81 protein-coding genes and 1 pseudogene are annotated in these 89332 nt (G+C 71.3%); 37 read left to right on the top strand and 45 right to left on the bottom strand.

The features are described from left to right. Positions 1–62: 62 nt before the first annotated feature. The 3 genes from GTW40_RS28185 (at position 63) to GTW40_RS28175 (ending at position 2987) form a co-directional block, all read left to right on the top strand. Positions 63–880, top strand: a protein-coding gene (locus GTW40_RS28185) for an IS5 family transposase (RefSeq protein WP_343245599.1) whose coding sequence is annotated in 2 segments (ribosomal slippage) — positions 63–399 and positions 399–880 — 819 coding nt in all. Because the reading frame shifts where the segments join, the coding sequence is not laid out codon by codon here. Between the two features lie 296 nt (positions 881–1176). Then, positions 1177–2253, top strand: a complete 1077-nt coding sequence (locus GTW40_RS28180) for a methyltransferase domain-containing protein (protein WP_343245809.1) — start codon at positions 1177–1179, stop codon at positions 2251–2253. A 419-nt stretch (positions 2254–2672) separates the two neighbouring features. Further along, positions 2673–2987, top strand: coding sequence for an SMI1/KNR4 family protein (locus tag GTW40_RS28175; protein WP_161182960.1), 315 nt, complete (start codon positions 2673–2675; stop codon positions 2985–2987). Between the two features lie 67 nt (positions 2988–3054). Here GTW40_RS28175 and GTW40_RS28170 read toward each other — a convergent pair whose 3' ends face one another. Both GTW40_RS28170 and GTW40_RS28165 read right to left on the bottom strand, forming a co-directional pair. Beyond that, positions 3055–3765, bottom strand: coding sequence for a TNT domain-containing protein (locus GTW40_RS28170; protein ID WP_161182959.1), 711 nt, complete (start codon positions 3763–3765; stop codon positions 3055–3057). 341 nt (positions 3766–4106) lie between these two features. After that, the gene (locus GTW40_RS28165) at positions 4107–4811 is read right to left on the bottom strand and encodes a hypothetical protein (RefSeq protein ID WP_161182958.1); all 705 of its coding nucleotides are present in this window, start codon (positions 4809–4811) and stop codon (positions 4107–4109) included. Between the two features lie 329 nt (positions 4812–5140). On the opposite strand from GTW40_RS28165, the gene GTW40_RS28160 reads away from it, so the two are divergent. Together GTW40_RS28160 and GTW40_RS28155 are read left to right on the top strand one after the other, a co-directional pair. After that, positions 5141–5488: a YciI family protein gene (locus GTW40_RS28160; RefSeq protein WP_161182957.1), complete on the top strand. Its 348-nt coding sequence runs from the start codon at positions 5141–5143 to the stop codon at positions 5486–5488. Further along, positions 5485–6801 (top strand): sigma-70 family RNA polymerase sigma factor, encoded by a 1317-nt coding sequence (locus GTW40_RS28155; RefSeq protein WP_161182956.1) that lies wholly within the window; start codon positions 5485–5487, stop codon positions 6799–6801. Before GTW40_RS28160 ends, GTW40_RS28155 begins: the two co-directional genes overlap by 4 nt. Before the next feature lie 21 nt (positions 6802–6822). Here the strand turns inward: GTW40_RS28155 and GTW40_RS28150 are convergent, their stop codons facing one another. Then, positions 6823–7584 (bottom strand): DeoR/GlpR family DNA-binding transcription regulator, encoded by a 762-nt coding sequence (locus tag GTW40_RS28150; protein WP_161182955.1) that lies wholly within the window; start codon positions 7582–7584, stop codon positions 6823–6825. A gap of 91 nt (positions 7585–7675) precedes the next feature. Between GTW40_RS28150 and GTW40_RS28145 the strand changes: the two genes are divergently transcribed. Continuing rightward, complete coding sequence (locus GTW40_RS28145; RefSeq protein WP_161182954.1) at positions 7676–8926, top strand: MFS transporter; 1251 nt, start codon at positions 7676–7678, stop codon at positions 8924–8926. Next, complete coding sequence (gene hemC, locus GTW40_RS28140; protein ID WP_161182953.1) at positions 8893–9573, top strand: hydroxymethylbilane synthase; 681 nt, start codon at positions 8893–8895, stop codon at positions 9571–9573. The genes GTW40_RS28145 and hemC overlap by 34 nt, the downstream gene beginning before the upstream one ends. A 44-nt stretch (positions 9574–9617) precedes the next feature. On the opposite strand, the gene GTW40_RS28135 is transcribed toward hemC, so the two are convergent. Then, entirely contained in the window at positions 9618–10046 is a 429-nt protein-coding gene (locus tag GTW40_RS28135; protein WP_161182952.1) for a VOC family protein, read from the bottom strand. A 78-nt stretch (positions 10047–10124) separates the two neighbouring features. Continuing rightward, complete coding sequence (locus tag GTW40_RS28130) at positions 10125–11102, bottom strand: zinc-binding dehydrogenase (protein WP_161182951.1); 978 nt, start codon at positions 11100–11102, stop codon at positions 10125–10127. 92 nt (positions 11103–11194) lie between these two features. Between GTW40_RS28130 and GTW40_RS28125 the strand changes: the two genes are divergently transcribed. The 3 genes from GTW40_RS28125 (at position 11195) to GTW40_RS28115 (ending at position 16110) form a co-directional block, all read left to right on the top strand. Then, entirely contained in the window at positions 11195–11539 is a 345-nt protein-coding gene (locus tag GTW40_RS28125) for a helix-turn-helix transcriptional regulator (RefSeq protein WP_161182950.1), read from the top strand. 404 nt (positions 11540–11943) lie between these two features. Further along, positions 11944–14676: a lectin gene (locus GTW40_RS28120; protein ID WP_161182949.1), complete on the top strand. Its 2733-nt coding sequence runs from the start codon at positions 11944–11946 to the stop codon at positions 14674–14676. 192 nt (positions 14677–14868) lie between these two features. Continuing rightward, positions 14869–16110, top strand: a complete 1242-nt coding sequence (locus tag GTW40_RS28115; RefSeq protein ID WP_161182948.1) for a cytochrome P450 — start codon at positions 14869–14871, stop codon at positions 16108–16110. Between the two features lie 58 nt (positions 16111–16168). Here the strand turns inward: GTW40_RS28115 and GTW40_RS28110 are convergent, their stop codons facing one another. From GTW40_RS28110 to GTW40_RS28030, 17 genes are all read right to left on the bottom strand, one after another. Continuing rightward, positions 16169–16648, bottom strand: coding sequence for a hypothetical protein (locus tag GTW40_RS28110; protein WP_161182947.1), 480 nt, complete (start codon positions 16646–16648; stop codon positions 16169–16171). A gap of 113 nt (positions 16649–16761) precedes the next feature. Then, positions 16762–18084 carry an aldehyde dehydrogenase family protein gene (locus tag GTW40_RS28105; protein ID WP_161182946.1) on the bottom strand — a complete coding sequence of 441 codons (1323 nt, stop codon included), beginning with the start codon at positions 18082–18084 and terminating at the stop codon, positions 16762–16764. 156 nt (positions 18085–18240) lie between these two features. After that, complete coding sequence (locus GTW40_RS28100; protein ID WP_161182945.1) at positions 18241–19695, bottom strand: endonuclease/exonuclease/phosphatase family protein; 1455 nt, start codon at positions 19693–19695, stop codon at positions 18241–18243. A gap of 124 nt (positions 19696–19819) precedes the next feature. Continuing rightward, positions 19820–20572, bottom strand: a complete 753-nt coding sequence (locus GTW40_RS28095; protein ID WP_161182944.1) for a FadR/GntR family transcriptional regulator — start codon at positions 20570–20572, stop codon at positions 19820–19822. Between the two features lie 10 nt (positions 20573–20582). Continuing rightward, positions 20583–21629, bottom strand: coding sequence for a D-erythronate dehydrogenase (denD, locus tag GTW40_RS28090; RefSeq protein ID WP_161182943.1), 1047 nt, complete (start codon positions 21627–21629; stop codon positions 20583–20585). Next, positions 21626–22408, bottom strand: a complete 783-nt coding sequence (gene otnI / locus GTW40_RS28085; protein ID WP_161182942.1) for a 2-oxo-tetronate isomerase — start codon at positions 22406–22408, stop codon at positions 21626–21628. Before otnI ends, denD begins: the two co-directional genes overlap by 4 nt. A 30-nt stretch (positions 22409–22438) precedes the next feature. After that, positions 22439–23743, bottom strand: a complete 1305-nt coding sequence (locus GTW40_RS28080) for an MFS transporter (protein WP_161182941.1) — start codon at positions 23741–23743, stop codon at positions 22439–22441. Positions 23744–23788: 45 nt separating this feature from the next. Beyond that, entirely contained in the window at positions 23789–24457 is a 669-nt protein-coding gene (locus tag GTW40_RS28075) for an aldolase (protein ID WP_161182940.1), read from the bottom strand. A gap of 8 nt (positions 24458–24465) precedes the next feature. Then, positions 24466–25743: a 3-oxo-tetronate kinase gene (gene otnK / locus GTW40_RS28070; RefSeq protein WP_161182939.1), complete on the bottom strand. Its 1278-nt coding sequence runs from the start codon at positions 25741–25743 to the stop codon at positions 24466–24468. Between the two features lies 1 nt (position 25744). Then, entirely contained in the window at positions 25745–26671 is a 927-nt protein-coding gene (ltnD, locus tag GTW40_RS28065) for an L-threonate dehydrogenase (protein ID WP_161182938.1), read from the bottom strand. A gap of 137 nt (positions 26672–26808) precedes the next feature. Continuing rightward, entirely contained in the window at positions 26809–27465 is a 657-nt protein-coding gene (locus GTW40_RS28060) for a hypothetical protein (protein WP_161182937.1), read from the bottom strand. Beyond that, positions 27462–27650, bottom strand: a complete 189-nt coding sequence (locus GTW40_RS28055) for a hypothetical protein (RefSeq protein ID WP_161182936.1) — start codon at positions 27648–27650, stop codon at positions 27462–27464. Before GTW40_RS28055 ends, GTW40_RS28060 begins: the two co-directional genes overlap by 4 nt. Positions 27651–27724: 74 nt before the next feature. Further along, positions 27725–30079 (bottom strand): CHAT domain-containing protein, encoded by a 2355-nt coding sequence (locus tag GTW40_RS28050; protein WP_161182935.1) that lies wholly within the window; start codon positions 30077–30079, stop codon positions 27725–27727. Continuing rightward, positions 30076–30654: a hypothetical protein gene (locus tag GTW40_RS28045; RefSeq protein WP_161182934.1), complete on the bottom strand. Its 579-nt coding sequence runs from the start codon at positions 30652–30654 to the stop codon at positions 30076–30078. Before GTW40_RS28045 ends, GTW40_RS28050 begins: the two co-directional genes overlap by 4 nt. Then, positions 30651–31925 carry a hypothetical protein gene (locus tag GTW40_RS28040; RefSeq protein WP_161182933.1) on the bottom strand — a complete coding sequence of 425 codons (1275 nt, stop codon included), beginning with the start codon at positions 31923–31925 and terminating at the stop codon, positions 30651–30653. The genes GTW40_RS28045 and GTW40_RS28040 overlap by 4 nt, the downstream gene beginning before the upstream one ends. A gap of 10 nt (positions 31926–31935) precedes the next feature. Further along, entirely contained in the window at positions 31936–33762 is a 1827-nt protein-coding gene (locus GTW40_RS28035) for a hypothetical protein (protein WP_161182932.1), read from the bottom strand. Next, entirely contained in the window at positions 33759–36005 is a 2247-nt protein-coding gene (locus GTW40_RS28030; RefSeq protein WP_161182931.1) for a hypothetical protein, read from the bottom strand. The genes GTW40_RS28035 and GTW40_RS28030 overlap by 4 nt, the downstream gene beginning before the upstream one ends. A gap of 224 nt (positions 36006–36229) precedes the next feature. Between GTW40_RS28030 and GTW40_RS28025 the strand changes: the two genes are divergently transcribed. From GTW40_RS28025 to GTW40_RS27965, 13 genes are all read left to right on the top strand, one after another. After that, the gene (locus tag GTW40_RS28025; RefSeq protein ID WP_161182930.1) at positions 36230–37159 is read left to right on the top strand and encodes an effector-associated domain EAD1-containing protein; all 930 of its coding nucleotides are present in this window, start codon (positions 36230–36232) and stop codon (positions 37157–37159) included. Continuing rightward, positions 37156–37872 (top strand): hypothetical protein, encoded by a 717-nt coding sequence (locus GTW40_RS28020; RefSeq protein ID WP_161182929.1) that lies wholly within the window; start codon positions 37156–37158, stop codon positions 37870–37872. Before GTW40_RS28025 ends, GTW40_RS28020 begins: the two co-directional genes overlap by 4 nt. After that, complete coding sequence (locus GTW40_RS28015) at positions 37872–38933, top strand: ThiF family adenylyltransferase (RefSeq protein WP_161182928.1); 1062 nt, start codon at positions 37872–37874, stop codon at positions 38931–38933. Before GTW40_RS28020 ends, GTW40_RS28015 begins: the two co-directional genes overlap by 1 nt. Then, positions 38930–40561 (top strand): ubiquitin-conjugating enzyme E2, encoded by a 1632-nt coding sequence (locus GTW40_RS28010; protein ID WP_161182927.1) that lies wholly within the window; start codon positions 38930–38932, stop codon positions 40559–40561. Before GTW40_RS28015 ends, GTW40_RS28010 begins: the two co-directional genes overlap by 4 nt. Beyond that, entirely contained in the window at positions 40551–41588 is a 1038-nt protein-coding gene (locus tag GTW40_RS28005; RefSeq protein WP_161182926.1) for a JAB N-terminal domain-containing protein, read from the top strand. Before GTW40_RS28010 ends, GTW40_RS28005 begins: the two co-directional genes overlap by 11 nt. Next, positions 41536–42435, top strand: a complete 900-nt coding sequence (locus GTW40_RS28000) for a hypothetical protein (protein ID WP_161182925.1) — start codon at positions 41536–41538, stop codon at positions 42433–42435. The genes GTW40_RS28005 and GTW40_RS28000 overlap by 53 nt, the downstream gene beginning before the upstream one ends. Then, positions 42432–44237, top strand: a complete 1806-nt coding sequence (locus GTW40_RS33785; protein ID WP_161182924.1) for an AAA family ATPase — start codon at positions 42432–42434, stop codon at positions 44235–44237. Before GTW40_RS28000 ends, GTW40_RS33785 begins: the two co-directional genes overlap by 4 nt. Further along, on the top strand, positions 44234–45397 hold the full coding sequence (locus tag GTW40_RS27990; protein ID WP_161182923.1) for an AAA family ATPase: 1164 nt from the start codon (positions 44234–44236) through the stop codon (positions 45395–45397). Before GTW40_RS33785 ends, GTW40_RS27990 begins: the two co-directional genes overlap by 4 nt. Before the next feature lie 62 nt (positions 45398–45459). Continuing rightward, positions 45460–46254: a hypothetical protein gene (locus tag GTW40_RS27985; protein WP_161182922.1), complete on the top strand. Its 795-nt coding sequence runs from the start codon at positions 45460–45462 to the stop codon at positions 46252–46254. A gap of 4 nt (positions 46255–46258) precedes the next feature. Continuing rightward, positions 46259–46537, top strand: coding sequence for a hypothetical protein (locus GTW40_RS27980; RefSeq protein WP_161182921.1), 279 nt, complete (start codon positions 46259–46261; stop codon positions 46535–46537). Beyond that, positions 46534–47226, top strand: a complete 693-nt coding sequence (locus GTW40_RS27975; protein WP_161182920.1) for a hypothetical protein — start codon at positions 46534–46536, stop codon at positions 47224–47226. The genes GTW40_RS27980 and GTW40_RS27975 overlap by 4 nt, the downstream gene beginning before the upstream one ends. Before the next feature lie 3 nt (positions 47227–47229). After that, complete coding sequence (locus GTW40_RS27970) at positions 47230–48972, top strand: hypothetical protein (RefSeq protein WP_161182919.1); 1743 nt, start codon at positions 47230–47232, stop codon at positions 48970–48972. After that, positions 48969–52244 (top strand): hypothetical protein, encoded by a 3276-nt coding sequence (locus tag GTW40_RS27965; RefSeq protein ID WP_161182918.1) that lies wholly within the window; start codon positions 48969–48971, stop codon positions 52242–52244. The genes GTW40_RS27970 and GTW40_RS27965 overlap by 4 nt, the downstream gene beginning before the upstream one ends. Before the next feature lie 46 nt (positions 52245–52290). Here the strand turns inward: GTW40_RS27965 and GTW40_RS27960 are convergent, their stop codons facing one another. The 3 genes from GTW40_RS27960 to GTW40_RS27950 form a co-directional block, all read right to left on the bottom strand. Continuing rightward, positions 52291–52524 carry a radical SAM-modified peptide, FtsH ternary system-associated gene (locus GTW40_RS27960; protein WP_161182917.1) on the bottom strand — a complete coding sequence of 78 codons (234 nt, stop codon included), beginning with the start codon at positions 52522–52524 and terminating at the stop codon, positions 52291–52293. Continuing rightward, a complete protein-coding gene (locus GTW40_RS27955; protein WP_202486512.1) occupies positions 52521–53402 on the bottom strand; it encodes a radical SAM protein in 882 nt (293 codons plus the stop codon). The genes GTW40_RS27960 and GTW40_RS27955 overlap by 4 nt, the downstream gene beginning before the upstream one ends. Positions 53403–53673: 271 nt before the next feature. Next, positions 53674–55047 (bottom strand): DEAD/DEAH box helicase, encoded by a 1374-nt coding sequence (locus GTW40_RS27950; protein WP_161182915.1) that lies wholly within the window; start codon positions 55045–55047, stop codon positions 53674–53676. 267 nt (positions 55048–55314) lie between these two features. On the opposite strand from GTW40_RS27950, the gene GTW40_RS27945 reads away from it, so the two are divergent. The 6 genes from GTW40_RS27945 (at position 55315) to GTW40_RS27920 (ending at position 61476) form a co-directional block, all read left to right on the top strand. Next, the gene (locus GTW40_RS27945; protein WP_161182914.1) at positions 55315–56319 is read left to right on the top strand and encodes a LacI family DNA-binding transcriptional regulator; all 1005 of its coding nucleotides are present in this window, start codon (positions 55315–55317) and stop codon (positions 56317–56319) included. Between the two features lie 133 nt (positions 56320–56452). After that, positions 56453–57442, top strand: a complete 990-nt coding sequence (gene rbsK, locus GTW40_RS27940; protein WP_161182913.1) for a ribokinase — start codon at positions 56453–56455, stop codon at positions 57440–57442. Further along, on the top strand, positions 57439–57843 hold the full coding sequence (rbsD, locus tag GTW40_RS27935; protein WP_161182912.1) for a D-ribose pyranase: 405 nt from the start codon (positions 57439–57441) through the stop codon (positions 57841–57843). Before rbsK ends, rbsD begins: the two co-directional genes overlap by 4 nt. Before the next feature lie 10 nt (positions 57844–57853). Beyond that, the gene (locus GTW40_RS27930; protein WP_161182911.1) at positions 57854–59353 is read left to right on the top strand and encodes a sugar ABC transporter ATP-binding protein; all 1500 of its coding nucleotides are present in this window, start codon (positions 57854–57856) and stop codon (positions 59351–59353) included. Continuing rightward, the gene (locus GTW40_RS27925) at positions 59350–60378 is read left to right on the top strand and encodes an ABC transporter permease (protein ID WP_161182910.1); all 1029 of its coding nucleotides are present in this window, start codon (positions 59350–59352) and stop codon (positions 60376–60378) included. The genes GTW40_RS27930 and GTW40_RS27925 overlap by 4 nt, the downstream gene beginning before the upstream one ends. A gap of 84 nt (positions 60379–60462) precedes the next feature. Further along, on the top strand, positions 60463–61476 hold the full coding sequence (locus tag GTW40_RS27920) for a substrate-binding domain-containing protein (RefSeq protein WP_161182909.1): 1014 nt from the start codon (positions 60463–60465) through the stop codon (positions 61474–61476). A gap of 90 nt (positions 61477–61566) precedes the next feature. On the opposite strand, the gene GTW40_RS27915 is transcribed toward GTW40_RS27920, so the two are convergent. Continuing rightward, a complete protein-coding gene (locus GTW40_RS27915) occupies positions 61567–62526 on the bottom strand; it encodes an NAD(P)H-quinone oxidoreductase (RefSeq protein ID WP_161182908.1) in 960 nt (319 codons plus the stop codon). 137 nt (positions 62527–62663) lie between these two features. Next, positions 62664–63257 (bottom strand): TetR/AcrR family transcriptional regulator, encoded by a 594-nt coding sequence (locus GTW40_RS27910; protein WP_161182907.1) that lies wholly within the window; start codon positions 63255–63257, stop codon positions 62664–62666. A 96-nt stretch (positions 63258–63353) separates the two neighbouring features. Here GTW40_RS27910 and GTW40_RS27905 point away from each other — a divergent pair, with 96 nt between their 5' ends. Further along, positions 63354–64598, top strand: a complete 1245-nt coding sequence (locus tag GTW40_RS27905; protein ID WP_161182906.1) for an NADH:flavin oxidoreductase/NADH oxidase family protein — start codon at positions 63354–63356, stop codon at positions 64596–64598. 63 nt (positions 64599–64661) lie between these two features. Here the strand turns inward: GTW40_RS27905 and GTW40_RS27900 are convergent, their stop codons facing one another. The 4 genes from GTW40_RS27900 to GTW40_RS27885 form a co-directional block, all read right to left on the bottom strand. Beyond that, a complete protein-coding gene (locus tag GTW40_RS27900) occupies positions 64662–66254 on the bottom strand; it encodes a succinic semialdehyde dehydrogenase (RefSeq protein ID WP_161182905.1) in 1593 nt (530 codons plus the stop codon). A gap of 14 nt (positions 66255–66268) precedes the next feature. Further along, positions 66269–67195, bottom strand: coding sequence for an acetoacetate decarboxylase family protein (locus GTW40_RS27895; RefSeq protein WP_161182904.1), 927 nt, complete (start codon positions 67193–67195; stop codon positions 66269–66271). A gap of 89 nt (positions 67196–67284) precedes the next feature. Continuing rightward, positions 67285–68262: an alpha/beta hydrolase gene (locus GTW40_RS27890; RefSeq protein ID WP_161182903.1), complete on the bottom strand. Its 978-nt coding sequence runs from the start codon at positions 68260–68262 to the stop codon at positions 67285–67287. A 205-nt stretch (positions 68263–68467) separates the two neighbouring features. Further along, positions 68468–69130: a TetR family transcriptional regulator gene (locus GTW40_RS27885; protein WP_202486511.1), complete on the bottom strand. Its 663-nt coding sequence runs from the start codon at positions 69128–69130 to the stop codon at positions 68468–68470. A gap of 148 nt (positions 69131–69278) precedes the next feature. Between GTW40_RS27885 and GTW40_RS27880 the strand changes: the two genes are divergently transcribed. After that, a complete protein-coding gene (locus GTW40_RS27880; protein WP_161182902.1) occupies positions 69279–69983 on the top strand; it encodes a type 1 glutamine amidotransferase domain-containing protein in 705 nt (234 codons plus the stop codon). Positions 69984–70018: 35 nt separating this feature from the next. Beyond that, entirely contained in the window at positions 70019–71128 is a 1110-nt protein-coding gene (locus GTW40_RS27875; RefSeq protein WP_161182901.1) for a saccharopine dehydrogenase NADP-binding domain-containing protein, read from the top strand. A gap of 259 nt (positions 71129–71387) precedes the next feature. Here the strand turns inward: GTW40_RS27875 and GTW40_RS27870 are convergent, their stop codons facing one another. The 3 genes from GTW40_RS27870 to GTW40_RS27865 form a co-directional block, all read right to left on the bottom strand. After that, entirely contained in the window at positions 71388–73244 is a 1857-nt protein-coding gene (locus GTW40_RS27870) for a hypothetical protein (RefSeq protein WP_161182900.1), read from the bottom strand. Positions 73245–73756: 512 nt separating this feature from the next. Beyond that, complete coding sequence (locus GTW40_RS32830) at positions 73757–74047, bottom strand: hypothetical protein (protein ID WP_202486510.1); 291 nt, start codon at positions 74045–74047, stop codon at positions 73757–73759. A 119-nt stretch (positions 74048–74166) separates the two neighbouring features. Beyond that, entirely contained in the window at positions 74167–74718 is a 552-nt protein-coding gene (locus tag GTW40_RS27865) for a hypothetical protein (protein WP_161182899.1), read from the bottom strand. A 96-nt stretch (positions 74719–74814) separates the two neighbouring features. On the opposite strand from GTW40_RS27865, the pseudogene GTW40_RS27860 reads away from it, so the two are divergent. Then, positions 74815–75000: pseudogene (locus tag GTW40_RS27860) on the top strand (transposase); the annotation flags it as partial. A gap of 628 nt (positions 75001–75628) precedes the next feature. Here the strand turns inward: GTW40_RS27860 and GTW40_RS27855 are convergent. From GTW40_RS27855 to GTW40_RS27835, 5 genes are all read right to left on the bottom strand, one after another. Then, positions 75629–76096 (bottom strand): hypothetical protein, encoded by a 468-nt coding sequence (locus GTW40_RS27855; RefSeq protein WP_161182898.1) that lies wholly within the window; start codon positions 76094–76096, stop codon positions 75629–75631. 82 nt (positions 76097–76178) lie between these two features. Continuing rightward, on the bottom strand, positions 76179–77060 hold the full coding sequence (locus GTW40_RS27850) for a GNAT family N-acetyltransferase (protein ID WP_161182897.1): 882 nt from the start codon (positions 77058–77060) through the stop codon (positions 76179–76181). 196 nt (positions 77061–77256) lie between these two features. Next, complete coding sequence (locus GTW40_RS27845; protein ID WP_237525758.1) at positions 77257–77565, bottom strand: hypothetical protein; 309 nt, start codon at positions 77563–77565, stop codon at positions 77257–77259. A gap of 91 nt (positions 77566–77656) precedes the next feature. Then, the gene (locus GTW40_RS27840; RefSeq protein ID WP_161182896.1) at positions 77657–78616 is read right to left on the bottom strand and encodes a carbohydrate kinase; all 960 of its coding nucleotides are present in this window, start codon (positions 78614–78616) and stop codon (positions 77657–77659) included. Between the two features lie 90 nt (positions 78617–78706). Continuing rightward, a complete protein-coding gene (locus GTW40_RS27835) occupies positions 78707–79771 on the bottom strand; it encodes a LacI family DNA-binding transcriptional regulator (RefSeq protein WP_161182895.1) in 1065 nt (354 codons plus the stop codon). A 247-nt stretch (positions 79772–80018) separates the two neighbouring features. Between GTW40_RS27835 and GTW40_RS27830 the strand changes: the two genes are divergently transcribed. Next, on the top strand, positions 80019–81071 hold the full coding sequence (locus GTW40_RS27830; RefSeq protein WP_161182894.1) for a zinc-dependent alcohol dehydrogenase family protein: 1053 nt from the start codon (positions 80019–80021) through the stop codon (positions 81069–81071). Then, the gene (locus tag GTW40_RS27825; RefSeq protein ID WP_343245808.1) at positions 81068–82543 is read left to right on the top strand and encodes a sugar porter family MFS transporter; all 1476 of its coding nucleotides are present in this window, start codon (positions 81068–81070) and stop codon (positions 82541–82543) included. Before GTW40_RS27830 ends, GTW40_RS27825 begins: the two co-directional genes overlap by 4 nt. 91 nt (positions 82544–82634) lie before the next feature. Here the strand turns inward: GTW40_RS27825 and GTW40_RS33780 are convergent, their stop codons facing one another. The 4 genes from GTW40_RS33780 to GTW40_RS27810 form a co-directional block, all read right to left on the bottom strand. Continuing rightward, positions 82635–82952: an alpha/beta hydrolase gene (locus tag GTW40_RS33780; protein WP_343245807.1), complete on the bottom strand. Its 318-nt coding sequence runs from the start codon at positions 82950–82952 to the stop codon at positions 82635–82637. Between the two features lie 31 nt (positions 82953–82983). Then, complete coding sequence (locus GTW40_RS33775; RefSeq protein WP_343245806.1) at positions 82984–83442, bottom strand: alpha/beta hydrolase; 459 nt, start codon at positions 83440–83442, stop codon at positions 82984–82986. 77 nt (positions 83443–83519) lie between these two features. Next, complete coding sequence (locus tag GTW40_RS27815) at positions 83520–84449, bottom strand: alpha/beta hydrolase (protein ID WP_161182893.1); 930 nt, start codon at positions 84447–84449, stop codon at positions 83520–83522. 57 nt (positions 84450–84506) lie between these two features. Continuing rightward, the gene (locus GTW40_RS27810; RefSeq protein ID WP_161182892.1) at positions 84507–85418 is read right to left on the bottom strand and encodes an alpha/beta hydrolase; all 912 of its coding nucleotides are present in this window, start codon (positions 85416–85418) and stop codon (positions 84507–84509) included. Between the two features lie 212 nt (positions 85419–85630). On the opposite strand from GTW40_RS27810, the gene GTW40_RS27805 reads away from it, so the two are divergent. After that, entirely contained in the window at positions 85631–86509 is an 879-nt protein-coding gene (locus tag GTW40_RS27805; protein ID WP_161182891.1) for a helix-turn-helix domain-containing protein, read from the top strand. A gap of 22 nt (positions 86510–86531) precedes the next feature. Here GTW40_RS27805 and GTW40_RS27800 read toward each other — a convergent pair whose 3' ends face one another. Continuing rightward, entirely contained in the window at positions 86532–87506 is a 975-nt protein-coding gene (locus tag GTW40_RS27800; protein WP_161182890.1) for an alpha/beta hydrolase, read from the bottom strand. A gap of 115 nt (positions 87507–87621) precedes the next feature. On the opposite strand from GTW40_RS27800, the gene GTW40_RS27795 reads away from it, so the two are divergent. Further along, a complete protein-coding gene (locus tag GTW40_RS27795; protein ID WP_161182889.1) occupies positions 87622–88521 on the top strand; it encodes a LysR substrate-binding domain-containing protein in 900 nt (299 codons plus the stop codon). Positions 88522–88531: 10 nt separating this feature from the next. Here GTW40_RS27795 and GTW40_RS27790 read toward each other — a convergent pair. Then, positions 88532–89332: hypothetical protein (locus GTW40_RS27790; RefSeq protein ID WP_161182888.1), on the bottom strand; the 801-nt coding region annotated here is incomplete at its 5' end.

Here is an 89332-nt window from a genome sequence, read left to right as displayed (position 1 = left end):
AGAGGTCCTAACAGAAGCCGTTGATCATGTGACTTTCGGATTGGCTGGTCGTTGGTCCGATCGTGGGGAAACGTCAGTCGCGGCCCTGGATCGTCTCGGACGAACTGTGGTCGCTCATCGAGCCGTTGCTGCCCGTGCCGGGTCCGAAGCTGGTCGAGGGCAGACCGCGAGTCCCGGACCGGCAGGCGCTGTGCGGGATCCTGTTCGTCCTGCACACGGGCATCCAGTGGGAGTACCTGCCGCAGGAACTGGGCTTCGGCTCGGGCATGACCTGCTGGCGGCGCCTCGCCGCGTGGAACGAGGCCGGCGTGTGGGACGAACTGCACCTGGTGCTCCTGAAGAAGCTGCGGGCGGCGAACAAGCTGGACTGGTCCCGGGCGGTGATCGACTCCTCCCACGTCCGGGCCGCTCGACGGGGCCCAAAAGCGGTCCCAGCCCGGTCGATCGCGCACGGCCGGGCAGCAAGCACCACGTTCTCACCGACGGCCAGGGCATCCCGCTCGCGGTGTCGCTGACCGGTGGAAACCGCAACGACGTCACCCAGCTGATGCCCCTGCTCGACAAGATCCCGGCGGTTGCCGGCGTCGTCGGCCGCCCCAGACATCGACCCGACACGCTGCTTGCCGACCGCGGCTACGACCACGACAAATACCGGCGCCTACTGTGGCAGCGCGGCATCCGCCCGGTCATCGCTGAGCGAGGCGTGCAACACGGCTCTGGCCTGGGCATTTTCCGCTGGGTCGTCGAGCGCACCATCGCCTGGCTGCACGGCTTTCGCCGCCTGCGGATCCGCTGGGAGCGACGCGACGACATCCACGAGGCCTTCCTCGGTCTCGCCACCTGCCTGATCACTCACCGACACATCCAACGCCTTTGTTAGGACCTCTTACGCGCCCGGGATCGTCTCGTCGCGGTTCTCCCGGCGGGGTCGACTCCGGGGGCCGACCAGAAGGAGGTGCCCGCGCGGCGCAGGTCGTACGGACGTGCCCCGGTTCGACGGTGCCGTGTACCGGGTGCGGTGCGGATGGGTAACGCGCTGCTCGCCCGCCCGCGATATGTGGTGTTTTGCACGACTGTCTCCCATAGGTCCGAGGTAGCGTCAGGCGCACGAAGGGCGAGAGGAGGTTCCCTCCGCCGCGAACTGTGGGTCCGGCCGGATCGATCGGAGGTGTGGTCGTGTCGGTGGACATGAGCACGGTGGACGAAGCGAAGTTGAACGAACTGCTCGGGAAGGTCGTGACCGATCTGGGTGCGGTCGCGGCGGCGCCCCTGGCACTGCTCGGGGAGAGGCTGGGGCTCTTCCGGGCCCTCGTGGACGGCGAAGCCGTCACCCCGGGGCAGCTCGCGGAGCGCACCGGCACCCACGAGCGCAACGTCCGCGAATGGCTGGGCGCGATGGCCGCCAGTGGATACCTGGCCTACGAGGGCGACGACCGATTCCGTATGACGCCGGAACAGAGCGCGGTGTTCGCCGACGAGAACAGCCCGGCCTTCGCGCTGGGCGGGTACCAGTCGTTCCTGTCCTGCGGCTCGGCCGAGGAGCGCGACCGGCTGGAGCGCGCCTTCCGGGACGGCAACGGCGTCGGCTGGCACGAGCACCACCCGGACTTGTTCGCGGGTACGGCCCGCTTCTTCCGTCCCGGCTACGCCGCCCATCTGGTGGACGAGTGGCTGCCTGCGCTGACCGGTGTGGTGGAGAAGCTGCGCGGCGGGGGCAGGGCGGCCGACGTCGGCTGTGGACTGGGCCACTCCACCGTGATGATCGGCGCGGCCTTCCCGGACGCGCTGGTGACCGGCTTCGACAATCACGGTCCGTCCGTCGAGGGGGCCCGGGAGTTGGCCGCGGAGAGTGGTGTCGAGGGCCGGGTCTCGTTCGAGGTGGCAGGCGCCCAGGACTTCGCCGGCGGGCCGTACGATCTGATCGCGTTCTTCGACTGCCTGCACGACATGGGTGACCCGGTCGGCGCCTTGGCGCACAGCAGGGAGCAACTGGCTGACGGCGGCAGCATCATGCTCGTGGAGCCGATGGCGGGCGACCGGCTGGAGGAGAACCTCACCCCGCTCGGCCGCGCGTTCTACAGCGCCTCGAGTCTGATCTGCACACCGGCCTCGCAGTCACAGGAGGTCGGCCGCGCCCTGGGCGCCCAGGCGGGCGAGGAGCGCACCCGCCAGGTCGCCTCGGAGGCGGGCCTGACCCAATTCCGCCGGGCGGCACAAACCCCGTTCAACATCGTTTACGAGGCCCGCGTCTGAGCGTGGAACCCCGGTGGTCCACTCACGCCGAGGGCGCCCTGATCGAGCCGTGCGACCTGCGGTTCCGTTCGGGGTGCCTGGTCTTGCGGTCGTCCGGGGCCGATAGTTCCCACGCAGCTGCCGACATCCAGGATGCGGGCTGTCCCGGGGCCCCGGACCGCCGCCCAGGGCATACCGACAGGACCGCCTGGGTTGGTGGCCGCGCCGCAGGCAGGCTGCGCGTGAGTTGGATGGTTCGGGCGTGGACAGGTCGGCGTTACAAGGCTTGCGCTCGCTCACGGTAATCAGCCCAGCATGACCGAGCGCCCCCTCAGACTCAGATAGCCGTAGGGGCCACGACAGTCGAGCGTGCGTAGACGGCGGCGGAGCCAACATCGCCACCATCCGGAACCACAAACGCTGAAGCGAGAAACCGCCCGATGACTCCCGACCTCGGTCGACTGGCCGAAGTCATGCCCAGGCCCTCCCCACCCGCACACGCCCCCGACTGGAACGCCGCCGAAGCCACCCTCAACACGACGCTGCCCGGGGACTACAAAGAGCTCATCAGCACCTACGGAGGCGGCTTCGTCGACGGTTTCCTGCTGCTCCTGGAGCCGAGGTGCGCCAACGACGTCTACGACCAGCTCAAGATCTCGGCCGAGCGTGAGGAGGCCAACGACGCGCTGTGGCGGTATGAGGACAAGCCCACCGAGATGGATCCACATGAGTTCCGCCCTGCCCGGGGCATGTAGGAAGGCCGGCAGCGCGACGCCCCGCGCCTAGATCGGCGCGGGGCGGTCGGGGCGGGGCAGAGCGGGGTCAGGTCGCCGGGGTGACCTCCTTCAGGTTTCCGGCGTTCACCAGGTTCGGGATCGTCGTGTTCGTCACGTACTGCGTGCCGAGTCCGGGCTGGCCGAACCAGGGCCGGATCGGTCCGGCCTCCACCTTGAACGCCTTGACCACCTTGTAGAGGTGGTAGTTGTACGCCGGGTCCGAGGCGTTGTACTCGTCGAGGTTGGTCGGGGGGATCGCGCGCCGGATGTACGGGGTGCCCTGCGGGGCGAGGAAGTTGCCCCGGCCGCTGCCGAACAGGTCGACCATCTGGCCCACCCTCAGGGTCTTGGTCTCGTGCACCGGGCGGCCGTCACGCAGGACGAACCCGTTGTTGTCCGGGTACCACCAGCCGGACTTGTTCTGCTGGTCGGTCTGCCAGTAGCAGCCGAGGAACCAGTACGGCGAGGTGCTGTCCTGCGGCTTCCAGCCGCGCAGCATCCGGGCGATCGGGCCGGTGCGGGGCAGATGGCTGGGGCCCAGCCGCCAGTCCTCGCGGTAGTACGTCTCCAGGCCGACCGGCGGTGCCGTGGTCGAGCCTGCCGACCGGTGGGTGGTCGGGCAGCTCTGACCGGCGACACCGGCGACGCCGGTTGCCCCGGCGCGGGCGCCGACGGCCTCGACGGGGGCCGGTGCGAGGCCGATCAGCAGGAGCGGCGATGTGAGCGCGCTCACCACGAGGCGACGCAGTAGCTTCATCCGAGTCTCTTCCCTGTCCCTTATCAGCCGGTGCCGCACGGCACCGGACACACGGGCGATGCCCGTGACGGAGCCATTAGTGGCGGGCGGGAGAACGGGGTACCGGGATGGTGCGGCCGGAAAGACCTCCGAACGGCGCAGAAAAGGAACCCGGGCGGCGCAACCGTGTGAGCGGACTCACGTAGGGAACCGTGTTGCCTCCGGGGAGCCGGGATAGCAAGGTGCCGGATGTACTGCGGGGACGGCCGATCACTGGGGAGTGTCATGGCCGTCCCCGCGGTGTTTCCGGGCAACGCCGTTCAGGCGGGCCCGAATTCAGGGCACGAGTTCAGGGCACGGGTTCAGCCGAGCGGAACGGCGTCGCCCGGGGCGGTGTGCCAGTTGGTGACGATCGGGGCATCGACGGTGATGGTGCCGACGGACAGGGAGACCGGGTTGGGGTCGTCGTCACCGATGGCGACGATGATGGAGTCGAGTTCCTTGCCGCCGTTCTCCTTGGTGGTCTTCGGGTTGACCCCCGCGTAGGCGGCAGTGCTCCCGCTCAGCTTGATCTGCTTGCCGACGCTCTGCTCCGCGGGACGCGCCTCGGTGCCGTCGGAACCGAACGCCACGGTCGGGAGCGCGGCGGGCAGGTAGCAGGTGATCCCGGGCTTCGCCTTGGCGGTGATCAGGATGTATCCGCCGCCCTGGGTCTCGGACTTGGTGCTCCAGGAGATGTCGTTGGCACCGCAGCCCTGCTCGACCGGCTCTCGCTTGCCGCCGCCGGTGTCGGCGCCGGAACCGGCGGCGGAGTTGGATCCGGAGCCACCGGCCGATCCCCCGGTTCCCTGGCCCGTGGTGCCGGAGCCCTTGCCGGTGCTCTGGCCGCCTCCCGCGGTCGCCGCCCCGGACGGGTTGGTCGTCCCGCCGGTGGGAGTGGCGGACGAGGAGCCCTGTGCGGCGCCCGTGTCCGTGGTCGCGTCGCCGTTCTGACATGCGGTCATCAGCATGGCTCCGCCGACGAGCGCGGCGGAGACGAGAAGGGCCTTGCGACGGTTGCCGAACATGAAATCCCCTTTGGTCATCAGCAGTTGCGACCGATGCCGTTTCGGCTCCCCGTGGTCGCATGATCACTATGAGGGGTCCGCGAGCCGAGGAGACACCAGACCTTCGTTCCATGACAACGCTGTCGCAGACTGGTGACATGGTCACGCCGGGCCGGGGGCGCGGGCGACGGTTGCCGGTCACGCGTCCGCGTCGCCGCCGCCCCGGCCCCGGCCCCGGCCCCGGCCTCCCCAAAAGCAGTCGAGGAAAGTTCGCGTACCGTCTGTCGAATTCGCGTCGCCCGTCCGACGTAGAGGCGTACCGACCGGAGACACAGCCGAGGAGACCCGCCATGGCCCAGTACGCGATCCTCATCTACGACACGCTCGACGCCGACGACTACACGCCCGAGCAGCGGGCGGCGAGCCAGCGGCACGCCGACGACCTGGTCGACTCCGGCGCCCTGATCACGGCGTACGCGCTGCGGTCCGCCGACACCGCGACGTCGCTGCGCGGCGACGTGGTCACCGACGGCCCCTTCATCGACGCCAAGGAAGTCGTCGCGGGCATCTGCGTCGTCGAGGCTCCCGACCTGGACGCCGCGCTGGAGTTGGCGCGGCGTAACCCCGCCGTCCAGTGGGGCCGTGGCGGTGTCGAGGTGCGGCCCGTCGCGGGCGGCATCCCTCCCCTCGCCCGATGAGGGCCGCGGCGGACGCGGCGGACGCGGGGCGGGCGGTCGCCGACGCGCATCGGCGCGAGTGGGCCTTCGTACTCGCCGCGACGGTGCGTGTCGCCCGCGATCTGGACCTGGCCGAGGAGTGTGTACAGGAGGCGTACGCCGCGGCCCTGTCGGCCTGGGAACGCGACGGGATCCCGCGCAGCCCCGCGGCGTGGCTCACCACCGCGGCCAGGCGCAGAGCGGTGGACGCGATTCGCCGGGAGCGGACGTTCCGCTCGAAGCTTCCGCTGCTGGTGGAGCCGGAATCGACCGTCGACGAACTCGCCCTGGACGGGCCGGACGAACAGGCCGTGGACGAACAGGCCGTGGACCCGGAGGACGTCGTCCCCGACGAACGCCTGAGGCTCATCTTCACCTGCTGCCATCCCGCGCTCGCGCAGGAGGCCCAACTCGCGCTCACGCTGCGGCTGGTGTGCGGGCTGCGCACGGCGGACGTCGCCAAGGCGCTGCTCGTGCCGGAACCGACGATGGCCGCCCGGATCACCCGGGCCAAGAGGAAGATCGCCGCCGCCCGCATCCCCTGGCGGCTCCCGCGCGCGGCCGAGCTGCCGAACCGGCTGACGGCCGTACTCGGCGTGATCCATCTGCTGTTCACCGCCGGGCACACGGCTCCCTCGGGCCCCGAGCTCATGCGCACCGACCTGACCGACCGTTCGCTGCACCTGGCCCGCACCCTGCGGGATCTCATGCCCGACGAGCCCGAGGTCCGGGGACTGCTGGCGCTGCTCCTGGTCACCGACGCCCGGCGCGCCACCCGGACCAGCTCTGAAGGACGGCTGCTGCGGCTCGCCGAGCAGGACCGCTCGCTGTGGGACCGTACCGCGCTGACCGAGGCGCGGGAGCTGATCGTCGCCGGGCTGCGCGGCGGCCGCGCGGGGCGCTACCTGGTGCAGGCGGCGATCGCCTCGCTGTACGCGGAGGCGCCGACGTACGCCGCAACGGACTGGCCTCAGATCGTGGCGCTCTACGACAGGCTGCTGTCGCTGTGGCCCTCGCCGGTCGTCGCGCTGAACCGGACCGTGCCGCTGTCGATGGCCCAAGGGGCCGCCGTCGCCCTGGTTCAGGTCGAGGCGCTGGAGCAGGACGGACGGCTCTCCGGGTATCAGTACCTGCCGGCGGTCAAGGCCGAGCTGCTGCGGCGCCTCGGGCGCATGGACGAGGCGGGGGTGGCGTACCGGCAGGCGCTGGAGCTGACCGGCAACGAGGCCGAGCGGGCGTACCTCATCGGGCGTCTCGCCGAGCGGGAGACCTGGTCCGAGCGCTGGTCTGAGTAAGGGTCGCGTGCCCGGACACGGTCAGACGGCCCGGACGACAGCGCCCGCGTCTTCGAGCGCGGCGACCTCGTCGGCGGGCGCGGCGGTGTCGGTGACGAGGGTCTGCAGGAGGGCGGCAGGGGCGACGTGGGCGTAGGCGGTGTGGCCGAGTTTGCTGCCGTCGGCGGCGACGATGACGCGGCGGGAGGAGGCGATGGCCGCCTTCTTCACCGCGGCGTCGTCGAGGTCGTAGGCGGTCAGACCGTCGGCCGCGGACAGCCCGCAGCAGCCGATGACGGCGGTGTCGAAGCGCACGGCCGCGAGGGAGGCGAGGGTGAGGGGGCCGGTGAGGGCCCCTTCGGCGGCGCGGGGCCGGCCGCCGGGCACCATCAGTGTGGCCGGGCCCGGTGTCTCGCCGAGCAGGTGGATGGCCTGCAGGGACAGGGGCATCACGGTCACGGGCCGCTCGCGCAGCAGGCGGGCCACCTCCAGGCAGGTGGTGCCGCTGTCCAGCAGGACGCTCTCGCCGTCGGCGATGAGTGCGGAGATCCCGGCCGCGATCCGCCGCTTGGTGTCGACCGCCTCGTGGGCGCGCAGGGCGAAGGGGGGTTCCTCGCCGCGCAGCAGAAGGGTGCGTGCCCCGCCGCGGACGCGTTCGAGGACGCCCTGGGCGGCGAGGGTGTCGAGGTCGCGCCGGATGGTCATCTCCGAGGCGCCGGTCAGCGCCGCGAGCTCCTGGACGGTGGCGCCGCCCGAGTCCCTGACGACCTTCGTGATCAGCCCGTGCCGGTCTGCGTTGCTCATACCCGGGATTGAACACCACCCCGAAATGAACAATCAACTTGTTCGTTCACGCGTATTTCGAACATGCCTCATGTTCGTTACGGTGGGCGGCATGGAACGTTCGCTTCGAGCCGCCCGTGTGGCGACCTACGTCTACTTCGTCCTGTGCGGCACCTTGATGGGCGCCTGGGTGGTCCACATCCCCGCGATCGAGGAACGCGTCGGCATCAGCCACGCCACGCTCGGCGGTCTGCTGGTGCTGCTCGGGCTCGGGGCCTTCGTCGGCATGCAGGTGGCCGGTCCGCTGGCCGACCGTCTCGGCGCCCGTGTCGTGGTGCCCGTCAGCGGCGCACTCTGCGGCGCGGCCCTGGTCCTGCCCGGTCTCGCTCAGGAGCCGTGGACCCTGGCCGGGGCGCTGCTGGTCTTCGGGTTCTGCAACGGCTGCCTGGACGTGGCCATGAACGCCCACGCCGTGCATGTGGAGAAGGCGTACGGGCGGCCCGTCATGTCCGGCTTCCACGCCACGTTCTCGGTCGGCGGCGTCCTCGCCTCGCTCGTCGGGGCGGGCGCGGCGAGCGCGGGCCTGAGCCCGGTCGCGGACATGGCAGCCATGGGGGTCGCGGGAGTCGTGATCTCCCTGGTCGCGGCGCGTGCTCTGCTGCCTGCCGAGCCCGTCGCGGAGCGCCCTTCCGAATCCAGCTCCGACGCCAACTCCGGCTCCGGCTCCGTGGCGTCCCCGGCCGTCGAGCGGCGCCGTACCAAGGGCCGGGTCTGGCTGCTGGCCGTCCTGGCGCTGATGGTCATGCTGTGCGAGGGCGCCGCCAACGACTGGAGCGCCCTGCATCTCAAGGACATCCTCGGTGCGTCCGTCGGGACGGCGGCCTTCGCGTACGGCACCTTCGCCGCGGCCATGACCCTCGGGCGCCTGCTCGCGGACCGCTTCGTCGCCCGGTTCGGCTCCAGGGCGATCCTGCGCCACGGCGCGGCCACGGCGGCCGTGGGCATCACGCTCGTGGCCCTCGGGCCGTGGATGTGGGCCGCGTTCACCGGCTGGGCGCTGTTCGGTCTGGGCCTGTCCGGGTGCGTGCCCCAGCTGTTCAGCGCGGCCGGGCACGCCGACCCCTCCGCCGCCGGTGCCAACGTCTCGCGCGTCGCGGGCCTCGGCTACGTCGGCATGCTCGCCGGACCCGCCGTCATCGGCTGGTCGACCCACGTCGTCGCCCTCAACCACGCCTTCGTCCTGCTGACCCTGCTGTGCGCGACCACCGCCGTGGGCGCCGGGGTCCTGCGCGCGGCCGGGCCGACCTCGCGCTGCACTGCTCGAAGGACATGCCCGGGGACAGTCCGGAGCCGGAGGGGATGATGTGCCTGCACCCACGGCGGGACGATGTCCGTGACGTCCTGGTCGACCCCGGCGGGCGCCGGTTGGACGACCCTCCGGCGGGCACCCGCGTGGGCACCTCCGCCCCGCACCGGATCGCTCAACTCACCGTTTCTCAGCCGCACTTGGCGCTGATCCCCGTGCGCGGCAACGCGGACACCCGCCTGGCCCTGGCCCGTACGGGCGAGACCGTCGATGCCGTGGTGCTCGCCGGGGCGGGCCTGCGGAGGATCGGCCGGGAAGCCGAGGCCACGGAGGTCCTCGACGCGCACCGGATGATGCCCGGTCTCGGCGCCGGTCAACTGGCCATGCAGACCTGGGAGTCCGACGAGGCCACCCGCGCGGTGCTGGCCCCGCTCGTCGACGCCGACGCGACCCGTGCGGCGGTCGCGGAGCGGACGCTGCTGCGGGCGCTCGCCGGACACTGTCATGCGCCGATCGCCGGGCACGCCGCCGTCGGCGCCTCGGGCGAAGTCCGCCTCGCGGCCCGGGTGTACGCCCCGGACGGCTCCGTCGTTCTCGGCGCCGAGCGCGTGGGAGGACTCCCGGAAGAGGTCGGGCGCGCCGCGGCCGAGGACCTCATCAGCCAGGGCGCGAACGAGGTTCTCGCTGCCTCCCGGCGCACCTGAGACGCCACCCGCGCCGCAGAACCACACCGCCCCGCGCGGCAACCTCAGTCGATGCAGAACTCGTTGCCCTCGACGTCCTGCATGACGATGCACGAATCGTTGCCGTCGTACAGCAGCCGCACGCGCACCGCCCCGAGCGGGATCAGCCGCGCGCACTCCGCTTCGAGGGCGGCCAGGCGCTCTTCACCCACGAGGCCGGTGCCGACGCGCACACAGAGATGCACGCGGTTCTTGACGATCTTGGCCTCGGGAACACGCTGAAAGTACAGTCGCGGGCCCACCCCCGAGGGATCACCGCAGGCGAACCACGAGCCCCGGTCCTCGGGAGACCGGGAGCGCTCGAAGTCGTCCCACGTGGCGAACCCGGCCGGTGGCGGCGGGACGACGTACCCCAGCACCTCGCACCAGAAGCGAGCGACGCGCTCGGGTTCCGCGCAGTCGAAGGTGACTTGGAACTGTTTGATCGACGACATCCACGCTCCAAAGCAGGGGGACTCTGTGATCGGCCCGTAGTGGCGAATCGGGCCGTCGCGCACGGCGGGGGCGCGCTCTCAGTCGGAGACGCGCAGCAGCAGCTTGCCCATGGACGCCCGTCCGCCGATGAGCCGGTGTGCCTCGGCCGCGTCCGCCAGGGGGAACTCGGCCGTGACGGGAAGGACGACCGTCCCGTCGTGGACGGTGCGCAGGGCGCGTTCGGTCAGCGCGCGCAGGGCGCCGGGGGCGGTCTGGGCGAGGCCGAGTACGGAGAAGCCCGCGACGGAGAGGCCCCGCGCGTACAGCTCGGCCTGACCCACCCGCCAGGGGTCGGCACCGCTCGCGTTGCCGAAGGACACCAGGCGCCCGAAGTCGGCCAGCGCCTCCAGGCCGCGCCGCAGCGTGTCGCCGCCGACCGGGTCCAGGACCAGATCGACGCCCCTGCCGCCGGTGGCCCGGCGGACGTCCGTCTCGAAGGTGTCGGGCCGGAACACGTGGTCGTAGCCGTGCTTGAGCGCGTAGTCGGCCTTGGCGTCGCTGGAGGCCACCCCGTAGACCGCGCCCGCGCCCGCCGCCCTGGCCAACTGGCCGACCGCCGTACCGATACCGCCCGCCGCGCCGTGCACCAGCACGCTCTCCCCGGCCCGCAGCCGCCCCACCTCGTGGACCAGGGCGTGCGCGGTCGGGAGCACGGTCGGCAGCGTGGCGGCGGTCCGCAGGTCCAGCCCGTCGGGCAGCGGGAAGACCCTCGCGGCCTCGGCAAGCACGACCTCGGCGTAGCCGCCTCCGTCGACGAGCGCGGCGACTTCCTGACCCACCCGCAGCTCCTCGACGCCCGCCCCGACGGCCCGGACGCGCCCGGAGACCTCCAGGCCCGGCCGGTAGGGCAGCGACGCCACCCGGTACCCCTCGGAACGCGCCTTGACGTCCGCGAAGTTGACCCCTGCCCAGACGGCCTCGACGGTCACCTGACCGGGGCCCGGCTCGGGCGCCGCCGTCTGTACGACCCGCAGCACCTCGGGACCGCCGTACTCCTGGAATTCGACCGCACGCATGCGCAAGACCACCCTCCCCTGAGTGTTCAACCGGAGGCGAACACTAGCACTGTACGATGGCCATCGAACAGTAGATGGAGGAGGGCATGGGAATGCCGGACCGGACTCAAGGCACGAGCCATCGTCAGCCGCCCGTGCACACGCACCCGGACGATGTCCCACTCCTCACCGCCCTCTGCGCACTCGCGGACCCTGTCCGGCTCCAGCTGATCCGCGACCTGGCCGGCCACGCCGACTGGACGCTCAGCTGCAGCAACTTCGACGTGCCGGTCGGCCGGGCGGCGAAGAGCCACCACTTCTCGGTCCTGCGCGACGCCGGTCTGGTCGAACAGCGCGACCAGGGCCCCAAACGCCTCAACCGGCTCCGCCGCGAGGAGTTCGACGCCCGCTTCCCCGGCCTGCTCGACCTGACGCTGCGCGCGGACGAGGACGAGTAACGGCCCCCGGGCGCAGGCGGATCGGCGGGACGGCCCGAAGTAGCCCCACCCGTCACGCCAAGCATTGACGTGTCCACGCCCCATCGCTACGTTGCGACAGCGTTTCAGCCCCACCGGCGTTCTCCGCACGAGCCGCCTTGTCCTCCGCCACGACAAGACGTCACCACGTGCACCCCGCATGGCTCCAACACCCTTGACCAGGAAGCCTCGTCCACCCCAAGACAACGTTGTCACCCCGCTCGTTGTCACCCCGCTCAAGGAACCACATCGAGTCCTCCCCCTCCCCCACTCCCACAGGAGGCGCAATCGCGATGTTCGGGATCTCGTCATCAGGCAGACGTCAGAGCGGCCCGCCCGGGTGGCGGTCGGGTCGGCCGGGCCGGGGGTACGCCGTCCTCGGGGCCGTGGCCGGGGCCGCGTTGTTCGGTGCGTACGCGCTGCCCGCGCCCGCCGCGGTGGCCGCGGTCGCCCACCCCGCCGACCTCGTCGCCCACCCGGCCGACCTGGTCAACCCCTTCATCGGTACGTCCAACGACGCCAACGACTTCCCCGGCGCGGACGTGCCCTTCGGCATGGTGCAGTGGAGTCCGGACACCTCCTCCCGGCCGCCCGGCGGCGGGTACGAGTACAAGGACTCCTCGATCACCGGGTTCAGCCTCACGCACATCGCCGGGCCGGGCTGCGGCGCGGCGGGGGACGTGCCGGTGCTGCCCACGGTCGGCGCCGTCAGCAACTCGGCCACCGACTCCTTCTCGCACGCCAACGAGTCCGCCACGGCGGAGTCGTACAAGGTCGCCCTCGACAACAAGGTGACCACAGAGCTGACCACCACCACGCGCAGCGGCATGGCGCGGTTCACGTTCCCCGCGACCACTCAGGCGAACCTGCTGTTCAAGCTGAACGGCAGCCAGAACGGCGCGAGTTCGACGCAGTTCAACGTCGTCTCCAGCACCGAGGTCAGCGGTCAGGTCACGAGCGGCAGGTTCTGCGGGGCCGGGAACAGCTACACCGTCTACTTCGACATGGTCTTCGACCGGCCGTTCGCCGGCAGCGGCAGCTCTCTCGCGCCGCAGTCGAAGCAGCCGAATCCGAGCACGGAGCGGGCGGGCAAGAACGCGGCGGACCAGCCCAACCACCCGCGTCTGCACGGCACCGGGCCGAAGACGGCCGTCAAGGACGACGCCACTCCCCGGGCCGCCGCGTCCAACGCCCATGTCACCTTCGACACCAGCTCGAACCAGGTCGTCCAGGCCAAGGTGGGCGTGTCCTACGTGTCCGTCGCCAACGCGAGCGCCAACCGTGCGTCGGAGAACCCGAATTGGAACTTCGACGCCGTCCGCACCTCGGCGCACGACGCCTGGGACGCGGCGCTCGGCAAGGTGCTGATCGGCGGCGGGACCTCGGACCAGCAGAAGATCTTCTACACCGCGCTCTACCACTCACTCCTGCACCCGAACGTCATCAGCGACACCAACGGCCAGTATTTCGGCTTCGACGGCAGGACGCACCAGGTGGACTCCGGGCACAGGGCGGCCTACGCCAACTACTCGGGCTGGGACATCTACCGCTCCCAGGCCCAGCTGGAGGCGCTGGTGAGCCCCCAAGTGGCCTCCGACACCGCCCAGTCGATGGTCGACGACTACCAGCAGACCGGGGTCTTCCCCAAGTGGTCGGAGAACAACGGTGAGTCCTATGTGATGGTTGGCGACCCGGCCGCCGCGATCATCGCCGACTACTACGCCTTCGGCGCACGGGACTTCGACACCTCGGCGGCACTCTCAGGTCTGCTGAGGCAGGCGAGCACCGCCAACAACGACCGGCCGGGCCTCAATTACCTTGACAGTCCGGGTTATGAGCCGCACGACGGCAGCTATGGCTGCTGCAACTTCTACGGTCCCGTCGCCACGACGCTGGAGTACGACACCGCCGACTTCGCCCTCTCCGCCTTCGCCGGTGCCCTCGGCGACAGCCAGAGCCAGAAGACGTACGCGCACCGGGCGCAGGACTGGCGCAACGTCCTCAACCCCGCCTCCGGTTTCGTCCAGCCGCGCAACCTCAACGGCAGCTGGACCGGCGGGTTCGACCCGACCAGCGGGACGGACATGGTGGAGGCCGACTCCTGGATCTACACGGGCATGGTGCCGTTCAACGTGGCGGGACTCGCCACCGCCAAGGGCGGCAACAAGGTGATGGGCGACTACCTCGACACCGTCCTGCGCAGCTACACCGGCGCGAACGGCTATGCCTGGGTCGGCAACGAGCCGAGCATCGAACTGCCCTGGGAGTACGACTACATCGGCATGCCGTACAAGACCCAGGCCACCGTGCGCGCGGTCCAGGACCAGATCTGGTCCAACTCCCCCGCGGGCCTGGCCGACGGCAACGACGACCTGGGCGCGATGAGCGCGTGGTACGTCTGGTCGGCGCTCGGCATGTTCCCGATGACACCGGGCACGTCCGATCTCGCCCTCGGTTCACCGCTGTTCCCGCAGGCCCAGGTCACGCTGCCCTCGGGCAAGACGCTCACGGTCAACGGCACCGGTGCGGCGGACAACGCGCCCTACGTCCAGTCCGCGACGTTCAACGGCTCGGCGTGGAACAACGCCTACGCCCCTACGTCCGCGCTCACTTCGGGCGGCACCCTCGACTTCACTCTGGGCACCACCGCCAACACCGGCTGGGCGAGCGGGACTTCGGCTGCTCCCCCGTCCTACCCCGGCGACACCTCCGCACCGGCCAAGCCGCGAGTGGGCCCGGTGAAGTCGGGTGTCAGTTCCTCGCTCTGCGTGGATGACGCCAACTCCGGTACGGCCGACCACACGGCGATCCAGCTCTGGTCCTGCAACGGCACGTACGCGCAGGACTGGACGGTCGCCTCGGACGGCACCCTGCGCACGCTCGGCAAGTGCCTCGACGTGTCGAACAGCGGGACGACCAACGGCACCCTCGTCCAGCTCTACGCCTGCAACGGCACCGGCGCGCAGGCGTGGACGATCGGCTCGGACGGCTCGCTGAAGAACACCAACTCCGGGCTGTGCCTGGACGATCCGAACTCCGCCACGGCGGAGGGCACGCGGCTGCAGATCTACGGCTGCAACGGCACCGCGGCACAGAAGTGGACGCTTCCGGCGGCGTAGCCGACCTGCGGCGGCCCACGCGGCACATCTCCTTCGCCCTGTCCTCTCCGAGAGGACAGGGCGAAGGCGTTTCCGGATGTGCAAGATCTGTAAGGGGCCTGTGGCAAGCCGGAGTTGGCGCATACCCTGTTCGCTCCGCACCCCGAGAACGACAGTCGCTGTGCCGACGTCCCCGCCTTCTGGAGAGTCACCGTGACCATCAGCGATTCCGTCGACCGCGTCGCCATCGACCCCTTCGGCGCCGACATACCCGCCGAGATCGCCAAGCTGCGCGCCCTCGGCCCGGTCGTCCCCGTCGAACTGCCCGGCGGTATACCCGCCTGGGCCCCGACCGGCTACGACGTCCTCAAGGACCTGATCCTGGACCCACGGGTCAGCAAGGACCCCCGGCGGCACTGGCGGCTGTGGCCCGAACTCGGTGAACACCCCTCCTGGGGCTGGATCCTGGGCTGGGTGGGCGTCGTCAACATGTTCACCACCTACGGCCCCGAACACGCGCGTCTGCGCAAGCTGGTGGCGCCGAGCTTCACGCACAAGCGGACCGAGGCGATGCGCCCGCGCGTGGAGTCGATCACGGCCGAGCTCCTCGACGCCCTGGCGGACGCGGGTGCGGACGGCCGGACCGTGGACATCAAGCGGATGTTCGCGCACGAGCTGCCGCTGCGGATGATCTGCGAACTGTTCGGCGTGCCGCCGGAGTTGCGGGCGGACACCGCCGGTCTCATCGCGGCCATCATGGACACCTCCAACCCGGGCCCCGAGCACACCGCGTTCGTACAGGAGCGGATCGGCACCGTCCTGGGCGGCCTGATCGCGTACAAGACCGGGCATCCGGGCGACGACATGACCACGGAGCTGATCCGGGTCCGCGACGAGGACGGCGACCGGCTCAGCGACGAAGAGCTGCTGTACACACTGCTGTTGGTGATCGGTGCCGGATTCGAGACGACGGTCAACCTCATCGGCAACGCGGTCGTCGCCCTGCTGGACGACCCCGCGCAACTGACCGCCGTACACGCGGGCGAGATCTCCTGGGACGCGGTGATCGACGAGACGCTCCGGGTACAACCCTCCATCGCCTCACTGCCGTTGCGCTACGCGGTCGATGACCTGACGGTCGGCGACGTCACCATCCCGGCGGGCGACGCCATCATCACGACGTACGCCGCCGCGGGCCTCGACCCGGCCCACTACGGCGACGACGCCCATCTCTTCGATGCGGCACGCGGGGCCGACGACCACATGGCGTTCGGCATCGGCGTCCACCGCTGCATCGGCGCACCCCTGGCCCGTCTGGAGGCCCGCACGGCACTCCCCGCGCTGTTCGACCGCTTCCCCGGCCTGACGCCGGACTACCGACGGGACGAGCTGCGGCAGGTCGCGTCTTTCATCGCCCTCGGGTGGCAGGAGGTACCGGTCCGGCTGCGCGGCTGATCACCGCGACGGCGGTACGACCGCCGCGATGAGCCGGTCGTACCCCGGATTCGCCAGGTCACGGGCAGGAGCTGGAGCTCTGGCCGATGACGTGGGCGTCCGCGTTGTCGGCCGCCTTCACCCAGGCGGCCGTCGTGCCGCGGCGGTCGTAGGTCTTGGTGAAGTCGGGGGCCAGGTCGATGACGAACTTGACCTTGTAGCACCAGCCGGCGTCGATCCGCAGCGTGTCCCAGTCCTCGCTGTAGGGGGTGTGGCCGCCGCCGGAGGAGAGGTAGTACGTGGTCTGGGCGACGTTGTCGCTCTTGCAGGTGGGCTGGGTGGCCGTCCAGGCGCCGGTGCTGTCCCCGCCGCGACACCAGTTCTTCAGCGCCGTGGCGCCCAGAGAGGTGTCGTTCACCGAGGACGAGCAGCCCGCGATGCTGCAACTCGCCCCGGCGCTGGCCGTGGTGGCCGAGCCCAGGACCGCGATGAACGCCATGGCGGTCACCGCGGCCGCCGCCCTGCCCAGTCTTGTGGGCAGCGATTTCTTGGATGCCATGATCAGTTCCTCCCCTTTCGCCCATGCTTGGGCATGGGCTCAGGAGGGAAGCTAGTGTCATTCACGGGTGCTGTCAGCTCATCGGCACCCCTGTGAAATTGCCGCTCAGCCGCTCAGCCCAGCGGCTTGGACAGCACCGCCTTGCGGTGGCTGAAGGTGTCCATCGAGTAGCGGCCGTGGTAGTTGCCCATGCCGCTCTCCCCCACGCCGCCGAAGGGAAGGTCGGAGACGGTCAGGTGGGCGAGGGGCAGGCCGTGGCCGAGGCCGCCGGAGGAGGTCTCGGCGGCGATGCGGTCGCGGGTGGTGCCCGAGTCGGTGAAGACGTAGAGCGCGAGGGGCTTGTCGCGGTCGTTGATGAAGTCGATCGCGGCGTCCAGGTCCGGCACGGTGACGATCGGGAGGATGGGGCCGAAGATCTCCTCCCGCATCACGGGCGCGTCGGGGGCGACATCAGCAAGGATGGTCGGCGCGATGTACTTGTCCGTACGGTCGCTCTCCCCGCCGACCGCCACCCTGCCGGAGTCGAGCAGGCCCGAAAGCCGGTCGAAGTGACGCTCGTTGATGATCCGGCCGTACTCCGGCGAGGCCGCCGGGTCGGTGCCGTAGATGCCCTCGACCGCTCGGACGAGCGCGGCCTCCAGGGCGGGGGCGGTCTCCGGGTCGGTGAGGACGTAGTCGGGGGCGACGCAGGTCTGCCCGGCGTTGAGGAACTTGCCCCGGGCCAGCCGGTCGGCGACCACGTCGAGGTCGGTGTCCCGGTCGACGAACGCCGGTGACTTGCCGCCGAGTTCGAGGGTGACCGGAGTGAGGTGCTCGGCCGCCGCGCGCATGACGACACGGCCCACCGTGCCGTTGCCGGTGTAGAAGATGTGGTCGAAGCGCTCGGCCAGCAGGGCCGTGGTCTCCGGGATGCCGCCCTCGACCACGGCGACCGCGTCGGTGTCGAGGTAAGCCGGGATCAGCTCGGCCAGCGCGGCGGAGGTCGCCGGTGCCAGCTCGCTCGGCTTCGCCACGACCGCGTTGCCGGAGGCCAGCGCGCCGACCATGGGGGCGAGGAGGAGCTGGGCCGGGTAGTTCCAGGGGGCGATGACGAGGACGACGCCGAGCGGGTCGTACTGCGTCCAGGCCGTCGCGTCGTCGCCGAGGTGCGCGGGAACCGGGGCCGGCTCGGGGCGCAGCCACTCCTCCAGGTGTTCCAGCGTGTGGTCGATCTCGCGGATCGTGAAGTCGATCTCCGTACGGTGGGCCTCGGTGGCGCTCTTGCCCAGGTCGGCGTGGAGGGCGGCGGCGAGGTCGGCGCCATGCTCGGTGAGCATCGCGCGCAGGCGGCGCAGCTGCTCGGTGCGCCACTCGACGGACTTGGTGCGGCCGCTGCGGAACGTGCTGCGCAGCCGGGCGACGGTGTCGGCGGGCTGCTCGGTGGGGGCGTGGTTCACGGGTGCCTCGCGTCCTCGACGATCAGATGTAAACACCAACCTTTCAGACGGTCGAGAAAATTCCACGGATTGCCCGGAATGACGTAGATCACGGCGCGTACGCGAAAGGGCCGCCCCGGATGATCCGGAACGGCCCTCGGTGGCTCTCGCGGTGGCTCAGGAAGTGGTCAGGTTGATCATCCGGTGGTCGGACAGCGTGCCGTCCACGACCCGGCACGTGTACGTGGGTCCCTGCGGGCCGAAGATGTAGTCGATCTTGTTGTTGCCGTCCGTGGGTGCGCCGGTGTGCGGCGAGGACGGGGTCGGCTGCCCGCACTCCTGGTGGCCCGGGTAGAGGGGGTCGAGGTAACCGACGTCGTTCTGCGTGGTGTTGAGGTCACCGCCGTAGTAGGTGGTGTAGCCGAGCGGCGTCAGGCCGTCGACGGTGTCGCGCATCGTCTGGGCCTGCTTGGGGCGGTACAGGTCCGACGGGTCGGTGTCGTCGCCCGCGGGTTTGCCGTTCGGGTCCGTGTACGGCCCGCTGCTGAAGTGGGCGTTGCAGTACGCGGTGCCCTCGGCCGGCATGACCGCGCAGAGCATGGGCCGCTGCTCCTTCGCGAAGTCCGTCGACTTCTTCTTGGGCGGCGACGGAAGGACGGTGCCCTGGTACCAGGTGTTGCTGTCGGGCACGGCGAGGGCGATGCCGAAGGAACCCCGGCTGACACCGTCGTTGGAGTCGTCGCAGTCCTTCTGGGCCTCGATGTCCGTGTCGCCGACCTTGAAGGATGTCGGCATGAAACGCACGTCCATGGGACCGGCCCAGCTTTCGAGCGCCAGCTCCAGAGGCTTGGCCGCCTTCTCGCAGATCTCCTGGAAGAAGATCGCGTCGGGGCGCCGGGTGCCCATGGCCTGGTGGAGCGCGTTCGACACGTTGGTGGCGACGGTCGTGGACGGGGCTTTGTTCAGGGAGCACGAGCCGTTGTTGTTGGCGCAGACGTTCCAGGAGACGACGTCACGCGCGACCGGCGCCTGCGCGGTGGGCGCGGGCGCGGGACTGGTGGAACCCTGTCCGCCGACCTTCACCAGGGTGAAGCGCTCCCAGGAGCCGAGGCTGTTCGGATCGATGGGCGCACCCGTACGCGCCCGCAGCAGGCCCGTGTCCGGGTAGGTGCCCAGCTCCGCCGCGACGTACTTGCCATTGGACGCCAGCAGGCCGAAGGTGCCGTCGGACAGTTTGCTGAGGGTGAAGCGCTCCCAGGCCCCGATCGTCGTCGCCCGGGTCCGCAGCATGGAGGCGCTGGCGTCGTCCTCGGTCGTGACGTAGTTGCCGGTCGCCTCGGAGCGGAAGCTCACCGCGCTGCCGAAACCTTTGTCCGTGACCCAGTCGGTGTGCAGCGTGAACTGCTCGGTGGGTCCGGGTGCGGTGGCGGTCAGGTTGGCCCTGAGCTTGCTGTCACCGCCCGTTCCGGCGGAGACGGTCACGAAGTGACCGGCCACCTTCAGTGCCCACCTCTGGCCCGCCGACGACGGGGGCACCGGGGTGTCGGCCGCGGCTGACGGCGCGGCCAGTGCCACGACGGTGCTGAGCGCGGTGAGAACCGCCGCCAGCAGGAGCCGTATTCGTTTGAGCATGTGTCATCCCTCATGAACTCTCCGCGCCCGTGCACGGAGGTGAACGCGAGGTGAAGTCAACCATGATCCAGACCGGTGAGACACGGACATGTCTGACCGGTCCGTGCTGAACAGGCCCCGGCCGTCAGGAGGGCGATCCCAGCCGCACGTCCAGCCCGTCGGTCTCCGTCCAGAAGCGGTCGTCCGCGTCCTGCAGGCGGGCGGCGGCGTGGCGGAGGTGGAGGCGGGCGGCGGCCTGGGCGGCTTCGGGGTCGTGGGACTCGATGGCGGCCAGGATGGCGTGGTGCTCCTGGCGGACCGCCTCGATGAAGTCGGTGCGGCGGGCCTCGTTGGCACGGGTGACGCGGATGCCGTCGCGGGCCACCTCGCCCAGATAGCGCACCGTCTGGACGAGGACCGGGTTGCCGGTGGACTCCGCGATGGTGCGGTGGAAGGCCAGGTCCTCGTCGACGCCGTCACCGTCGGCGGCGACCGCCGTGTCCAGCGCGGCCAGCGCCAGCCGCATCCGGGCGATGTCGTCCGGTGTGGCACGGGTCGCCGCCAGGGCCGCCGCCTCCCCCTCCAGGGCGGTGCGGACCTCGACGATCTGGAGCACCTTGGACTTGGTGCCCGGGGACTCGCCCTCCAGGTCGAGCGGCCTGGTGCGCCGGGGCAGGACGAAGACGCCGAGGCCCTGGCGCGGCTCGACCAGGCCCGCGTTGCGCAGCCGGGACACCGCCTCGCGGATGACCGTACGGCTCACGCCGAGCTGTTTGACCAGCGCGACCTCGGTCGGCAGTCTGTCGCCCTCGGCGAGCCGCCCGGACTCGATCTCCTCCGCGAGGATCGCGGCGACCCGGTCCGCGAGCCGTATCGGACCGCTCACCTTGGAAAACATGCTTTTCAGTCTATCGACCTGCGCTCTGCGGCCCGGCCCCGAGCGCGGTGACGGCGGTCACCGCGTCGGTGTGGTCGGCCAGGTACTCCCGGACGACCGACTCGAAGTCCGGGTCCGCCGCCAGGCCGAGCGTGGCGGCGCGCGCGTTGTCGAAGTCGGCGGGCCAGGAGCCCACGATGGCCTCCACGGCGGGCTCGGGGGCCACCGTCACCAGGTCGGCGACCGCGTCCCCGGCCACCCGGCGCAAGGTCCGGAGCATCTCGGCGACGGAGACCGTCAGCGCGGGCAGGTTGACCGGGAGCCGCCCGCTCAGCTGACCGGGACCCTCGCCGCGCTCCAGCTCCGCGACCCGCAGGATGCCCGCGACCGTGCGCCGCGGCGAGGCCAGGGCCACCCGCAGGGCGGGGTCGACCGGGCAGACGGCGGGCAGCCCGGCCAGCGGCTCGCGGACGATGCCGGACAGGAAACCGGACGCGGCCGCGTTGGGCCTGCCCGGCCGCACCGACACGGTCATCAGCCGGGCCACGCGCCCGTCCACGAAGCCCCGGCGCGTGTACTCGGCGACGAGCTGCTCGCAGACGAACTTCTGCACCCCGTAGCTGGAACGCGGGGTCGGCAGGGTCGCCTCGCTGACCACCTCGGGCAGCGGCAGCGCCGGGTCCGAGCCGTACACCGCGACACTGCTGGAGAACAGCAGCCGTACGACCGGCCCCCCGGCGGCGGACTGCGCGCGGGCCGCTTCGAGCAGGGCGCGGGTGGTGTCCACGTTGGCGGCCATGCCGAGGTCGAAGTCCGCCTCGCACTCGGCCGACACGGCGGACGCCAGATGGATCACCGTGTCCACCGGCTCGGCGAACAACTCGCCCAGCCGCTCGGTCAGATCACCCTGGACCACCTGCACGAGCGGGTCGGCGGCGAGCGGTGACGCCTCCGGCACGAACAGGTCGGCCAGCACCAGCCGGTCCACGGGCACGCCGTCGAACGTCCGTGTCTCCAGGAGCCGTTCGGCCACCTGGCGGCCCAGGAAGCCGAAGCCACCGGTGATGACGATCCTCATGCGTGTGCTCCTCGGTAGTCGCGCAGCCAGCCGAGCCCCTCGCTCGTCCCGGCGCGGGGGCGGTACTCGCAGCCGATCCACCCCTCGAAGGCCAACTCGTCGATGACGTCGAAGAGATGGCCGATGTTCAGTTCGCCCGCGTCGGGCTCGTGCCGGTCGGGCACGCCCGCGATCTGGAGATGCCCGACCCGGCCGGTCGGCAGGTCCCGGCGCAGGGCCGTGCTGAGGTCGCCCTCGGTGATCTGGCAGTGGTAGAGGTCCAGTTGGACCTTGAGATTTTCGGCGCCCAACTCCCGTACGACAGCGTGCGCCTCCGCCTGGCGGTTCAGGAAGTAGCCCGGCATGTCACGGTGGTTGATCGGCTCGATCAGGAGGTCCACCCCGACCGCCCCGGCCCGCTCGGCGGCCCATCCGAGGTTGCCCAGGTAGGTCTCGCGGGCCGCTCCGGCCGTCGCCAGTCCGGCCATCACATGTACGCGCGGGCAGTCCAGGGCGGCCGCGTACTCCAGGGCCCGGTCGATCCCGGCCCGCGTCTCCGCCTCACGTCCGGGCAGTGCGGCGGTCCCCCGCTCGCCCGCATCCCAGTCGCCGGGTGGGGCGTTGAACAGCACCTGGCGCAGCCCGTGGTCGTCCAGCAGACGGCGCAGCTCGGCGGCGTCGTACGCGTACGGGAACAGATACTCGACGGCTTCGAAGCCGTCCGCCGAGGCCGCGGCGAAGCGGGCCGGGAACGGGTGCTCGGTGTACATCATGGACAGGTTCGCTGCGAACCTCGGCATGGTCACTCCCATGACGCCGGTGGGCGCCGGTCAGCGGTTGACGACGTCCTTCTTGGTGGTCAGTACGGCGGCGGCGCCCACGACGAGGCTCAGCGCCAGCACGTACATCGGTATCGACGCCGAGCCGGTGCTGTCCTTGAGCGCGCCGATCATGTACGGGCTGACGAAACCGGCCAGGTTTCCGACCGAGTTGATCAGCGCGAGCCCGGCCGCGGCCGCCGTGCCGCCGAGGAAGGCGGTGGGCAGCGACCAGAACAGCGGGGCGCAGGTCAGCACTCCGGCCGCCGCGAAGGACAGGGCGATCAGGGACAGTACGGTCGAACCCGACCAGGAGGCGGCCAGGGTGAAGCCGACGGCGCCCATGAGGCTCGGGATCACCAGATGCCAGCGGCGCTCCCGGCGCCGGTCGGCCGAGCGCCCGAAGAGGTTCATGGCGACGAGGGCGGCCAGGAACGGCACCGAACTGAGCACGCCGATGGCCAGGTTGCCCTTGATGCCGGTGGATTCCACGAAGGTCGGCATCCAGAACGTCAGCGCGTACTGGCCCATCACGAAGCAGAAGTAGATGAGGCTCATCAGCCACACCTTGGGGTCGCGGAAGCCGTCCCAGACCTTGCCGTGGACGGTCCGGTGCGCGGCGTCCTCGGCGAGCGCCCGCTCCACGACGGTCTTCTCCTCGTCGCTGAGCCACTTCGCGTCCCGCACCCCGTTGTCGAGGTAGAACAGCGTGGCCACACCGACGGCGAGCGCCGGGAGCGCCTCCAGCGCGAACATCCACTGCCAGCCCTGCCAGCCGCCCGTGCCGTGGAAGGCGTCCAGGATCCAGCCGGAGAGCGGGTTGCCGAAGATGCCCGCCACGGGGATCGCCGACATGAACATCGCGATGACGCGGGCCCTGCGGTGGGACGGGAACCAGTAGGTGCAGTACAGGATGACGCCGGGGTAGAACCCGGCCTCGGCCGCGCCGAGCAGGAACCGGAGCAGGTAGAACGTCGCCTCGCTGGTGACGAACACGAACGCCGCCGAGACCACGCCCCAGCTGATCATGATCCGGGCGATCCAGGTACGGGCGCCGACGCGCTGGAGCAGCAAATTCGAAGGGACCTCGAAGAAGAAGTACCCGATGAAGAACAGCCCGGCGCCCAGACCGTACGACGCCTCGCTGAACCCCAGGTCGTCCGACATCTGGAGCTTGGCGAAGCCGACGTTGACGCGGTCGAGGTAGGAGACGATGTAACAGAGGACGAGGAAGGGGACGATGCGCCGGACCACCTTGCGGAAGACGGCGTTCTCGTGGGTGAGGTCGACTTCGGTGGCGACCGTGGGGAGCGACATGGCGAATCCTTGGAGCGGCTCAGGGGGATTCTCGGGACGGGGGTTTCACCAGCGGGCGCCGAACACGGAGCGCAGTTCGGCGAGTTCGGGTTCGGTGAGTGGTGCGGGCCGGCGGTCGGTGAGCAGCCACAGGCGTGCCGTCTCCTCGAGTTCTTCGAGGACGGCTAGGGCGGAGGCCGCGTCGGGCCCCCAGACGACCGGGCCGAGCCGGTCGAGCAGCACGGCCCTGATCGGCGTACCGCTCGCGGCGCGTTCGGCGATGCGGGCGGTCACGAGGTCGGCCACGCGTGGGTCGCCGGGCCGGTGGTAGGGGACGAGCGGAACGTGCCCGACCTTCATCACGTAGTACGGCGTGATCGGCGGGAGCACGTCGTCCTGGCTCCACACTCCGGCCAGGGTCAGCCCGACCAGGTGCGTGGAGTGGGTGTGGACGACGAAGCGGGCGGTGGGGTCGGCGGCGTAGATACGGCGGTGCAGGGTGAGGGTCTTGCTGGCGCGGTCGCCCGCGACTTGTTCGCCCCGCGCGTCGACGAGGGCCAGCCGGTCGGGGTCGAGGAAGCCCAGGGCCGCGTCGGTCGGGGTGATCAGGTGCGAGTCGCCCACCTGGGCGCTGATGTTGCCCGCGCTGGCGTGGACATAGCCGCGCGCGAACAGGCTCGTGCCCACCCGCACGATCTCGCGCCGGGCCTCTTCGATTTCAACGGGGTCGGTCATGGCGTCCGTCATGACTTGTCCAGCAGGGCGAACGCGGCGGAGAAGAAGTCCGGGCTTCCGAAGTTCCCCGACTTCAGGGTGAGATGGAGCGTCTCCCCGTCGGGCAGGACGGCCGCGCACCACGGCACGCCGGGGTCGATCTGCGGGCCGATCCGGAGGCCGGTGACGCCGAGCGCCTGGACGACGGCACCCGAGGTCTCGCCCCCGGCGACGACGAGCTGTCGAACCCCGTGTGCCACGAGCCCGCGCGCCACCTCGGCCAGGGTACGTTCCACCAGCTCACCGGCCTCGGCGGCGCCGAGCCTGCTCTGCACCCCGCGTACGGCGTCGGGTGCCTCGGTGGAGTAGATCAGCACGGGTCCGTCAGCCAGATGAGCGTCGGCGAAGGCGAGCGCCTCGGCGGCCACGTCCTCACCCGCGGCGATCCGCAGCGGGTCCACGCTGAACGCGGGGCGTCCGCTGTCCACGAACGCCCGGACCTGGCCGTTCGTGGCCACGGAGACCGAGCCGGAGACGATGGCCCGGTGTCCACCGGCGGGTGGCAACTGGGCTGCGGCCGTGGAGGGTTGGACACCCCAGTTCGCGGGGAGTCCGATGGCCAGGCCCGAACCGGCGGTCACCAGCGGCAGTTCGCTCACAGCCTCGCCGAGGCGGACCAGGTCGTCGTTGGAGACGGCGTCCACGACGGCGAACGCGACTCCTGCGGACCGGAGTTCGGCGATACGGGCCCGCACCGCGTCCGCACCGGCCGCGAGGACCGTGTGGTCGATGAGTCCGACGGGACGGGTGGTCTGGGCGCCGAGCACGTTGACCAGGTTGGAGTCGGTCATCGGCGTCAGCGGGTGGTTCCGCATGCCGCTCTCGCTCAACAGCACGTCGCCCACGAAGAGATGGCCCTTGAAGACCGTGCGCCCGTTGTCCGGGAACGCCGGGGTGGCCACCGTGAAGTCTGCGCCCAGCGCGTCCATCAGGGCCTCGGTGACCGGCCCGATGTTCCCGGCGGGGGTGGAGTCGAAGGTCGAGCAGTACTTGAAGTAGATCTGCTCGGCGCCCGCGCCCCGCAGCCACGCCAGCGCGCGCAGGGAGGCGTCGACCGCCTCCGCGACGGGAACGGTACGGGACTTGAGCGCGATCACGACGGCGTCCGCGTCCCGCGCGACAGCCTCGGCACCGGCTTCGGGTACCTCCATGAGCTGGACCACGCGCATGCCCGCGCGCACCAGGTTGTTCGCCAGGTCGGTGGCGCCGGTGAAGTCGTCGGCGATGGCGCCGAGTCGGATGCCCATGTCAGTCGTCCTCCGGCTTCGGCAGGTCGATCCCGGGGAAGATCTTGATGACCGCGCTGTCGTCCTCGCCGCCCAGGCCCGAGGCCGCGGCCTGGAGGAACATCTGGTGGGCGGTGGCGGCGAGCGGCAGCGGGAAGCGCTCGGGGCGGGCGGAGTCGAGCACGATCCCGAGGTCCTTGACGAAGATGTCGACGGCGGACAGGGGCGTGTAGTCACCGGCGAGCACATGCGCCATACGGTTCTCGAACATCCACGAGTTGCCCGCGCTGTGGGTGATGACCTTGTAGAGCGTCTCGGCCGGTACACCGGCCTTGATGCCCAGCGCCATCGCCTCGGCGGCGGCCGCGATGTGGACGCCCGCGAGCAGCTGGTTGACGACCTTGACCTTGGAACCGAGCCCGGCGCTCGCGCCCAGCCGGTGCACGGTCGCGCTCATCGCGTCCAGCACCGGACCGGCGACGGCGTACGCCTCCGGGGAGCCGGACGTCATCATGGTCAGCTCTCCGGCCGCCGCGCGCACGGCGCCGCCGGAGACGGGAGCGTCCAGGTAGAGCACGCCCGACTCGGCCAGTCGGCCTTCCAGTTCGGCCGACCAGGCAGGGTCGACGGTGGAGCACATCACGAACACGGCACCCTGCCGCAGCCGTCCGGCGGCCCCACCCGCACCGAACAACACCTGTTCGATCTGGGCCGAGTTGACGACCACACCGACCAGGACATCGACGGTCGCGGCGAGTTCACCGGCCGTCGGGAAGGCGGTGCCGCCCTCGCGGGCGAAGTCGGCGGCCACGTCGGGGCGCAGGTCGTGGACCCCGACGTCGTACCCCGCGTTCCGCAGGCTCCGTGCCATCCCGAGCCCCATGGCCCCGAGTCCCACCACGCCCACACGGGGCAGGGCGGACCTTTCCTGGTCGTTCACGCGCAACATCCTTGTCTCGCTGTGGCCGCCCGGGCGCCCTTCCCTGCCGGGCCCCTTCGCCAACGGTCAGGTCATATGATGACCTGACGACGCGAGTTGACGCACTGTGATGCCGGTCACATCGAGAAGATCGAGGTGTCAGGGCCTCACTTCCGGGTCGCCGTGATGAACAGAACCGCCCCCGCCACCACGACGACCGCGGCGATCAGGGTGTGCAGCCGCGCCCGCCGCAGCACGTTCCGCACCTCCCAGGCGTGGATCAGCTCCAGGAGGCTCCGGCGCCGTGCCGCCGCCTCCGCGAAGTTGGCGCGGGCCTGTGCCAGGCGATGGGTCGCCTCCGCGCGGCGGCGTGGGTCCTCCTCCCTCGCCAGCAGGTCCTCCAGGCGCGCGGCGACGGTGCTGTGCCGCGTACAGGCGGCCGCGAGTTCCGCGGCGCTGGTGCCGAAGGGGCCGAGGAAGGCGCGCGGCTGTGCGGCGATCCTGGCGCGCAGGTCGTCGAGTCCGGGCTCGTCCAGAGAGGCGAGCGTGACGAACCTCGGGGACAGCGCCTCGCCGGTCTGCCAGATCGCCCAGGCCACTCCCGCCAGGGCGAGCAGCAGACCGCCGGCCGCGAGGGCGATGTCACGGGCACCGTGCACTTTCCCGATCGCGGCCAGCGGGACCCCGGCGAGGAGCACGCCGCCCACGGCGGCCGTGGCCCCGATGGTCCAGCGGGCGGTGGCCCTCATGTCGGCCACCGCCGTCTGCGCCGAACTCAGCACCGGCTGCCCGGATTCGGCGGGGGACGCGGAGGCGTCGCTCACCGACCGGTCCCGTCCCGCTGCTCCTCGGTTCCGCCGGACGGGCCTTCGCCGTCGCGGAAGAGCGGCTCCTCCCCCTCGTCGGGCTCGCGTCCGTAGGGCTGCCAGTCCGCGCCGTCGTACTCCTCGACGCGGCCGTCGTCGCCGAAGCGGATGTCGTGGACTTCCGGCTGTTCCTCTGTGCCCATCCTGTGTTCCTCCTTGTTGAGCTGGATCCGCTGTCCGGGATTCGGTCCGGGGTTGGGTCCGGGGGCCAGGGCGGTCATTCGGCCGCGCAGCCCCAGGGTTCGCCGTAGAGGGCGTAGGCGAGTCTGGACGCGTCGTCCGTGCCCTCCCGCAGGGTGGTTCTCGCGGTGTGGAGTGCGTGGCCGACCGGCTGGCGTGCGCCCACCAGTGCCTCGTAGAAGACTTCGGCGAAGCGGCGGGCGGTGTCCCCAGCGACCGGCCATTGCGTACCGATGAAGTTGCGGGCCCCCGCGGCCATGAAGCTGTTGGCCCAGCCGGCCAGCTCGACGAGCCCGTCGCCGAGGCAGGCGCTTCCGCAGGCGTTGAGGAACACCAGGGCGGCCCGGTCGGCCAGCGTGCGTGCCTCTTCCGACCTGCCCAGGTGTACGGGCCGGAACATCCCGTCCCGCATCGGGAGTGCGGACAGACCGGCCTCGTCCACGCCGTTGTGGCACGCGAGGTGCAGCAGGCCGCCCTCGCCGCCCTCCACCCATTCGACGACCTGCCCGATCCGCCCGAACAACCGGGGTTCACCGCCCATCTTGCGCCGCAGGTGCTCCAACTCCGCACGAGCGTGAGCCAGTTCCTCCTGCGGACCTTCGCTGCCGAGTACGAACGCGGGCCTGCGCAAGGAGATCTGACGGTCCTTCGGATGCGGCTGGAACGGATTCCTGGAGAAGGCGATCGAGTCGACGAGGAAACCCCGGTCGTCGGCGGGGCTGCCGGTGATCGGGTAGAGAAGTTCCCACGGTATTCGCTGGGCGTCCTTGGTCGCCGCGAGACTGAAGCTGTCCACGGAGTCCCTGATCTCCAGGAACTGCTCCTTGACGGTCTGCGGGACGAGCTTGCGCCACATGTCGATCCCGTAGTCCTGGATCTCCTTGCGGGCCAGGACCAGTTCGCTCGGGGACCTCATGGAGGCGATCTTCTGCAACCGCGTACGCAGTTTCTCGAAGTACCGCACGTAGTCGTCGAGTTCGACCTCGACCGGGGCTCCGTTGGCATCGCACAGCAGCTGGAACTGGAGGCGCCCGCGTCCGATCGGGAAGACCTGAAGGGTCACATGGCCGCGCTCCGGCGCGAGCGTGTCGACGCGGATCGCGTCGCCGACGGTCCATGTCTGCGTCGCTTCGAGCGTGCCCCGCACCGGCAGGCGCAGTCTGCCCAAGTAGGTGCCGCCCGCCCAGGCGTTGAGGACCACGGAGTAGGTGTGGAGTCCGTGCACGCGGACCGGCAGTCCGACCGGCGAGGGCTCCTGGCCGGGCCGTACGACGATCTCCCGGTCCGCGCCGTCCGGCGCGCTCACGCCGTTGGGCAGGATGGCCGAGAGCCTGATGCGCAGGCTGCCCGTCGACACGTCGAACGGGTGCCCGGCCGTGGCATCCCCTCGTGCCGGGGCGCCGCGACCGCCGAAACCGGCGGCGGAGGTCCCGGGATGCCACAGGTACACCGTGATCACCACGGTCTGTTCGAGCCGCGCCGTCCCCGCGACCGAGGCACGCAACTCCCAGCCCGCGACGGGCTGCTCGGGTATCCCGACGGCCGTCGGCCGCTCGCGTGCGGGCTCGTCCACGTAGTAACGGTCGACGGTCCTGAGGTGCAGTTCGTCGCCCTCGCCCACGCCGGCGTCGTGGAGACGGTCGCTCATGATGAGCCTGCGGTCGCCGCTCCAGAAGGAGAGCGCGGCCGCCGGGCGGCCCGGCGAGCCCCACGGTGAGGCGGTTCCGTACGAGTCGAGCACCGGCCTGACCAGGTCGCGCAGCCGCAGGCTGGAGGGCGCCCCCTCGACCTGGAACGGCTGCCCGTCGGGCCCCTGGACGGTGAACTCACCGATGAGGTAGGGGCGATGCCGGTACGTCTCCTGGCGGACCACCACCCGTTCGGAGGCGCCCGCCGCGACGAGCAGCCCGCGCAGCGATGCGACCTCCCGGTCCGCGAGCGCTCGCGCGATCTCGACGGCGGCCTCGCCGTCCCACGCCCCCTCCGCCTTGCGGACGTAGATGAAGTCGGCGCCGGAGTCGTGGATATCGCGGACGATGTTCAGGAACTCGGTGTGATGGCTCGCGCTCACCAGGACCAGCGCGACGACGGAGCCGGAGGGCTGCCCCGCGTCCCTCGTCCCGCCCGGGCCCCTGATCCGGCTGAGCGTCTCACGGAAGACGGCGTTGCCCGGATACTCCCGCGCGGCGCAGCCGACCAGTGCGCGTTCGGCGTCGTCCGAGGGCCGCTGTCCGACCTGGCGCCTCAACTCGTGCCAGAAGACGTCGGCCGTGAGTTCGGCGTCGGGAAGCCAGCGGGTGTCCTCGGCCAGCTCGGCGCGCAGCAGGATCGTGGCCTCGACGGGGGTGATCACCCGCCTCAGCTCGGCGTAGAGGGCGTCGCGCCAGCTCATGAGCCGGCCTTCGGGGCATCGCAGCGGTTGATGTAGTAGATCTCGATCGTGGCATGGTCGTCCGCGCCGCCGGACCAGAAGTTGCGCAGGCCCACGTTCTTCCCGCAGAACGCGCCCCGTCGCCCGTTCTTCAGCGCTTCGTTGATGTCCTGGGCGAGCGCCTCACCGTTTTCGAGGCTTGCCTTGGGCGCGCTGCCGAACGTGATCACCATGCCGATCCGCCGTCCCCGGCCGGACTTGTTCATCTCCTTGTCCACGGCGGCGACCACCTTGCGGACGTCGTCCTTCCTCAGCGCGGAGGGCCCCGGCGCACGGCCGGTCGCACCGCGCCCCAGGGTGACTTCTATGGTGCGGTAGTGCGGATCGATGCCGCCCGGCCCGGCGTTCTTGGGCGGCTCGGACTCCCCGGTGCCCGGAGCAGGCGGTACGGCCTCACTCGGCCTCGGGCCGCCGGACGACGCGAGTCCGAGCGCCAGGGCGATGACGAACAGGGCCAGGAAGAGATCGGCGAAGAGCCAGCCCGCCAGGTACCTCGGCGCGATGCCCTTCCCCCGCCCCGCTCGGTCACGGCTCATCCGTCCTGCTCCGGATACCAGCCGTCGGCCACGCCCCCGTCGTCGCCCGTGTCCTTGCGACTGTCGGTGCTCCCGGGCCCGGCGGGGGGTGTGCGGGGCGGCGTTCCGCCGTCGTGTCCCTGCCCCGTGTCCTGTCGCGGCACCTGGCGGCCCATCGGTCCGTCGCCCGCGCCGTTGGCCGTCGTCGCGTTGGTCATGCCCGAGGCCACGGACGGGGTCGGCATACGGCCCCCGTCGAGCACGGCGAGCACACGCGCCAGAACGTCCATGTACTCGTAGAGCCGCTCGCTGTGATCGACGAACAGCTCCATTCCCAGAGCCACTTGACGGGTGCCCTCGACCACCGAGGCAGCCACCCGGGTGTGGGCGACATCGGCGTCCCGCGAGGACTGGCTGGCCTCGCCCAGCTCCGTGAGGAGCTCCTTCAGCGCGGCGCGCGCGGCCTGCTCCTCGGCGGCCAGCTCGGCGCGCAGAGCGGTGAACCGGCGGATGAGGTCGTGGGGGACAGTGAGCGAGCGCCCCATCTCCCGCAGCTCTCCGGCGGAGGCCGTCCACCGGTCGAGCGCGGTCGTGAAGGAGCTCTCCGGACCGGGCTCGAAGATCTTCGCCAGGCGCTCGGTGCTTCCTTTCATCGTCGCGGCGAGGGTCACGGCGGCCGCCGAGATGTCCCTGGCCGCGCGCACCAGCTTGGCCGCCGGAAGGGTGGCGGCCTGTGCCGCGGTCGAGGTCGACAACTCAAGGTTGATCAGCATGAGTTGTCCCGCGACCTCCTGGCGCTCCCACTCCCGCGACCCGTGCCGCTCGGCCGTCCATTCCCGCCGCTGCAGCACGGCGGTGAGGACGACGACCACGACGATCAGGGCGATGACCGCGAGGACGGCCGTGCCGCCCAGGCCGGAGATCCACAGCCGGAGGAAGTTGGTGCCCTTCGGGCTGTCCTCGAAGTCCTCGAAGGCCTTCCACAGCGAGAACCAGGTGACCGCGATGGGCACGAACACGGCCGCGTCCCGGACACCGCCGAGTACGGCTTCCACCGCACCCCGGCCCGCGGGCTGATCCGGCATCAGAAGCTCGGGCGGATAGGCCCGTACGAGGTCGATCCCGGCCAGGGAGGAACCGCCGGCCTTGGCCTCCGCGGCTATCCGGTGCAGGAGCTGCGATCCCTGCGCACTGGGGCCGCGCGCGGCGAGCTCGTCGAGCCGGGCCGCCGCACGCAGCACGGCGGCCGTGGAGGCCGCGGGGGCCGTGGGGGTCGTCTCCTCTGGGGTCACGTGGCGCCTCTCATTCCTGGTGCTCTCCCCCGGACTTTCTGCTGCTCAACTGGTCGCGGAAGTAGGCGCTTTCGATGGCGGTCAGCACCTCGTACCGGGCCATGCGGCCGCGTGCCAGGCGCGACAGCGCCATGAGCAGGGCCGCGTCGGGGCGTTGTCCGGCATCCGCGAGCACCGTGACCACGCCGGTCCGCCCCGGCGCGCTGCCCACCGCGCACGTGACGAGGAGGCAGTAGAGATCGACGGCGTCCCGGAATCCACCGAGGGCCATGAGCCGTACCGCGCGGCCGAGGTACACCCGCTGACGCAGTGTCCGGCAGGTCTGTATCCGGTCGTCCCGCCGGTCCTTGCGGCGTGCGCAGTGGGCGAGGAGTTCGCGGCCGAGGAGCGGGTCGAGGGCGCTGATGCGGTCGACGGCCGTGATCAACTGGTGTGTGGCCAGCCGCTCGACGGCGTCGTTGCGGACCTCGTCGAACTCCCGTCCCGCGATGCCCACCGCGCGCGCCACCATCAGGACGTGCAGCACATCGAGGCTCTCGCCCCGGCCGCCGACCGTGCTCAGCGCACCCCGGACGGCCTCGACGACCAGGCCGGTGTCCGGCCGCGCCTGCTTCAGCCGGGCCAGGAGTTCGCTGCGCGCCTCGGGATTCCAGCCGTCGCTCACCCGGAGCGCGCGCCGGAGCGCCTCGGTGTGCAGGGCCGTCCGTACGTGACCGTACGCGTCCAGGTCCCCGCGATGCGGCGCCCACGCCTCCACGAGCGTCTCCAGCTCGGGCAACGAGGCACGGCGCAGATGCAGTTCGATGGTCGGACGGCTCGCCGGGCGGGCGAGGAATTCCGCGGCCTGCGGATCGATGTCCCGGGCCACGGCGTCGTGCAGGAGGCTCGTCACGTCGGCGATGACACCGGGCGCGATGTAGTGGTGGCGCTGCCACTCGCGTACGTCCTCGGCCGTGGCCAGCGGGCCGTCCGGCAGCAGTCTGCGCACCGCGTCCGGGCCGCGACGCCGGTGGTACTCGATGAGCTGCTCGGCGCGGGCGAGGGCCTCGGGGTCGTCCGGCTCCGTGTTCATCACGACGGTGACGCGGTCGCTCTGGCCGTAGAGGGAGCCCTGTTCCGGTTCCTCCAGGAAGACGAAACGCGGCAGTCCGGTGCCCCGGTCGGACTCCTCCCGGGTGGCGAAGGTCCACTCCCCCGCGACGAGCGGGGCGAGCACGTCGTGCAGCACCCGCACCACTTCCACGGGGGGAACGGGCGACCCGATGACGGTCACGGGTGACTTCGGGGTCGCCATGACCGCCTGCGCGACCGGGGCGAGCAGACGGGCGGGTACGGTGTCGGCGGCACTGGCCAACTCCGCGACAGCGCCGGTCAGATGTTGTCTGAGCTTGTCCAGCGGGACGGTCGGCAGCTCGCTCCGCCCGCCGTCCTGCAACGCGCCCGCGGGCAGCCACTCGTCCCATTCGCTGCGGCACAGCGCGAGGGCCAGGCCGAGGTCCAGCCAGTCGGCGGGGGCGGTCAGGACGTGGGTGAGGGTCGATCCGGCGCGGCCGCGCGCGTCGCGGACCGGCCGTTTGCGGATCATCGCCGCCTCGGCACCGAACCGCAGATAGAGGAAGCCGGAGCCCGGTTCGCTCGCGCCCGCGTTGCCCGGCCCGGTGACCGCCCACACGAACGGGGCGACCCGGCCGTCCCACAGGTGCAGGTCGTCGCGGTTCAGCGACGTCGCCACGGGGCCGACTCCGTTGCGCCCGGTGAGGGAGTGCTCGGACCAGCGGTAGACGCTCAGGTCCGCGCGGGGGCGCGCCCGCACGGACGGCGGGAGAGCAAGGGTCACGAACCCTCCTCCGTCCGGCCGAACCGACCGGCGTCAGTGGTGATGACCCCCTTCATCGCCAGCAACGAGAGCAGGGGCATGAGCACCCGCTGCTGTCCGAACGACTCGGGGGGAAAGCGCAGCACGCCGTCCGCGTCCGGCACGGGAAGCGCCGCGGTCCCGGTCGCGGAAGCCAGGTGCAGCGTCGCGTCCTCGCACTCCTTCACCGGCGTCAGCCACTGTTCCCCGCCGCGTGCCGCCAGCATCGCGTACACGTCCCGGCTCTCCTCCTCGACGCGGGTGAGGTCACCGGTCTCGCGGGGGTCGCGCCGTCTGGACAGCCACTGCTCGACCTCGTCGAAGCCGCGGTGCCTGAGCAGGTCGGACTTGCCGACGACCAGGGCGCAGGGCAGCCGGAGGAACGGGTCCGCGGGACGCGCCTTGTGCACGCGCAGGCGCTGGAACACGGTGTGCACCGCGGGGTCGCCCGCGTCGTTCGGTTCGCCGCCGGACTGCCCGTTCTCACGGCGCCCGAACGCGGCGAGCCCTCGTACGGTGTTGGGGTCGACGACGCACAGGAGCGCGTTCAGCCCGCTGAGGAAGTCGGTCTCGGGGCCCGTGTCCTGGAGCCGCTCGCCCGCGATGTCGAAGAAGACCACGGTGTGCGAGCGGCGCGTCCGCACGTCCGTGACGACGAGGCCGATCGCGAAGTGCAGGTCGGCCCTGACCCTGGTGGGTTCGAGTTGCTGCCGGTCCTGGACCAGGGGGTGGACGATCGTCGACATGTAGGCCGAGTACTGCATCAGGTCGAGCGGCTGCACCTGGAGGCCGACCCGGTTCATGGCGTCGACGTCGCTGGTGACCTGGTGGATCATCGCGGCCAGCAGATGGGACTTGCCGGTGCTGGTGGCGCCGACGACCCCTACGCGGACGGGCTCCGTCCCGAACGCCGGGTACCGCTCGGGGAGGTTGTGGCTCTGCACCGCCGCGTTGCCGGGGCAGGTCCGGTACGCGTGCTGCTCCAGGCGCAGCCGGCCCTCGGCGTCGGCGGGAACCGACTCCGGCCGCAGTGGGACGAGGCTTCCCGAGCCGTTGTTGTGGGTGCGGGGGAGGCTGTCCCAGTCGAGTTCGTTCAGACAGACCGGGCACTCGACCGTGGAGCGTGACACGGCTGTCGGCGGTACGGGGGGCGGGGGCGCGGTGCGCGTGGCCGTACCGGACGTGCCGAACGCCGCGGTGATCCTCGACCACAGGCCGCCGCGGCGCTCTCCGGCGCCGCCGTAGGTGTCTCCCCGACGCGCGGTCGCGGGGTGTGTACGGCTCGTCGTGCGGGCGTGCCGCGCCCGGAAGTGCTCCTGGCGGCGGCGCAGTTCGGTGAAGGCTTCCGCCGCGTCCTCAAGGCGTGCGGTGTGCCGCACGGAGAGCGCGCGCCGGAACCTGAGGGTGACTCCCGGGCCGATCCTGGTGCTGATCGCCTGGGCGGACGGCAGCGGCCCGGCGGACGGGAAGACCGGCAGCAGGAGTTCCTGGACCGGTGTCTCGTGGCTGAGGATCAGGTCCCGGATCTCGCGCCGTCCGGCGTCCGGTGCCGTCTCGCCCGTCAGCATCCACAGCGCCACCAGTCCGGCGGCGTGGACGTCGTACTCGGCCAGGGCTCGGCCACCGGTTCTGCGGCCCGGCGGGGTCCAGTCGGGGCCGGGCCCCGGTCCGAGGGGGTCCCCGACGCGGACCGCGCCCTCCAGGCCGCTCAGCTGGAGCCCGTCCCCCTCGGACCACCACAGGTGCTCCGGGCTGATCGCGCCATGCACCAGGCCGCAGGTGTGGAGCGCGTCGACGGCGGTGAACAGGTCGTGGACGACGTCGGTGAGACCGGGGCCGTGCAGCCGGTCCGGGTCCGTCCAGCCGTCGAGGCACTCGCCGTGCCAGGACAGCAGCAGACGCGGGGCTCCCCGGCGCGCGTCCCGGGCGATCACATGGGCGAGTTGATGCGGCATGTCGTGCCGCAGCGTGCGGCGGACCAGCCTGTTGTTCTCGTACTCGCGCTCGAGTGCTCCGCCCGACGGCTCGTCGAGGGCGGACTTCACCACGACGCGCTTGCCCGTGGGATGGAGGCGGTAGCGGACGAACTGGAAACTCCCCCGGGTGAAGCGGGCACCCGTGCCCGTTTCGGGGACGAGCCGGAAACTCTCCTCGGCGCCCTCGGACGACCCCGGACCGCGCCCTCGGAACTCCTCCGGCCACGCCTCTGGGAACTCTGCTGCCAACCCCGTGCCCTCCCCCACAGCCCGGCGTTCCTTTCCACGGGTCGGCGCACCGCGCACGTCCCGGAAGGGACTCTCTATCACAGATAATGCCTGTGTTGTCCGCGCTTTCACCCAGTCGCGTGCTAACTGACGTACGCTCAACCTTCTTACGGCAAAAGCGGATTGATCAGACGCACGCCATGGGTAGAGTCCCCCGGAACGAGCCGTGGTGCCGAGGGGGAGGCTTGACCGCATTCAGCACGCGACTGCTGCGGCGTGAGGGGGTGTTGACGACCCTCGCCGGGCTGTACCCGGATTCGGCGAGTGCCGGGTTCCTGCTGGACTCGCTCGGGGCGGACAGCACCCGGCTGCCCTCGTTCGGCGGCGGGCTGACCCCGCTGCACTACTGGGACCAGGTCTGCACCCGCATCGAGTACGGCGCCTTCCGCTTCGGCCTGGAGGAGCTGCTGGCCGAGGTCCTGGAGGAGTACCCGGGCCAGGACCGTATCCGCGCCTTCCTGGCCTCCCACGGCGGCCGGGGCGCCCCCGGCGGCGAAGGCGGCCAGGACCCGGGCGGCGGCGAGCCCGCCCTCCCGTCGGCCGTGCGCATCCTGTGCCTGCTGGCCGAACCGGCCGGAACCCCCCGCCCGCTGCGCCTGCGCGCCGAGTACCGGACGGTGCAGGAGGCGGCCCGGACGGCGACCGGACGGACGGTGGACGTCCAGTTGTGCGCGGCGACGCGCGTACGCGACGTCATGCCGGCCCTGCTGGAACACCGCCCGCACGTCCTGCATGTGGCGGGGCACGGTTCGCCCAACGGCTATCTGCTCCTGGAGGACGAGCAAGGAGTGGTGGCCCCGGTGCACGCGGCCCGGCTGGCGGCCGCGCTGAAGGCGTACGGGAAGCTGCGCACCCTGGTGCTGAGCTCCTGCCACCTGGGCCGCCATCTCGAGCACTTCTCCGACTGTGCGGCCGTCTCCGTCGGCGCCGTACACCCCTTGCGCGACGACGACGCGCTCGCGTTCACGCGCGGCTTCTACACCGCCCTGGGTTTCGGCCAGAGCCCGGCGGAGGCGTTCCGTTACGGGCAGGCCGAGTTGAGCCTGACCGGCGCCGATCCCCAGGACATGCTTCTTCAGCCCCCGTCCGACGGCACCACGGAGGACAGGGCATGAGCCAGACACGTCCCGCGTGGAGCGGCGTCGACCTGGAGGCCCGCAGGCGCCGCTACCAGGACGGCGGCGGCACGCCCACGGCAGCGGACTCGGCCGAACCGGCGGGAATGGCACAGGAGTTCAGGCTCGGGCTGGCCGGAGGGCGCGCCGGAGCGGACACCGGCCGCGCGGACGAGCCCGAGGACGACGTCAGCGTCGTCACCCCCCAACTGCTGGAGAAACTGGGCGCTCTCACCCGTTCGTGCCCCGAGTGCCACCACACCTTCCGGCTGGGCGAGGAAGTCACCGTCGAACACACCGGCACCGGCGACGAGTTCCTGATCCGGCACCGCAACCAGCTGCTCGGGTGCCGCAATCCCGACGGATCACAGGAACTGACCCGCATGGCGGCCGAGTTCCACGAGGGTCTGGACGACGCCAACCCGCCGCCGCCCGACCTCCACCCCGTACGGCTCGACCCCGGTCACGAGCTGCTCAGGCTGCACCCGGGCACCGCGTCGGGGTCCGCCTCCCGGTACCGATGCTGGGTCTGCGGGGACTCCCTGCGCCCCAAGGAACTGGTCATCCACTGCACCTGCTCACCCCACGACCCGCAGTGCAAGTGCGCCGTCCATCTGGACCCCGACCGCGGCCGCATGTGCTTCGACGACTGGAAGAGCGCGCACGGAGGCACGGTGCCCTGCCTCATGCGGAACGCTCCGAAGGGTTCCTGATGGCCACCCCCACCGACGAGGGCCGCTTCGCGCGGCACCGCCTGATTCCCGGCTGGAACCAGGACCGCCTCTCCGCCGCCACCGTCGTGGTCGTCGGCGCGGGCGCCCTGGGCAACGCGGTCGTCCAGGCGCTCGCCCTCGCGGGTGTGGGCCGTCTCCTGGTCTGCGATCCCGATGTGGTCGCCGTCAGCAATCTCAGCCGCTGCCCGCTGTTCCTCCCCTCCGACGTGGGGCGGCCGAAGGCGGAGACGGTCGCCCGCGCGCTCAGCCGACTGGCCCCGGACACCGCGACGTCGGCACGCGTGGCCCCGCTGGTGTCCGGTGTCGGTCTGGCCGAACTGCGCGACGCCGACCTGGTGGTGAGCTGCCTCGACAGCCGGGCGGCACGCGTCGAGCTCGCCACGCGCTGCAATCTGGCCTCGGCGACCATGCTCGACGGCGGTACCCACGAATGGGGCGGCCAGGTCTCCGTCCACCCCCCGGGCGGCCGCTGCTGGGCGTGCGGTCACGACCGGTCGTCGCTGTTCGTACCGGACAGTCCCCACTCGTGCGCCGCACCCGTGCGCACCCTGCCCGAGGGCGCCTCCGCGCCGGTTTCCCTCCTGGTCGGCGCGTGGCTGGCGAACTACGCGGTCAGGCTCCTGCTCGGACTCCCGGTGGGCTCACGGCTGCTGCGCGTGGACGCGGCCGGCGGAGCCGTACCGGTGGCCGGACGGAGTCTCGCGGAACACCCCGACCCGGGGTGCCCCCTGCACGAGCGCATCGAGGACGCCGACGTGACGCGGCTGCCGTTGTCCGCACGGGACACGGTCGGCGAGCTGCTGCTCCGGGTCGACGCCGACGAGGAACCGCTGACGTGGACCGGGTTCCGCGAGGCCGGGTCCGTACGGTCGCCGCTGGCCACCGGGACGCGGCTGCGGGCGGCGTCACCCGACACCCGCCTGGCCCGACTGGGCGTCGCTCCAAGGGAGATACTGACTGTGATGCACCCGCGCACGTCCGGTCTGCGCTATGTCGAACTGACCGGCGAAACGGCTGCCGCGGCGGAGGTGGGCCGGTGAAGGACGAGATCTACGCGGAGCTGGCGCGCATCATCCCACCGCAGGAAGCGGTGATCATCCTGCGGACGCAGACCGGCTTCCCGGCCCAGCGGATCCCGTCCACGGAGCTCAACGCGAAGCTCTTCTGGTCGGAGGTACGCCGTCTCGTGGACGCGGGAGTGATGCTCGACGGCGAGCGTGAACTGATCCTCATCACGTCCACCGAGTATCCGGGCAACCCGGTCCTGCGCAGGGCCCGCGAGTCCCTGTCCCCCGAGTCGGCGGGCACAGCCGACGGACCCGATCAGGCGTCCGCCGCCCCCCAGCGGGAAACGCCGACGCGGCCCCCCACCACGGCGCGGGAGTCTCCGCCCGAACCGGAGCCCGGTGTCCGGTGGACGCAGCCCTCCGCCCGTCCGTCGCCCGGGACCGGTCACGGCTCCGGGGCGCCGTTTCACGGACAGCCCACGCCCACGCGTCCGTCGCCCGAACCGCAGGGCCCGCACGTCGTGCTGATCTTCGTGGGGCGCGGCCACCACCCCGAGTTCATCCAGGCGGTGCGCGAGACGGAGGACCCGTCCGCCCAGGTCCTGTACGTGAGCGCGAACGACGGCGTCGACTTCGGCCAGGTCGCCGTGTCCGTACGGCACGAGCTGGCCGAGGACCGTATCGAGGCGCTGCGCCGACGGCTCGTGCAGGACGGAGCGGCGCCCGACCTCGAGATCATCCAGGACGCGTACGAGCATCGCCCCTATCTGCTGGAGAAGTTGCTGGTGCGCGGGCCGGACCATCAGCCGTTCGACTTCGCGGGAGTTCCGTCGATCACCACGGTGCGGGACATCGCCGTGGCGATCCTGTCCCAGTACGGCTCGGACACCACCCATGACAGGGTCGGCCACCGCAGGCGCACGGTCGTGGACCATCTCCAGCCCGACGGCAGCTTCCTGCGCCTCGACCCGAGCCAGTCCCTGCACGACGCGGGCGTCGGGGACGGCGACACCCTCAACGTCTATCCGGAGAGCACGGCGGGCATCGGCCAGCTGAAGCTCCAGGCCATCCTGCGCGTGCGCGAGGAGATCCGCAGATACGAGAAGCGGCACGAGAACTTCACGGTGCTGGAGATGGACGACCCGGACTTCCCCACCGAGTACGAAGTGGGCTTCCGGGCGCCGGGGTTCCGGCCGCCCGGCGCCGGTGAGCCCCATGACGCGGATCCCTCGGCGCAGCAGGAGCACACCGTGCTCATCGCCCTGGGAGCGGGCTTCCCGCTGCAGGCTCCGGCCGCGATCTGGCTCACGCCGATCTTCCACCCGAACATCGCGCGCAATCTGACGGCGGCCCCGGACGGTCTGGTCTGCCTCGGCGCGCTGCAGGGCTCCTACCGCCCCACGCTCGACTTCGGCCAGCTGTGCCAGATCCTGGTGGACATGGCGAGGTACCGGAACTACGACGTACGTACGGAGAACGAGGGCGGCGGCGGAACGGTCGACAGGCAGGCCGCCATCTGGGCGAGGTCCGAGAGGGGACAGGCGATGATCGCAGCGATCAGAGGGGCCGCCGCCGGATCGGCCGACCCCGCGGGTGACGAGGGTCTGCGCCACAGGGCCCTGCGTGTGCGGCCGTCGGACGAGGTCGGCGATGCGGGTTGAAGTCGAGCTGTACCGCGGCGACGCCCACGTGCCCGAGCGCAGGGTCGGCCTCATCGCGCTGCTCAAGGCCGTCCTCGCGGACGAACTGGCCGCCGACCGGCGCCGGGCCGCCTTCAATCTCAGGTTCCAGCCGATCGAGGACCCGGAGGACTACCCCGGGCCGCCTCTTCTGAAGAACCGCCAGTCCGGTTACGGCTATCTGAACGTCATGGCACAGGTGGAGGGTCGAGTGATCTACCGTCATCCGCACTCCGTCAAGGGTCTCCTGGGCCCCGCGCTCACCGCGCTCGCGCGGGAGATCGACGCGTCCGAGGAGTACTGGTCGTTCCGCATCGACGCACCGGGCATGGACGACGCCCCCGTACGGCGGCTTCCTCCGCCTGTCTCGGGAGCCATGGACGTGGACATCTCCCGGTCCGCCCGGCTCTCCTTCGGGGTGCGCCCCGCCGCCGAGCCGGAGCTGCCGGAGTTCGACCTGGTGGAATCGGTTCTTCCGCCCTCGACGGAGGACCAGCGTGTGACCGTGGTCCTGGCCCCGGGCATCGAGCGGCTCCTGACACGTGAACTCCCCTTGTCCGACCGGGTCGAGGAGGGCGGCTTCCTGTTCGGCAAGGCATACCGGCGCCCGGAGGCCGAGGAGCGCTACGTCGTGGTGGTGGAGCACGTTCTGCCGGCGGAGCACACCGGGGCGTCCTTGATGCACTTCACGTTCACCGGCGACTCCTTCGGCGCCATGAGCCGTGCTCTCAGGGACCGACACCCCGGAGCCCGGCTGGTCGGCTGGTACCACACCCACCTTTTCCCGGCGGTCGGAAGGATGGGGCTGTCGGGCACCGACATCGATCTGCACCGGGCCACCTTCCGCCGTCCCTGGCAGGTGGCCGCACTGATCAACTACTCCGAAGGCAACCGGGTACTGCGCTGCTACGCGCGGTCCGACGCCACCATGGAGGCCAGTTCCCTGTGGAGCCGTGATGACAACAGTGACAGATACCGTCCCGCGGCTTCTTCGCTGGGCCGCCAGTGAGCCGGAGACCGGGGCACCGCTGCCCGGCCGCACGGCCGGACCTACGTCACCGGAGCAGGATCCGGCGCTCCTGGTGGAGCGGCTCGCGGCGGTGACGGCGGCGAGGATGCGCCTGTCGGACCCGCCGCTGGGCGACCCGGGTCCGGCGGGCCTCCCCACGCTTCTGCTGGCCGCGGCCGTGGCGCTGCGCGAGGGCTCCCTGGCGGAACGGACCCTGGACTCGGTGTCCGCGCCCGGGTCCGCCCGCGACCTGCTCGCCCGGCACGGCCTCGTCCACCCCGTGCTCACGGCGGGATCGCGGTCCGTCGGCACCTCGCTGGGTACCGCGCTGCTGCGCCACTCTCCCCTGACCGGCCTGTTCGACGCGCCCGCGCCGGGCGACGACGAGCCGTGCCGCCAGCTCCTCGACCGGCTCCTGGACCACCCGGAGGGCCGCCGCACCGTGACCGCCGCGCTGTCCGCTCCCCCGCGCACGCCCGACGCCATGCTCTGGCGCTCCGGGCTGCTGAGCCGCTACCGGTTCGACCCGGCCGAGCGACAGTGGGTCTACGACGTGTACGAGACGGCGCTGCTCCACCACGGGCCGTACTACATGCGGCGCACCCGCGAGGCGGTGGCGGTGCTCACCGGGGAGACCTCGGGTGCCCCGGACACCGACCGGGCGGCGGCAGCGTGGGCGGATGCGACGTCCGACTGGTGGCGGCCGCTCGACGTGCTCGTAACGCGCTTCCCCGCCGAGCTCCGCGCCCGCAGGATGCTCCGGGGACACGAGGGCGGACTCCGGCTGTCCCGGCTGCGCGCGCGGGCCGAGGCCCTGCGGGAGCTGCGGGCGGTGACGGCCCGGTGACCTTCCCGCTGACCGTCGTCGCAGGCGGCGACGACGACCGCCTCCGGCTGCTCTCGTCCTCCGGCTCCCTGCCGCTGCGCGAGGCGCTGGCGTCCGGAGACTTCCTGCTGCTCGAAGAGCTGCCCCCGGAGTACGCGGACCGCCCCTGGTCGGACTTCGCCGTGACGTGCCTGCTGCGCGCGGAAGTCACCCCGGGCGCCCACGTCTTCATGCCCGCCGCCCGCCCTGCCCCCGTGATCGAGAAGTCGCCCGGCCCGCCTCCGGCGGATCCGTCCGGCCATCCCGAGTCCGTCTCCGACGAGGAGGCCGTACGGCTGGCGTACTGGGACAGCATCGAGCGTGTCGCCTCCCTGCTGCGCGCGGACCTCCCCGTGCTCGTGATCACCGAGAAGCTCGTCGTCGCCCATCTGTGGCCCGACATGACCTCGCTCGCCCAGCGGCGCGGGATCCTGCTCGCCGAGCCCGACCCGGCGGACGACCCGGTGGCCGACCTCTCGGCCAACCCGCGTCAGCGGCGGCTCGCCCAGCTGCGTACGCAGCTCGAAGGGCTGAAAGAGGGGGACGTCATCGTGCTGCCCCACCTCGACCTGCTGTGCGGAGGCGCCGACGTCAGCCGGCACACCGAGGCCCGGGAACTGGTCGAACTGCTCTACGAGTATCCGGACAGCCTCGTGCTGGCCTTCGCCGACACCTCGCTCTCCCTGCCCGAGGTGCTCGCCGAGCGGTTCAGCGCGCGGCTCTCGCTCACCGGTCTGCCCCCCAACGTCACCCCGCCCGGAGGCGGTGAAGTCCCGCTCGGGCAGGCCCTGGTGACCTCGGCCGAGGCGGCGACCTTCGAGGGCTTCCAGCCACGGGAGTTCTACAAGCACATCGCGGGCATGAACCCGGTGCGGCTGCGGCAGGCCATGCGCTACGCACGCCAGGTGCACGCGGAGTCCGACCGCGCCACCGTCTCGGACCTGCGCAGGACACTGCTCACCTTCAAGGCCCAGCAGTACTCGGGCTTCGAGATCCCACAGGTGACCCTGCAGGACATCGGCGGCTACGAGGAGGTCAAGGCGGAGATCCGCCAGGCGCTGTCCCTCGTGAGCGGCGCGCAGGAGCTGCCCGCGTCGATGGAGGAGGTGCGCAACGAACTGGTGCCGCGCGGCTTCATCTTCCACGGCCCGCCCGGCACCGGGAAGACCCTCTTCGCCAAGGCCATCGCCAACGAGCTCAACGCGACCATCCAGGTGGTCTCCGGGCCCGAGGTGATCGACATGTACGTCGGCGAGAGCGAGCGCAAGGTGCGCGAGCTGTTCGCCGCGGCCCGGCGCAGCGCGCCCTCGGTGATCGTCTTCGACGAGATCGACGCCATCACCATGCAGCGCTCCGGACGCGGTGACGGGGGCACCCGGGTCGGCAACAGCGTCGTCGCCCAGATCCTCACGGAGATGGACGGCTTCCGGCCGGAGGTGCCGATGCTGGTCATCGGCACCACCAACCGCATCGACATCATCGACGAGGCCCTTCTGCGCCCCAGCCGCTTCCGCAGCCTGGCCGTCGGGCTGCCGGACCTTCCCGCGCGCCGGGCGATCCTGCGTCACCATGCCCGTCGTTACTCCATCGATCTGCAGGAGGAGCTGTTGGAACTCATCGCCGAGGCGAGCGAGAACCGCAACGGCGACGAGCTGCGCTCCATCATGAGTGAGGCGTTCGTCGACCTGTATCTGCGCAAGACCCCGCCCAGCCCGCGCCGCATGGGCTGGCTCGTGGGCAAGCTGCAGCAGGACCGCCGCCAGCGCGCCGCGGAGCGCCAGTGACGACCGCGGCGCACCGGTACGGGGAACTCCCGCCGTGGAGCCCGGACGATCTGGCGGCGATCCACCGGCTGCAGGCGCTCGGGCGCAGTGTGGGGCACCACTTCGTGGGGCGGCGGCTCGCGCTCGACCTCCTGGAGGTCGCGGTCATCGCCCGTGAGCACGTGCTGTTGCTGGGGCCGCCGGGAACCGGTAAGACGGACCTCGTGACCCGGTTCGCCGCCGGTCTGGGCACCCGGCCGTTCGTCCGGCTGCTGACGCGGTTCACCGAGCCGTCCGAGGTGTTCGGACCCGTCGACGTCGCCGCGTTCCGGGACGGCAGGCACGCGATCCGCACGGAGGGCATGCTGCCCGAGGCTCTCATCGCCTTCCTTGACGAGATCTTCCAGTGCGGCAGCCCGATCCTCAACACCCTTCTGACCGTGATGAACGAGCGGGTGTTCCATCACGGCAGGGAGTCCCAGCCGGTGCCGCTGATCAGCCTGATCGGTGCGTCGAACACCCTCCCGCAGGACCCGGCGCTCGTCGCCTTCGCCGACCGTTTCCTGCTGCGGGTGAACGTGTCGCCCGTGGCGGACAGCCATCTCGAGGAGCTGCTCGAGAAGTCCTTCGCTCCGCACCCGGCGGAGGGCGCGGGCCACACCTGGGTCGATCACGAGTCCCTGGAGCGGCTGGGCCGCCAGGTCGACCGGGTCGACCTGAACCGGGTGACCGCCGTGTACCGCTCCCTGATCCGCGAACTGCTGGCGCAGGGAGTCGTGTTGTCGGACCGCAGGATCGTGCGCGGTCTGCGGCTGGTGGCCGCCGCGGCGATGCGCCGGGAGAGTGTGCGTGCCGAGCCCCGCGATCTGTGGCCGTTGCGGCACATCTGGACCGATCCCGCGCACGAGCGGCTCGTCCAGGAGTCGGTGCAACGTGTGGTGGAGGCCGACGGGGGTCCGTCGGCCTCCACCACCCTGCGAGCGGCACACCACATCCTCGGCGAGGCCAAATTGACGAGCCGTCAGGTCTCCGCCGGTGCGTCCGACGCGGCCGTCGAGAACGTGCTGCGCGGACTGAACAAGCTCCGCCTGGAGCTGGAGAGCGTGGAGCCCGCCAATCTCACCGCCCGTGACGAACTGACCACTATCATCGACAACACCCTCGCGCTGCTGCGGGTGTAGGAGACCGACCGATTCCACACCGCTCCGGGGGAGCCGGTGGCGTACTGGGGGTGACGGGGCGTATGTGCAACCCACGCAGGGTCAACATCACGGCGACCCGGGAGGTGGTGGAGGCCTGGCAGGTGGAGGTCGAGCGCCGGGTCAGCCGAACCGACACCGTGGTCAGCGAAGTTGAGGTCGCCTACCCCTTCGGCGGCACCCTGGGCGCCCGCACCCGCGAGGCGTTCGAGCACGCGCTCGCCTCCGCTCCCGGCTGGCAGGAGGCCGACGGCGTCTTCGTCCTCGACCTGCCCGACGGACGGGTGACGTACCGGCCGTCGACGGGCGAACTCCTCGTGACCGCCCGCCTGGAGGAGGAGGCCCGTGCGGAGGGTCGCGCGAGCGACGTACTGAGCGGGACCGTGTCCGACACGGCGCAGGGCGCGGGCGAAGGCCGTTACTACGACGACGACTACGGCGGCGTCACCTACGCGAGCGCCGAGGCGGACGCGCGGCGACAGGCCGAACACGCCGCCGAGTCGCAGGCCATGAGGCTGTTGGAAGAGGTGCGCCGACAGGCCCGGGACGCCTCCGACGCGGCAGCGGCGGCGGCCGACGAGCGGTTGCGCGCGGCCGCGGGGGCGGACGCGGAGGCCCGCCTGGCGAGCGAACGGGAGCGTCTCCAGGGCGAGTTGGAGTCGCGGAACCGTGAGCGGCTGCAGCAGCTCGCGAGCGACGGGCTCGGTGCCGTCAACGAGGTGCTGGCCGCTTCCTACCGTCAGGCGATTCTGGCGTACGCCCGCGAGCACGGCGCCACCGGCATCCAGGTCGAGGAATCGGACCATGTCATCGACATCGAGTTCGAGATGGAGGCCTGACCCGATGCGGGTGCGCGTGCGGTTCCGTTTCAACGCCGAGACCGGCGAGGTCGAGCTGTTCCGTGTCGACGACCTCGGGGGCTCCTCCGTCGGCGCCGATCACGACGCGGAACACGACCGGATCAGCGCCGAGCTCGGAGCGGTGGCGGCCCGCCGGCCCGAAGTGGAGGAGATCCGGCAGGCCCCGCCGACCGGTTGGCCCGCTCCGCGCGTGGTGCACGCGGAGACCGCCGACGACCTCGCGGCGGACACGGCGGACGACGGCGAGCGTGAGACCTGGTGAGCCGACATGCCCACCTGCTCGTCAAGGCCGCCCGGTCCTACGCCGAGGCGGGCGCGCACACGGACGCCGCCCGCTGCTACGACGCCGTCGGCTGGCGGTGGACGGCGGCGGAGGCGTACGAGCGCGCGGGCGACCTGGAGCACGCGGCGGAGACGTACCGCAGGGCCGGGCACGCGGCCCAGGCCGCGCACTGTTACCGCCTGCTGGGCCGTCCCGAACGCGCCGCGCAGTGCTGGCTGGACCGGAACCGGCCGTTGGAGGCCGCCTGGGAGCTGTTGCTCGCGGGGCACACGCACCGGACCGACTCCCTGCTCGCGGCGGCGGACCGGCTCTCCGGGCAGACCGCCGGGGGCGGTTCCTCCCCACTGCGTCTCGAACTCGCCCGCGCGTTGCGGGCCCGTATCGGCGGCGGTCCGCCGGAACCGCTCCTCGCCGCGCTCGGCCGCCTCGAAGTGCACCTGGGGGCGCTGTCCTCGCGCGGGGAGCGGATCGCGCTGCTGGAGTGGGGCGTCGAGGCGGCCGACCGACTGGAACGGTTCGACTGGGGGGCACGGTTGTTCGGCGCGGCGCACCGACCGCACGGTGAGGACGAGGGTCCGGACGAGATTCTCGAACGGTGGCACCAATGGGCGGGCCTGCACCTGGGCGGCAACGCGTGGCTGCCGCCCCTGAACGTCCGCGCGGGGTGAGCGGTGCCCTCCTCCCTCCGGCGGCTGCGACAGCTCTTCGGCCGCTCCCCGCGCTCGACGCCGCATCCTCCGCCGTTCGCCACCGGGCCGTTCACGATCCGGCCCGCGGCGGACCCGGAAACCGACGACGCCCGGGGGGTTCCCTTCCTCGTGCGCCCGGCCCGGGAGCCCGGGGAGCGGACGGCGGATCACGCGAGTCCCCCCGACGAGGCACAACCGGTCACCGCCCCACCGGACAGCGCCGACCCCCCGCTCTGGCGGAGCGCGGGCGTCTTCCACTCCGCACGGCAGACGCTCGCCGCGCTCGGCACCTTCCACGGCGTCGGCGCGCACACCTGGACGTGCCGACGGCAGCCCGGTTCCGGCGGCTACTGGCTGCTGAGCGGCGCGGGCACGGCGACGGGTACGGACCTGGTGGCCCTCCACGGCGGACGGGCGTGGCACGTGCTCGCCGACGGCTCCCTGACCGGCCCCAAGGGGACCACCGGACCTGCCCACCTGGACGAGGTGCTCACCTGGCCCGAGGTCACTCCGGTCGAACTGGCCACCGCCTTTCCCGCCGTTCACGGCCCGGAGCCCGGTCACCATCTGCTGTACGTCCTCACCGCCCCGGAGCTGCTTCCCGCGGTGGCGCGTCACACGATGGCGGCGGTCGTCGAGACGGCCGTGGTCCCGGTCGGAGTCTGCGGTCTGTTCCCGCCGGGCCAGGAGCCGCCGCGTGAAAGGCTGTTGCTGATCCTGGGCGGACCGTACGAGCCCGACGCGGCGGATGCCGCGCGCATGGTTCCCGACTCCCTCGTCCACGCCGTCGTCTCGCTTCCGCGAACGGCGGTGTGCCGACCGGCCGCCCACTGCCCACAGCTCCTGATCGACGTACGTCTGCGCCTGCCGGTCGACGAGGAGCTGCTCCAACCCGGGCTGGCGGAGGACGAGTTCTGGCTGCTGAGCGGAAGCTCCGAGCAGCCCGCCGCGCGCCTGTCGGTCCTCGGCAGCCCCGCACCGCTGGTGATCCAGCCGCCGGGCTCGGACCTCCGGTGTCGTCCCCCGTCACCGGGTGCCGGGGCGACGGGCCTGCCACCGGCGCCCGAGACACGGGTCGAGGTCCGGCCGAGCGCCGTGGCGGACACCCGGGTGGACGCGGTGCTGCTCACGGACGACGACCTGGGCGCGGTGCGCCGGTATCTGCGGGGGCGTCCTCTGGCGGAGTCGGCGTTCCTCGTTCCGGGGGCCGGGTGTCATCTCCTCCTGGACCCGGCGGACCTGGCCGCGTCGCTCCCCTTCGGCACTCCCCTGCGCCGGGTGGGGCCCGGCAGTTGTTACGTGCGCTCCGGCCATGACCTCGTCCCCGCTCTGCCGCCGGGGGCGCGAGTGCGTTCCCTCGGGGTGACCCCGAGTACGGCGGTCGCCTGTGTGCCGGGGGCCGTGCACCGCTTCGACCTGGACGGGCTCGTCCCGGTCTGGACTTTGTGGGCGTCGGTACGTGCCCCCTCCACCCCGGCGGGTGTGTCGGAGACGGGCCGACAGCTCTTGTCCGCCCTGGACGGTCTCGTCGGCGAGGACAGCAAGGGCAGCGGGCTCGAACTGCCGGACGTGACCGACCCCACCGAGACGCTGGCCCGGGCCGCGCGTCTGTACGCGCAGGGCCACCTCGTCGAGGCGGCGGAGGCCTACCGCAGCGCGGGCGATCCGCTGGAGGCCGGGAGGCTGTACGAGCAGGCCGCGCTGCGTCTGATGGAGGAGCGGTGACGGCTGCCGAGAGGGAGGCCGTCGTACACGGGGGGCCGCGGCATCTGCGGGATCTTCCGGGCGGCGGCGCCGACGGCGCCCGTGCCGTCACCGGGCTCTCCGCCGACGGCACCCTGCTCGTGACCGTCGACGGGCAGCGGCTGTCCTGCACCGACGATCTGGGGCACGGTGTCTGGTCGGCCGACCGGGATGCGGGGACGCCGTCCGGCGAGCGGGAGGCGGGAACGCCGTCCGGCGGCCGGGAGACCACGACCCCGTTCGGCGACCGGGGAGCCGCAACGCCGTCCGGGCCGCCCGCCCGGATCGTCTGGGGCCTGGACGGCGGCGAGTTCCTCGTCCTGGGGGACGGCCGCCTGGACGTCCACGACGCGGACACCGGTGCCCTCCGTACGCCGCCGGAGGGCCTCGCCACGGCTCGGGGCGCGCGGGCGGCCGCCGTCTCGCCGGACGGGCTGTGGGTGGCGTTCCCCCGTTCCGGCGGAGGCGTGACGGTGCATCACCGCGGCTCCGGCGAGGACAGGCTGCTGCGCACCGCCGATCCGGTGGCGGATCTGGCGTGGGATCCGCTGGGGCGCCAGTTGTGCCTGGCGACGCACAGCTCGCTCCAGTTGTGGAACGTCCGCGCGCAGCGGCTGGACTTCTCCCCCGCCGGGGGGCGCCCCGGCATCACGGCGGTCGCCTGGTCGCCGGACCGGTCCCTGCTGGCCTGTGCGGACGCCGACGGCGTGCATCTGCTGACCCGCGACTCCGGCACGGTGACCGCCACGTCGCCCCTGGTCGCGGGCGAGGTGCTGGCGTTGGCGTTCAGCCGGACCGGACAGTTCCTCGTGTGTGCCGAGCGGGGTGCCCCGGTGACGGTGTACGACCGGGCGCTGGAGCCGGTGGCGCGGATCCCGGCCGACGTCCACGAGCCGCACGACGTGAGCATGTCCGCGTACGGCCGGGTGCTGGTGCGTGTTCCGCTCGCGCGGGACACGGACAGGGCCGGAGATGTCCTGGCCCTGTGGGAGCTGCCGGACGCCACCGCGCCCGCGCCCCGCCGCCGTTCCGCCGCGGGGCTGCGCCGCTGGACCGCGGCCATGTGCCGCTCGATCGGGCGCAGCGTACCGGCGCCGCGCACCCGGGCCCTCGCGGCGTCGCCGCCCCGGCTGCTGCACGACGCGGGCCCGGCCCTGGCCGCACCCGCGTTCGCCTGGACCGGCGACGACGACCGTCACGTGGCCGAACTGCGCCCCGGGCTGATCGGTCTGCGCACTCCGGGCGAGGAGGGCGCGGTGTGGGCCTCCGCCGTGCCGACCGGGCGGGACGGAGCCCACGATCTCGCCGTCGCCCCCGGCGCGGACGGCCCTGTCGTGGTCGCCACCAGGTCGGGCGGCGCCGCGCTGACCGTGCTCGACCGCTCGACCGGGGCTCTCCTCGCCTCGCTCCCGGGTGGCCAGGCTCCCGTGTGGTCCCCGTTCGGCACCCGTGAGCTGCTGGTGCCCGAACCGGGTGACGTACCGACTCACTTGTACCTGTACGACCTGCGGCAGCCGGAAGCCCGTCCGCGAAGCCGCCCGGTGGCGCGCGGGACCGGTCGCCCGGCCTGGTCGCCGGACGGCGGTCTGGTCGCGGCCGGTACGCAGGGCGGCGTGCTGCTGTGGCGCATGCCCGGCTTCCGGCGCACCAGCCCCCGGCTCGCGCTGCCCTCGGACACCTTCGTGGCACGGGTCGCCTGGTCGCCCGACGGCGGGCTCCTCGCGGCGACTCCGGTCGCGGGGCAGGGGCCGACCGTCGTGTGGGACACCGCGACCTGGCAGGTCCACCGGGAGCTGGGCCGTCCGGGCGGTCGCGGCTGGGCTCCCGCGCTGGCCTGGTCGCCGGACAGCACCATGCTGGCCGCGCCGGGCCCCGGCCAGGACACCAGGGCGGTGGAGGTCTGGGACGTCGTACGCGGGGAGCGTGTGCTGGTCCTGGAGCCGACCGGTGTTCCGGTCGGCCATGTGTGGTCCGTGGCGTGGTCCCCCGCCGGGGACCGGATCGCGACCACGTACGGCGGCGGCACCACACTCCTGTGGGACCTGCGGACGGGCGCCACCCCCTCGGCTCCGGACGCGCCGCTGCCGCTGCCCCTCGCCGCGCTGACCGAGCTGGCCGGAGCCGCGGCGGCCGCGGAGGCGGCGGTGCCGCTGTCCACGCTGGTCTCCGTGACGCGGCTGCTGCGGACCACTCCCCCACCAGGGGCCGAACTGGCGCACCGGGGCCGGGTGGCGGCCGAACTGCGTTCTCTCGCCTGGCCGTTGGCGGCCCATCCGGCGCTGGCGGCGGTGGTGGCGTCCTGTTTCCCGGCGGACCCGCGCTTCGCCCCGCCGCCCGGTGTGCCGACCGCCGATCTACGGGCCGCCGTCGAGCGAGGACTGCGGGGCGGAACCGAGGAGCCCTCTCCGGCACCGCTGTCACCCGAGGTGTTCGCCGCGTCGCTGGAGCGGGTGCGCGCCGAGGTGCTGCCCACGCTGCGCATGCTCGGGCCCGACGCGATCCGCCAGGACCCCGGCATCGTACGGCGGTTCCTGCGCGGGCAGTACGACGGCGACGCACGGACCCGGCGCAGGCCGCCCCTCACCACCCTGCGCCTTCCGAACGCGATCGGCGACGACCTGACCGGTCCCACGGCCGCGGGCGCCCCCGCCGAACTGGTGCGGCACGGGCCCCCCGACCGTCTCGTACCCAGTCAGCTGGCGCTGCCCGAGGACGTGCGCGAGGCGCTCCGGGTCGACGACGCGCTGCTGTACCGGACCCGCCTCGCCACCGCTCCGGTCGCCGTGCGCAACGCCGTGCTCGTCCTGGACACCGGGGCGGCGGCGCACGGCCGGGTCGGCAGCTGTCTGCGGGTCTGCGCGCATCTGCTGGCGGAGGCGCTGCTGCGTGCGGGACGGGCACTGGAGCTGGTGCGTCTCGACGGGCGGTCCGGTCCGTTGCCGCTGATGCGGCAGGCGGACCTGGTGCGGCTCTGGGAGCCGCAGCCGCCCACCCCGCCCGACCCGGCACGCGCGACGGCGCTGGCCTCGGCGGCGGCGGGGCGGCTCATCCATCCCACGGCGGGCATGCCCCGCGTCCTGCTGCTGACGCACCCCTACCAGCCGCGTCTGGAGCTGCCCGAGTCACTGACGCTGCGCGCCCACTACCCGGGGCATCCGGTCCTGGCGACGGAACCGCACAGCTGGACGATCGATCCGGACGTGGCTCCGGAACGGCTGCGCGCGGTGCTGGCGGGTGTGCTGTCCCACCTTTGACGGGCCCACCGTCAACGCATTGACGCCGCCGGTCAGTTGTCGACTGTCAGCCGCACATCATCTGCTCGATCCCGTCCGGGTCCAGCCGTTCGAGGAGCGCCTCCAGCATGTCGGGCCGGAACGCGTCGCCGAGGATCTCCACGCCGCCCGGCGACCAGGTGAGCCGCAGCCGGACGAGGCGGCCGCGCGGATGCTCCGGGTACTCACTCGCGTCGATCAGGTCCGGCAGCTCGGGTACGAACCGGTAGCGCGGGGCCGGTGTGCCGGGCTCTTCGTTCACGACCACACTCCTGGAATCACGGTTCCGCAGACGGGGCACGCACCGTCCACGAGGCTCACTTCGACGGCGCCCCACACCTCCCGGCCGATCACCTCGGCGGAGCACCGAGGGCAGTGCGTCGCCCGGCCCTTCGCACCGAGCGCCCGCTCCACGTAGACGTGCGCGAGTCCGGCCGAACGGCCGATCCGCACGGCTCGGGCGAGTCGCTCCGGTGTGGTGGGGACCTCGTCCGCCATGCGGTAGGTGGGTGTGAAGCGCAGGAGATGCCAGGGGATCTCCCGGCCGACCGAGGCCAGGAACCCTGCGATGAAGTCCAGTTGGGTGTCCGAGGCGCTGGTTCCCGGGATCAGCGGAGTGCTGACCTCCACCCACACTCCGGCCCGGTGCAGCGCTCGCACCGTCTCCAGGACGGGGGCGAGGGGTGCGCCGGTGAGCCGCCGGTGGGCGGTGTCGTCGGCGGCCTTGATGTCGATGTTGACGGCGGCCAGTCCCGGGGCGAGCACGTCGAGGGCCTCCGGGGTGACGAAGCCGTTGGACTTCCACAGCACCGGCACCCCTCGCGTCGCCGCCACGTCCGCCAGCCGCAGCGTCAGCTCCGCGGCGAGCGAGGGCTCGGAGTACGACAGGGCGATGCCCGCTCGTTCGGCGGCGGCCCGCTCCACCACGTCGTCCACGTCGACGGGGGTGGTGGGCCGGTCGGTGTCACCGTCGTCGCGGCCGTACTGCGAGAGGCGGTGGTTGACGCAGTAGTCGCATCGGAACGAACACCCCGGCGGGGCAAGGGTGATGACCCGGCTGCCCGGCCGGAAATGGTAGAAGGGCTTGCGTTCGACGGTGTCCTGGTGGACCACGGTGGTGTCGAGAGTGAGGGTCTCCACCGTGTCGTCCCGGCGTCGGCGTACCCGGCAGGCCCCGGTCTCACCAGGGCGAAGCCGGCAGCGGAAGGGACACAGGACGCACTGGACCCCGTCAGCGGTCACCTGGTAGAAGCCCGCGCGACTCCACCCCAACGCCCCTCCCTCACCGAGAAGTCGGCTACGTTCAGCCACTTCACCTTACGCCTCGGAGCGGAACGCGGCCGCCCCTTCGACCAGCGGGGCGTCAGGGCGGTCAAGGTCGGTTACGACAGTCCGCACCGGGCGTGTGCCGTCAGCGCGACTTGCGCGCCCGCGCCGCCCGCCGCGCCTCCGCGAGCTTCCGCGCCTCCGCCTCCTTGCGGGTCTCCTTCGCCGGGCGCCCCGGGCGGGTGCCCATGCCCCGGAAGGGGGCGTTGGTGTTCTTCGCGGGCGCGGCCGACGGTGCGCGGCGGGCGCCGGTGATGTCGGTCAGCTTCGCCTCGCCGGAGCGGACCGGTGTGACCGTGGGGCGGATACCGGCGCCCGACATCATGCGGTTGACCTCGCTCCGCTCCCCGGGCGTGACCAGGGTGACCACGCTGCCCGACTCGCCCGCGCGGGCCGTACGGCCGCCGCGGTGGAGGTAGTCCTTGGAATCGGCGGGCGGGTCCACGTTGACGACGAGGTCCAACGCGTCGACGTGGATGCCGCGGGCGGCGACGTTGGTGGCGACCAGCACCGTGATCGCGCCGTCCTTGAACTGGCCGAGCGTGTGGGTGCGCTGGGGCTGCGACTTGCCGCTGTGCAGGGCGGCGGCCTTGATGCCGCTGTCGCGCAGGTGGCGGGTGAACCGGTCGACGGCCACCTTGGTGTCCAGGAACATCAGCACCCGGCCGTCGCGGGCGGCGATCTCGGTGGCGGTGGCGAGTTTGTCGGCCGGGTGCACGAGGAGTACGTGGTGCTCCATCGTGGTCACCGATCCCGACGGCCGGTCGACGGAGGCGTACACCGGGTCGTGCAGATGACGCTTGACCAGCTGGTCGACATCGCGGTCGAGCGTGGCGGAGAACAGCATCCGCTGCCCGTCGGGGCGCACCTGCTCCAGGAGTTCCGTGACCTGGGGCAGGAACCCCATGTCGCACATCTGGTCCGCCTCGTCCAGCACCGTGATCTCCACCCGGTCCAGACGGCAGTCCCGGCGCGAGACCAGGTCGGTCAGCCGTCCCGGGGTGGCGACGACGACCTCGGCCCCGGTCTTCAGCGACGCCGCCTGGCGACTGATCGACAGACCGCCGACCACGGTCGCCAGCCGGACCCCGAGAACCTGCGCGTACGGCGTCAGGGCGTCGGTCACCTGCTGCGCGAGTTCCCTGGTCGGTACGAGGACCAGCGCGAGGGGCCGCTTCGCGTCGGCGCGGCGGCCCGCCGTGCGGACCAGCATCGGGAGACCGAAGGCGAGCGTCTTGCCCGAGCCGGTGCGCGCCCGGCCGAGGACGTCACGTCCGGCGAGGGCGTTCGGCAGGGTGGCCGCCTGGATCGGGAACGGCTCCCGCACCGCCAGCTCGGTCATCGTCCGGGCCAGCTCCGAGGGCAGATCCAGCTCGGCGAACGCCTCGATCGGCGGCAGGCCCGGCGTACCGGAGTTCTGCTCGGGGTTCTGCTCGGGGTTCGGCGTCTTCGCGTTCATGGGGACCTTCCTCTGCTGGTGACCCCGAACGGAACAGGGCCCGCGCCTTGGTCGGCACGGGCCCTGTGTGTTTCGAAGCGTACGGACATTTTACCAGCGTGCGGCCCGCCACGGTCGGCCGTCACGGTGGCACCACCCCCCACCAACCCACCGAAACCCGGCGGAACGGCACCGGTTGAAAAATCCCCGCACCGCTCATTGACGCGTCCCCGCCCGACTGCAATCGTTCTCTGACAACGGTTTCAGCGACGAAACGGGAGATCCTCTGTGAGCACCATCCATGATGTGGCTGCCCGCGCCGGGGTCTCCGCGGCCACCGTCTCCCGGCACTTGCGCGGACAGCGCGTGCGGAGCGCGGAGGTGATCCAGGAGGCCATCGACGCGCTGGGGTACCGGCCCAGCGCCGTCGCGCAGTCGCTGAAGTCCGGGCGGACGCGGACGATCGGTGTCGTCGTTCCCGACATCAACAACCCGTACTTCGCCGCCGTCGTGAAGGGCATGGAGTCGGCCTCCCGCGACCGCGGGTACCGCATCCTGCTCGCCAACAGCGACGAGAGCGGCGAGCGCGAGGACGACGTGCTCTCCGACATGATCCACCAGGTCGACGGGGTGATCCTGGCCCCCGCGACCGAGCAGGACGAGACGCCGCTGCATGTCCGGGACGCGGGCGTGCCGCTGGTGTTCGTGGACCGTGATCTGGCGGGCGGCGAGCACTTCGACGCCGTGCTGGTGAACAACCACGAGGGCGGCCGGCAGGCGGCCTCCCATCTGCTCGCGCTCGGACACACCCGGATCGCCGCCATCAGCGGCCAGCAGGAGACGACGCCCGGACGACACCGCCGCGAGGGGTTCGTGGAGGCGCTGGCCGAGGCGGGCGTGGAACTCCTGCCGGAGTTCGACCTGATCGGTGACTTCAGGGAGGAGAGCGGCTACCAGCTCACGCTGCGCCTGCTCTCCGCGGCCGAGCCGCCCACGGCCCTGTTCACCGCCAACAACCTCATGACCCTGGGGGCGTTGAAGGCGCTGCACGACATGCGCGTCGGCATCCCCGGCCAGATCAGCGTCATCGGCTTCGACGACCTCGACACCGGCCCACTGCTGAACCCGCCCCTCACCGTCGTCGACCGCCCCATGGTCGAGCAGGGCGTGCTCGCCATGCGCCTGCTGCTCCAGCGGCTCGGCCAGGACGAGGACCGGGACGGCGGTTCCCGTCGGATCACGCTCGACACCAAGCTCGTCCAGCGCGGCTCCACGGCTCCGCCGAGGCGTTAGCCGCCACCGGCGCCGGGCCACACCCCCGCCGTAGCCGGAAACATCAACACCCCCCAGGGCAGCGCCACTTGCGCCGTGCCCCTCCCCCAGCCATGCCAAAAACACCCATGCCCCCAACAGGAGGAAGACCGCGATGACCCGGACCGGTGTTCTCGTCGTCGGCAGCATCACCGCGGACGTCACCGCGTTCACCGGGCGGCTGCCCCGCCCCGGTGAAACCGTGCTGGGGGACGACTTCACCCTCGTCCTCGGCGGCAAGGGGGCCAACCAGGCCGTCGCCGCCGCCCGGGCGGGCGCGCCCACCTGGATGGCCGGCTGCGTCGGCGAGGACCTCTTCCGGGACCTCGCGCTGGACGGCCTGCGCACCCACGGCGTCGAGACCTCCGAGGTCCGTACGGTCCCCGGGCGCACCGGTGTCGCCCACATCCGCGTCGACGCCTCCGGTGAGAACGACATCGTCATCACGCCGCTGGCCAACGCCTCCCTCACGCCCGAGATGGTGGACGAGAGCATCGCCGCGACCCGGGACCGCACCCGCGTCCTGCTGCTTCAGCTGGAGGTGCGGGCCGAGGTCACCCGGCATGCCGCGCGGGCGGGTGCCGAGGCCGGGTTCACCGTGGTGCTCGACCCGGCGCCCGCGCAGTCGCTGCCGGACGACATCTGGCAGTACGTGGACGTCGTCACCCCGAACGAGAGCGAGGCGGCCGCGCTGACCGGCGTCGACGTGGACGGGCCCGAGTCCGCCGAGCGGGCGGCCCGCTGGTTCCTCGACCGGGGCGTACGGCACGCGCTGATCACGCTCGGCGGGGCCGGGGCGGTCTCGGTCACCGCGGAGGCGGTCCGGCACTTCCCGGCCTTCCCGGTCACCCCCGTCGACACCACGGCGGCCGGGGACGCCTTCACCGGCGCGTTCGGCGCGGCTCTCGCGGCGGGACTGGACACCGACACCGCCGTACGACGCGGCATGGCGGCCGGCGCCCTGGCCACCACCCGTCCCGGAGCGAGCCCCTCGCTCCCCGACCTGGCCGCGGTCGACGCCCTGCTCGCCGACGCCGACACCGATCCCACCCCCGGCCCGGCCTCCGCCGACGCCGCGACCGACCTGGAAGGAGCCGCCTCGTGAGGCGCAACAACGGAACGCTCAACGGGCAGCTGGCCCGGGTCATCTCCGAGCTGGGCCACACCGATCAGCTCGTCGTCACCGACGCGGGCCTGCCGATCCCGCCCGGTGTGGAGCGGGTGGACCTGGCCATAGCCGAGAACCTGCCGCGCTTCCTGGAGCTGCTGGACGTGGTCCTGGCCGAGGTCGCGGTGGAGGACGTGCTGCTGTCGGAGGAGATCAAGGAGGCGAGCCCCGAGATGCTCGCCGAGATAGAGAAGCGGCTGGCCGCACAGGGCGTGGCCCTGCGCTTCGTACCCCACACCACCTTCAAGCAGGCGACCGCCGCCGCACGGGCCGCCGTTCGCTCCGGGGAGTTCACCCCGTACGCGAACGTGCTGCTCACGGCGGGCGTCGTGTACTGAGGAGCGAGGCATGAGGCTACGACTTGAGGACGTCACCAAGTCCTTCGGCGAGAACAGTGTGCTGCGTGGTGTCACCTTCGAGGTCGGTCCGGGCGAGGTGGTGGCCCTGGCCGGGGAGAACGGGGCCGGGAAGTCCACGCTCACCCGGGTCATCTCGGGCGCGCACCAGCCGGACTCCGGCCGGGTCGTCATCGACGGCGAACCGGTGACGTTCAAGAACCCGCAGGCGGCGATGGCCCGGGGCATCGAGGTCATCTACCAGGAGTTCCGGCAGAACCTCTTCCCGCATCTGAGCGTCGCCGAGAACATCCACGTCCTCGACCGCGAGCGGCGTTTCGGACGGCTCCTGGTCTCCCGGAAGCGGATGGCCGAGGAGGCGCGGTCGACCCTCGCCGCGCTCGGCATGGACCGCATCGACGTGCTCGCGCCCGTCGGCACGCTGGGTGTCGCCGAGCAGCAGATGGTGGAGATCGCCAAGGCCACCTCCCACGAACTGCGGCTGCTCATCCTGGACGAGCCGACGGCGGCCCTCGACGAGCGTGAGTCGGAGCAACTCTTCGAGCAGGTACGGCGATTGAGGGACGAGGGCGTGTCCATCGTCTACATCAGCCACCGCCTGGACGAGATCTTCGAGCTGGCCGACCGCATCGTCGTCCTGCGGGACGGTCTGGTCGCCCTGGACTCACCGATCGCGGAGACCGGCCCGGCGCAGGTCGTCGCGGCCATGGTCGGCAACACGGTGGACGACTTCTACCCGAAGGAGCGCAACGCCGGGGAGGAGACCGTCCTGCGGCTGCGGGGCGTCGGCTCGGGCGCCGCGTTCCAGGGGGTCGATCTCGAAGTCCGCGCCGGGGAGGTCCTGGGCATCGGCGGGGTGGTCGGCTGCGGCCGCAGCAGTCTGTTGCGCACGCTGTTCGGCCTGGAGCCGCTCACCTCCGGCACGGTCGAGGTCGACGGCAGCCCGGTACGGCTGCGGCACGTCCGGGACGCCATCGCGGCCCGCATCGCCTACGTCACCCCCGACCGGCAGGCGGAGGGCCTGTGCCCCGACCTGTCGGTGGAGGCCAACGTCTCCCTGGCCACGCTGCGCAAGCACACCGGCCCCGCCGACCTCGTCCACCGGGGCAAGGAACGGGAGGCCGCCGGTGAGGTCATGTCCCGGCTGCGCGTACGGACCGCCTCCCCGGAGGCCGCGGTGACCTCGCTGTCCGGCGGCAACCAGCAGAAGGCGCTGTTCGCCAAGTGGGTCCTGACCGGCCCCCGGGTCCTGCTCATGGACGAGCCCACCCGAGGGGTGGACGTCGGTGCCAAGACCGAGATCTACCGCATCATCAACCAGCTCACCGCGGACGGCGTGGCCGTCGTCCTGGTGAGTTCCGACCTCCCCGAGCTCGTCGCCATGTCGGACCGCGCGGTCGTCATGCGCCAGGGGCGGGTGGTGGCCGAGATGACCGGCGACCGCCTGAGCGAGCAGTCCGTCCTGGAACACGCATTGGTGGGTGCCGCATGACCTCCGTACTGAAATCCGTGGCCCGCCAACTGCGCGCGGTATGGATGCTGTTGCTGGTGGGCGTGGTCCTGAGCATCGCGTCGCCGGTGTTCCTGACCAGCACGAACCTGCTGAACGTCGGCCTCGCCACCTCGGTGGTCGCGCTGCTGGCCATCGGCCAGACGTACGTCATCATCCTGGCGGAGATCGACCTGTCCGTCGGTGCCGTCCTCGGCTTCTCCTCCGTGGTGACCGCCCTCGTCCTGCGCGACCACGGGCTGCTGCCCGCGCTGGCGGCCGGAATCGGCGTCGGCGCGGCCGCCGGTCTGGTCAACGGACTGCTGGTGACCCGGACCCGGATGCCGTCCTTCATCGCCACGCTGGCGATGATGTCCATCCTGTCCGGGCTGACGCTCCAGCTGACCGACGGCAACCCGGTCGGCGTCGACGACTACGACTTCCAGGGCATCGGACAGGACTACCTCGCCGGCATCCCGCTCCCCGTGTGGCTGATGGTGGCCGGGTACGCGGTGTTCGGGGTGCTGCTCGCCCGTACCGGCTTCGGCCGCTTCGTCTACGCGACCGGCGACAACCTGGAGGCCGCGCGCCTGTCGGGCATCCGCACCCAGCGGGTCAAGGTGCTCGCCTTCGTGATCAGCGGGGTCCTGGCGGCGCTCGGCGGCTTCATCCTCACGGCCCGGCTCTCCACCGCCGAGCCGACCGCCGGTACCGGTCTGGAGCTGGAGTCGATCGCCGCCGTCATCATCGGCGGCACCAGCCTCGCCGGTGGCCGGGGCAAGCTGCTCGGCACCCTGATCGGCGCGCTGGTCCTCGGCGTCATCGACAACGGCATGAACCTGCTCGACGTCTCGCCGTTCCTGCAGAGCGTGGTCAAGGGCGTGGTCATCCTCCTGGCCGTCTTCCTCGACCGCAACGTGGACGGTCTCCGGGCGATGGTCGCCTGGCGCAAGCCGGCCGTGCCCTCAGAGCCGGTGTCACCGGACCCGGTCCCCGCGCCCGTCCCCACCGCGCACCACACCCCCTGAGCATCCCCGAGCACCTTCCGATCACCCCCGAGCATCCCCGAGCACCGCTGAACGTCCCCTGAACGTCCCTGAAGGAGCCGCACCATGTCCGTCACCCGTACCGTAAGAGCGGCCGCCACGCTCACCGCCGTCACCGCGCTCGCCCTGACCGGCTGCAGCCGGGGCGCGACCACCGACGCCGCCTCCTCCGGCAAGGCGTCCGGCAAGAAGACCGCCACGCTGATCATGAGCACCCTGAACAACCCGTTCTTCGTCAGTGTCGGGAACGGTGCCAAGTCCCAGGCGGCCAAGTCCGGGGTGAAGCTCAGCGTGCAGAACGCCAACAACTCCGACTCCACCGCGCTCAACCTGGCCACCACCGCCGTCTCCAAGCAGGTGGGCGCCCTGATCATCGACCCGGTCAGCAGCACCTCCGCGACGGCGTCCGTCAAGCAGGCCAACGGCGCGAACATCCCCGTCCTGGCCTTCGACCGCAAGCCCGAGGGCGGCGAACTGGCCTCCTTCATCGGCTACGACGCGATCCAGGCGGGCCGCAACGCCGCCGACGCGCTCGCCAAGTCCCTCGGGGAGAAGGGCACGATCGTCGAGATCCAGGGTCTCCTCGGCACCAACGTCGCCCAGGACCGCAGCAAGGGCTTCGAGGAGCAGATCGCGAAGTACCCGAAGATCAAGACCGTCACCAAGCAGGCCGCCGACTTCGACCGGGCCAAGGCGCTCGACGTCATGACCAACATCCTCCAGGCCCACCCCGACATCAACGGCGTCTACGCCGCCAACGACGAGATGGCGATGGGCGCCCTGGCCGCCCTCAAGTCCCGCCACCTCGCCGGGAAGGTCAAGCTGGTCGGCAACGACGGCATCGCCGACGCCCTCGCCGCGATCCAGGACGGCACGATGTACGCCACCAACGCGGAGTCGCCGTACGCCCTCGGCCAGAAGGTCGTCAGCCTCACCGGCGAGGTCCTCGACGGCAAGAAGGTGTCGGCCGCGGAGACCCTCCAGGGCAAGCTCGTCACCAAGGACACAGTGAAGGAGTACGCCCAGTACCTGGTCGGCATCGGCGACTCGGCGGACGTTCCGGCGGCGCTGCGGAAGTAGCGCCCGCCCGTCTCATGGTGGAGGTCCGGATTCCGGGCCTCCACCGTCGCGTTCCACGAACCCGGCGCCCTCGTCCTCGGGTGACACCCCCTATTCGTTCACCAGGATGATCTTGCCGATGTGGCCGCCCTCCTCCATGAGCCGGTGCGCCTCGGCGGCCTGGGACATGGGCAGGCGCCGGTCGACGACGAGCTGCACGGCGCCGCTCTCGATCAGCGGCCAGACCTGGTCCCGGACCTCGGCGACGATCGCGGCCTTCTGCTCCCTGGACCGCGTCCGCAGGGTCGTGCCGTGCACGGACGCGCGCTTGAAGACCAGTTCGGCGAGGTTGAGGTTGGCCTCCAGACCGTCCTGGAGGCCGATGACGACCAGGCGTCCGTCGGGGGCGAGGGAGCGCACGTTGCGTTCGAGGTAGCTGCCGCCGACCACGTCCAGGATGACGTCGTAGGGGCCGTGTGCGACGAAGTCCTCGGTGCGGTGGTCGATGGTGACGTCGGCACCCAACTCCCGTGCGCGTTCGGCCTTCTCGGGGCTGCCGACCGTGGTGACGACCCGGGCTCCGAGCGCCTTGGCGATCTGGATCGCCATGGTGCCGACGCCGCCGGCCCCGCCGTGGATGAGGAAGGTCTCGCCCTTCTTCAGCCCGGCGGTCATGACGATGTTGGACCACACGGTCGCCACCGCTTCGGGCAGCCCCGCCGCGTCGACCAGGTCGATCCCCTCGGGCACGGGGAGCAGTTGCCCTGCCGGTACGGCGACCTTCTGCGCGTAGCCGCCTCCGGTGAGCAGCGCGCAGACCTCGTCGCCCACCTGCCAGCCGGTCACGCCGTCACCGAGGGCGCTGATGCGGCCCGAGACCTCGAGTCCGGGGTAGGGCGACGTGCCCGGCGGGACGGGGTAGAGACCCCAGCGCTGCATCACGTCCGCCCGGTTCAGGGCGCTGGCGGCGACATCGACGACGACCTCTCCGGCGCCGGGCGTCGGCTCCTCCACGTCGGTCCACTCCAGGACCTCGGGGCCGCCAGGCTCCTTGATCGACACTGCCTTCATGATGCTCCGTCCCTGATGCTGAGGGCTTCCGTGCGCGCATCGGCACATACCCGGAAGCTCAATGTTTACAGCACATACATTAGGTCGCGAGTGTATGCACTGTCAACATGGGGCGACTTCCGCACCCTCGGCCATCCCTACCGCGCCATCGCCGCCGACGCGGCGAACAGCGCCCGGACGGCTCCACGGACCTGAGCCTCCACCACCTCGGGGGTCGAGGAGTCGAGCTTGCCGTCCAGATACAGGAAGGCCAGCCCGTGGACGAGGGCCCACACCGTGGTCGCGAGCGCCTCCGGGTCGGCGGCACCCGGGAAGGCGCCGCGCACGATGCCGTGGACGTACTCCGAGATGGCGGCGGTCGCCGCGACCCGCTCCTCACTGCTCGGGTCGCACGGCTCCGCGAACATCACCCGGAACATCGCGGGCCGGTCGAGCGCGAAACGCACGTACGCCACGGCGACGGCCGCGAGTTCGTCCGCCGTCGTGGGCGCGGGATGCGCGGCCGCCAGCTTCCCGGCGAGTTCGCGATAGCCCTCGGCGGCGACGGCGGAGACCAGCGCGTCGCGGTCCGCGTAGTGGCGGTAGGGGGCCGTCGCCGAGACGCCCGCCCGTCGCGCCACCGCCCGCAGGGACAGACCGGCGCTGCCGTCCTCCTCCAGCAGCCCCAGCGCGGCACGCAGACAGGCGGCGCGCAGATCGCCGTGATGGTACGAGCCACTCGCTTGCGGCACAGGTCACACTCCTTGAAGTTTACGGCGCTTACATCTCTGACTTAATGTGAACGCTGCACACATTGTAAGCGATGTAGATCGAGAGGGGAAAGCAGGATGACCAGCGAACTGTTCTCGCCGTTGTCCCTGCGCTCCGGGCAGGTACTGCGCAACCGGATCGCCAAGGCGGCCATGGAGGAGAACATGGCCGTCGACGGCCAATTGCCGGGCCACGAGCTGTTCGGGCTGTACCGGCGCTGGGCCGAGGGCGGTGCCGGACTGCTCATCACCGGCAACGTCATGGTCCACGCCGAGGCGCTGACCGGGCCCGCCGGTGTCGTGCTCGACGAGGCCGCGCCACTGGAGCCGTTCGCCGAGTGGGCCAGGGCCGGCCAGGCGGGCGGCGGGAGGATCTGGATGCAGATCAACCACCCCGGGCGCCAGATCGGCTCCGACATGCCCGGCGTCGTATGGGGCCCGTCCGCCGTCGGTGTCGACCTCGGCAAGCACAGCGGCCGCTTCGGCCGCCCGGTCGCCATGACGGCCGAGCAGATCGGCGAGACCGTGACGCGGTACGCGGTGACCGCCCAGCGCGCCGAGCAGGCGGGCTTCGACGGCGTCGAGATCCACGCCGCACACGGCTATCTGCTCTCGCAGTTCCTCTCGCCCCTGGTCAACAAGCGCACCGACCAGTGGGGCGGCTCGCTGGAGAACCGGGCCCGGATGCTGCTGGACATCGTCCGCGCCGTACGGGCCGCCGTCTCGCCGTCCTTCGCGGTCGCGGTCAAGCTCAACTCCGCCGACTTCCAGCGCGGCGGCTTCGACGCCGACGACGCACGCCAGGTGATCGGGATGCTCGCCCCGCTCGGCGTCGACCTGGTCGAGCTGTCCGGCGGCAGCTACGAGAGCCCGGCGATGTCCGGCCGCCCGGCCGACGCGCGCACCCAGGCCCGCGAGGCGTACTTCCTCGACCTGGCGAAGGACCTGGTCAGGAGCAGCCCGTTGCCGCTGATGCTCACCGGTGGCATCACCCGGCGCGAGACCGCCGAGCGGGTTCTCGCCAGTGGCGTGGCCGTCATCGGCATGGGTACCGCCCTCGCCGTCACGCCCGACCTGCCGAAGCGCTGGCGCACCGGCCGTGAGGCAGAGCGGCAGCTCCGGCCGGTGACCTGGTCCGACAAGGCGCTCGCCTCGGCGGCGGGCATGGCCCAGGTCCGCCACCAGATGCGCCGGATCGCCCGGGGCAGCCGTCCGACGCCCGGCACGCACCCGGCGGTCGCCCTCCTCGCGGAGCGGCGCAAGCAGCGGCGGGCGCTGCGCCGTTACCGCTCCTGGCTTGAGACGGTGCGGCGCGCCGCGTAGCGCGGACCCCGTACGAACAAGGCGGCGCGGCTCCAACAGAGCCGCGCCGCCTCGTCGTTGGGGTCAACGTGAGCCGATCGCCTTCAGCACCTTCAGCGCCCCGGTCAGCAGCGCGGCCCACGTCTCGGGCGCGATGCCCGACGGCGGGGTGAACCCCTGGACGCGCTGGTGGGCGACGGTCTGCGCCTCGGTGTACTTGAGGATTCCCTCGGCACCGTGGCGGCGGCCGAGACCGGAGTCGCCCATGCCGCCCATCGGCGCGTCGACGCTGCCCCACGCGGCGGCGAACGCCTCGTTGACGTTGACGGTGCCCGCGTGCAGCCGGGCGGCCACGGCGCGGCCCCGCGAGGCACTGCGGGACCAGACGCTGGCGTTGAGGCCGTACGGCGTGGCGTTGGCACGCGCGACGGCCTCGCTGTCGTCGCGGACGGGGTAGATCGATACGACGGGCCCGAAGGTCTCGTGCTCGCACAGCGTCATGTCGGGGGTGACGTCGGCGAGGATGGTCGGCTCGTAGAACAGCGGCCCGAGATCGGGGCGCGCCTTCCCGCCCGCGAGGACCCTCGCTCCCTTGGCCACGGCGTCGTCGACATGATCGGTGACGGTCTTCAGCTGGGCTGCGGTGGTGAGGCTGCCGACATCGGCACTGAAGTCGTACGCGGCACCCACCTTGAGGTTCTTGGCGCGCGCGACGAACGCGGCCACGAACTCGTCGTGGACCGACTCGGCCACGTACAAGCGCTCGATGGAGACGCAGAGTTGACCGGCGGAGGGGAAGCACGCGGCGACCGCGCCGTCGGCGGCCTTCTCGATGTCGGCGTCGTCCAGGACCAACATCGCGTTCTTGCCGCCGAGTTCGAGGGAGGCGCCGATGAGCCGCTCCCCCGCGTCCCGCGCGATCTTGCGGCCGCTGGCGGTGGAGCCGGTGAACATCATGTAGTCGGCGCCCGCCATCAGCGCGCCGCCGATGGAGCTGCCCCGCCCGATCACCATCTGCCAGACACCGGACGGCAGTCCGGCCTCCCGCATCAGCTCCAGCGACCACAGCGCGGTGAGCGCGGTCTGGGTGTCGGGCTTCTGGACGACGGCGTTGCCCGCCATGAGCGCCGCGATCGCGTCACTCGCGGCCATGCTCAGCGGGTAGTTCCAGGGCGAGACGACCGCCACGACGCCCTTGGGATGGCGCAGTTCGGTCGTGTGGGTGAGCAGCGGGATCGCGCCCCGGCGGCGCTTGGGCGCCAGATACCGGGCGCCGTTGCGGGCGTAGTAACGGGACACGATGGCGATGTCCACGACTTCGAGGAACGCGTCCCGTCGGGTCTTGCCGTTCTCGGCCTGCATGAGGTCCAGCGCCTCTTCCTGGCGGGCGAGGACGAGGTCGTGGAAGCGGAGGAGGATCTGCTTGCGGCGACTCAACGGGGTTGCGGCCCAGGCCTGTTGGGCTATACGGGCGCGTGCGAAGGCGTCCTCGACGTCGGCGGGGGTGGAGACCGGGAGGTCGGCCAGGGGTGCGCCGGTGTAGGGGGCGGTGGTGGTCACGCGTACGGCGTCGGGCTCGGCGGTGACGCGTGCGGCGAGCCGCTCGATCCGCGCCGGGGTCAGGGACGCGGGCAACTGGGCGTGGAAGACTGGGGTGTTGGCGTGGGCGGTGGACATGACTGGACTCCTCACTACCGGCTGCGGACCGAGGTCGGGACCGGCAGGTGCAGGGCGAGCTGCCCCTCGGTCACGACGTCGAACTGGACCGTCCGCATCGGCTTGAGCGAGCGCAGGTCGTCGGCCATCCGCCCCTCCCCCACCGTGAGTTGGAGGTCACGCGGGACGAGCGCGGTGCCCGCCGAGAGCACGTTGGTCTGGCTGAGGGTCGAGTGCCACGCACCGTCGATCGACGTGTACGAGGTCAGGGAGCTGACCCGCTTGCCGCTCGGGTAGACGCTCTGGACCGGGGTGGGCGCCGAGAGCGCGAGGTCGGTTCCGCCCGCGTCGTTGGCGACCCGCGCGGTCGTGCGGTGCGCGTCGATGTCGACGTCGAGTCCGGTCACCCACTTGGGGAAGCCGTAGCCGTCATGGCCGCGCACCTGGGCGATCTCCGTGCTCACCGGCAGGGAGAGCACGTACGAGTCGAGGTGCTCGTTCTTGAGGGCGGCGACGAGGTCGAAGAAGCCGAGCTTTCCGTGCCGGGCGGGCTTCACGGCGATGCCGACGGCGGCCTCCGTGTAGAAGTCGATGTCGCACACGTCGTACCGGAAGAACATCGCCGAGACCAGGCCGAGTCCGGGCGCGACCTCCAGCGGGGCCAGCTCGCGGGGCAGCCGGGAGCGGATGGCGCGGGTGGGCGCGAGCATCGTGAGCCGGGCGGTGGAGATGCGGTAGTAGAAATTCGGGGTGAGGGTCTCGCCGATGGGCGAGTCGACCCTGGTCTTGGGCAGCTTCCGGAAGAAGTCGACGCCGCTGACGCGGGGGTCGCGGGCGACCTCGTCGAGGTCGGTGTCCATCCGGTAGCGGTCGTACAGGCCGCCCTTGGGGACGGTGACCGTACGGCCGCCGAGGTCGGCCTCGACGGTTTCCTGCTGGGATTCCTGCTGGTACGAGGGCATGGCGCCGCTCCTGGCTCGCATGTTGACGGTGATTACATCAGCGTAGCCACCAATGTAAGCACCGTCAACACATCGCGTTGCCGCCCGGCTCAGTCCTCCTCGTGCAGCGCGTTCCCCAGGAAGTCGATGGCGATCTTGCGGGCGATGTTGGCCGCCCTGGTGTCGCGCAGGCTGTCCAGGAGCAGGAAGTCGTGGACCATCCCGGCCACCCGGACCGAGGTCACGTCGTTGCCCGCCTCGCGGAGCTTGTTGGCGTACTTCTCGCCCTCGTCGCGCAGCACGTCCGCCTCGTCGGTGATGACCAGGGTGGGCGGCAGCCCCTGGAGCTCCTCCAGGGAGGCCCGGAGCGGGGAGGCGTAGATCTCGGCGCGCTGGGCGGGGTCGGTGGTGTAGGCGTCCCAGAACCACTTCATGGCGTCGCGGGTGAGGTAGTAGCCCTCGGCGAACTGGTGGTACGACGGCGTGTCGAAGTTCGCGTCGGTCACCGGGTACAGCAGGCACTGGGCCTTGAGGTCGATCCCGCCGCGGTCCTTGTTCATCAGCGCGAACACCGCCGACATGTCGCCGCCGACCGACTCGCCGGTGACGGCGATGCGCGAGGTGTCGAGGCCGTGCTCCGCGCCGTGCTCCAGGACCCACTGGCCCACGGCGTAGTTCTGCTCCACCTGGGTGGGGTACTTCGCCTCGGGCGCGCGGTCGTAGACCGGGAAGACACCCGCCGCGCCCGCGCCGACGGTGAGTTCGCGGAAGAGGCGGTCGTGGGTCTTGTCGTCGCCGAAGACCCACCCGGCGCCGTGGATGTAGAACAGCACCGGCAGCGGGCCGGTCACGCCCTTGGGCCTGATGATGCGGGTGCGGACGGTCCCCCACTCACCGGCGTCGACGTCGACCCACTCCTCGTCGACCTCGGGGCGCGGCACGCTCATGTCGCTCTGCAGATCGGCGAGGATGGCCCGGCCCTGCTCCGGCGGGACCTCGTAGATCCGGGGGTGCGGGTCGGTCGCCTCGGCCAGCGCCTTCGCGGGGGGTTCGAGGTACGGGGTGATGGGCGGCGGGATGTCGGTCATGGCCACTCCTTGGGATGGGCACACGAGTGTCACGTCGCGTGTCGCGGCACGCGGCCCGTCCGGCCGCGGGTGGTGACGGCTGCCCCGAGGCGGAGATCGTCCACACGTGCGCGGCGGAGATCCCCGTGTCCATGTTTGGCGCGCCCGCGATGGGGCGCAACCGCTTCACCGCCCCCCTCGCGGGGCGTGACCGGCCCCGCCCCGCTCAGGCGCCGGACGGCCCGTGCGGGAAGCGCACGAACCCGAACACCTCACCGACGAGGACGGCCAGGGACCGGTCCTCACCGCCCCGGCCCTCACCGCCCTGGTCTTCACCGATCCGGTCCGCACCGTCCACGGCCCAGCGTTCGAGGGCGACGTCGAAGCAGGCCAGGGCGGTGTTGACCATGGTCTGCGCCTTCAGCTCGGCGACGGGACCGCCGGTGTCCGTCCGGGTGGCGATCTCGGGTACGAGGGCCCCGGTCCAGGCCAGATGCTTCTCCAGGTACCGGGCGCGCAGCGCGGGCGTCTGACAGATGACGCGGGTCGCCCGCTTCCAGCGCCCCGCGTCGCCGTCCATCTGCTCGGCCGCGACGACGAAGGTGGCCCGCAGGGCGTCCCAGGCCGACCGCCCGTCGAGGTGCCGGCACAGCTCCTCGCGTACGTCCTCGGCGCTGGGGATGCGGTCGCCGAAAACGACGTCCTCCTTGTTGCTGAAGTACCGGAAGAAGCTGCGCTGGGAGATCCCCGCCGCCTTCACGATGTCGGCGACGGTCACCTGGTCGAACCCGGAGGCGTCGAACAGCTCGAGCGCCGTGTCGGCCAGCGCTTCCGTGACGAGCCGACGGGTCCTCAGGCGCAGACCGGGCGCGGTCGTGGTCTCCCTCATACCGTGAGGCTATCAGTGCCGAACTTGGCACACTGTGCCAGAAGTGGCGTACGGTGTTGCGTGCGGGGTATCCGTCGCCCGGGGAACCCGTCATACCGGCGCGCGCCACAGATCGCCGTAGGCCGTCACCACAGAGGGAGCAACAGCCATGACCAGAGTCCTCTTCGTCGTCTCCGCGGCCGACCGCTGGACGCTGAGCGACGGCACCGAGCACCCCTCGGGCTACTGGGGCGAGGAACTGGCGATGCCCCACAAGATCTTCAGCGAGGCCGGATGGGAGATCACGCTCGCCACCCCGGGCGGCAAGCCCCCGACGCTCGACCGGCTGAGCATGTCCCGCACCGCGGGCCTCCCCGGCAAGCTGCGCGAGGTCGGCCACTACCTGGACTCGATCCGGGCCCAACTGGACAGCCCGCGCCCGCTGGACGAGATCGACCCGGCCGCGTACGACGTGGTCTTCTACCCCGGCGGACACGGCCCGATGGAGGACCTGGCGTACGACGAGGTCTCGGGCGCCCTCCTCACCCGCGTCCTGCACTCCGGCAAGCCGCTGGCCCTGCTGTGCCACGCCCCGGCCGCCACCCTGGCCGCCCGGAACACCGACGGCTCGTGGCCGTTCGCCGGATACCGGATGACGGGCCTGTCCAACACCGAGGAGAAGCTCAACAGCTTCGGCCGCAAGGCGCCCTGGCTGCTGGAGGACCGCCTGCGCGGGGAGGGCGCGGACTACGTCAAGGCCCGCCTGCCGCTGCTCCCGTTCGTGGTGGTGGACCGCAACCTGTACACGGGCCAGAACCCGATGTCCTCCGAGCGGCTGGCCAGGCGGCTGGTGACGGACCTGGGCGAGCGCTGAGCCGACCCGATTCCCCGACCGAGGAGCACACACCGATGAACAGCCGCATCCTCCTGCTGGGCGCCACCGGTTACACCGGCGGCCTGGTCCTGGACGCCCTGCTGCGCCGCGGGGTCCGGCCGACCCTGGCGGGCCGCAACGCCGCCGCGCTGACCGAACTCGCCTCGCGGAACGGCGGTCTCGACCACGTGGTGGTGGACGCCACGAACTCCGGGGACCTGAGACGACACCTGGGCCGGGGAGACGTACTGGTCACCACCGTGGGCCCCTTCGAACGCCTGGGCCACGCCGTCGCCGAGGCCGCGGCGGAGACCGGCGCCCACTACATCGACTCCACGGGCGAGGTCGGCTTCGTCCGTACCGTGCGCGACCGGTACGGCCGACGAGCCCGCGAGACCGGCGCGGTGATGCTCCCGGCCTTCGGCTACGACTACGTCCCCGGCATGCTCGCCGGAACCCTCGCCGCCCGCCAGGCCGGTGACGCCGTACGCACCCTGGACATCGGCTACTTCGCCACCGGTCCCCTCTGGCGCGGCATCAGCCACGGCACCCGTACGACCATGCGCGACGGCCTGACCCTCCCGTCCCCGACGTGGCACGAACACCGGCCGACGGAGGAACGCACCGCGTCCCGAGTCCGCGAGTTCGCCGTCCAAGGCCGCCGAAAGTCCGCCTTCCTCGTCTCCGGCACGGAAGTCCTCTTCCTCCCGGACGACTTCCCCGCCCTGACCGACATCACCGTGTACAACGGCTGGTTCCCCGCCCTCAGCCGCCCCCTCTCCCTGATCTCGGCCGCCGTGAACACCCTGGTCCGCCTCCCCGGCGGCCGCCCCCTGACCGACCTCCTCACCCTCCCCCTCACCTTCGGACCCCCCGGCGGCCCCGACACCACGGAACGCGCCCGCACCCGCTCGTATGTAGTCGCCGTCGCGTCGACAGGCGCCCCTGGCGCACCCCCGCTCGCGGAAGTCCACCTCGAAGGCCCGAGCGCGTACAGCCTCACGGGCGAGCTGATGGCCTGGGCGGCAGTGCGGCTTGCCTCGGGGGCCGGTCGGGCCGCGGGGGTGGTGGGTCCGGTGGAGGCGTTCGGGCTGGACGTGCTGCGGGATGCCTGCGGGGAGATGGGGCTTGGGCCGGTGGGATGAGGGCGGGTGCCGACGGTTCGGACACCTGGTCGCTGCCCTGATCAGCCCGGCACTGTCACCGTAGCCAGAGGTTCTCGGCGGCCTCCCGCATCAGCGCCGGCTCGTCCGGCCGCTGCAACAACACCAGCCGATAGGCCAGATTTCGAACCCAGACCGGCAACTGGCCGTCAACCACGTGCGGACTGAGTGGCTGTTGCCTTTCCGTGCTTGACGGCTGCGTCTCCCCTCTCCGGGTTCAGGGCTGGCAGTCTCGGGCCGGTCAGGAGAAGGAAGTGATGGGCTCGTAGCGGATGTAAGTGGACGGGGGCGGGGGCGGGAGCATGGTGCGCTGTTCCCAGGTGGGGTCGAGGAGGCCGGGGCGGATCCACATCGTGCCTTCGAAGAGGTGGAGCGAGAAGCGGAAACCGTTGACGGCCACGGGTGCGGGGTCGGTGTAGCCGACGGGCGGGAAGGAGCGCCACAATTCGGTCTGCCAGGACGCCTGTTCGCCGGGAACGCCGAGGTCCAGGGTGGTGGGGAGGCAGGTCTCGTCGAGGGTGGCCTTCCACAGGCCCCCAGCCGCAGCTGAACCGGTCCAAGAAGTGGTGCCGCTTTCCTCGTCGTACTCGGCGACCAGTGGCTCGCACAACAGCGCGCCGTCCGGGCAGGACAACTTCACCCCGACCATGACGTACTTGGGGTCGAAGACGAAACTCTGCGGGTAGTAGCTGACGGTGTGGTGGCTCTTGTTGGTGACCGGGTCCGGGATGACCTTCTTTGGCAAGAAGTCGTTGATCACGTACGGCTTCGAGTCGTGAAAGTTCGTCAGGACAGTCATCGAGGTGGGGTCCACCTGGCGGGTGCCGGGCACGGAGAGGCCGACGTGGAACTCGGTGTGCGCCCGGACCGGCTGCGACGCGGAGAGAGGGAAGACCATGGCAGTGAGCAGCGAGCGACTGTTCGGCACGGTGAAGTACTTCGGCGGCCTGTCCCCGGTGTACGCCGTCCCGTAACCGCCCCTTGTTCTGAGCCAGCCCTCCCTGTCCACGGCGTCGTTCCACTGGGTGACTCCGTAGTGCGTCTCCAGGGCTTCGTTGACCGTGTACGTCTGGGCGATGAGCCGCTCCTCCAGGACATCCGCGTAGTCAACGTCGGGCAGGTTGGCGGCCTGGCGGGCCTTGGTGAGTGCGGCGAAGCCCCGGGCCTGGACGGAGGCGAGCTTGAGGAAGTAGCGGGCCGCCTCCGCGTAGCCGAGGTCCGTCTTGTGCTTCATCAGGCGGCAGAAGACCTCCATCAGCGGCTTGCCCAGCAGCGTGTCGCCGACGATGACGCGGTGCAGGCAGTACAGGGAGTAGGCCAGGCCGTTGACCTCGTCGGTGACGGAGGCGGCCCAGGTGGCCAGCTCCCCGGTGTCGACCTGAAGGAGCGGGCCGTCGGACTCCGCCGAAGGGTCGGCCGGCAGGACGGTGATGTCCATCATCGACTCGACGCAGTAGCCGACGCGGTGCTCGTGGTCGGCGAACATGCTGATGACGGAGTTCCAGTCCACGCGGTCATGAAGTTCGGCCAGCTCCGCGAGGACCTCACGCAGCAGCTCTTCGATGACGGCCAGCTGCTGCTGGATCTCGGCCACGGTGTCGGCCAAACCGACGAGTGCGCCGAGCGTCACCGTGAACCAGGAGTTCATGTCGGACCACAGGCCGGTGACCTGGTTGGAGATCGCAACGAGCTTCTGGTTGATCTCCCGGGCCATCTTCTGCTGCTGCGCCAAGATCGACTGCAGCATCATCTTGGCTTCGTCGTTGCCGTCGGCGATCTGCCCGATCAGATCCTTGATCTGGTCGATGTCACCGCCGATCCCTTGGAGGCCGTCGTTGATGCCGCCGATGCCCTCGAAGATGTCGCCCTGCTGCTTGAGGATCTGCTCCAGCAGCTCCTGGTGGTTGTTGAGGATGTCCTCGAGGTCCATCCCCGGGCCGCCACCGGCGATGGAGCGGACCAGGTCGACCAGGTCCAGCACCGTGCCGATCTGACCCAGGAACCTCCCCGATGCCTGCCGGCGCAGTACCGCCCCTTGGGGCGTGGCCAGAAACTCCCGCGCGCTCATGGCACGCTTCACCGCAACTTCGCTGCCCATCCCGTGTCCCCTTCGCCTGGCAGACCACGACGCGCCCTGTGCTCGAGGAGATCCACCGCAACACTGCGAAGTCAAACTACTACGGAAAGTTACTTTGATGCGGCCGGCACAGGTCGGAAAGGCGGCCCATGGAGGCTGACCGAGGGCCGCGTCCACAGGGGCCCCGGAGCCGAAACCTGCGGGGCCTGGCGGCCGTCGCCGAGACCTGCGGGGAAGCGGTCGCACTCACCCGATCGAGACTCCCCTTCGACCAACACCACTCAAGATCGGAACGACAACAGCCACTGAGCTCACGCAGCACGGCGAGGATCTCATCCGCGTCCGCGAAGGCCAGTTCCTCAACGAAGTAGTGCTCCCGGTGCTCCTGGTCGCACTCCGGCGCAGGTCGGTACTCGTCTCCGTAGAGACACCGGGCGTGCTCCGTCAGGGTGCTGTGCATGTCCTGGGGCCTACGACGCCATGATCCGCCGGACAGGACCTTAGGCCGTGTCCGCAAAGTCCCGCCTGGCGCGCTACTGGCTCGTCAGACCACGGTGCCATCGTCGAGCGGCTTCAGGCGGGTCCTCACGCGCGCGAGGAGCCGTCTCGATGAGATGCAGCAGGACCCAGGCCACGCCGAAGCATTCGTCATCGCCGAAGCAGTCCGCCAGGACACGAGCCTCCTCATCGGTCACAGGTCGCTCAATGAGACCCAGAAGAGCTCCCGCGCGTTCGACCGCCTCCTCAAGAGCCTCATCGGGCACGCCGTCCTCGGACGGGAGTTTGCCCAGGGCGGCGAAATCGGCAACCTCCGGACGGATCACGGCACATCCTTCCCAGCATCCATCGAAGTGAAGCGGCCGCGGCGGCCTCACCGGCCAAGGGCTGTCCCGCATTGATCTTGGCTCCGGGTGCGGAGCAACATGAAGAGCCGGCGAGGTGCTTATCCGGTGGTTCGTGAGGCGTCCAGGGATCGGGCGAAGTCGGCGAGCGTGTGGAAGTCGTTCTCCCGTAGGCCAATCCGCGGGTTGACGTGGTGCAGGAGCCGGGGACCTTGGTGGCGGGCGGTCACGTACATCTGATCCAGCTCGCTCTGCTCGTCGTCCACCCAGGCGAAAGGGCGGCCGTCAGCGTAGTCCACCAGCGGTCCGGTCTTCCAGTGGACTCCATCAGGGCGTTCTTGGAGCAGGACGTCGCCGAAGTCCACGAAGGGAAGTTCCGGAAGGCCGAGGACCGGTGCGATCCACCGGTTGGCGTCGTCCATCCATGTGGTGGCCCAGCACAGCTCGAAGCCGAGCTGGAGCAGGATTCGTCCGTGCTCCGGGTTGAGCCAGACGCGCAAGGGGCGTCGTCGGGACGAGAGGCTCCTGTCGTCCTGATGGGCGTCGTTCCGGGGGACTCTGAGTGTGGTGTAGCCGTCGGGACGCCTCTCCGGCTTGGCCGCATAGGGGTTGAGCGGCCCGTCCACGTCGAGGAACAGCAGCGGACGGTTCACGGTTTCCCCCGGTCTTGCGCACTGTGTACTGCCCCGATCAGCGTAGCTGTGGGAATGCCTCGGTGTTGATCCGGCCTGAGTGATGATCACGGTGCCCAGAGCGAACGCCCGGACTTGAAGGAGGAACTGAACCGCTCCCACAAACAGGTCCGGGCCCACGTCGAGCACGTCTTCGCCCGTATGAAGACATGGAAGATGCGCCGCGACTGCCGCCTCAAGGGCGACGGCGTCCACCACGCCAGGCTCGGCATCGCCCGGATGCACAACCTCGCGTTCACCGGACAGGCAAGTGGGTCGTACGGCGGCCCACCATGCCCGAGGCGGCTTGAAGATCTTTACGGGACAGCCCTTGGCAGGGGCCGGCCGGGGCTGTGCGGGACGGGACGACCAGGCTGGGCACCGACCTGTGCTTCGGTGTCTTCGGCGTGCTGCTGTCAGTCGCTGGCGGCAGTCGAGATCCGGGCGAGGATCGCCGTCGCCTGTGCCGGGTTGGCGCGGAGCCAGGCGGTCAGGTGTTCTCGGAACGGCCTCGGTGACGCAGGCGCGGACGGGGTCCGTTGCTCAGTCGGTTGCGGGTTGGCCCTTCGAGTTGGCATGCCGGTCGAACCGAGGTCCCTTCGGACCTGGACGCTCTGCGGGGCCGCTACGAGGAGCTGAGCCGGTTCTTCTCCGCCGCTGCCGACGCAGGCGATGTCGTCGTCCTCATGCTGGCCTGACATTCCGTCCTGTCGCGCCTTCACCCGCCTCCACACTTCAGCCGAGCAACGGTTGCGAAAGAAGCCCGGTCAGGCGCTTCGGCCGCGCATCCCCGCTGACGCGAACACCACCGTCGGCACCGACACCAGGATCGCCCGACCCAGGCGGCGCGACTGGACGGACTGACACTCACCGGGGGGAGACAGGGCTGATCTCAGCTCTCGCTGCGGTGGTTGAGACTGGCCCTGGCCGCGTTACGGACCCGCTTGGTGCGGCCGGCTTCGGCGAGGAACTCGATGGCCTCGACGTTCGTCCCGGCGGCGGTCTTGAGCTGGAGCCAGTTGGACGACGCGAGCAGGTCGTGCGGCTGCCAGGGCAGCTTGAGTGTGACGGCGCGGAAGAGGGACCACTCCCGCAAGCGCTGCGCCAGGAAGGGGCGGTCGGTCATGACCTGGGTCATCATCTGGGCCCACTCCTCGTAGGCGGGACCGGTGAGGAGGTCGACGGCTCGACGGTCCACGTGCCGCAGCACGGCGGACTGGGCCATCGTCCGGTCCGGATCAGCGAGGATGCGGCCGACCAGGTCGGCCTCGTCCGCGTCGGCGACCCGCCGCAGCTTGTCGAGGTAGGCCGCGAAGCGGGCGTGTTCGTCCGGGTTCTGCGCGAGGGGACGGAGATTCACGCGGGTACTCCTCAGGACGTGCAACGAAAGGCGCCGACGGGCCGGACGAGGTGACGTCCAGGTCCGGCCCGTCCGTTCGCCGCTAGAGGTCGAGCTGATGCTGGTGTGTCGTGTGCGTAGGCACGTACCCGAGGCTGTCGTTGATGTGTCTCATGTACGTGTTGCTGTCCGCCGTGTCGGTCAGGAGGCCGCCGAGGTCAGGACAGCGGTGGTGGGCCTGTCGGATCGACTCGGACTTCATCCAGCGGCCGAGGCCGTGTCCGCGGTGCTCGGGGAGCACGCCTGTGCCGTAGTGCTGGCCGTCGCCCGTGCCGTTGCCGGGGGTGACGAGTTCGGTGAAGCCGACGATCGAACCGCTCGAGGTGTCGATGGCGACGACGGTGTGCAGATGGTCGCCGCGTGCCTCCACGGCCTGTGCCGCGGCTCGGACCCGGTCGACGTCCCAGGTCACGGTGCCGTAGTCGGTGTCGTCCATGGGCATGTCGTCCATGGCGCGGCGTGAGGCGGCGAACGTCTGGGCGAGGTCGTCGGGGACGGTTCCGTGCCATGACACCAGGCGGTAACCGGGGTGCGGACGCTCGACGATCGCGGCGAGGGCGGTGGTGTCCACGTCGGCCAGCGGCAGGCGGGAGTACCTCAGGGTGAGGACCTTGCGGAAACCGCGGGCCGACAGGAAGTGGTCGCCGGACGAGCCCGCCTCAGCCTGGGCGATGACGCAGCGGCGAGTGTTGTCCCGGGCGGCGGCCACGGCGGCGTCGAGGAGTCGGGAACCGACGTGCCTCCGGCGCTCCACGGGGTGGACGCGAAGGGTCAGTTCGGCCAGGTGTTCCTGCCCGGGGCCGGTGAACAGGCGCAGAAAGGCCGTACCGACCGGGATGGCATCGGCGTCGGACGCCAGCCATGCGAGGCGTCGGCTGTGTGGCCCGTGAGCGGGGTCGATCAGTGGGGTGATGTGGAGCGACAAGGTTTCTCCGTCATGAGGAGGCGGCAAAGGGCACTACGCGGGCTCAATCTCTGGGCACTCCTGCGCATGTGCTCCACACCTCCTCGTCGACGGCGCCGGTCCGCGGCAGGCGGACGGCTGCCCGAACTTAGCTGACCCCTCGCCTCCTCGGCAAAGGGTTAGGACGGGCGACCGCTCCCCGGGCGACGAACCGAATTCAGCCCACCGCGTCAGGCTCCACCTGATCGCGCCCAGCCCCGTCCTCAGCCGCCGCGGCCGTCTCCGCCGCCGCGATGTCGATGAAGCGACGTATCGCCTCGGCGGGCATGTCGAGCCCCTGGGAAGCCGCGTGTTCGTCACCGAAGACCTGGACGGCCTCGGCGACGGCCAGGGCGAGTTCCGCTTCCGCCTTGCGCAGCTTGACCTCGGCCTTGTCGACGGTGTCGACCACCGCCAGCTGACGGCGCTGCTTCTCCTGGAGTCGCTGCTTGCGGGATGGCGTCTTGCCGGTGTTCTGCACAGTCACACCATGATCATAAACAGTGACGCAGCCAGAGATGCAATCGACAACTTAGCTTCGCCGCAGGGTTGTTCATGACCCCGCCGCACAAGGCGTCTCAGGCCGACAGCTCCCACGCGTACGGCGGTTCCGCGCCCGACCGGGAACAGGTCAGCGCGGCGGCGCGAGCCGCGAAGCCGAGTACGTCGCGCCAGACCTCGGCGTCGAGTCCCGCGACGGCCGCGTGGCTCAGCGCGTCGATCTCCCGCAGCCGGTGGAGCAGTGCCGCGTTGACCGTGTCGCCCGCTCCGATCGTGTCGACCACCGTGACCTTCGTACCCGGCACGCTCACCCGGCCCGCGCCCCGGCTCCACACGCTCAGACCGTCGCCGCCCCGGGTCAGGACGATCGCCGCCGGGCCGTACTCCAGCCATGCGGTCAGGTGGGTGTCCAGGTCGCCGTCAGGGCCGAGGTCCGCGAGCCAGCGGGCGTCCTCGATCGAGAGCTTCAGCAGCGCGACGTGGGGCAGCCAGGCGAGGAACCGCTTGCGGTAGGCGTCGGCGTCCGCGATCAGGCCGGGCCGGATGTTGGGGTCGAGGGCGGTGAAGACGCCGTTCTCGAACTCCCGGCGCAGCAGAGCCTCGTACGCGCTCGCGCCCGGCTCCAGTACGAGCGAGCACGTGCCGACGGACAGGGCGGTGGCGCCCTGCGGCAGCGCGGGCGGGAGCGCGAAGAGGCGGTCGGCGGTGCCCTCGGTGTAGAAGCCGTAGCCCGCCGACCCGTCGCTGCCCACGTCGGCCACCGCCAGCGTCGTCGGCTCGGAGCCGCGCTGGACCAGTTCGGTGTCGACACCCGCGTCCCGCAGTCCCGACAGCAGGGCGGCGCCGAAGGCGTCCGTGGACACGCGCGAGCAGAACGACGTCGGGGAGCCGAGGCGGCCGAGCGCGACGGCGACGTTGTACGGCCCGCCGCCCCGCTGTGGGAGGAGCTGCGGCAGCGGGGACGCCGACTCGGAGGTGGCGGCCGGGGCGGGGGCGGGCACGAGGTCGATGAGCGCCTCGCCTGCGACGACGATCACTGTGTTGATTCCTTCCGGTGCGCCGTGGAGCGGCGGGGCAATGGGTCGATGGGCATGAACGGGCCTGCGGGATAAGAGAGTCGTGGCGCGCTACGGCGACACCGCCGGGACATCGGCCACTCCGGCCGCCCCGACGGCACCGGCCCCCGGCGGACATCCGCAGGACGTCCGGTGGACCACCGCGCACGGCAGCCGAACCGTCCTCGCCGCACGCTCCGGCGCGTCCAGCCGATCGAGCAGCATCCGCAGCGCCACCCTCCCGACCTCACGACTCGGCTGACGAACGGCCGTGAGACTGGGCGAGAACAGGTCCGCCCACTCGAAGTCGTCGAAGCTGACGAGCGCGATGTCCTCGGGGATGCGCAGCCCCGCGTCGCGGAGCGCCTGGAGCGCGCCGATGGTCATCGCGTTGTTGGCGGCGATGAGAGCCGTGGGACGGCCGGAGCCCGACAGCAGGCGTTCCGTCGCGTAACGGGCGCCCTCGGACGCGGAGTTGCCGTGGGCGAGCAGCTCGGGGTCGTACGGGAGCCCGGCCGCGCGCAGCCCCTTCCGGTACCCCTCGATCCGCTCGGTGGTCGTACTCAGTCCGGCGAGGCCCGCCACCATCGCGATCCGCCGGTGGCCGAGCGAGGCGAGGTGTTCCACCAACTCCCGTACGGGCGCGGCGCCCTCGGCGCAGACCTGGTCGTACGCAGGCTGGTCGGACTCGTCGACGAGGCGGTCCAGGAAGACGGCGGGGACCGCGGCGCGGCCGAGGTAGTCGACGAGGGCCGACGGTTCGGCCGAGGGGGCGATGATCACGCCGTCGACGCGGCGCTCGTGGAGCATCCGGACCACGCTCAGCTCGTGCGCGGGGTCGTCGTGCGGGTCGGCGATGAGCAGGCCGTAGCCGGTGGCGAGTGCCTCGGCCTCGACGCCCTGGAGGATCTCGGTGAAGTAGGGGTTGCTGATCGCGGAGACGGCCAGGCCGACGGAGCGGGTGCGGGAGGTGACGAGGGAGCGGGCGAGGGAGTTGTGGATGTAGCCCAGTTCCTCGATGGCGCGGAGCACCGCGTCGCGGGTCGCGGGCCGTACCGGACGTGTGGCGTTCAGCACGTGGGAGACCGTGGCCACCGAGACACCCGCGCGCCTCGCCACGTCCGCCATCGTCCGCATCCCGTACTCCTTCGTGTGCCCCGTACCGCGTGGTGCCGCGTGTTCGCCCGCCCATGGTGGGGCCGGACGGCGGTGGGCGCGCCGGGGCCGGCGCGGGCCGTCCGTCCATGAGACCTCGTCCGTCGGGGAGACAGACGCCGAAGACCTATGAAAAGTCACACGTAAGCGTTTGCGCAAGCGCTTACGTGGCGATTATGTTTCCCCGCGTCTTCGGACATCCGTCCGCACACCGCCGTGAGGAGGCGCCATGCGCGCTGTCGTGGTCACCCAGCCGGGAAGCGCCGAGCTGACCGCCATACCCGATCCGAGTCCCGGTCCCTCGGAGGTGGTCGTCCGCGTCAGCTCCTGCGGCCTCTGCGGCACGGACATGCACATCCTGGGCGGCGAGCTGCCGTCCGTGAGCTACCCGCTCGTCCCCGGCCACGAGCTGACCGGTGTCGTGGTGGAGACCGGCCGGGACGTGCGCTTCCCGCTCGTCGGCCAGCGGGTCGCCGTGGACCCCAACACCCCCTGCGGCGCCTGCCATTACTGCCGGATCGGCCGCGGCAACCTCTGCGAGCACTACACCGCGGTCGGCGTGACCCGTAACGGCGGTTTCGCCGAGTACGTGGCGGTCCCCGCAGGCCGCTGCCACGTCCTGCCCGAGGGTCTGTCCGAGGCCGCCGCCGGTCTCGTCGAGCCACTCTCCTGCGCCGTCCACGGCCTCAGCCGCCTCCCCCGGCGGCCCGGTGAGCACTACCTCGTCTACGGCGCCGGGACCATGGGCCTGATGATGGCGGCCCTGGTGGCGCACTCGGGCGCGGCCTCCGTGTCCGTCGTCGACCCCAACACCCGCCGCCTGGACCTCGCCAAGCGCATGGGCGCCGACGCCACCGCCGCGAACGCCGACGAACTCGGCCGCGAGCAGGGCTTCGAGGTCGTGATCGACGCGACCGGCGTCATCGCGGCCATCGAGGACGGCCTGGGCCGCGTCCGCAAGGGCGGCACCTTCCTGCAGTTCGGCGTCGCGGACCCGGCCAAGCGGGCCTCGTTCTCGCCGTTCATGGTCTACAACCGCGAGATCGACATCATCGGCTCCATGGCGGTGCACAACGGCTTCCAGCCCGCGGTCGAGATCCTCGCCGGGGGCCTGGACCTCGACCCGCTCGTCAGCGACGTACTGCCGCTGGAGAACTTCGACGAGGCGGTACGGCTCTTCCGCGCCGGTGCGGGGCAGAAGATCCACCTGGCGCCGCAGCTGGACGATCCGCGCGTCGCTGCGGCCACCGAGCAGGCGACGGCCACGGACGCGGACTCGTGAGCGGCGTGACGGAGCCCGAGGCGGCTCCCGCGACCGACCCGAAGCAGCGGCCACGGCTGCGGAACGCCCTGATCTGGGTGTTCGGCGCCCTCGGCGGCATCCTGTGGGGCTACGACACGGGCGTGATCTCCGGCGCGATGCTCTTCATCCGCCAGGACATCGCCCTGACGCCCCTCCTCGAGGGCCTGATCGTCTCCGGTCTCCTGGTGGGCGCGATGGCGGGCGCCGGTCTTGCCGGAAAGCTCTCCGACGCGTGGGGCCGACGTCGGCTGATCCTGGGCGCGGCGCTGGTCTTCATCGCGGGTACGGTCGGCGCGGCGCTCTCCTCCGACGCGTCGCTCCTGATCGGCGCGCGGGTGCTCATCGGCGTCGGCGTGGGCATCGCCTCGGTCGTGGTCCCGCTCTATCTGACGGAGCTGGCGCCGATGGAGGTGCGCGGCGGACTCGCCTCCCTCATGCAGCTCCTGGTGACCGTGGGCATCTTCCTGGCCTACCTCACCGACTACGCGCTGGCCCCCGCGCACGCGTGGCGCTGGATGATCGGGCTCGGCGTACTGCCCGCCGCCGTCCTCGCCCTCGGCATCCTCACCCAGCCGGAGAGTCCCCGCTGGCTGGCGGGGCGGGGCCGCCGGGACGACGCCCAAGCCGCCCTGACTCTCCTGCGCGGCGACGACGAGGCCGCCCGGACCGAGCTGCTCGACATCGAGAAGACCCTGGCGGAGGAGCGCGCGGCGACGCAGCGGCTGTCCCTGCGGGACCTTCTCTCCCCGCGTCTGAGGCCCATGCTGGTCGTCGGTCTGCTGCTGGTGTTCTTCCAGAACTTCGGCGGCATCAACACGATCATCTACTACGCCCCGACGCTCCTGACGAGCATCGGCTTCGGCGACAAGGGCGCGATCCTCGCGAACGTCGGCATCGGCCTGGTCAACATGCTGATGACACTCCCCGCGATGCGCCTCATCGACCGCCGCGGCCGTCGCCCCCTCCTGCTCTGGGGCTCGGTCGGCATGTGCGCGGGCATGGCCGTCCTGGCCGCGGTGAACCTCACCCCGCTCGGCCACGGCTCCCTCCTCGCCCCGCTCACCCTCTTCGGCGTCGCCCTCTACGTCGCCGCCTTCGCCGCCTCCTGGGGTCCGGTGCAGTGGGTGATGCTCCCCGAGCTCTTCCCCACCCGCATCCGCGCGGGCGCGGTCGGCGTGTGCGTCGTCTTCAACTGGCTCTTCAATATGGCCGTCGCCCTGGTCTTCCCGTCCCTCCTCCACGCGTGGGGTGCCGGGGCGAACTTCGTCATCTTCGCCGTGACGACGTTCCTGTCCGGGGTCTTCGTGAAGCGGCTGCTGCCGGAGACGAAGGGACGGTCGCTGGAGCAGATCGAGCGGGAGGTGCTGCGGCGGGAGGACGCGGGGACGTCTGCGGCGGACGAGGCTGACGAGGCGGACGAGGTGACTCCCTCGACGGTGTCGGTGTCCTGACGGGGCCGATGTCGCGTCGCGTGAGCCGTGAGCCGCGCCGGAGGTTGGTTCCCCGGCGCGGCTCACGCGTGGGGGCGCACCGTCGGCTTGATCACCGCGTGGCCTCGGCCGGAGTCCCGGCTCTGAGGCTGGTGGTGAAGAACTCGGTCAGTTTCGCCACGGCGGGGTCGAGGAACTTCTCCCGGTCGCCGTAGAGGTCCACATGGCTGGCGCCTTCGATCCAGAACAGTTCCTTGGGCTCGTCCGCCTTGTCGATCGCCCGCTCCGCGTGGGCGCGGGAGTCCGCGCCCGTACCGACGATCATGAGCAGGGGGCGCGGGGAGATCATCTCGATGAAGGACCACGCGTCGAACTCGACGCACTGGTCGAGGCTGTACGTGACGATCCGGTTGGGCGCGTTCGGACGCATGCAGCGAGGGGTGCGATAGAACTCCCAGGCCTCACGCATCATGCTGCGCGGCGGGGCCTTCATCGCTTCTTCCTCGGTCATGGGGATGAGCGGCATCCGGCGGTCGGTCGACGCGGCGAAGGGCACATAACCCCCGGAGCCGCAGATGCCGAGCACCCCGACCCGTTCTCCGTCGTACCTCGTCCCGCGAGACGAGGTACGACACCGCGTCCTTGACGTTCTCGCTGCGGATGAACGGGTCTTCGAGGAAGTGGGGTTGCCCCTCGCTCTCCCCCTGGAACGCGGCGTCGAAGGTGAGGACCACGAATCCGTTGTCCGCCAGGCGCCGCGCGTAGAACGCGGGAGACTGCTCTTTGACACTGGTGACGGGATGCGAGACGACGATGCCCGGACGCCCCGAGCCGTCTCCGTTTCCCTCCGGAGTGAACAGTTCACCTGCGAGCTTCAATCCATTGCTGAAGAATGAGACTTTTTCTCGCATATTCCTCATGCTTTCCTTCGCGTGAAGGGCGGGCAAACGCGAACGCGCGCCGAGGGGGTGACCGGCGTGCGGCCACCCCCTTTCGGTTACAGGTTCTCCGCGAAGAAGGACTCCAGCTTCTCCAGCGCCTGCGCGGTGTACTTCGGCTGGTCGTACAGGTCGTAGTGGCTCGCGCCCTGGACGACGAAGATGTCCTTCTTGGCCGAGCGGGCGCGGTCGAAGAGTTCGAAGCCGTCCCGGTACGAGCCGAAGGCGCCCGGCACGTCGCCGACGATGATCTGGAGCGGCTGGGTCAGCAGGACCTCCGCGAGGTGGAAGGCGTCGAAGCCCATCGCCGCCTCCAGGCCGGAGAAGCGCAGCTTGTTCGGCGAGTTGGGGTCCTGCCCCCGGGGCGTGCGGTAGTACTCGACGGCGTTGACGATGTCCACGTCCCCGATGCCCGCCTTCTCCCGCTCCTCGGGGGAGTTGGGGATGTAGGTGGTGATCACCGGGTCGGCGCCGCGTGCCTCGGCCGTACGCTGCTTGCCGATCGCCTCCAGGGCCTCGACCGCCGCGTCCGGGGTCAGGTTGCCCTCGCGCATGATGCGGCCGTAGTTCGCGGCGACCACGGTGCCGAGCGCCTTGATCCGGTGGTCCGTCATCGTGGCGTTCGCGGCGTAACCGCCACCGCCGCAGACGCCGACGACACCGATGCGGTCCTCGTCCACGTAGTCGAGCGTGACCAGGTGGTCCACGGCGCAGCGGAAGTCCTCCACGCGCGTGGCGGGGTCCTCCAGGTAGCGGGGCTCACCGCCGCTCTCGCCCTGGTACGAGGCGTCGAACGCCAGGGTCACGTATCCCAGCTCGGTCAGCCGCTCGGCGTAGATGCTGCCCGAGGTCTGCTCCTTGCAGCTGCTGATCGGATGGGCGCAGATGATGGCCGGGTACTTCTTGGCGGGGTCGAATCCGTCCGGGAGGCGGAGGTCGGCCGCCACGTCCCAGGTGCGGTTCTTGAAGCGCACGGATTCCTTCTGCATGGCTGCTTCTTCCTTTTTTTGGGGGGCCGTCGCGGGGGCGGCGGCAGGGGAGGTGGGTCAGGCGGCCAGGTGCTTGCCGAAGAAGCCCGTCAGTTCGGCGACCGCCGGGGTGACGTACTCGTCCTTGTCGTAGAGGTCCACGTGGGTGGCGCCCTCGACGACGAACAGTTCGGCGTTGTCACCGGCCTCGGCGACGGCCTCGCGGCTGAAGTAGGCGGTGTCGGCCTTCGAGCCGATGATCATCAGCAGCGGGCGGGGGGCGATGAGCCGGATCAGCGCGTACGAGTCGTACTGGGCGAGCTGGTCGATACTGCGCAGCACCCAGCCGGTGTTCGAGCGGCAGTGGAGGCCGCGCTCCGTGTAGTAGTACTCGGAGCCCTCACGCCACAGGGTGCCCTCCTCCAGGCCCTCCTGCGACTCGGGTACCCAGTTCTGCATGACCGGGGCCTCGCCGCGCGCCTCGGCGGTGCGCAGGGCACCGGCCTGGTCGAGCATGGCCTCAAGGGCCTCCGGGCCCTGGGTGCGGCCGAGTCCGCGGCGGAACAGGTCGCCGGTGTCGGCGGCGCTGACGGTGCCGACGGCCTTGATGCGGTGGTCGGTCTGCGCGGCGAACGGCACGTAGCCGCCGGAGGCGCAGATGCCGAGCGCGCCGATGCGGGCGGGGTCGACATCGTCGCGGGTGGTCAGGTACGTGACGGCGGCGCGGACGTCCTCGGCGCGCTGGAAGGGGTTCTCCAGACCGCGCGGGGTGCCCTCGCTCTCGCCCTGGTAAGCGGCGTCGAACACCAGGGCGGCGAAGCCCTCGCGGGCCAGACGCTCGGCGTAGACGCTCGCGGTCTGCTCCTTCACGCCGCCCGCCGGGTGGGACACGACGACCGCCGGCAGCCGGTCGCCGCTGTGCTCGTCCGGGGTGAACAGGGTCCCGGCCAGCTTCAGTCCGGCGCTGTCGAAAGTGACGTTCTGCTTCATTTCTTCGCTGTTTCCTTCGTGCGGGTTCCTTTGTGCGGGCGGGGAAATCGCCGGTGGCTCCGAAATGCGGATCTCATTGCCACCGGCCACGTCATCGACATTCGCACGCGTCGGACTCCCGCGAAATGGGCCGCTTCTGTCCCCGGACGGACTTGTCCTGGGACAGAACTGTCCCCCTTTCGGAAATGGCTCTTCCTGGCAGAATCGTCCATATGAGCAGCAGTACGCACCGGAACGAGCTGGGTGATTTCCTCAAGGCCCGGCGGAAGGATCTCAGCCCGGCCATGGTGGGGCTGGCGGACGGCGGAGGAGGACGGCGCCGCGTCACGGGCCTGCGCCGCGAGGAGGTGGCCCTGCTCGCCTCGATCAGCACGGACTATTACACGCGCCTCGAACAGGGGCGCCGCCAGGCGTCCGCGGCGGTGCTGGACATCATCGCCGACGTCCTGCGGCTCGACGACGACGAGCGCGCGTACATGCTGGAACTGGCCGGAAAGGACGCGCACCGGCCGCGGCGGCGGGTCCCGCAGAAGGTCCAGCCGCAGCTGCAACAGCTACTGGACAACCTGTCCCACATCCCGGCCATGGTCCTGGGCCGCCGTATGGACGTCCTCGCCTGGAATCCCCTGGCCGCCGCGTTGCTCGGCGACTTCGACAACATCCCCGACAAGCAGCGCAATTACGTACGGATGGTCTTCCTGGACCCCGCCGTCAGGGCCCTCTACCGGGACTGGCCGGAGGTCGCCCAGACCGGCGTCGCCCAGTTGCGCATGGAGGCCGCCCGTGACCCGCAGGACCCCCGGCTGACCGCACTGGTCGGCGAACTCTCCATGCGGGACGAGGACTTCCGTCGCTGGTGGGGCGCCCACCGTGTCGCCACGCGCGGCATGGGAACGAAGGTGCTGCGCCATCCGGTCGCCGGTGACCTCACCCTCGACTGGAACACGCTCACCTGCGTCACCGACCCCGACCAGCAGGTGGTCACCTACACCGCGGAGCCGGGCACCCCCTCCCACGACGCCCTGCGCATACTCGCCTCCTGGACGGCGGGCGCCAAGGGAGCGGACCGGACGGGCCCGACGCCCCGCTGACCGGGCGAGCGGTCCCCGGTCCTCACTCCGCGAGGAGCCTGCGCAGCCAGTCCACCTGCACCACCCGGGCCGACCGGGACAGCGTCGCCTCGGGGGCGAAGCCGATGAAACTGTGGAAGCCGCCGGGCCAGGCGTGGAGTTCGGCCACACCACCGGACTGCCAGATGCGGGAGGCGAAGGCGACGACCTCGTCGCGCAGGGTGTCCGCGGACCCGACGTCCATGAAGGTCGGGGGCAGGCCGGTGAGGTCCTCGGCGCGGGCGGGGGCGGCGTAGGGGGAGACGTCCGGGCCGCTGCGGCGCTCGCCGAGCAGCGCGGTCCACCCCGTCTCGTTGGCCGTGCGGTCGAAGACGCCGATGCCCGCCATCTGGTGGGTGGAAGGGGTGTCGTTGCGGTCGTCGAGCATCGCGCACAGCAGCATCTGGCCGAGCGGCCGCGGGCCCCCGCGGTCCCGGAGGAGCAGCCCCAGCGCGGCCGTGAGGGCGCCTCCGGCACTCGTACCCACCGTGACGATCCGCTCGGGGTCGCCGCCGAACTCCTCGGCGTGTTCCACCGTCCACAGCAGCCCGGCGCGCACATCCTCGACCGGCGCGGGGTGCGGGTGCTCCGGCGCCAGCCGGTACTCCACGGACACGACGATCGCGTCCAGCTCCCTGGCCCAGGTCAGGGGCAGCTCGACGCCAACCCTGTTGTTGCCGATGACCATGCCGCCGCCGTGGGTGTAGTAGAGGACGGGACGGGGACGGCCGGTCGAGGGCGTGGTGGGGCGGCAGATCAGCAGCGAGATGTCGGGGGCGCCCTCGGGGCCCGGCACGGTCCGGTCCTCCGTCTCGAAGGCCCCGCCCATGGTCAGGTCCATGTCGGCGAGCATCCGCAGGGCCGGGCTCTGGCGGGCCATGCCGATCTGCTCGGCGGTCAGCGTCGGCGGCAACACCTGGTTGACCGCCTTCAGCGCGACGGCGAGTTCGGGGTCGAAGGGGGGCGGTACGTACGCCATGGCTGGCTCTCCTTGGTGACGCCTTCTGGTGCTCGATGGCTGTGCCGGCCAGTACACGCGGGCCGAGCGACACCCGTCCAATATCAAATCCGGGGCATCCCATATCCTCCGGGATATGGACCTCTCCAGCCGACTACTCGAACAGTTTCTGGTCGTGGCCGAGGAGCGGCATTTCGGGCGCGCGGCCGAGCGGCTCTCGATGCGCCAGCCGCCGCTCAGCCAGGCCATCCAGCGGCTGGAACGCCGGGTGGGTGTCCGGCTCTTCGACCGCGGACCGGGCGGTGTGGTCCTCACCCCGGCCGGGGAGGCGTTCGCTGCCGACACGGCCCGCCTGCTCGCCGCCGAGTCGGCGGCCCTCGACCGGGCCCGCCGTGTCGGCAGCGGCCTCGAGGGCGACCTGCGCCTCGGCTACGTGAGCCTGCTGAGCCTGCGCTATCTGCCCCGGCTGCTGGGCGCGGCGGCCGAGGAGCTGCCCGGTCTGCGCATCCGGCTGCACCAGGACTCCTCGGCCGTGGTGGCCGAGATGGTCCGCGCGGGCTCGCTCGACCTCGGCTTCGTCCGTGACCCCAGCGCCGTCCCGGCGGAACTGGTCGCCGATGTGTTCGCCCGCGAACGCGTGATGGCCGCCCTGCCGACGGGCCACCGGCTGGCGCACGCCGAGGCCCTGGACCTGGCCGAGCTGCGCGGCGAACCGTTCGTCCTGCCGACCGGGAGCGCCCTGCCGACGCTGCGGGACCAGATCCACCGCGTCTGCGAGGCAGCCGGGTTCACCCCGGCCGTCCGGGCATCCGCCGACGACCTCACCGGCCTGCTCAGCTACGTCGCCTCGGGTCTGTGCGTCAGTCTGCTCACGGAAGCTCTGCTCGACCTGCCGGTGCCCGGCATCACCTACGTCCCGCTGCGCGGCGCGCCCGAGCACCTGGAGAGCACCGTCCTCGCCGTCCACCACCCGGACCCGGACCCGGCCGTACGACGCGTACTGGACCTGGCCACCGGGCTGTACGGGAGCGGATGACGAAATCCAGTCAGAGCCGGTAGCCGATCTCCCTCTCGCGCATGAGCTTCTCCAACTCCTGGTCCGACAGCGGGCGTAGAGAGTTCAGGAAGCGACGTAGCCCCGTTTCGTCCAGGGTCTGGCTGGAGACCTCGAACTCGACGTTCCGGTGGCGGCGGGTGAGGGTGATCGCGTGGCCGCCGGGGAAGCCGACGACCGTGCGCATGTCGCCGGGGGCGGTCACCTCGCAGGTTGCTCCCTTCTGCAGGACATCGGGGCATTGGAGCGCCGATGTGACGGGTGGGCGGACGATGAGGTCCACGTACCCGCGTTCGTCCTGTCGGGCGGGACGGTAGGCGACGCCGAAGTAGGCGGGGCCGATCTCGGCGCGGGAGAATTTCATGCCCGGGGGCGGGGTGCCCAGGTACTGGAGTTCCGCGTGCTCCCGGTAGCGGGCGAAGTCCGCGTCGTGGCGGCGCTGTTGCGCCTGCGCCGGGCCGATGAAACCGCCGTACGCCACCCCGGCCGCCAGCACGGCCACCGCGCCCAGGCGCACCCACCTGCTCGGGACGAAGAACGCGGCGGCCACGGCGTACGGCACGCCCACCAGCGCGATCCGTGCATCGGCGCTCCCCAGGCCGACGCCCGCGTCATAGATGAACAGACCCACGATGACGCCGAGCGTGCCGAGAGCGAAGACGGACACCGCCCAGCCGAGCCGCTGCCGCGTGGAGCCGCACATGGGCACCACGGTCCGCGCGGGCACCCCCGCGGCAACCAGCACCCCCACCGTCACCGGCACCCCCACCGCGAGAACCAGCCCCACCGCCCC

Origin of the sequence: Streptomyces sp. SID4985 (assembly GCF_009863025.1) — a bacterium.
GTDB lineage: Bacteria > Actinomycetota > Actinomycetes > Streptomycetales > Streptomycetaceae > Streptomyces.
Note: the sequence above shows the minus strand (reverse complement) of the source record. Positions and strands in the feature narration are given on the sequence as shown.

Bases quoted from the DNA above. Each gene is read 5' to 3' on its own strand.
- otnK (WP_161182939.1), bottom strand. From the start codon at position 25,743: ATGGGCATCCGACTCGGCGCCATCGCCGACGACTTCACCGGCGCCACC.
- GTW40_RS27920 (WP_161182909.1), top strand. From the start codon at position 60,463: ATGTCCGTCACCCGTACCGTAAGAGCGGCCGCCACGCTCACCGCCGTC.
- GTW40_RS27980 (WP_161182921.1), top strand. From the start codon at position 46,259: ATGCGGGTGCGCGTGCGGTTCCGTTTCAACGCCGAGACCGGCGAGGTC.
- GTW40_RS33780 (WP_343245807.1), bottom strand. From the start codon at position 82,952: ATGCGTCCGAACGCGCCCAACCGGATCGTCACGTACAGCCTCGACCAG.
- GTW40_RS28000 (WP_161182925.1), top strand. From the start codon at position 41,536: ATGACAACAGTGACAGATACCGTCCCGCGGCTTCTTCGCTGGGCCGCC.
- GTW40_RS28005 (WP_161182926.1), top strand. From the start codon at position 40,551: ATGCGGGTTGAAGTCGAGCTGTACCGCGGCGACGCCCACGTGCCCGAG.
- GTW40_RS27915 (WP_161182908.1), bottom strand. From the start codon at position 62,526: ATGAAGGCAGTGTCGATCAAGGAGCCTGGCGGCCCCGAGGTCCTGGAG.
- GTW40_RS27870 (WP_161182900.1), bottom strand. From the start codon at position 73,244: ATGGGCAGCGAAGTTGCGGTGAAGCGTGCCATGAGCGCGCGGGAGTTT.
- GTW40_RS27890 (WP_161182903.1), bottom strand. From the start codon at position 68,262: ATGACCGACATCCCGCCGCCCATCACCCCGTACCTCGAACCCCCCGCG.
- GTW40_RS27905 (WP_161182906.1), top strand. From the start codon at position 63,354: ATGACCAGCGAACTGTTCTCGCCGTTGTCCCTGCGCTCCGGGCAGGTA.
- GTW40_RS28130 (WP_161182951.1), bottom strand. From the start codon at position 11,102: ATGCGTGCGGTCGAATTCCAGGAGTACGGCGGTCCCGAGGTGCTGCGG.
- GTW40_RS28145 (WP_161182954.1), top strand. From the start codon at position 7,676: ATGGAACGTTCGCTTCGAGCCGCCCGTGTGGCGACCTACGTCTACTTC.
- GTW40_RS27925 (WP_161182910.1), top strand. From the start codon at position 59,350: ATGACCTCCGTACTGAAATCCGTGGCCCGCCAACTGCGCGCGGTATGG.
- GTW40_RS27880 (WP_161182902.1), top strand. From the start codon at position 69,279: ATGACCAGAGTCCTCTTCGTCGTCTCCGCGGCCGACCGCTGGACGCTG.
- GTW40_RS28155 (WP_161182956.1), top strand. From the start codon at position 5,485: ATGAGGGCCGCGGCGGACGCGGCGGACGCGGGGCGGGCGGTCGCCGAC.
- GTW40_RS27885 (WP_202486511.1), bottom strand. From the start codon at position 69,130: ATGAGGGAGACCACGACCGCGCCCGGTCTGCGCCTGAGGACCCGTCGG.
- GTW40_RS27815 (WP_161182893.1), bottom strand. From the start codon at position 84,449: ATGCAGAAGGAATCCGTGCGCTTCAAGAACCGCACCTGGGACGTGGCG.
- GTW40_RS33775 (WP_343245806.1), bottom strand. From the start codon at position 83,442: ATGAGGAATATGCGAGAAAAAGTCTCATTCTTCAGCAATGGATTGAAG.
- GTW40_RS28015 (WP_161182928.1), top strand. From the start codon at position 37,872: ATGGCCACCCCCACCGACGAGGGCCGCTTCGCGCGGCACCGCCTGATT.
- GTW40_RS27835 (WP_161182895.1), bottom strand. From the start codon at position 79,771: ATGCGGACGATGGCGGACGTGGCGAGGCGCGCGGGTGTCTCGGTGGCC.
- GTW40_RS27950 (WP_161182915.1), bottom strand. From the start codon at position 55,047: ATGAACGCGAAGACGCCGAACCCCGAGCAGAACCCCGAGCAGAACTCC.
- GTW40_RS28020 (WP_161182929.1), top strand. From the start codon at position 37,156: ATGAGCCAGACACGTCCCGCGTGGAGCGGCGTCGACCTGGAGGCCCGC.
- GTW40_RS28150 (WP_161182955.1), bottom strand. From the start codon at position 7,584: ATGAGCAACGCAGACCGGCACGGGCTGATCACGAAGGTCGTCAGGGAC.
- GTW40_RS28175 (WP_161182960.1), top strand. From the start codon at position 2,673: ATGACTCCCGACCTCGGTCGACTGGCCGAAGTCATGCCCAGGCCCTCC.
- GTW40_RS27930 (WP_161182911.1), top strand. From the start codon at position 57,854: ATGAGGCTACGACTTGAGGACGTCACCAAGTCCTTCGGCGAGAACAGT.
- ltnD (WP_161182938.1), bottom strand. From the start codon at position 26,671: ATGTTGCGCGTGAACGACCAGGAAAGGTCCGCCCTGCCCCGTGTGGGC.
- GTW40_RS28165 (WP_161182958.1), bottom strand. From the start codon at position 4,811: ATGTTCGGCAACCGTCGCAAGGCCCTTCTCGTCTCCGCCGCGCTCGTC.
- GTW40_RS28135 (WP_161182952.1), bottom strand. From the start codon at position 10,046: ATGTCGTCGATCAAACAGTTCCAAGTCACCTTCGACTGCGCGGAACCC.
- GTW40_RS27795 (WP_161182889.1), top strand. From the start codon at position 87,622: ATGGACCTCTCCAGCCGACTACTCGAACAGTTTCTGGTCGTGGCCGAG.
- GTW40_RS27985 (WP_161182922.1), top strand. From the start codon at position 45,460: ATGTGCAACCCACGCAGGGTCAACATCACGGCGACCCGGGAGGTGGTG.
- GTW40_RS27900 (WP_161182905.1), bottom strand. From the start codon at position 66,254: ATGTCCACCGCCCACGCCAACACCCCAGTCTTCCACGCCCAGTTGCCC.
- otnI (WP_161182942.1), bottom strand. From the start codon at position 22,408: ATGCCGAGGTTCGCAGCGAACCTGTCCATGATGTACACCGAGCACCCG.
- GTW40_RS28100 (WP_161182945.1), bottom strand. From the start codon at position 19,695: ATGCTCAAACGAATACGGCTCCTGCTGGCGGCGGTTCTCACCGCGCTC.
- GTW40_RS28080 (WP_161182941.1), bottom strand. From the start codon at position 23,743: ATGTCGCTCCCCACGGTCGCCACCGAAGTCGACCTCACCCACGAGAAC.
- GTW40_RS27805 (WP_161182891.1), top strand. From the start codon at position 85,631: ATGAGCAGCAGTACGCACCGGAACGAGCTGGGTGATTTCCTCAAGGCC.
- GTW40_RS27830 (WP_161182894.1), top strand. From the start codon at position 80,019: ATGCGCGCTGTCGTGGTCACCCAGCCGGGAAGCGCCGAGCTGACCGCC.
- GTW40_RS28075 (WP_161182940.1), bottom strand. From the start codon at position 24,457: ATGACCGACCCCGTTGAAATCGAAGAGGCCCGGCGCGAGATCGTGCGG.
- GTW40_RS27810 (WP_161182892.1), bottom strand. From the start codon at position 85,418: ATGAAGCAGAACGTCACTTTCGACAGCGCCGGACTGAAGCTGGCCGGG.
- GTW40_RS27800 (WP_161182890.1), bottom strand. From the start codon at position 87,506: ATGGCGTACGTACCGCCCCCCTTCGACCCCGAACTCGCCGTCGCGCTG.
- GTW40_RS28160 (WP_161182957.1), top strand. From the start codon at position 5,141: ATGGCCCAGTACGCGATCCTCATCTACGACACGCTCGACGCCGACGAC.
- hemC (WP_161182953.1), top strand. From the start codon at position 8,893: ATGCCCGGGGACAGTCCGGAGCCGGAGGGGATGATGTGCCTGCACCCA.
- GTW40_RS28095 (WP_161182944.1), bottom strand. From the start codon at position 20,572: ATGTTTTCCAAGGTGAGCGGTCCGATACGGCTCGCGGACCGGGTCGCC.
- GTW40_RS28055 (WP_161182936.1), bottom strand. From the start codon at position 27,650: ATGGGCACAGAGGAACAGCCGGAAGTCCACGACATCCGCTTCGGCGAC.
- denD (WP_161182943.1), bottom strand. From the start codon at position 21,629: ATGAGGATCGTCATCACCGGTGGCTTCGGCTTCCTGGGCCGCCAGGTG.
- GTW40_RS28110 (WP_161182947.1), bottom strand. From the start codon at position 16,648: ATGGCATCCAAGAAATCGCTGCCCACAAGACTGGGCAGGGCGGCGGCC.
- GTW40_RS28045 (WP_161182934.1), bottom strand. From the start codon at position 30,654: ATGAGCCGTGACCGAGCGGGGCGGGGGAAGGGCATCGCGCCGAGGTAC.
- GTW40_RS27895 (WP_161182904.1), bottom strand. From the start codon at position 67,195: ATGCCCTCGTACCAGCAGGAATCCCAGCAGGAAACCGTCGAGGCCGAC.
- GTW40_RS28050 (WP_161182935.1), bottom strand. From the start codon at position 30,079: ATGAGCTGGCGCGACGCCCTCTACGCCGAGCTGAGGCGGGTGATCACC.
- GTW40_RS28125 (WP_161182950.1), top strand. From the start codon at position 11,195: ATGCCGGACCGGACTCAAGGCACGAGCCATCGTCAGCCGCCCGTGCAC.
- GTW40_RS27875 (WP_161182901.1), top strand. From the start codon at position 70,019: ATGAACAGCCGCATCCTCCTGCTGGGCGCCACCGGTTACACCGGCGGC.
- rbsK (WP_161182913.1), top strand. From the start codon at position 56,453: ATGACCCGGACCGGTGTTCTCGTCGTCGGCAGCATCACCGCGGACGTC.
- GTW40_RS28170 (WP_161182959.1), bottom strand. From the start codon at position 3,765: ATGAAGCTACTGCGTCGCCTCGTGGTGAGCGCGCTCACATCGCCGCTC.